The 106,188-nt window shown below is 69.8% G+C and carries 101 protein-coding genes, 1 tRNA gene and 2 pseudogenes; 70 read left to right on the forward strand and 34 right to left on the reverse strand.

What is annotated here, in order from left to right:
• Positions 1-76 precede the first annotated feature (76 nt).
• Together DEJ24_RS12280 and DEJ24_RS12285 are read right to left on the reverse strand one after the other, a co-directional pair.
• On the reverse strand, positions 77-1,129 hold the full coding sequence (locus DEJ24_RS12280; protein WP_111078863.1) for a M4 family metallopeptidase: 1,053 nt from the start codon (positions 1,127-1,129) through the stop codon (positions 77-79).
• Positions 1,130-1,196: 67 nt separating this feature from the next.
• A complete protein-coding gene (locus DEJ24_RS12285; RefSeq protein ID WP_111078864.1) occupies positions 1,197-2,219 on the reverse strand; it encodes a glycoside hydrolase family 6 protein in 1,023 nt (340 codons plus the stop codon).
• Positions 2,220-2,338: 119 nt separating this feature from the next.
• Here DEJ24_RS12285 and DEJ24_RS12290 point away from each other — a divergent pair, with 119 nt between their 5' ends.
• The 3 genes from DEJ24_RS12290 to DEJ24_RS12300 all read left to right on the forward strand — a co-directional run bounded on the left by DEJ24_RS12290 (position 2,339) and on the right by DEJ24_RS12300 (position 3,994).
• Complete coding sequence (locus DEJ24_RS12290; protein WP_110904778.1) at positions 2,339-2,791, forward strand: VanZ family protein; 453 nt, start codon at positions 2,339-2,341, stop codon at positions 2,789-2,791.
• 146 nt (positions 2,792-2,937) lie between these two features.
• Entirely contained in the window at positions 2,938-3,207 is a 270-nt protein-coding gene (rpsO, locus tag DEJ24_RS12295) for a 30S ribosomal protein S15 (protein WP_110904777.1), read from the forward strand.
• Between the two features lie 166 nt (positions 3,208-3,373).
• A complete protein-coding gene (locus DEJ24_RS12300) occupies positions 3,374-3,994 on the forward strand; it encodes a CE1759 family FMN reductase (protein ID WP_111078865.1) in 621 nt (206 codons plus the stop codon).
• Positions 3,995-4,010: 16 nt separating this feature from the next.
• On the opposite strand, the gene DEJ24_RS12305 is transcribed toward DEJ24_RS12300, so the two are convergent.
• Positions 4,011-5,225, reverse strand: coding sequence for a hypothetical protein (locus DEJ24_RS12305; RefSeq protein WP_146245980.1), 1,215 nt, complete (start codon positions 5,223-5,225; stop codon positions 4,011-4,013).
• Positions 5,226-5,506: 281 nt separating this feature from the next.
• On the opposite strand from DEJ24_RS12305, the gene DEJ24_RS12310 reads away from it, so the two are divergent.
• Positions 5,507-7,795, forward strand: coding sequence for a polyribonucleotide nucleotidyltransferase (locus DEJ24_RS12310; protein ID WP_110904775.1), 2,289 nt, complete (start codon positions 5,507-5,509; stop codon positions 7,793-7,795).
• Positions 7,796-7,905: 110 nt separating this feature from the next.
• Here DEJ24_RS12310 and DEJ24_RS12315 read toward each other — a convergent pair whose 3' ends face one another.
• Positions 7,906-8,433, reverse strand: coding sequence for a YbhB/YbcL family Raf kinase inhibitor-like protein (locus DEJ24_RS12315; protein ID WP_111078867.1), 528 nt, complete (start codon positions 8,431-8,433; stop codon positions 7,906-7,908).
• A 57-nt stretch (positions 8,434-8,490) separates the two neighbouring features.
• Positions 8,491-9,162, reverse strand: coding sequence for a TetR/AcrR family transcriptional regulator (locus tag DEJ24_RS12320; RefSeq protein ID WP_110904773.1), 672 nt, complete (start codon positions 9,160-9,162; stop codon positions 8,491-8,493).
• Positions 9,163-9,410: 248 nt separating this feature from the next.
• Between DEJ24_RS12320 and DEJ24_RS12325 the strand changes: the two genes are divergently transcribed.
• Positions 9,411-10,745, forward strand: a complete 1,335-nt coding sequence (locus DEJ24_RS12325) for a pitrilysin family protein (RefSeq protein WP_111078934.1) — start codon at positions 9,411-9,413, stop codon at positions 10,743-10,745.
• 8 nt (positions 10,746-10,753) lie between these two features.
• Positions 10,754-11,356 (forward strand): histidine phosphatase family protein, encoded by a 603-nt coding sequence (locus tag DEJ24_RS12330; RefSeq protein ID WP_111045055.1) that lies wholly within the window; start codon positions 10,754-10,756, stop codon positions 11,354-11,356.
• Positions 11,357-11,426: 70 nt separating this feature from the next.
• Here the strand turns inward: DEJ24_RS12330 and DEJ24_RS12335 are convergent, their stop codons facing one another.
• Entirely contained in the window at positions 11,427-11,918 is a 492-nt protein-coding gene (locus tag DEJ24_RS12335; protein WP_111078868.1) for a GNAT family N-acetyltransferase, read from the reverse strand.
• A 22-nt stretch (positions 11,919-11,940) separates the two neighbouring features.
• On the opposite strand from DEJ24_RS12335, the gene DEJ24_RS12340 reads away from it, so the two are divergent.
• Together DEJ24_RS12340 and DEJ24_RS12345 are read left to right on the forward strand one after the other, a co-directional pair.
• Entirely contained in the window at positions 11,941-12,687 is a 747-nt protein-coding gene (locus DEJ24_RS12340; RefSeq protein ID WP_111078869.1) for a 4-hydroxy-tetrahydrodipicolinate reductase, read from the forward strand.
• A gap of 48 nt (positions 12,688-12,735) precedes the next feature.
• Complete coding sequence (locus DEJ24_RS12345; RefSeq protein WP_111078935.1) at positions 12,736-13,143, forward strand: tetratricopeptide repeat protein; 408 nt, start codon at positions 12,736-12,738, stop codon at positions 13,141-13,143.
• A gap of 10 nt (positions 13,144-13,153) precedes the next feature.
• Here DEJ24_RS12345 and DEJ24_RS12350 read toward each other — a convergent pair whose 3' ends face one another.
• On the reverse strand, positions 13,154-14,056 hold the full coding sequence (locus DEJ24_RS12350; protein ID WP_111078870.1) for a TIGR01777 family oxidoreductase: 903 nt from the start codon (positions 14,054-14,056) through the stop codon (positions 13,154-13,156).
• A 62-nt stretch (positions 14,057-14,118) separates the two neighbouring features.
• On the opposite strand from DEJ24_RS12350, the gene DEJ24_RS12355 reads away from it, so the two are divergent.
• From DEJ24_RS12355 to dapF, 14 genes are all read left to right on the forward strand, one after another.
• Positions 14,119-14,922 carry a thymidylate synthase gene (locus DEJ24_RS12355; RefSeq protein ID WP_111078871.1) on the forward strand — a complete coding sequence of 268 codons (804 nt, stop codon included), beginning with the start codon at positions 14,119-14,121 and terminating at the stop codon, positions 14,920-14,922.
• Positions 14,922-15,422: a dihydrofolate reductase gene (locus DEJ24_RS12360; protein ID WP_111078872.1), complete on the forward strand. Its 501-nt coding sequence runs from the start codon at positions 14,922-14,924 to the stop codon at positions 15,420-15,422. Before DEJ24_RS12355 ends, DEJ24_RS12360 begins: the two co-directional genes overlap by 1 nt.
• Before the next feature lie 104 nt (positions 15,423-15,526).
• Complete coding sequence (gene dapA, locus DEJ24_RS12365) at positions 15,527-16,504, forward strand: 4-hydroxy-tetrahydrodipicolinate synthase (RefSeq protein ID WP_111078873.1); 978 nt, start codon at positions 15,527-15,529, stop codon at positions 16,502-16,504.
• Between the two features lie 47 nt (positions 16,505-16,551).
• Complete coding sequence (locus DEJ24_RS12370; RefSeq protein ID WP_111078874.1) at positions 16,552-18,228, forward strand: ribonuclease J; 1,677 nt, start codon at positions 16,552-16,554, stop codon at positions 18,226-18,228.
• Positions 18,229-18,328: 100 nt separating this feature from the next.
• Positions 18,329-21,298, forward strand: a complete 2,970-nt coding sequence (locus DEJ24_RS12375; RefSeq protein ID WP_111078875.1) for a DNA translocase FtsK — start codon at positions 18,329-18,331, stop codon at positions 21,296-21,298.
• Positions 21,299-21,302: 4 nt separating this feature from the next.
• Positions 21,303-21,935, forward strand: a complete 633-nt coding sequence (gene pgsA, locus DEJ24_RS12380; RefSeq protein ID WP_111078876.1) for a CDP-diacylglycerol--glycerol-3-phosphate 3-phosphatidyltransferase — start codon at positions 21,303-21,305, stop codon at positions 21,933-21,935.
• Between the two features lie 38 nt (positions 21,936-21,973).
• Positions 21,974-22,465, forward strand: a complete 492-nt coding sequence (locus tag DEJ24_RS12385) for a CinA family protein (protein WP_111078936.1) — start codon at positions 21,974-21,976, stop codon at positions 22,463-22,465.
• A gap of 154 nt (positions 22,466-22,619) precedes the next feature.
• Complete coding sequence (locus tag DEJ24_RS12390) at positions 22,620-22,928, forward strand: helix-turn-helix domain-containing protein (protein ID WP_110823882.1); 309 nt, start codon at positions 22,620-22,622, stop codon at positions 22,926-22,928.
• A gap of 66 nt (positions 22,929-22,994) precedes the next feature.
• Entirely contained in the window at positions 22,995-23,219 is a 225-nt protein-coding gene (locus tag DEJ24_RS12395) for a DUF3046 domain-containing protein (protein WP_111078877.1), read from the forward strand.
• A 266-nt stretch (positions 23,220-23,485) separates the two neighbouring features.
• Positions 23,486-24,538: a recombinase RecA gene (gene recA, locus DEJ24_RS12400; protein ID WP_110904761.1), complete on the forward strand. Its 1,053-nt coding sequence runs from the start codon at positions 23,486-23,488 to the stop codon at positions 24,536-24,538.
• Complete coding sequence (locus tag DEJ24_RS12405; RefSeq protein ID WP_111078878.1) at positions 24,535-25,410, forward strand: regulatory protein RecX; 876 nt, start codon at positions 24,535-24,537, stop codon at positions 25,408-25,410. The genes recA and DEJ24_RS12405 overlap by 4 nt, the downstream gene beginning before the upstream one ends.
• A gap of 188 nt (positions 25,411-25,598) precedes the next feature.
• Positions 25,599-27,107, forward strand: a complete 1,509-nt coding sequence (gene miaB / locus DEJ24_RS12410) for a tRNA (N6-isopentenyl adenosine(37)-C2)-methylthiotransferase MiaB (RefSeq protein ID WP_111078879.1) — start codon at positions 25,599-25,601, stop codon at positions 27,105-27,107.
• Positions 27,094-28,035, forward strand: coding sequence for a tRNA (adenosine(37)-N6)-dimethylallyltransferase MiaA (gene miaA / locus DEJ24_RS12415; protein WP_111078880.1), 942 nt, complete (start codon positions 27,094-27,096; stop codon positions 28,033-28,035). The genes miaB and miaA overlap by 14 nt, the downstream gene beginning before the upstream one ends.
• A complete protein-coding gene (gene dapF / locus DEJ24_RS12420) occupies positions 28,032-28,922 on the forward strand; it encodes a diaminopimelate epimerase (RefSeq protein ID WP_111078881.1) in 891 nt (296 codons plus the stop codon). The genes miaA and dapF overlap by 4 nt, the downstream gene beginning before the upstream one ends.
• Positions 28,923-29,134: 212 nt before the next feature.
• On the opposite strand, the gene DEJ24_RS12430 is transcribed toward dapF, so the two are convergent.
• Complete coding sequence (locus tag DEJ24_RS12430; protein ID WP_111078882.1) at positions 29,135-29,746, reverse strand: class I SAM-dependent methyltransferase; 612 nt, start codon at positions 29,744-29,746, stop codon at positions 29,135-29,137.
• Between the two features lie 61 nt (positions 29,747-29,807).
• Here DEJ24_RS12430 and hflX point away from each other — a divergent pair, with 61 nt between their 5' ends.
• Positions 29,808-31,352, forward strand: a complete 1,545-nt coding sequence (gene hflX / locus DEJ24_RS12435; protein WP_111078937.1) for a GTPase HflX — start codon at positions 29,808-29,810, stop codon at positions 31,350-31,352.
• Positions 31,353-31,503: 151 nt separating this feature from the next.
• Here the strand turns inward: hflX and lexA are convergent, their stop codons facing one another.
• The gene (lexA, locus tag DEJ24_RS12440; protein WP_110904756.1) at positions 31,504-32,148 is read right to left on the reverse strand and encodes a transcriptional repressor LexA; all 645 of its coding nucleotides are present in this window, start codon (positions 32,146-32,148) and stop codon (positions 31,504-31,506) included.
• A gap of 255 nt (positions 32,149-32,403) precedes the next feature.
• On the opposite strand from lexA, the gene DEJ24_RS12445 reads away from it, so the two are divergent.
• From DEJ24_RS12445 to DEJ24_RS12515, 15 genes are all read left to right on the forward strand, one after another.
• Positions 32,404-32,814 (forward strand): LysM peptidoglycan-binding domain-containing protein, encoded by a 411-nt coding sequence (locus DEJ24_RS12445; protein ID WP_111078938.1) that lies wholly within the window; start codon positions 32,404-32,406, stop codon positions 32,812-32,814.
• Positions 32,815-32,864: 50 nt separating this feature from the next.
• Positions 32,865-33,971 carry a histidinol-phosphate transaminase gene (locus DEJ24_RS12450; RefSeq protein WP_111078883.1) on the forward strand — a complete coding sequence of 369 codons (1,107 nt, stop codon included), beginning with the start codon at positions 32,865-32,867 and terminating at the stop codon, positions 33,969-33,971.
• Entirely contained in the window at positions 33,968-34,570 is a 603-nt protein-coding gene (gene hisB, locus DEJ24_RS12455) for an imidazoleglycerol-phosphate dehydratase HisB (RefSeq protein WP_110904754.1), read from the forward strand. The genes DEJ24_RS12450 and hisB overlap by 4 nt, the downstream gene beginning before the upstream one ends.
• Positions 34,567-35,205 (forward strand): imidazole glycerol phosphate synthase subunit HisH, encoded by a 639-nt coding sequence (gene hisH, locus DEJ24_RS12460; RefSeq protein ID WP_111078884.1) that lies wholly within the window; start codon positions 34,567-34,569, stop codon positions 35,203-35,205. The genes hisB and hisH overlap by 4 nt, the downstream gene beginning before the upstream one ends.
• A gap of 20 nt (positions 35,206-35,225) precedes the next feature.
• Positions 35,226-35,972, forward strand: coding sequence for a bifunctional 1-(5-phosphoribosyl)-5-((5-phosphoribosylamino)methylideneamino)imidazole-4-carboxamide isomerase/phosphoribosylanthranilate isomerase PriA (gene priA, locus DEJ24_RS12465; RefSeq protein ID WP_111078885.1), 747 nt, complete (start codon positions 35,226-35,228; stop codon positions 35,970-35,972).
• 4 nt (positions 35,973-35,976) lie between these two features.
• Positions 35,977-36,807, forward strand: coding sequence for an SseB family protein (locus tag DEJ24_RS12470; protein WP_111078886.1), 831 nt, complete (start codon positions 35,977-35,979; stop codon positions 36,805-36,807).
• 104 nt (positions 36,808-36,911) lie between these two features.
• On the forward strand, positions 36,912-37,790 hold the full coding sequence (locus DEJ24_RS12475; protein ID WP_110904750.1) for a ParA family protein: 879 nt from the start codon (positions 36,912-36,914) through the stop codon (positions 37,788-37,790).
• Complete coding sequence (locus tag DEJ24_RS12480; protein WP_375334710.1) at positions 37,774-38,667, forward strand: segregation and condensation protein A; 894 nt, start codon at positions 37,774-37,776, stop codon at positions 38,665-38,667. The genes DEJ24_RS12475 and DEJ24_RS12480 overlap by 17 nt, the downstream gene beginning before the upstream one ends.
• Positions 38,657-39,394: an SMC-Scp complex subunit ScpB gene (scpB, locus tag DEJ24_RS12485; protein ID WP_111078888.1), complete on the forward strand. Its 738-nt coding sequence runs from the start codon at positions 38,657-38,659 to the stop codon at positions 39,392-39,394. Before DEJ24_RS12480 ends, scpB begins: the two co-directional genes overlap by 11 nt.
• A 1,576-nt stretch (positions 39,395-40,970) precedes the next feature.
• Entirely contained in the window at positions 40,971-41,723 is a 753-nt protein-coding gene (locus tag DEJ24_RS17260) for a pseudouridine synthase (RefSeq protein WP_258366311.1), read from the forward strand.
• Positions 41,724-41,847: 124 nt separating this feature from the next.
• Positions 41,848-42,984: a prephenate dehydrogenase gene (locus DEJ24_RS12495; RefSeq protein WP_111078939.1), complete on the forward strand. Its 1,137-nt coding sequence runs from the start codon at positions 41,848-41,850 to the stop codon at positions 42,982-42,984.
• 164 nt (positions 42,985-43,148) lie between these two features.
• Complete coding sequence (gene cmk / locus DEJ24_RS12500) at positions 43,149-43,844, forward strand: (d)CMP kinase (protein WP_111078940.1); 696 nt, start codon at positions 43,149-43,151, stop codon at positions 43,842-43,844.
• A 72-nt stretch (positions 43,845-43,916) separates the two neighbouring features.
• Entirely contained in the window at positions 43,917-45,437 is a 1,521-nt protein-coding gene (gene der, locus DEJ24_RS12505; RefSeq protein ID WP_111045071.1) for a ribosome biogenesis GTPase Der, read from the forward strand.
• 57 nt (positions 45,438-45,494) lie between these two features.
• The gene (locus tag DEJ24_RS12510; protein ID WP_111078890.1) at positions 45,495-46,124 is read left to right on the forward strand and encodes a hypothetical protein; all 630 of its coding nucleotides are present in this window, start codon (positions 45,495-45,497) and stop codon (positions 46,122-46,124) included.
• A 136-nt stretch (positions 46,125-46,260) separates the two neighbouring features.
• Positions 46,261-46,791, forward strand: a complete 531-nt coding sequence (locus DEJ24_RS12515; RefSeq protein WP_110904745.1) for a hypothetical protein — start codon at positions 46,261-46,263, stop codon at positions 46,789-46,791.
• Here DEJ24_RS12515 and DEJ24_RS12520 read toward each other — a convergent pair.
• Positions 46,754-47,632, reverse strand: coding sequence for a helix-turn-helix domain-containing protein (locus tag DEJ24_RS12520; protein WP_258374808.1), 879 nt, complete (start codon positions 47,630-47,632; stop codon positions 46,754-46,756). The two genes, DEJ24_RS12515 and DEJ24_RS12520, sit on opposite strands and share 38 nt — an antisense overlap.
• Positions 47,633-47,736: 104 nt before the next feature.
• Here DEJ24_RS12520 and DEJ24_RS12525 point away from each other — a divergent pair, with 104 nt between their 5' ends.
• On the forward strand, positions 47,737-48,612 hold the full coding sequence (locus DEJ24_RS12525; RefSeq protein WP_111078941.1) for an oxidoreductase: 876 nt from the start codon (positions 47,737-47,739) through the stop codon (positions 48,610-48,612).
• A 90-nt stretch (positions 48,613-48,702) separates the two neighbouring features.
• On the opposite strand, the gene DEJ24_RS12530 is transcribed toward DEJ24_RS12525, so the two are convergent.
• The gene (locus tag DEJ24_RS12530) at positions 48,703-50,856 is read right to left on the reverse strand and encodes an ATP-dependent DNA helicase RecQ (protein ID WP_258374809.1); all 2,154 of its coding nucleotides are present in this window, start codon (positions 50,854-50,856) and stop codon (positions 48,703-48,705) included.
• A 128-nt stretch (positions 50,857-50,984) separates the two neighbouring features.
• A complete protein-coding gene (locus DEJ24_RS12535) occupies positions 50,985-52,460 on the reverse strand; it encodes a hypothetical protein (protein ID WP_111078891.1) in 1,476 nt (491 codons plus the stop codon).
• Positions 52,461-52,530: 70 nt separating this feature from the next.
• On the opposite strand from DEJ24_RS12535, the gene DEJ24_RS12540 reads away from it, so the two are divergent.
• The 3 genes from DEJ24_RS12540 to DEJ24_RS12550 all read left to right on the forward strand — a co-directional run bounded on the left by DEJ24_RS12540 (position 52,531) and on the right by DEJ24_RS12550 (position 54,179).
• Positions 52,531-53,367 carry an endonuclease/exonuclease/phosphatase family protein gene (locus DEJ24_RS12540; protein WP_111078892.1) on the forward strand — a complete coding sequence of 279 codons (837 nt, stop codon included), beginning with the start codon at positions 52,531-52,533 and terminating at the stop codon, positions 53,365-53,367.
• A complete protein-coding gene (locus tag DEJ24_RS12545) occupies positions 53,364-53,966 on the forward strand; it encodes a hypothetical protein (RefSeq protein WP_110904740.1) in 603 nt (200 codons plus the stop codon). Before DEJ24_RS12540 ends, DEJ24_RS12545 begins: the two co-directional genes overlap by 4 nt.
• A gap of 139 nt (positions 53,967-54,105) precedes the next feature.
• Positions 54,106-54,179: transfer RNA gene (locus DEJ24_RS12550), tRNA-Pro, on the forward strand.
• Between the two features lie 367 nt (positions 54,180-54,546).
• Here the strand turns inward: DEJ24_RS12550 and DEJ24_RS12555 are convergent.
• The 3 genes from DEJ24_RS12555 to DEJ24_RS12565 all read right to left on the reverse strand — a co-directional run bounded on the left by DEJ24_RS12555 (position 54,547) and on the right by DEJ24_RS12565 (position 58,450).
• Entirely contained in the window at positions 54,547-56,646 is a 2,100-nt protein-coding gene (locus DEJ24_RS12555; RefSeq protein WP_111078893.1) for a hypothetical protein, read from the reverse strand.
• The gene (locus DEJ24_RS12560; RefSeq protein WP_181432962.1) at positions 56,643-57,554 is read right to left on the reverse strand and encodes a site-specific integrase; all 912 of its coding nucleotides are present in this window, start codon (positions 57,552-57,554) and stop codon (positions 56,643-56,645) included. Before DEJ24_RS12560 ends, DEJ24_RS12555 begins: the two co-directional genes overlap by 4 nt.
• A 137-nt stretch (positions 57,555-57,691) precedes the next feature.
• Entirely contained in the window at positions 57,692-58,450 is a 759-nt protein-coding gene (locus tag DEJ24_RS12565; RefSeq protein ID WP_111078895.1) for a hypothetical protein, read from the reverse strand.
• Positions 58,451-60,274: 1,824 nt separating this feature from the next.
• Here DEJ24_RS12565 and DEJ24_RS16620 point away from each other — a divergent pair.
• Positions 60,275-60,457 carry a hypothetical protein gene (locus DEJ24_RS16620; RefSeq protein WP_146234129.1) on the forward strand — a complete coding sequence of 61 codons (183 nt, stop codon included), beginning with the start codon at positions 60,275-60,277 and terminating at the stop codon, positions 60,455-60,457.
• On the opposite strand, the gene DEJ24_RS12580 is transcribed toward DEJ24_RS16620, so the two are convergent.
• Positions 60,430-60,903 carry a VOC family protein gene (locus DEJ24_RS12580; protein WP_111078898.1) on the reverse strand — a complete coding sequence of 158 codons (474 nt, stop codon included), beginning with the start codon at positions 60,901-60,903 and terminating at the stop codon, positions 60,430-60,432. The two genes, DEJ24_RS16620 and DEJ24_RS12580, sit on opposite strands and share 28 nt — an antisense overlap.
• Before the next feature lie 269 nt (positions 60,904-61,172).
• Between DEJ24_RS12580 and DEJ24_RS17415 the strand changes: the two genes are divergently transcribed.
• Together DEJ24_RS17415 and DEJ24_RS12590 are read left to right on the forward strand one after the other, a co-directional pair.
• Positions 61,173-61,481, forward strand: a complete 309-nt coding sequence (locus DEJ24_RS17415; protein ID WP_181432960.1) for an NUDIX domain-containing protein — start codon at positions 61,173-61,175, stop codon at positions 61,479-61,481.
• Positions 61,482-61,878: 397 nt separating this feature from the next.
• The gene (locus DEJ24_RS12590; RefSeq protein ID WP_146242627.1) at positions 61,879-62,151 is read left to right on the forward strand and encodes a hypothetical protein; all 273 of its coding nucleotides are present in this window, start codon (positions 61,879-61,881) and stop codon (positions 62,149-62,151) included.
• A gap of 282 nt (positions 62,152-62,433) precedes the next feature.
• Here the strand turns inward: DEJ24_RS12590 and DEJ24_RS12595 are convergent, their stop codons facing one another.
• A complete protein-coding gene (locus DEJ24_RS12595) occupies positions 62,434-63,171 on the reverse strand; it encodes a DeoR/GlpR family DNA-binding transcription regulator (RefSeq protein WP_181432959.1) in 738 nt (245 codons plus the stop codon).
• Positions 63,158-64,075: a ribokinase gene (locus DEJ24_RS12600; RefSeq protein ID WP_111078902.1), complete on the reverse strand. Its 918-nt coding sequence runs from the start codon at positions 64,073-64,075 to the stop codon at positions 63,158-63,160. Before DEJ24_RS12600 ends, DEJ24_RS12595 begins: the two co-directional genes overlap by 14 nt.
• A 187-nt stretch (positions 64,076-64,262) precedes the next feature.
• Here DEJ24_RS12600 and DEJ24_RS12605 point away from each other — a divergent pair, with 187 nt between their 5' ends.
• The 3 genes from DEJ24_RS12605 (at position 64,263) to DEJ24_RS12615 (ending at position 67,848) form a co-directional block, all read left to right on the forward strand.
• Positions 64,263-65,222 (forward strand): sugar phosphate isomerase/epimerase, encoded by a 960-nt coding sequence (locus DEJ24_RS12605; protein ID WP_181432958.1) that lies wholly within the window; start codon positions 64,263-64,265, stop codon positions 65,220-65,222.
• Between the two features lie 109 nt (positions 65,223-65,331).
• Positions 65,332-66,609: an MFS transporter gene (locus DEJ24_RS12610; RefSeq protein ID WP_220034049.1), complete on the forward strand. Its 1,278-nt coding sequence runs from the start codon at positions 65,332-65,334 to the stop codon at positions 66,607-66,609.
• Positions 66,610-67,218: 609 nt separating this feature from the next.
• Positions 67,219-67,848, forward strand: a complete 630-nt coding sequence (locus DEJ24_RS12615; protein ID WP_146242625.1) for an NADPH-dependent F420 reductase — start codon at positions 67,219-67,221, stop codon at positions 67,846-67,848.
• Here the strand turns inward: DEJ24_RS12615 and DEJ24_RS12620 are convergent.
• Both DEJ24_RS12620 and DEJ24_RS12625 read right to left on the reverse strand, forming a co-directional pair.
• Complete coding sequence (locus tag DEJ24_RS12620) at positions 67,843-68,517, reverse strand: hypothetical protein (protein WP_111044989.1); 675 nt, start codon at positions 68,515-68,517, stop codon at positions 67,843-67,845. The genes DEJ24_RS12615 and DEJ24_RS12620 overlap by 6 nt on opposite strands.
• Before the next feature lie 113 nt (positions 68,518-68,630).
• Positions 68,631-69,380: an SDR family NAD(P)-dependent oxidoreductase gene (locus tag DEJ24_RS12625; protein WP_111078905.1), complete on the reverse strand. Its 750-nt coding sequence runs from the start codon at positions 69,378-69,380 to the stop codon at positions 68,631-68,633.
• A 233-nt stretch (positions 69,381-69,613) separates the two neighbouring features.
• Here DEJ24_RS12625 and DEJ24_RS12630 point away from each other — a divergent pair, with 233 nt between their 5' ends.
• Positions 69,614-70,201 (forward strand): TetR/AcrR family transcriptional regulator, encoded by a 588-nt coding sequence (locus DEJ24_RS12630; RefSeq protein ID WP_111078906.1) that lies wholly within the window; start codon positions 69,614-69,616, stop codon positions 70,199-70,201.
• Here DEJ24_RS12630 and DEJ24_RS12635 read toward each other — a convergent pair.
• Positions 70,161-71,387 carry an MFS transporter gene (locus DEJ24_RS12635; RefSeq protein ID WP_181436598.1) on the reverse strand — a complete coding sequence of 409 codons (1,227 nt, stop codon included), beginning with the start codon at positions 71,385-71,387 and terminating at the stop codon, positions 70,161-70,163. The genes DEJ24_RS12630 and DEJ24_RS12635 overlap by 41 nt on opposite strands.
• Before the next feature lie 196 nt (positions 71,388-71,583).
• Here DEJ24_RS12635 and DEJ24_RS12640 point away from each other — a divergent pair, with 196 nt between their 5' ends.
• From DEJ24_RS12640 to DEJ24_RS17420, 3 genes are read left to right on the forward strand one after another with little or no spacing between them, the layout of a single operon-like run.
• Entirely contained in the window at positions 71,584-72,543 is a 960-nt protein-coding gene (locus tag DEJ24_RS12640) for an alpha/beta hydrolase (RefSeq protein ID WP_111078945.1), read from the forward strand.
• A 56-nt stretch (positions 72,544-72,599) separates the two neighbouring features.
• A complete protein-coding gene (locus DEJ24_RS12645; protein WP_181436599.1) occupies positions 72,600-72,938 on the forward strand; it encodes a GNAT family N-acetyltransferase in 339 nt (112 codons plus the stop codon).
• The gene (locus DEJ24_RS17420) at positions 72,931-73,194 is read left to right on the forward strand and encodes a (4Fe-4S)-binding protein (RefSeq protein WP_111078909.1); all 264 of its coding nucleotides are present in this window, start codon (positions 72,931-72,933) and stop codon (positions 73,192-73,194) included. Before DEJ24_RS12645 ends, DEJ24_RS17420 begins: the two co-directional genes overlap by 8 nt.
• A 12-nt stretch (positions 73,195-73,206) precedes the next feature.
• Here the strand turns inward: DEJ24_RS17420 and DEJ24_RS12655 are convergent, their stop codons facing one another.
• A complete protein-coding gene (locus DEJ24_RS12655; RefSeq protein ID WP_258374810.1) occupies positions 73,207-76,056 on the reverse strand; it encodes an AAA family ATPase in 2,850 nt (949 codons plus the stop codon).
• On the opposite strand from DEJ24_RS12655, the gene DEJ24_RS12660 reads away from it, so the two are divergent.
• Complete coding sequence (locus tag DEJ24_RS12660; protein ID WP_111078911.1) at positions 76,006-76,677, forward strand: GntR family transcriptional regulator; 672 nt, start codon at positions 76,006-76,008, stop codon at positions 76,675-76,677. The two genes, DEJ24_RS12655 and DEJ24_RS12660, sit on opposite strands and share 51 nt — an antisense overlap.
• An 80-nt stretch (positions 76,678-76,757) precedes the next feature.
• A complete protein-coding gene (locus tag DEJ24_RS12665) occupies positions 76,758-77,687 on the forward strand; it encodes an NADP-dependent oxidoreductase (protein ID WP_220036718.1) in 930 nt (309 codons plus the stop codon).
• Positions 77,688-77,753: 66 nt separating this feature from the next.
• Here DEJ24_RS12665 and DEJ24_RS12670 read toward each other — a convergent pair whose 3' ends face one another.
• Entirely contained in the window at positions 77,754-78,770 is a 1,017-nt protein-coding gene (locus DEJ24_RS12670; protein WP_111078912.1) for an LLM class flavin-dependent oxidoreductase, read from the reverse strand.
• 176 nt (positions 78,771-78,946) lie between these two features.
• Here DEJ24_RS12670 and DEJ24_RS12675 point away from each other — a divergent pair, with 176 nt between their 5' ends.
• The 4 genes from DEJ24_RS12675 to DEJ24_RS12690 all read left to right on the forward strand — a co-directional run bounded on the left by DEJ24_RS12675 (position 78,947) and on the right by DEJ24_RS12690 (position 82,491).
• The gene (locus DEJ24_RS12675; protein ID WP_111044980.1) at positions 78,947-79,513 is read left to right on the forward strand and encodes an RNA polymerase sigma factor; all 567 of its coding nucleotides are present in this window, start codon (positions 78,947-78,949) and stop codon (positions 79,511-79,513) included.
• Positions 79,501-80,262: a hypothetical protein gene (locus DEJ24_RS12680; protein WP_111238020.1), complete on the forward strand. Its 762-nt coding sequence runs from the start codon at positions 79,501-79,503 to the stop codon at positions 80,260-80,262. The genes DEJ24_RS12675 and DEJ24_RS12680 overlap by 13 nt, the downstream gene beginning before the upstream one ends.
• 223 nt (positions 80,263-80,485) lie before the next feature.
• Entirely contained in the window at positions 80,486-81,172 is a 687-nt protein-coding gene (locus tag DEJ24_RS12685; RefSeq protein ID WP_220034482.1) for a GntR family transcriptional regulator, read from the forward strand.
• Positions 81,173-81,354: 182 nt separating this feature from the next.
• Entirely contained in the window at positions 81,355-82,491 is a 1,137-nt protein-coding gene (locus DEJ24_RS12690; protein ID WP_181436600.1) for a low temperature requirement protein A, read from the forward strand.
• Between the two features lie 49 nt (positions 82,492-82,540).
• Here DEJ24_RS12690 and DEJ24_RS12695 read toward each other — a convergent pair whose 3' ends face one another.
• From DEJ24_RS12695 to DEJ24_RS12710, 4 genes are read right to left on the reverse strand one after another with little or no spacing between them, the layout of a single operon-like run.
• Positions 82,541-83,203: an ABC transporter ATP-binding protein gene (locus DEJ24_RS12695; protein WP_111078915.1), complete on the reverse strand. Its 663-nt coding sequence runs from the start codon at positions 83,201-83,203 to the stop codon at positions 82,541-82,543.
• Positions 83,200-84,102, reverse strand: a complete 903-nt coding sequence (locus tag DEJ24_RS12700; protein WP_111078916.1) for an ABC transporter ATP-binding protein — start codon at positions 84,100-84,102, stop codon at positions 83,200-83,202. The genes DEJ24_RS12695 and DEJ24_RS12700 overlap by 4 nt, the downstream gene beginning before the upstream one ends.
• Entirely contained in the window at positions 84,099-86,831 is a 2,733-nt protein-coding gene (locus DEJ24_RS12705) for a hypothetical protein (protein ID WP_111078917.1), read from the reverse strand. The genes DEJ24_RS12700 and DEJ24_RS12705 overlap by 4 nt, the downstream gene beginning before the upstream one ends.
• Positions 86,828-89,884, reverse strand: coding sequence for an FtsX-like permease family protein (locus tag DEJ24_RS12710; RefSeq protein ID WP_146245982.1), 3,057 nt, complete (start codon positions 89,882-89,884; stop codon positions 86,828-86,830). Before DEJ24_RS12710 ends, DEJ24_RS12705 begins: the two co-directional genes overlap by 4 nt.
• A gap of 345 nt (positions 89,885-90,229) precedes the next feature.
• On the opposite strand from DEJ24_RS12710, the gene DEJ24_RS16625 reads away from it, so the two are divergent.
• On the forward strand, positions 90,230-90,574 hold the full coding sequence (locus DEJ24_RS16625) for a hypothetical protein (RefSeq protein WP_146245983.1): 345 nt from the start codon (positions 90,230-90,232) through the stop codon (positions 90,572-90,574).
• Positions 90,575-91,049: 475 nt separating this feature from the next.
• Here the strand turns inward: DEJ24_RS16625 and DEJ24_RS17265 are convergent.
• Positions 91,050-91,405 (reverse strand): annotated as a pseudogene (locus DEJ24_RS17265) (transposase); the annotation flags it as partial.
• Between the two features lie 44 nt (positions 91,406-91,449).
• On the opposite strand from DEJ24_RS17265, the gene DEJ24_RS12720 reads away from it, so the two are divergent.
• Positions 91,450-91,935 carry a hypothetical protein gene (locus tag DEJ24_RS12720; RefSeq protein WP_181432952.1) on the forward strand — a complete coding sequence of 162 codons (486 nt, stop codon included), beginning with the start codon at positions 91,450-91,452 and terminating at the stop codon, positions 91,933-91,935.
• Here DEJ24_RS12720 and DEJ24_RS12725 read toward each other — a convergent pair.
• Together DEJ24_RS12725 and DEJ24_RS12730 are read right to left on the reverse strand one after the other, a co-directional pair.
• Positions 91,910-92,305: a VOC family protein gene (locus DEJ24_RS12725; RefSeq protein ID WP_258374812.1), complete on the reverse strand. Its 396-nt coding sequence runs from the start codon at positions 92,303-92,305 to the stop codon at positions 91,910-91,912. The two genes, DEJ24_RS12720 and DEJ24_RS12725, sit on opposite strands and share 26 nt — an antisense overlap.
• A 55-nt stretch (positions 92,306-92,360) precedes the next feature.
• Positions 92,361-92,993 carry a TetR/AcrR family transcriptional regulator gene (locus DEJ24_RS12730; protein ID WP_111078920.1) on the reverse strand — a complete coding sequence of 211 codons (633 nt, stop codon included), beginning with the start codon at positions 92,991-92,993 and terminating at the stop codon, positions 92,361-92,363.
• A gap of 85 nt (positions 92,994-93,078) precedes the next feature.
• Between DEJ24_RS12730 and DEJ24_RS12740 the strand changes: the two are divergent.
• Both DEJ24_RS12740 and DEJ24_RS12745 read left to right on the forward strand, forming a co-directional pair.
• Positions 93,079-93,489, forward strand: a pseudogene (locus DEJ24_RS12740) (nuclear transport factor 2 family protein).
• Between the two features lie 40 nt (positions 93,490-93,529).
• Entirely contained in the window at positions 93,530-94,144 is a 615-nt protein-coding gene (locus DEJ24_RS12745; RefSeq protein WP_111078923.1) for a hypothetical protein, read from the forward strand.
• 136 nt (positions 94,145-94,280) lie between these two features.
• On the opposite strand, the gene DEJ24_RS12750 is transcribed toward DEJ24_RS12745, so the two are convergent.
• The gene (locus tag DEJ24_RS12750) at positions 94,281-94,973 is read right to left on the reverse strand and encodes an SDR family NAD(P)-dependent oxidoreductase (protein WP_111078924.1); all 693 of its coding nucleotides are present in this window, start codon (positions 94,971-94,973) and stop codon (positions 94,281-94,283) included.
• A gap of 181 nt (positions 94,974-95,154) precedes the next feature.
• Between DEJ24_RS12750 and DEJ24_RS12755 the strand changes: the two genes are divergently transcribed.
• Both DEJ24_RS12755 and DEJ24_RS12760 read left to right on the forward strand, forming a co-directional pair.
• The gene (locus DEJ24_RS12755) at positions 95,155-96,012 is read left to right on the forward strand and encodes a helix-turn-helix transcriptional regulator (RefSeq protein ID WP_111078925.1); all 858 of its coding nucleotides are present in this window, start codon (positions 95,155-95,157) and stop codon (positions 96,010-96,012) included.
• Positions 96,013-96,170: 158 nt separating this feature from the next.
• A complete protein-coding gene (locus DEJ24_RS12760; protein ID WP_181436603.1) occupies positions 96,171-97,049 on the forward strand; it encodes an SMP-30/gluconolactonase/LRE family protein in 879 nt (292 codons plus the stop codon).
• 80 nt (positions 97,050-97,129) lie between these two features.
• Here DEJ24_RS12760 and DEJ24_RS12765 read toward each other — a convergent pair whose 3' ends face one another.
• On the reverse strand, positions 97,130-98,353 hold the full coding sequence (locus tag DEJ24_RS12765; protein WP_111078927.1) for an MFS transporter: 1,224 nt from the start codon (positions 98,351-98,353) through the stop codon (positions 97,130-97,132).
• 149 nt (positions 98,354-98,502) lie between these two features.
• Between DEJ24_RS12765 and DEJ24_RS12770 the strand changes: the two genes are divergently transcribed.
• Both DEJ24_RS12770 and DEJ24_RS12775 read left to right on the forward strand, forming a co-directional pair.
• Entirely contained in the window at positions 98,503-99,252 is a 750-nt protein-coding gene (locus tag DEJ24_RS12770; protein ID WP_146245985.1) for a hypothetical protein, read from the forward strand.
• A gap of 101 nt (positions 99,253-99,353) precedes the next feature.
• Positions 99,354-99,902, forward strand: a complete 549-nt coding sequence (locus DEJ24_RS12775; RefSeq protein WP_111078929.1) for a hypothetical protein — start codon at positions 99,354-99,356, stop codon at positions 99,900-99,902.
• 62 nt (positions 99,903-99,964) lie between these two features.
• On the opposite strand, the gene DEJ24_RS12780 is transcribed toward DEJ24_RS12775, so the two are convergent.
• Entirely contained in the window at positions 99,965-100,429 is a 465-nt protein-coding gene (locus tag DEJ24_RS12780) for a MarR family winged helix-turn-helix transcriptional regulator (protein ID WP_111078930.1), read from the reverse strand.
• 375 nt (positions 100,430-100,804) lie between these two features.
• Here DEJ24_RS12780 and DEJ24_RS16950 point away from each other — a divergent pair, with 375 nt between their 5' ends.
• A complete protein-coding gene (locus DEJ24_RS16950; RefSeq protein ID WP_181432950.1) occupies positions 100,805-100,972 on the forward strand; it encodes a hypothetical protein in 168 nt (55 codons plus the stop codon).
• Between the two features lie 57 nt (positions 100,973-101,029).
• Here the strand turns inward: DEJ24_RS16950 and DEJ24_RS12785 are convergent, their stop codons facing one another.
• Positions 101,030-102,529, reverse strand: a complete 1,500-nt coding sequence (locus DEJ24_RS12785; RefSeq protein ID WP_181436604.1) for a PLP-dependent aminotransferase family protein — start codon at positions 102,527-102,529, stop codon at positions 101,030-101,032.
• Positions 102,530-102,586: 57 nt separating this feature from the next.
• Here DEJ24_RS12785 and DEJ24_RS12790 point away from each other — a divergent pair, with 57 nt between their 5' ends.
• From DEJ24_RS12790 to rlmN, 3 genes are all read left to right on the forward strand, one after another.
• A complete protein-coding gene (locus DEJ24_RS12790; RefSeq protein ID WP_111078932.1) occupies positions 102,587-103,303 on the forward strand; it encodes a pyridoxamine 5'-phosphate oxidase family protein in 717 nt (238 codons plus the stop codon).
• A gap of 215 nt (positions 103,304-103,518) precedes the next feature.
• Complete coding sequence (locus DEJ24_RS12795; protein ID WP_111078933.1) at positions 103,519-104,427, forward strand: C40 family peptidase; 909 nt, start codon at positions 103,519-103,521, stop codon at positions 104,425-104,427.
• 109 nt (positions 104,428-104,536) lie between these two features.
• Positions 104,537-105,769, forward strand: coding sequence for a 23S rRNA (adenine(2503)-C(2))-methyltransferase RlmN (gene rlmN / locus DEJ24_RS12800; protein ID WP_110905192.1), 1,233 nt, complete (start codon positions 104,537-104,539; stop codon positions 105,767-105,769).
• Positions 105,770-106,188: the final 419 nt, after the last annotated feature.

Raw genomic sequence — 106,188 nt, forward strand, 5'->3', positions numbered from 1 at the left:
GTGCACCTGAACTCCGGCATCCCGAACCACGCGTTCTTCCTCGCCGCACCCCCGCCGCAGCCCGTGCCGCCCCGCGTCAGGACAGGACGCCCACCGAGCGCCAGGCGTCGGTGACCGCGGCGTGTTCGTGCGAGTCCGCCCCGAAGCGGGTCACCGCCGCCCGCACCGTGACGGCCGCGAACCCGGCGAAGTCGATGGACGCCGACACCTCGGCCGACGTCAGGGCGTCCCACCACACCTGCCCGGCGCCGACCCAGGCCGGGCCGCCGATCGTGGTCGCGGCGAGGAAGAACGCGTGGTTCGGGATGCCGGAGTTCAGGTGCACGCCACCCTGGTCCTCGGTGGTCTCGACGTAGCCGGCCATGGTCGCCGGCTGCGGGTCCTCGCCGAGCACCGGGTCGTCGTAGGCGGTCCCCGGCGCCCGCATCGAGCGCAGCGCGACACCGTGCACGGCGTCGGTGAAGAGCCCCTCCCCGATCAACCAGGTCGCCTGCTCGGCGGTCTGCCCGGCCGCGTACTGGGCGACGAGGGAGCCGAAGACGTCGCTCATCGACTCGTTGAGCGCCCCGGACTGCCCCTGGTAGACCAGGTCGGCCGTGTACTGCGTGACACCGTGGGCGAGCTCGTGGCCGATCACGTCGACCGCGACGGTGAAGCGTCGGAAGACCTCGCCGTCCCCGTCCCCGAAGACCATCCGCTGCCCGTCCCAGTAGGCGTTGTCGTACTCCTGGCCGTAGTGCACGGTGGCCTCGAGGGGCAGCCCGGCACCGTCGATGGAGACCCGTCCGAAGACGTCGAGCCAGAACGCGTGCGTCGCACCGAGCCCCGCGTACGCCTCGTCGGTGGCGGCGTCCCCGGTGTCGCCGTCGCCCTCGCGTCGGACGACCGTGCCCGGCAGGGTGGTCGTGCCGGCGGCGGTGGAGATCGTCCGCTGCGGCGAGGCGTCGGGCGTGCCGGCGGTCCGGGGCGCGCGGAGGCCGGTGACCTGCTTCGGCTCCTGGACGCGGTCCATCGAGGCGAGCGCGGTCCGTGCCGCCGAGGCGGCGCGCGGGAAGCGGTCCGTCGGTGCGGCCGCGACGGCGCGCAGCAGGTACGGCGGGACGACGGAACGCAGGTGGCGGCTGGTCATGGCGACATGCAACCACCGGCGGCCGACAGCCGGACCGGTGACGGGCCTCCCGGCCGTCGTCCGCGCGTCAGCCGCGCTTGCGGTTCGCGACCAGGGCGAGCGCGTAGGACTCCCACCACTGCCCCGCGGCCGGTCCGCCGTTGCAGCTGCCGTCGCTCAGACCGGGTGTCTTCACCCAGAGCAGCGCGTCGAGCCGGGTCGTGCCGAGCGTGACGTGGGGGAGCTGCCCGAGGCCGGCGCCCTCGGGGTTGCACCAGTCGCCCCGCCAACCCCGGCCGTTCCGTGAGACGTCGATGACGAAGTGCGGGTCCCCGCCGATCGCGTCGGCGAGTTCGTCGGCGTAGGCGCGCTCCTGGTCGACCCGGTAGAAGTTCGACACGTTGGTCGAGAAGCCCTGCACACGGTCGACGCCCGCGCGCCGCAGCCAGTCGGCCATCGTCGCGACCGGCACCCGGTTCTCGTTGCCGCCGTCCAGGTACACCGTCAACCCGTGGCCGGTGAGCGCCGTCACCGCCTTGCGGAGGAGCGGCAGCCGGGTGTCCCGCAGCCGCTCGCAGACCGCGATCTGCGCGATCGAGTCCGGTTCGACCAGGACGACCGCGTGCGAGCCCGCGAGTACCCGGACGACGGCACGGACCCACGGCAGGTAGGCGTCCTCCGCGGTACCGCCCCGCGACCAGTGCCCGCAGTCGCGGTCGGGGATGGCGTACAGCACGAAGACCGGGGTCTTCCGCTGCTCACGCGCCGCCGCCAGGACGCTCCGCACGGTCGCGACCGTCTCGGGGACGGACGAGTTCGTCAGCCAGGTGGCGATCGGCTGGTCGGCGATCACGGCGAGACGGTCCGCGGTGGAGGCCCGACCCGCCTTCCGCGCGGCCGTCTCGTGCCAGCGTGCCTGGTTCGCGGTCGAGGGCTGGCGGGCGAGGCCGCCGGGCCACGCCTCGGCGACGCTCCGGCGGTGCGCGACCGGACGGTCTCCGGCATGCGGCAGCACCACGCTCACCGCCACGACGACGGCGACGACGAGCGCGCCGACGACCCCGATCCAGACCCACTGGCGCGTGGACGAGGTCCGTTGCGGTCTCGGCATCGGCCGTTCCTCCCTGTCGCGCGTCGCCCCGACCCGCATCCGCTGCTGCCGTCATGTTCCCATCCCATCGTCATGTGATGCCAGGGTGCTGCCCAGCAGTCGTGCCCCAGACTGACCGGATGTTGCGGAAACTCCTCCTCCTGGCCCTGACGGGCGGCTACGCCTGGGTGATCTGGCGGATGACGCTGACCCCGCACGTGTTCACCTCGGCCGAGAACTCCCTCGTCCTGCACGCTGTCGCCTGGGTGCAGCACCTGCCGCACGGTGCCTGGTTCACGTACGACCGCACCGAGTTCCTGGCGAACGTCGCGATGTTCGTGCCGGTCGGGCTCATCGCCGCGCTGTGGCTGCCCCGTCGCTGGTGGATCCTCGGCGCGCTGATCGCCGTCGGGCTGTCGGTCGGGATCGAGTTCGCGCAGGCCGAGTACCTGCCGTACCGCGTGGCCGATCCCCGCGACGTGCTGTCGAACGGCATGGGCGGCCTGCTCGGGGCGACGCTCGTCGGGTTCGTGCGGAGTCTGCTCCCGGAGCGACGTCGGCGCCGCAGGCCCCTGCGGGCGCGGACCGTCTGAGCGGCCGGGTCCCGTCGACGCGTCCCTGCTCTGGTATGCTCGTGCGGTTGCCGTCGAACGGCCGCGGATCAAGAGCGCTCACGCATCAGGTGTGGGCACCGCGCAACGGACAGAGCTCTCACGCAGAGCAGGAAAGGGGATCCTCCATGGCACTTGACGCCAAGATCAAGCAGGAGATCATCGAAGAGTACGCGACCCACCCGGGCGACACCGGATCCCCCGAGGTCCAGGTCGCCGTTCTGACGCGTCGTATCAACGACCTGAACGAGCACCTCAAGGAGCACAAGCACGACCACCACTCGCGTCGTGGCCTGCTCCTCATGGTCGGTCAGCGCCGCCGTCTCCTCGGGTACCTCTCCGACGTCGACATCGCCCGCTACCGCACGCTCATCGAGCGTCTCGGCCTGCGCCGCTAGTCGTACCAGGAGCGCTGCCGTCGTGCAGCCCTGCTGATCGGAAGCCCCGTTCCTCTCCGTGAGGGACGGGGCTTCTGTCGTTCCGCGTGCGACCACGGGAATGCACGTCGGCCTCCCCGGGTTCCTGCTATGGTTCATGCAAACGCATCGAAAGTCGGGAATCCCCATGACCACCATCGCCGTCGTCTCCGCCGGTCTCTCCGAGCCCAGCTCGACCCGCCTGCTCGCCGACCGCCTCGGCGCCGCGACCGTCGACGCGCTGTCGACCACCGGCGACCCGGTCGAGTTGCGGAACGTCGACCTCCGACCGCTCGCGCACGAGATCACCGACGCCATGCTCACGCGCTTCGCCGCCCCGGCCCTGACCACCGCGATGGCGACGGTCGTCGAGGCGGATGCGGTCGTCTTCGTCACCCCGGTCTTCACCGCCGGCATGAGCGGCCTGGCGAAGTCCTTCCTCGACGTCCTCGACAAGGACGCCCTCGCCGACATGCCGGTGCTGCTCGGGGCCACCGGCGGCACCGCACGGCACTCGCTCGCCCTCGAACACGGCATCCGCCCGGTCTTCGCCTACCTCCGCGCCGCGGTCGTCCCCACCGGGGTCTTCGCGGCGACGGACGACTGGGGGAGCGACGACGCGGGCACGCTCGACGCGCGCATCCGCCGGGCCGGAACCGACCTGGCGTGGATGATGCGGGCCTCCCGTCGGCAGCCGCAGCAGGCGGACGCCCTGCCCGAGGTCGTGGACTTCGCGTCGCTGCTCGGCGGGATGCAGCGCCAGCAGTAGCTGCTCTGCGTCGGGGTCAGTACCAGTGCGGGTCGACGCTCATCTCGTGACCCCAGGCACCGCACGGCGTGCCGTAGCTGCTCTTGATGTACGCGAGGCCCCAGTTGACCTGCGTCTGCGCGTTCGTCCGCCAGTCCGCACCGGCGGCGGCGAGCTTCGACGCGGGGAGTGCCTGCGGGATCCCGTAGGCACCACTCGACGAGTTCAGGGCGTTCGCGCGCCAACCGGACTCCTGCGTCCACAGTGACACCAGGCAGCCGAACTGGTCGTCGCCCCAGCCGTAGCTGCCGAGCACGCTCCGCGCGTAGGCCTGCGCGCCGGCCGGGTCGACCGTGACCCCCTCGGTGCTCGGGTAGGCGTTGCCGGCCGATGCCGAGCCCCCGGTCGAGGTGGGTGCCGCCGCGGCTGCCGCTGCTGCCCGGGCGGCGGCCCTCGCTGCCGCGGCCTGTGCTGCCGCCTGTGCGGCGACCGCCTGTCCGACCTCGTAGCGACGCTGCGTCTCGGCCGTCGAGTCCCGGAGTGTCGCGAGCTGCGCGTAGAGCTCGTCACTGTGCGACTCGGTCGACGCGACCGCCGCGTCCGCGCGCTGCTGCGCCGCCTTCGCCGTCGCGGCCTTCGCCTCGGCGTCCGCGGCGAGCGAGGCGCGCTCGTCCTCGGCCCGGGCGGCCTGGTCGTGCAGCGAGGATGCCGTCTTCGCCGAGACGGCGGCGTCGTCCAGCACGCCGGCCCAGGTCGTGGACAGCTGGTCGAGCGCGCCCAGCTGGTAGAGGAGAGCGTCCGGGTTCCCCGCCGTCGCGATCCGGGTGGTCATCTGGTCGGTCGAGCCGTCGCGGTACAGGTCCGCGGCCAGCCGTCCCGCCCGTGTCTGCGCGCGCTCGGCGGTCGCTGCAGCCTGGTGGGCATGGGCCTGGAGGCTCGTGGCCGTCCGGGTGGCCTCGGCCAGGTCCGCCTCGGCCTGCGTCGCCTCCGCGGACCGGTCGAGGGCGACCTGCGACTTCGCGGCCGCCTCTGCCTGCACCGACTCCAGGGCTGCCCGGACCTTCGTGACCTCGGCCTGCTTGGCCTGCTCGTTCCCCTCCGCGCGCTGCACGTCCTGCCACGTCGGGTAGTCGGTGGCGGACGCCGGTGCGGAAGTGACCACCGGGACGACCAGGGCCCCCACGAGCACGGTCACGGCGAGGAGGACGTGCCGCCCGTGTGGCCGACGGACGAGGGCAGGGTTCCGACGCATCCCCGCAGGCTAGGTGAGGACACGCCCGTTCGCCTGGAGCACCGCCGCTCGTCCATCCCGGAATGCTAAGGTCGGCTGGTCTGGGGACCGTTCCCCGAGACGAATCACGACATCGCACGCAGACCGGCACGAAGCTGGTCATCGGTGGTGGCGTCCGGGCCGGTCCTCGTCCCGTGTGCTTCTACTGCTGGCCAGACATGCGTTCCGCGTCGTGGAGCGCACGTGCACGAGTGTGCCCGAGGCCTGGTCTGCTGCACCACACACGCAAGGAGGCATCCTCTATGGAGGGTCCCGAGATCAAGTTCGCGGAAGCGACCATCGACAACGGTCGCTTCGGCACCAGGACGGTCCGGTTCGAGACCGGTCGTCTCGCGCAGCAGGCACAGGGTGCCGTCGCCGCGTACCTCGACGAAGAGACCATGCTGCTCTCGGCCACCAGCGCCGGCAAGCACCCGCGTGAGGGCTTCGACTTCTTCCCGCTGACGGTCGACGTCGAAGAGCGCTCGTACGCAGCCGGCAAGATCCCCGGCTCGTTCTTCCGCCGGGAAGGCCGCCCCAGCACCGAGGCGATCCTCGTCTGCCGCCTCATCGACCGGCCGCTGCGTCCGTCGTTCGTCGACGGCCTCCGCAACGAGGTCCAGATCGTCATCACCGTCCTGAGCATCGCGCCGGACGAGTTCTACGACGCGCTGGCCATCAACGCCGCGTCCGCGTCGACGCAGATCTCCGGTCTGCCGTTCTCCGGCCCGATCGCCGGTGTGCGTCTCGCGCTGATCCCGGGCGCGAACGGCACCGACCAGTGGGTCGCGTTCCCGAAGGCCTCGCAGCTGGCCGAGGCCGTCTTCGACCTCACCGTCGCGGGCCGCGTCGTCACCGACGAAGCCGGCAACGAAGACGTCGCGATCATGATGGTCGAGGCCGAGGCCACCGAGCACAGCTGGGACCTCATCCAGGGCGGCGCCACCAAGCCCGACGAGTCCGTCGTCGCGCAGGGCCTCGAAGCGGCCAAGCCGTTCCTCAAGGCGCTCGTCGAGGCGCAGGCGAAGCTCGCCGCTCAGTCGGCCAAGGAGATCCAGGACTACCCGGTCTTCCCGCCGTACGCCGACGAGGTCTACGCGGCCGTCGAGTCCCTCGCGCTCTCCGAGCTCGGTGACGTCTACAAGATCGCCGGCAAGACCGAGCGGCAGGACGCCGACGACGCGCTCAAGTCGCGTGTCAAGGCCGCCATCGCCGAGCAGGTCTCCGCGGGCACGCTGCCCGAGGTCGCGAACAGCCAGGTCAGCGCCGCGTACAAGTCGGTCACGAAGAAGGTCGTCCGCGGCCGCATCCTGACCGAGCAGGTCCGCATGGACGGTCGTGGGCTCGCCGACATCCGTCCGCTCGACGCCGAGGTCGCCGTGATCCCGCGCGTCCACGGTTCCGCGGTGTTCCAGCGCGGCGAGACGCAGATCCTCGGCGTCACCACGCTGAACATGCTCAAGATGGAGCAGCAGATCGACTCGCTGTCGCCCATCACGAAGAAGCGCTACCTGCACCACTACAACTTCCCGCCGTACTCGACCGGTGAGACCGGCCGTGTCGGTTCGCCGAAGCGTCGCGAGATCGGGCACGGCTTCCTCGCCGAGCGCGCCCTCGTGCCGGTGCTGCCGTCGCGCGAGGAGTTCCCCTACGCGATCCGTCAGGTCTCCGAGGCGCTCAGCTCCAACGGTTCCACCTCGATGGGATCCGTCTGCGCCTCGACCCTGTCGCTGCTCAACGCCGGTGTGCCCCTCAAGGCCCCCGTCGCGGGCATCGCGATGGGCCTGGTCTCCGACACCGTCGACGGTCAGACCCGCTACGCGGCGCTGACCGACATCCTCGGTGCCGAGGACGCACTCGGTGACATGGACTTCAAGGTCGCCGGTACCTCCGAGTTCGTCACCGCCATCCAGCTCGACACCAAGCTCGACGGCATCCCGTCGTCGGTGCTCGATGCCGCGCTGAAGCAGGCCAAGGAGGCCCGTTCGGCCATCCTCGGTGTGCTGAACGAGGCCATCGACGGCCCGGACGAGATGGCCGACACCGCCCCGCGCGTGATCTCGGTCAACATCCCGGTCGATAAGATCGGCGAGCTGATCGGCCCGAAGGGCAAGACGATCAACGGCATCCAGGACACCACGGGCGCCGACATCTCGATCGAGGACGACGGCACGGTGTACATCGGTGCCGTCGACGGTCCGTCCGCCGAGGCCGCGCGTGCGCAGGTCAACGCGATCGCGAACCCGACGAACCCGGAGATCGGGGACCAGTTCCTCGGCACGGTCGTCAAGATCGCGACGTTCGGTGCCTTCGTGTCGCTGATGCCCGGCCGTGACGGTCTGCTGCACGTCTCCGAGGTCCGCAAGCTCGCCGGTGGCAAGCGCGTCGAGAACGTCGAGGACGTCCTGGGCGTCGGCCAGAAGATCCTGGTCGAGGTCACCAAGGTGGACGACCGCGGCAAGCTCTCGCTCGCCCCGGTCGTGGCTGACGAGGTCGACACCGAGGGTCGCGACGACCACGGCACCCACACCGAGGTCCCCGCCGAAGGCTGATCCCTGATCAGCTCCAGCGCCACAACGGCCGCCGTCCTGCTGGACGGCGGCCGTTGTCGTGTGGTGGGGCGGGCCTCCCGGCAGTGCCGGCCGGACCGGACCCGCTCGGGTCAGGACGCCGGGGTCTCCTGGATGCCCACGAGCTGCGCGCGGCCGAGCAGGTGTTCGCGGAACATGAAGCCGACGACGGCGGGGGTCGCCTCGGCGGGCACCTCGAGCGTCGGGACGTCGAGCGCGCTCAGCGTGAAGAAGTAGCGGTGCGGGCCGTGGCCGGCGGGCGGAGCGGCACCGAGGAAGGTGTCCGTACCGAACTCGTTCCGGCGACGCGTGGCACCCTCGGGCAGCAGTGCGTCATCGGTGCCGGCGCCCTGCGGAAGCGAGGTGACCGAGGTGGGGATGTCCGACAGGGTCCAGTGCCAGAAGCCGGAGCCGGTCGGTGCGTCCGGGTCGTACACGGTGAGGACGAAGCTCCGGGTGCCCTCCGGTGCGCCGGACCATGCCAGCTCGGGGGAGCGGTCGGCACCGCCGGCGTCGCCGCCACGGGCCTCCTGCGGCAGGGCGCCGCCGTCGGTGAACTCGGGGCTGGTCAGTTCGAAGGTGGGGACGTCCGGCAGGTTCCAGTTGGGGTCGTTGGTCATGCTCGCAAGCCAACACCCGCTGGCCCGACGGAACCGGGGAACGTCCGGTCGGACTGCTCAGGCGGCGAGCACGCGTTCGGCCACCCGACCGAGGGCGGCCGTCGCGGCGATCGCGTCGCCGGCGTAGGCACCGCTCATCGCGCCGTCGCGCGCGAGCATGAGTTCGTCGGCGCCGTCGCCGGGAAGCGGGTGACCGGCATCCTGCAACAGGTCACCCAGTCGCTCCGTGTACCAGTCGCGATGCATGGCGACGACCTGCCGGACCGGGTCGCGGGGGTCGTGGTACTCCGCAGCGGCGTTGAGGAACGCGCAGCCACGGAACTCGGCCTGGTTGACCTCGGTCGCGAGGGCGTCGACCCAGGCGCGGACGGCCGACTCCGGCGCGTCCGCACCGGCGACGATGCGGTCCATCACGGCCTGCTCGCGGGCGTGCTGCTCGTGCATGTAGGCGAGGATCAGGTTGTCCTTCGAGCCGTAGTGCTTGTAGAACGTCGCCTTCGTGACGCTCGCCTCGGAGATGAGCCGGTCGACGCCGACGCCGCGGATGCCCTCTTCGTAGAACAGTCGGAGGGCCGTCTCGAGGATGCGGACCTTCGCGCCGCCGGAACGGGGAGCCGGGGGGACGCTCGACCCGTCCGGCGACGGAAGGTTCTGTGTGCTCAGGGCCGGTCCTTGCAGACGCTGACCCAGGAGACGCTGGACGGTCGGTTGGGGGGAATCGACCGTCACAGCGTGGCTCTCCTTGGATCATCGGCTCCGCGGCGGAGTGGGGGGACTCGTTGCCGCGCAGGACTGATGTCCCGAGCCACCGGATCGAGATCTAGGGGGGCTCTCGATCCGGTGACACCACAGTAGCACAAGGAGGACAGACAGACGAGTCGGTCTGTCCACATTTTTTGTCCCCCATCGGGTGCGCCGTGCCCCACCGAGCCGTCAAACTGGGCGACGGGTGTCCGCTCTTCAGTAGAGTCATGACGATGAACCGCCCAGTGCCGCTGCCGCTCGAGGCCCCGGAAACGTCCTTCGTGACGTCCGGTGGAGCCCTCGTCCGGCGCACCGTTCTCGCCTCGGGCGTCCGTGTGCTCACCGAATCCGTCCCGTCCGTCCACTCCACGAGCATCGGGTACTGGGTCGGTGTCGGCTCCCGGGACGAACGGGCCGGCCAGTTCGGTTCGACGCACTTCCTCGAACACCTGCTCTTCAAGGGCACGACCGAGCGCAGCGCGCTGGACATCGCCGTCGCGTTCGACTCCGTCGGTGGCGAGCACAACGCCGCGACCGCCAAGGAGTACACCTGCTACTACGCACGGGTGCGGGACACGGACGTCCCGATGGCCGTGGGGGTCATCGGCGACATGGTGTCGAACTCCACCCTCGAGTCCTCGGCGTTCGACATCGAGCGTGGGGTCATCCTCGAAGAACTCGCGATGGCCGCGGACGACCCGGCCGACGTCGCGGGCGAGGCCTTCTTCGCCGCCACCTTCGACGGGCATGCCCTGGGACGCCCGATCGGTGGCACCCCGGAGAGCATCCGTGAGGTCCAGCGTGACGAGGTGATGGCGCACTACGCCGAGCACTACGAGCCGAACGGCATCGTCGTCACCGCAGCTGGTGCCGTCGACCACGACCACTTCTGCGCCCTGGTCGAGGCCGTCTTCTCCGACGCGACCGCGGCCGGCCCGCTCGCCCGACGCGAAGCGCAGCCCGCCGCCGACCCGGTGGAGTCCTCGCTCCGGGTCGTGCACCGCCCGACCGAGCAGGTCAGCATGCTCCGTGGCTCGCAGGGGCTCGACCTGCGGGACGACCGTCGGCCGGTGCTGAGCGTGCTCAACGCCGTGCTCGGTGGCGGCATGAGCTCCCGGCTGTTCCAAGAGGTGCGCGAGCGCCGCGGTCTGGCGTACGCGGTGTCGTCCTTCGCTCCGGCGTACCTCGACAACGGCGCCTTCGGCGTCTACGCGGGCTGCGCGCCCGACAACGTCGCCGGTGTCATCGACATCATCGACGGCGAGTTCCGCCGGATGGCCGACGACGGCATCACGGACGAGGAGCTCCGCCGTGCCAAGGGCCAGATCGAGGGCGCGCTGACGCTCTCGCTCGAGGACTCCGACGCCCGGATGACCCGCCTCGGCCGGGCGGAGCTCGGCACGGGGGAGTTCACCGACCTCGCCACCGCCCTCGAGCGTGTGGACCGCGTGACCGCCGCGGACGTCCTCGACCTCTCCCGCGACCTCCTCACCCGACCGACCGTGACGGCCGTGGTCGGGGACGTCCAGCGCGAGCGCCTGGCAGCGGCGCTCGGGATCGACGGTTGACCTCCACGATGTCGCACTACCTCTACCTCGTCCGGCACGGCGAACACCAGGACGCCGAGCACGGTCTGCGCGACGGCAAGCTCTCGGAACGCGGCAAGCGGCAGGCCATGCTCATCGCCGACCGACTGGGCGGTGTGCCCTTCGACGGCGTCTGGCACTCCCCGCTCGACGCCCCGAGCGAGACCGCGTCCTTCCTGCAGCAGCGCCTCCCCGCGATCCAGCCCGAGCCGTCCACGCTGCTGTTCGACTGCATCCCCTCCGGCCCGACGCCCGACATGCCGCACGCCTACAAGGGCTGGTACGGCGGCGTCACGGAAGAGGAGATCGCCGCCGGGCAGGCACAGATGGAGGACGCCGTCGCCGAGTGGTTCACGCCCGCGATGGAGGACCGGCACGACCTCCTCATCACCCACAACGCCGTCATCGGCTGGTTCGTGCGCGAGGTCTTCCAGGCCCCCGAATGGCGCTGGATGGGCACGAACGTCGCCCACAGCTCGCTGACGATCATCCGGATCCGGTCGGCGAAGCCCGCCGAGCTCGTCACGCTCAACGACCTGGCGCACCTTCCCGTCGAACTCCGCACCGGCCTGCCGGTGCCGCAGCCGCTCTAGACGGAGCCCGTCCGTCGTCGCGACCCGCGCGGCGGACCGGCACCGTGCCTCCCGGGAGGCCCGTGGTGCGTCAGCGGACCGGCTTGCGGTACCAGGCGGTCGCGTTGGGGTTGTCGTTGAAGGCCGGCACGCGGTCGTAGCCACGGCTGCGGTACATCGCACCGGCGGCGACGAGCGCGTCGTTCGTGTCGAGGACGATGCTCGTCGCGCCGAAGGCCGCCGCGGCCTGCTCCAGGACGTCCATCACGGCGGTCGCGACACCGTGCCCACGGCCCTCGGGCAGGACGAAGACGTGCTTGACCTCGAACCGGACCTCGTCGCCGTCGTCCGCGATGCGGCGGAGCCCGCCACAGCCGACTGCCGTGTCACCGTCGTACGCGACCACGAAGGTGCCGTTCGGGGGTGTGAGCTCGACGGTCGGCGTACGCTTCCGGGTGTACGAGCCCTGCGCGCTCGGGAAGGTCGCGGCACGCTCGTCGAGGTACCGGTCGAGCAGGACGTCGACCTCCGGGGCGTCGGCGGGGACGGTGCGGACGGTGACCTGGCTGCGATCCTCGGGCATGCCCCGATCCTAGGATGGGGGCATGGTCACTCCCGTCGCCGTCGTCGGCGCCCCCGGTCGGCTCGGCGCCCTCGTGGCCGCCGTCGTCGAGGAACTGCCCGACTTCGAACTCGTCGCCCGACTGTCGTCGCGGGACCGCGCGCACGAGGCCGACGGCTCGGTGTTCGCCGGGGCGCGGATCGTCGTCGACGTCACCGTCCCCGCGCTCAGCCCGGCGATCGTCGAGAACGCCCTGGGCACCGGCGCGAACGTCCTGGTCGGCACCTCCGGCTGGTCGGGGGAGCGGCTCGGGAAGCTCCGCGCTTCGCTGGCGGAGCGGCCCGATCAGGGCGTCTTCGTCGTCCCGAACTTCTCGGTCGGCTCCGTGGTCGGCACCCACCTGGCCACGATCGCGGCGCCGTGGTTCCCCTCGGTCGAGATCGTCGAGAGCCACCACGCCGGCAAGATCGACTCCCCGTCCGGCACCGCGGTGCGCACCGCCGAGCTCATCGCCGACGCCCGTCGTGACGTCGGCCCGGTGGATGCCCCGCACGTCGACCAGCGCGCTCGCGGACAGCAGGTCGCGAGCGTCCCGATCCACTCGCTGCGGCTCCCCGGCGTGAAGGCCGTGCAGGACGTCGTGCTGAGCGGCCCCGGCGAGACCCTGACCATCCGCCACGACACCGGCGACGACACCGCCTACCTGCCCGGCATCCGAGCGGCGCTGCAGGCGGTCGGGTCGATGCGCGGGCTGACGGTCGGGCTCGGCTCCGTCCTCGGCATCGGGTAGGGGGCGGCCGTGCGAGGCCTCCGGTCACCGCTCTGGGGCGTGCTGCTGATGACCGTCCTGCTCGTCGTGTACATCGTGCTCGTCGGGCAGCGTGCGGTCGCGTTCCTGTCGACGGGGATCCCGGTCGGGATCGGCATCGGCGTCGCCCTCGTCGTGATCGCCCTGGTCGGTGCGCTGCTCCTCGTGCTGGAACTCCGCTTCGGGCTGGGCATCACCCGGCTCGGGGCCCGGCTCGAGCGTGAGGGTGGTGCTCCGGACGACGTCGTCGACGTGCGGCCCTCGGGACGGCCCACCCGGTCGGCTGCGGACGCGGTGTTCCCGCGCTACCGCGCCGCGGTCGAGGCGGCACCGGACGACTGGCGCGCCTGGTACCGCCTCGGCGTGGTCTACGACGCGGCCGGCGACCGGAAGCGGGCCCGGGCCGCGATGCGGACGGCGCTCACGCACGCACGCTGACGGTCGTCGCTCAGAACGCGGCGTCGACCGCGTCCTCGGCCCGGGTGTAGCGGAACGCGTAGCCGGACTCGAGCAGCTTCGTCGGTTCCATCCGCTGATTCGACAGGAGCATCTCGTCGGCCGCGTCCTTCAGGACCGCCCGGAGCGCGAACGCCGGCACGCGGAACAGGTAGGGGCGGTGCAGGTCCTCGGCGACGCGCCTGGTGATCCGTTCGGCCACGGCGGGCTCGGGACCGGCGAGGTTCACCGGGCCGGAGACGTCGTCGGCGGTGGCGAGGTGCACGATCGCGCCGACCTCGTCCTCGAGCGCGATCCACGGCCAGTACTGCCCGCCGGTGCCGAGCCGACTGCCGACGCCGACCTTCGTCAGGGGGACCAGCGGCGCGAGGGCGCCACCGCCCTGGCCGACGACGATGCCGGTGCGGAGCAGGACGATGCGGACGCCCTCCGGTGCCCGCTCGGCCGCGGCCTCCCAGGCACGACACACGTCGGCGAGGAACCCGGTGCCGACCGCCGCGTCGTCACCGAGCACGTCGACGGGACGGTCGCCGTACACGCCGGACGCGGAGCCGGACAGGAAGACCTTCGGCGGGGTGTCCGCGGCATGCATCGCCTCGACGAGTGTCGTCGTCGAGTCGATCCGGGAGGCCCGGATCGCACGACGGTACGAGGCCGTCCAGGGGAGCTTGCCGAGACTCGCGCCGGCGAGGTTGACGACGACGTCGGCACCGTCCAGGACCGCCGGGTCGAGCGGCCGTTCGCCGGGCGACCAGCGGAACTCGGTCGGGGTGCGCGGTTCCCTCCGGACCAGCGTCGAGACGTGGTGGCCGGCGTCACGGAAGGCACGGACCAGGGGCGTCCCGATGAAGCCGGATGCGCCGGCGACCAGGATCGAGAGCGGCTGTTGCGTCATGCCGCCACGGTACCCAGTCAGCTGACCGCGGGCCCGGCGCGGTGTCGCTTAGGCTCGACGTCGTGACCGAGAACCCCACGCCGTACGAAGACCTGCTGCGCCGAGTGCTCGAGGAGGGTTCGCCCAAGGGCGACCGGACCGGCACCGGGACCCGCAGTCTGTTCGGCGCCCAGCTGCGCTACGACCTGTCACAGGGCTTCCCGCTCATCACGACGAAGCGCGTGCACATGAAGTCGATCGCGTACGAGCTGCTCTGGTTCCTCCGCGGCGACTCGAACGTGGGGTGGCTGCAGGAGCACGGCGTGCGGATCTGGAACGAGTGGGCGGGCGAGGACGGCGACCTCGGACCGGTCTACGGCGTGCAGTGGCGTTCCTGGCCGACCCCGTCGGGGGAGCACGTCGACCAGATCGCCCAGGTGATCGAGCAGATCCGGACGAACCCGGACTCCCGCCGGCTCATCGTGTCCGCCTGGAACGTGGCGGACATCCCGAGCATGGCGCTCGCCCCCTGCCACGCCTTCTTCCAGTTCTACGTGAACGACGGCAAACTGTCGTGCCAGCTGTACCAGCGGAGCGCGGACATGTTCCTCGGCGTCCCGTTCAACATCGCCTCGTACGCGCTGCTCACCCACATGGTCGCGGCGCAGACCGGGCTCGAGGTCGGCGACTTCATCTGGACCGGCGGCGACTGCCACGTCTACGACAACCACGTCGAGCAGGTGCAGGAGCAGCTGTTGCGCACGGCGTTCCCGCTGCCGACGCTCGAGCTCGCCCCGCGCGACTCGATCGACGACTACGAGTACGAGGACATCACCGTCGTCGGCTACGAGCACCACCCGGCGATCTCGGGCAAGGTCGCGGTCTGATGGATTCCCACGGCACCGGTGTCGGCATGGTGTGGGCCCGCACGGCATCGGGAGTGATCGGTGCGGACGGGAGCATCCCCTGGCACGTGCCCGAGGACCTCGCGCACTTCCGGCAGGTCACGGGTGACGGCGTCGTGGTGATGGGCCGTCGCACGTGGGACTCGCTGCCCGAACGGTTCCGGCCGCTGCCGGGCCGGCGGAACGTGGTGCTGACCCGTGACGACACCTGGTCCGCGGCCGGTGCCGAGGTCGTCCACGACCTCGCGACCGCACTCGACACCGACGAGCCCGTCTGGGTGATCGGTGGCGGTGCGGTCTACGCCGACGCCGTGGCCTTCGCCGACCGCGTCTCCGAGACCGTCGTCGACGTCGAGGTCGACGGGGACACGGTCGCGCCGACCCTCGGCGACGACTGGACCCTCGTCGACGAGGGACCGTGGCAGGAGTCCCGCGTCGACGGCACCCGCTACCGCTTCCTCGAGTGGCGGCGCGGCGCCTGAACCCACGCTCCCGCGCCGCCCGCCGGAGGTGATCCGAGCCTCCCGGCCGCCCACCGTCCGGGCGGACGGCGGTGCCCGCGCGCATCCCCGGTACGCTGGACCCCGTGTCCACGCGTGAGAATCCCTTCGGCCAGGTCCTCGTCGCGCTCGTGACCCCGTTCACCGCCGACGGCGAAGTGGACTGGCCGGGCGTCGAGCAGCACATCGACGACTGCATCACCGCGGGCGCCGACGGCATCGTCGTCACCGGCACCACCGGCGAGACGTCCACCCTCACCGACCCGGAGAAGCTCCGCCTGGTCGAGGTCGGCAAGTCCGTCGCCGCGGGCCGCGCGAAGATCATCACCGGCGGTGGCTCGAACGAGACCGCCCACGCGATCCACCTGTACAAGCAGAGCGAGCGTGCCGGCGCCGACGGCGTCATGATCGTCACGCCGTACTACAACAAGCCGACCCAGGCCGGTGTCCTGACGCACTTCCGGATGATCGCCGACGCGACCGACCTGCCGGTCATCCTGTACGACATCCCGGGCCGCACCGGCATCCCGATCACGTACGACACGATCCTCCGCGCGTCGAAGCACCCGAACATCCTCGCGGTGAAGGACGCCAAGGGCGACTTCGCCGAGGTGTCCCGGGTCCTCAACAACACCGACCTCATGTACTTCTCCGGCGACGACACGAACGTGCTCCCGCACCTGTCGATCGGCGCCACCGGACTCATCGGCGTCACCGCGAACATCACGAGCACGCCCTACCGCACCATCGTCGACGCCGTGAACCGCGGCGACCTGGCGACCGCGACGGCCGAGCACAAGCGCCTCGAGCCGCTCGTCCGCGCGATCATGACCCACGTGCCCGGCACCGTGGCGGCGAAGTACGTGCTGCACGGACTCGGCCGCATCGGCAGCCCGCGCGTGCGGCTGCCCCTCGTCGGCCCCGAGGACTCCGAGGCGTACGCCATCGAGACCTCCCTCGAAGCGGTCCACGACGTCCCGGGCGCCGACTTCTCCAACTTCCGCCCCGACCGCAACGCAGCGGCCGGCGGCGCGCTACCGAAGGTGCCAGGCACCACCCGTTGACGAACCGCGGCGTGCTCACGGCCCGCCGCCCGAATCCGTAGGACCGAATGCCCACACAGATCTCGACTCCCCAGCCGCTCGAACCCGGAACCCTCCGAGTCATCCCCGTCGGGGGACTCGGCGAGATCGGTCGCAACATGACCGTCTACGAGTTCGAGGGCAAGATCCTCATCGTCGACGCCGGCGTGCTCTTCCCCGAGGAGCACCAGCCCGGAGTCGACCTGATCCTGCCGGACTTCGCACCGATCCGAGACCGCCTCGACGACGTCCTCGGTGTCGTGCTCACGCACGGTCACGAGGACCACATCGGCGCCGTCCCGTACCTGCTGAAGCTCCGCGGCGACATCCCGCTGATCGGTTCCACGCTGACCCTCGCGCTCGTCGAGGCGAAGCTCAAGGAACACCGGATCAAGCCGTACACGCTGAACGTGGCCGAGGACCAGACCGAGCAGATCGGTCCGTTCCACCTCGAGTTCGTCGCGGTGAACCACTCGATCCCGGACGCCCTCGCCGTCGCCATCACCACGCCGGCCGGCCGCGTGCTGCACACGGGTGACTTCAAGATGGACCAGCTGCCGCTGGACGACCGGATCACCGACCTCCGTGCCTTCGCCCGTCTGGGTGAGCTCGGCGTGGACCTGTTCCTGCCGGACTCGACGAACGCCGACGTGCCGGGCTTCACCGCCCCCGAGCGCGACATCGGCCCGGTGCTCGAGAACATCATCACGCGCGCCCGCAAGAAGGTCGTCGTGGCGAGTTTCTCGTCGCACGTGCACCGCGTCCAGCAGGTGCTCGACGCCGCCGCTGCCGCGAACCGCAAGGTCGCGTTCATGGGCCGGTCGATGATCCGCAACATGACGATCGCCGCCGAGCTCGGGTACCTCCGGGTGCCGGAGAACGTGCTCATCGACACCAAGAAGGCGAAGAACGTCCCCGACGACCAGATCGTCTACATGTCGACCGGGTCCCAGGGCGAGCCGATGGCGGTCCTGGCGCGGATGGCGAACCTCGAGCACCAGATCGAGATCGGCGAGGGCGACACCGTCATCCTCGCCTCGTCGCTCATCCCGGGCAACGAGAACGCCGTCTACCGGGTCATCGACGGGCTGACGAAGCTCGGCGCCAAGGTCGTGCACAAGGGCAACGCCAAGGTGCACGTCTCCGGCCACGCCTCCGCGGGTGAGCTGCTCTACTGCTACAACATCCTGCGTCCGCGCAACGTGATGCCCGTGCACGGCGAGCACCGCCACCTGTTCGCGAACGCCGACCTGGCGATCCAGACGGGTGTCCCGCCGCGCAACGTGATCCTGGGCGAGGACGGTACGGTCGTCGACCTCAAGGACGGCCAGGTCACGGTCGCCGGCCAGCTCGACATCGCGTACGTCTACGTCGACGGCTCCACGGTCGGCGAGATCACGGACGCCGACCTCAAGGACCGCCGCGTCCTGGCCGAGGAAGGCTTCATCACCGTCTTCTGCGCGGTCGACTTCACGACGGGCCAGTGCGTGATCGGCCCGGAGATCCAGTCGCGCGGGTTCGCCGAGGACGACTCCGTCTTCGACGAGGTCCGCCCCCAGATCGCGAAGGCCCTGGCCGAGGCCGCCGCCAACGGCACCCGGGACACCCACGCGTTCAGCCAGGTCGTGCGCCGCACCGTCGGCCGCTGGGTGAACACGAAGCACCGACGTCGTCCGATGATCGTGCCGGTGGTCATCGAGGCGTAGGCGCCGTCGCTGGCGTCCTGGAGGCCCGCCGTCACGTCCGCCACGGACGCTGCGGCGGGCCTTGCGTCCATCGTCGTCCGCTGGCGTTAGGGTCGACCCCATGGCCGGAGGCACCAAGTCGACCACGCGCACGCGCGCGTCGTCATCGTCGACCCGTGGAGGCGGGCCGCGCGGGACGTCGCGCACCCAGGCCACGACGAAGAAACTGCCGCAGGCGGCACCGACGCCGGTGTTCCGCGAGCAGAACCCGCTCGTGACCGCGTGGCTGGGCATGGCGCACGGCGTCGGTGCCGGCTTCCGGTTGCTCGGCAAAGAGTCGCTCGAGAAGGACCAGCGCCGCGACGGCTTCCCGTTCCTGCTGTTCGTCCTGGCGATCGCCGGTGCCGTGGTGGAGTGGCTCAACCCGACCAACGCGGTCTCCATCGCACTGGACGCGTACACGTTCGGCGGGCTGTTCGGCCGACTGGCGTTCGCACTCCCGGTGATCATGGTCGTCTTCGCCGGCTGGCTCTTCCGACACCCGGCGTCCGTGCACGACAACACCCGGATCGGCATCGGCCTCGGGCTGCTGCTCGTCTCGATCGCATCCCTCTGCCACGTCTTCGGTGGCCGACCGAGCGCGGTGGACGGCATGCCCGCCCTCGCTGCCGCCGGTGGCGTGCTCGGCTGGGTCGTCATCGGGTGGCTCGTCGCGGTCGCCACGGCCTGGGTTGCCGTGCCCGTCGCGATCGTGCTGCTCGCACTGTCCCTCTTCATCATCACCAAGACGCCGCCGAACAAGCTCGGTCGCCGTCTGCACGAGCTCTACGCGTACCTGTTCGGCGCGCCCGGCCCCGCAGCCGAGACCGCCGAGGACGACGTCGACGCGGCTGCCGTCGCGACGAAGGCGAACCGGAAGCGCGGCGCGAAGGGGCAGTCGCAGGACTTCCCGCTGTTCGAGGACCTCGGGTTCGACGAGGACGGCGCCCCCGTCGAGCCGGGTGCCGACGAGCACCTGCCCTGGTGGCGGCGCAACAAGTCCGGGCGTGAAGAGGACCCGGCGTACGACAGCCCGGTCATCCCGCCGGCCGGTGCCCCCGCGGCCGGGTCCCGCTCCCGTGCCGCCGGTGCCTCCGCCCTGCGCGACCTGACCCCGGCCGAGCCCGAGTCGGTCAACCTCAACGACTCGATCGAGCAGGACGTCGCCGACGACCTCGACCGGGCCGAGCAGGCACTCCGCGACTTCGGCTCACCAGCGCCCGCCGCGCCGACCGAGGCGTTCCGTCCGGACCGTGACGTCGCGGCGGCCGTGGCCACGGGCCTCCCGTCCGGCGGTGCAGCCGTGGCCGCACCCGCCGTCGTGCCGGTGTCCGTGCCCGTGGTGTCCGGCGAGTCCGACCTCGGCGAGGTCGGTGTCGAGGACGAGCCCGAGGGACCGTCGCCCGTCGCCGGTGCCGAGGACCCGGCGCAGCCGTACCGCCTGCCGGCCGCGACCACGCTGAGCGCCGGCACGCCGTCGGTCGCCCGCAGCCAGGCGAACGACGAGATCGTGGCGGCCATCACGGGTGTCCTCACCGAGTTCAAGGTCGATGCGAAGGTCACCGGGTTCTCGCGCGGACCGACGGTCACGCGCTACGAGATCGAGCTCGGCCCGGGCGTGAAGGTCGAGCGCGTCACCGCGCTGTCGAAGAACCTGTCGTACGCGGTGGCCTCGAACGAGGTCCGCATCCTCTCGCCGATCCCCGGCAAGAGCGCGATCGGTGTCGAGATCCCGAACAGCGACCGCGAGATCGTGTCCCTCGGCGACGTGCTGCGCTCGAGTGCCGCCACCAAGTCGAAGCACCCGATGACCATCGGCGTCGGCAAGGACGTCGAGGGCGGCTTCGTCGTCGCGAACCTGGCGAAGATGCCGCACCTGTTGGTCGCGGGCTCCACCGGATCGGGCAAGTCGGTGTTCATCAACTCGATGATCACCTCGCTGCTCATGCGCGCGAAGCCGTCCGAGGTGCGGATGGTCCTCGTCGACCCGAAGCGTGTCGAGCTGTCCATCTACGCCGGCGTCCCGCACCTGATCACCCCGATCATCACGAACCCGAAGAAGGCGGCCGAAGCGCTGCAGTGGGTCGTGAAGGAGATGGACATGCGGTACGACGACCTGGCGTCCTTCGGGTTCCGCCACGTCGACGACTTCAACAAGGCCGTCCAGAACGAGGAGATCGTGCTGCCGGCCGGCAGCGAGCGGAAGCTCAAGCCGTACCCGTACCTGCTCGTCGTCGTCGACGAGCTCGCGGACCTCATGCTCGTCGCCCCGCGCGACGTCGAGGAGTCCATCGTCCGCATCACCCAGCTCGCCCGTGCCGCCGGCATCCACCTGGTGCTCGCCACGCAGCGCCCGTCGGTCGACGTCATCACCGGGCTCATCAAGGCGAACGTGCCCTCCCGGATCGCGTTCGCCGTGACCAGCGTCACCGACTCCCGCGTCATCCTCGACCAGCCGGGGGCCGACAAGCTCATCGGGCAGGGCGACGGGCTCTTCCTGCCGATGGGGTCGTCGAAGGCCGTCCGCGTGCAGGGCGCCTGGGTGCAGGAGGGCGAGGTCGCCGAGGTCGTCCAGCACGTCACCCGGCAGGCTCAGCCCGAGTACCGCCAGGACGTCGCTGCCGTGGTCGAGCGCAAGGAGATCGACGCTGACATCGGCGACGACCTCGAACTGCTGCTCGCGGCGGTCGAGCAGGTCGTCTCGACGCAGTTCGGCTCGACGTCGATGCTGCAGCGCAAGCTCCGCGTCGGCTTCGCGAAGGCCGGGCGCCTCATGGACCTGATGGAGTCCCGCGACATCGTCGGACCGTCCGAGGGGTCGAAGGCGCGCGACGTCCTCGTCACCGGGGACCAGCTGCCCTCGGTGCTCGCGAAGCTCCGGGGCGAAGAACCCCCCGCTGCGCCGGCCGGCGCTCTGTCCGCCCCCGCTGGCGCGGCTGTCGAGTCGGACGACCGGTACGGCAACGACCCGGTCGGCGGCATGACGCGCGGGTACGATGAAGAGGAAGGCGACACCGACGAGGACGCCTGGGGCCTGACGGGCAGGGAGTGAGACCATGACCGCCTCCGACGGCACGACGAACCGGTTCCCGTGGCGTGGCCGGATCCTGCGCAAGGGTCCGGGCCCCGCGTCCACCGCGAACGTCGCCAACATCATCACCGTGGTGCGCATCCTCATGGCGCCCCTGTTCTTCGTCCTGCTCCTCGCCGACGCCGGCTCCGACGGACCGGTCCGCATCTGGGCCGCCGTGCTCTTCGTCGTGGCGATCGTCACGGACAGCGCCGACGGCATCATCGCCCGCCGGCAGAACCTGGTCACCGACTTCGGCAAGCTCGTCGACCCGATCGCCGACAAGGTCCTGATCGGCGGCGCGCTCGTCGCCCTGTCGATCCTCGGCGAGCTGCCCTGGTACGTGACCGTGCTGATCATGGTCCGGGAGATCGGGATCACCGTCTTCCGCTTCGCGGTGCTGTCCGACCGGGTGATCCCGGCCAGCCGCGGCGGGAAGATCAAGACCGTGCTGCAGGCCGTCGCGATCACGCTCGCGCTGTTCCCGTGGTGGGACCTCGTCGGCGACCTCGCGCACTGGGTGAACGGCATCCTCATGACCGCGGCGTTCGTCGCGACGGTCGCCAGCGGGGCGGACTACCTCGTGCAGGCCTGGAAGCACAACCGGACCGCAGCGTGAGCCTCCCGGTCGACGGAGGTCCCGCAGACGGCACCGACGTGGCTGACGGCGCTCGGGCGCTCGTCGCGGAGCTCACCGCCCGTGGCGAGACGGTCGCGGTGGCGGAGTCGCTGACCGGCGGGCTCGTGGTCGCGGAACTCGTCGGCGTCCCGGGGGCCAGTGCCGTCGTGCGCGGGGGAGTCGTGGCCTACGCGACCCCGGTGAAGGCCACGGTGCTCGGCGTCGACGCCGACCTGCTCGCCGAGCGCGGTGCGGTCGACGCGGAGGTCGCGCGCCAGATGGCCGCCGGTGTCCGGATCGCGCTGGCGGTCGACGGTGTCCCCGCCACCTGGGGGATCAGCACGACGGGTGTCGCCGGCCCGGACCCTCAGGACGGCAAGCCGGTCGGTACCGTGTTCATCGGCATCGCGGGCGCTTCCGGTGCGGAAGCGGTCGAACTGCACCTGGACGGGGAGCGCGGGGCAATCCGACGGGCCGTCGTCTCCGAACTCCTGGCACGACTGCGATCCAGAGTCCGGGGCGTGGAATAGGTGGCGTGACCGTCAGGTTACATCTCACGCAATCTCCAGCAGGACGGCAGCCGTACTGGCTACCATGCTGCAACCGGCAACGTCACGGTTGCTGGACCCGAGCTCGGTCATCCCGACCGAGCGGGCGCGGAGATGACAGGAAGGAGGAGTTCTCATGGTTCTCGTTCGTCAGGAAATCGGCGATGTGCTGCGGGACTTCCGCTTGCAGAAGGGCCGGACCCTCCGTCAGGTCGCGTCCAAGGCCAGCGTTGCCCTCGGGTACCTCAGCGAGGTCGAGCGTGGTCAGAAAGAGGCCAGCTCGGAGATCCTCGCTTCGGTTGCGGATGCTCTCGACACTCCCATCTCGACGATCATGCGCGAAGTGGGCGACCGCCTCGCGGTGGTCGAAGGACTCACCCGGGTCCCGGACACGCTTCCCGATGAACTCGTCGCCGAGTTCGACAACGACCTCGCGGTGCGCTGACGCCCACCGCACGAACGCCCTCGCCGGTCCGCCGGCGGGGGCGTTCGCCGTTGTTAAGGTGGTCCGATGCGCGTGAGTGAGTTCTGGCGAGCCGTCGACCAGGTGTTCGGGGATGCGTACGGGGCGGTCGTCGCGCGGGACGTCGTGCTCGAGCAACTCGGGGGGCGCTCGGCGGCTGACGCGCTCGATGCCGGGATCGACGCCCGGACGGTCTGGGAGGCGCTGTGCGACTCGCAGGACGTCCCCGAGGAGCGTCGGCACGGGCGAGGACTGCAGGAGCCGCGGGGCTGACGGACTCCAGCGCGCGGTACGAACGTGTGTTCGGCGTGTCGCTCGAACACGTGTTCGGTCGGTGCTACGTTCCTGCACAGCGACGTTGACCGGATGCTCCATCCACAACCCATGCTCGCCCCGGCAGTGATGTCGGTGGGCGGCCGTAGGTTCATGGACATCGGAACACGTCCGAAGCCTTGTCGCAGAACGAGTGGCCTTGCACCATCGGCCGGTCCGGACGCGACAGCCTACAGGCGGCCGTCACCAGCACGAAGGAGCATCCCATGCCATCAGCAGTAGACCGCGAGAAGGCCCTCGAGACCGCACTCGCCCAGATCGACCGTCAGTTCGGCAAGGGTGCCGTGATGCGCCTCGGGACCGACGAGCGCGCTCCCGTCGCCGTCATCCCCACCGGCTCCGTCGCGCTGGACGTCGCGCTCGGCATCGGTGGACTTCCCCGTGGCCGCATCATCGAGATCTACGGTCCGGAGTCCTCCGGCAAGACGACGCTGACGATCCACGCCATCGCCAACGCCCAGCGGAACGGCGGCATCGCGGCGTTCATCGACGCCGAGCACGCGCTCGACCCGGAGTACGCCAAGAAGCTCGGCGTGGACATCGACGCGCTCCTGGTGTCGCAGCCCGACACGGCTGAGCAGGCCCTCGAGATCGCGGACATGCTCGTCCGTTCGGGCTCCATCGACCTCATCGTCATCGACTCCGTCGCAGCCCTCGTGCCGCGCGCCGAGATCGAGGGTGAGATGGGTGACTCGCACGTCGGTCTGCAGGCGCGCCTCATGTCGCAGGCCCTGCGCAAGCTGGCCGGTGGTCTGAACCAGACGCAGACCACGATGATCTTCATCAACCAGCTGCGCGAGAAGATCGGCGTGTTCTTCGGTTCGCCGGAGACCACGTCCGGCGGTAAGGCGCTGAAGTTCTACGCCTCCGTCCGCCTCGACATCCGCCGCATCGAGACGCTGAAGACCGGTACCGAAGCAGTCGGCAACCGCACCCGCGTCAAGGTCGTCAAGAACAAGATGGCGCCGCCCTTCAAGCAGGCCGAGTTCGACATCCTGTACGGCGTCGGCATCTCCCGCGAAGGCTCGCTGCTCGATTTCGGTGTCGACCACAACATCGTCAAGAAGTCCGGCGCCTGGTACACGTACGACGGTGACCAGCTCGGGCAGGGCAAGGAGAACTCGCGTGCCTTCCTGATCCAGAACCCCGAGATCGCGGCCGAGATCGAGGGCAAGATCCTCGCCAAGCTCGGTGTCGGTGGGGCCAAGGAAGCGGCACCGGTCGAGTCGATCGCGCCGAAGGTCGCGAAGGGCGCGTGACGGCCGGACAGGACGACGCGGACCTCGCACCCGTCACCGACCTGTTCGGTGCGCGGTCCCGTCGGGGCTCGTCCGCTGCGGCGCCGCGGACGGCTCCTCCACAGTCGGACGCCCCTGAGGACGCCCCCGAGCCCGACAGCAGCGCCGCCCGCGACCGTCCCGACGCAGACACCCCGGTGCCGCTGCCGATCCGTGGTGCGCAGTCCGAGTGGCTGTCGCCCGTGGTGGGCGACGGCTCCGGACGCACGACCCGTGCCGAGCAGAGCGGGTACGACGGGGAGGAAGCCGATGCCCCCACCGCGTCGGTCTTCTCGATCACCGGCGGGGTGATCGATCCCGCCGACGCACCGCGGCCGCTCGACGAGCAGCGTGCTGACGCCGAGCGCATCAGCATGCGAGCGCTGAGCCGTCGTGGCGTCAGCACGTCCGAACTCCGGACGATGCTCGTCAAGCAGGACGAGTTCGACCCGGACGTCATCGAGTACGAGATCGAGCGGCTGACGCGGGTCGGGCTGCTCGACGACATCGCGTTGGCCACCGACCTGGTCGACCGGATGCACTCGCGGAAGGGGCTCGGGCGGCAGGCGATCGTCGCCGACCTCCGCCGTCGGGGGATCGACCAGGCCGCCATCGACGCCGCCCTCGAAGCGGCCGCCGACGACGAGGACGACGAGTTCGTCCGGGCCCTCGAGTTGGCTGCGAAGCGTGCCGGACAGATGCGCGGCCTCGACCGTGCGACCGCCGAACGCCGGCTGTCCGGGTTCCTGATGCGCAAGGGCTACAACGGTGGTGTCGTCCGCGTCGCCGTCGAGCGTGCCCTGGACGGACCGCGACGTCCGACGACCGGGGGCGGGACCGTCCGCTTCGAGTGACGGACGAGTGTCGTCTGCCGCGTGATGTGTCAGGAACGGGCCGGAGCGGACGCGCTCCGGCCCGATCTCACGTTCCCGGCGCTGCCGAGCGGACGTCCCGGTGCTGCCGAGCGGACGTCCGGCGCTGCTGCGCGGACGTCCCGGCGCCGCCGCCGCGGACCCCGAGCCCGGACCTACACTGGACGATCATGGACACCGTCGCCTCACGCCCGCGTACCTACGAAGTCCGCACGTACGGGTGCCAGATGAACGTGCACGACTCCGAACGGCTCAGCGGTTCGCTCCGCGCCGCCGGGTACGTGGCCGCCGGGTCCCAGGGGTCCGAGGACGAGCAGGCCGACGTCGTCGTGATCAACACCTGCGCGGTCCGCGAGAACGCCGACAAGCGTCTCTACGGCAACCTCGGGCGCCTCGCGTCGATCAAGCGCGACCACCCGGGCATGCAGATCGCGATGGGCGGCTGCCTGGCGCAGAAGGACAAGGACGTCATCCTCGAGAAGGCACCCTGGGTGGACGTCGTCTTCGGTACGCACAACATGGGGTCGTTGCCGACGCTGCTCGAACGAGCGCGGCACAACGGCGAGGCGCAGCTCGAGATCCTCGAGTCGCTCGAGGTCTTCCCATCGACGCTGCCCACCAAGCGGGAGTCGACCTCCAGCGGCTGGGTGTCGATCTCCGTCGGCTGCAACAACACCTGCACGTTCTGCATCGTGCCCGCCCTGCGCGGCAAGGAGAAGGACCGCCGTCCCGGCGACGTCCTCGCCGAGATCCAGGCGCTCGTCGACGACGGGGCGATCGAGGTCACCCTGCTCGGCCAGAACGTGAACTCCTACGGCGTCGAGTTCGGCGACCGCCAGGCGTTCGGCAAGCTCCTCCGCGCCACCGGGCAGATCGCCGGTCTGGAACGCGTCCGCTTCACGAGCCCGCACCCCGCCGCGTTCACAGACGACGTCATCGCCGCGATGGCCGAGACGCCGAACGTGATGCCGCAGCTGCACATGCCGCTGCAGTCCGGGTCCGACCGGGTGCTCAAGGCCATGCGGCGCAGCTACCGCAGCGAGCGGTTCCTCGGGATCCTCGACCGGGTGCGGGCCGCCATCCCGCACGCGGCGATCTCCACGGACGTCATCGTCGGTTTCCCCGGCGAGACCGAGGCCGACTTCCAGGACACGCTCCGGGTCGTCGAACAGGCCCGCTTCGCGACGGCGTTCACGTTCCAGTACTCGATCCGACCCGGCACCCCGGCCGCGACGATGGACGAGCAACTGCCGAAGCAGGTCGTGCAGGAACGGTACGAGCGACTCATCGCCCTGCAGGAGCGCATCACGGCCGAGGAGAACGCCGCGCAGGTGGGCCGCACGGTCGAGGTCCTGGTCGCCACGAGTGAGGGCAAGAAGGACGACGCCACGCACCGGCTCTCCGGCCGCGCCGAGGACTCCCGTCTGGTGCACTTCGCCGTCCCGAAGGGCTCTGAGGTCCCGCGGCCCGGCGACGTGGTCTCGGTGGAGATCACCCGGTCGGCTCCCCACTTCCTCCTCGCGGACTCCGACGCTCCGTTGCGCATCCGTCGCACCCGGGCCGGCGACGCCTGGGACACCGCGCAGGCCGAGTCCTGCGGCGTCCCGACCCCGACCGTGCCCGGCGAGGGTGCCCGCCCGGTGTCGCTCGGCCTCCCCACGCTCCGTGTCGGCCGCTGACCTGATCGCCGTCGTCGGGGCGACCGGCACCGGCAAGTCCGAACTCGCCCTCGACATGGCCGAGCGGCACCGGGAGCAGGGCCGACGGGCGGAGATCGTCAACGCGGACGCCATGCAGCTCTACCGCGGCATGGACATCGGGACGGCGAAGGTGCCGGAGTCCGAACGGCGTGGCATCCCGCACCACCTGTTCGACGTCCTGGGGGTGACCGACGAAGCGAGCGTCGCCGCGTACCAGCGCGACGCCCGCGCCGTCATCGCGGACATCACGGCGGACGGCGGGATCGCGGTCCTCGTCGGCGGCAGCGGGCTGTACGTCTCGGCGGTGCTGTTCGACCTCGCGTTCCCGGGCACCGACCCGGTCCTCCGCGAGGAACTGGAGCGCGAGCACCGCGAACTCGGCCCGAACGTCCTGCTCGAGCGGCTCCGCGCGCTCGACCCCGAGGCCGCCGCCGTCATCGACGCGCGGAACCCGCGTCGTCTGATCCGGGCCGTCGAGATCGCGAGCCGGTCGGACCGTGTCACGCCGAGCCTCCCGTCCGCCCCGCGGTCCTGGCGACCCGCCCAGGTCCTGCACCTGCGTCGCGACCGTGAGCAGCTCGTCGACGCCCTGCGCCTGCGGGCCGAGCGGATGTTCGCCGACGGGCTCGTCGACGAGGTCGCGCGCCTCCGCGACGAGGGGCTCGAGCAGGGCCCGACGGCCCGTGCCGCGATCGGCTACGCGCAGGCGCTGCAGGTCCTCCGCGGCGAGGCGAGCACCGAGGAGGCCGTCGAGGCCACCAGCATCGCCACGCGCAAGTACGCCCGTCGGCAGGTCTCCTGGTTCAAGCGCTACACCGACGGCGACACGACGCACGTCAGCACCCTCGACGTCACCGGGGCCGGCACGGCGGAGCTGTCCGAGCTGGCCCGTAAGATCGTCCCGTGACCGAGCTGCACTTCACCAAGGGCCACGGGACCGGCAACGACTTCGTCCTGTTCGCCGACCCCGACGCCGCGGTCGACCTGACCCCCGACCGGATCCGCGCGATCGCCGACCGTCGGTTCGGGGTCGGCGCCGACGGCGTCATCCGTGCCGTGCGCTCCGACGCGATCCCGGAAGGACGGGCCATCCTCGACGAGGACCCCGACGCGACCTGGTTCATGGACTACCACAACGCCGACGGCTCGGTCGCGGAGATGTGCGGCAACGGCATCCGCGTCTTCGCCCGGTACCTGACCGAGGCGGGGCTCGTCGACCTCGAGCCGGGCCGCACGCTGACGGTCGGTAGCCGGAAGGGCGTCGTCGACATCCAGCGCTCCACGAACGGGTTCGCCGCGGACCTCGGGCGCTGGGGACTCGGCATCGACGGCGGCGGAGCGGACGACGTCCTCGTCCGGGCGAAGGACCTCGACAACGCTCGTCCCGGTCTGGGCATCGACGTCGGCAACCCGCACGTCGTCGTCGCGGTGGCCAGCGAAGCGGAGCTCGCAGGCATCGACCTCACCTACATCCCGGTCCTCGACCCGGCACCGACCACCGGTGCGAACGTCGAGTTCGTCCTGCCCGGCGACCCGCTCGTCACCGACGGCGTCGGCGAGATCACGATGCGCGTGCACGAGCGAGGCAGCGGCGAGACGCTCTCCTGCGGCACCGGCGCGGTGGCCGCGGCCCTCGCCACCCGGTACTGGGCTGGTGCCTCGGCACCGGACACCTGGCGCGTCCGCGTGCCGGGTGGCGTGCTCACCGTGCGCATGACGGCGACCGAGGACGGCGAACACGTCTCGCTCGCCGGTCCGGCCGAACTCGTGTTCTCCGGGGACCTGACGGTCTGAGCGGGCACGCCGCTCGCGGTGCGGGTGGCGGTGCCGTCGGACGGGAGGCCCGGATCACCGGGGGGACGTCGCTGCGGCGTTCCGTGCCTCCCGGCTGCGCGTCCCGCGTCTCCATGCCCTGACCGCGCACTCCGCCCCGACCGCGCACTCCGGCCTGACCGCGCACTCCGCTCCGACCGCGCAGCCCGGCCATGACCGCGCGAGCGCGTGCGTCAGGCTGTGCGGTGCACCCGGATGACGCGGAAGCCCTTGTCGGTCGTCGCCCGCGCGACACTGAAGCCGTCCCCCAGCATCTGCTGCAACCAGCGTTGCAGCGAGTCGCCACCGAGGTCCTTCGAGACGACCAGCCAGGCGTCCCCGCCGACCGCGAGCCGGGGGATCCAGGTGCGGAGGATGTCGTGCAGTTCGTCCTTGCCGACCCGGATCGGTGGGTTGGACCAGATCGTGGCGAACGTCGTGTCAGCGGGGATCTCCGTGGGCAGTCCGACGGTGACGTTCTCCGCACCGGCGGCGGCCGCGTTCGTCCGGGCCAGGTCGAGCACGCGCTCGTTGACGTCGACGCCCCACACGTGGGCGTCCGGGGACTGCAGCGCCATCGTGATCGCCAGCGGCCCCCAGCCGCAGCCGACGTCGAGCAGGTCCCCGTCCGGCGACGGAACGGGGACGTTCTGCAGCAGCACGCTCGTGCCGCGATCGACGCCGTCGGGGCTGAAGACACCCGCCGCGGTGGTGAGCTCGAGCGTCCGACCGGCGAGGGTCACCCGGATCTGCCGCGGTCGCGCCGCGCTCTCCGGGGTGGCCGAGAAGTAGTGGTCGTTCGCCATGGAAGAACCGTACCGGGAACCCCGTGTGTCCTGAGGCGTCCGGAGGTAGCCTGTGGACAGCATGACGGATACCCATCAGCAGGACGAACAGACCATCCACGACGACAGCGCAGACGGTGTCGTCGAACGAGTGCTGCGCAATGCCGACAAGCGCGCAGCCTCCTCCATCTTCGCGCCGGCGCAGGCGATCCAGACCCGCTCGGTCGACGAGCAGGGCTGGGACGGCGACGGCGAACAGTACGACCGTGACGACCGCGCGGCGCTCCGCAGGGTCGGCGGCCTCTCCACCGAGCTCGAGGACGTCACCGAGGTCGAGTACCGGCAGCTCCGGCTCGAGCGGGTCGTCCTGATCGGCGTGTACGCGCAGGGCGACGCCTCGGACGCCGAGAACTCCCTCCGCGAGCTGTCGGCCCTCGCCGAGACCGCCGGCGCCGTGGTGCTCGACGGCCTCCTGCAGCGCCGTCCGAACCCGGACCCCGCGACCTACCTCGGCAAGGGCAAGGCCCAGGAGCTGGCGATGGTCGTCAAGGCCACGGGGGCGGACACGGTGATCGCCGACACCGAGCTCGCGCCCTCGCAGCGCCGTGCGCTCGAGGACGTCGTCAAGGTCAAGGTGATCGACCGCACTGCCGTGATCCTCGACATCTTCAGCCAGCACGCCTCCACACGGGAGGGCAAGGCGCAGGTCGAGCTCGCGCAGCTCCAGTACCTGCTGCCGCGTCTGCGCGGTTGGGGTGAGTCGATGTCCCGGCAGGCCGGTGGTCAGGTCTCCGGTGGTGCGGGCATGGGCTCGCGTGGTCCCGGTGAGACGAAGATGGAACTCGACCGCCGCAAGATCCACACCCGGATGGCGAAGCTCCGTCGGCAGATCGCCGGCTTCACCCCCGCGCGCGAGGCCAAACGTGCCGAGCGCAACCGCAACGAGGTCCCGAGCGTCGCGATCGCCGGCTACACGAACGCCGGCAAGTCGTCGCTGCTCAACCGCCTGACGAGCGCGGGCGTCCTGGTGCAGAACCAGCTGTTCGCGACGCTGGACTCGACGGTCCGCCGGACGAGCACCGCGCGGGGTCGCGAGTTCACGTTCACCGACACCGTCGGGTTCGTCCGCAACCTGCCGCACCAGCTGGTCGAGGCGTTCCGCTCCACCCTCGAAGAGGTCGGCGACGCCGACGTCATCGTGCACGTGGTCGACGGCTCGCACCCGGACCCGGCGGCACAGCTGGCCACCGTCCGCGAGGTCATCGGTGACGTCGGTGCCCGGGACGTCCCCGAGGTCGTCGTCTTCAACAAGGCCGACCTGGTCGATGACACCCAGCGGATGCTGCTGCTCGGGCTCGCCCCGGACGCCGTGTTCGTCTCCGCGCGCACGGGCGAGGGCATCCCGGACCTGCTCGCGGCGATCGAGGCCCGACTGCCCGAGCCGGACGTGGAACTCACCGTCGTGGTGCCGTTCTCGCGCGGCGACCTGGTGTCGCAGTTGCACGACGCCGGCGCGGTCGAATCGCTCGACTACGTGGAGGAAGGCACGCGCCTCCGGGTGCGTGTGTTCCAGCGGGAGGTCGCGGAGCTCGACCCGTACGTGGTCGCGCCGGTCGCTTCCGCCTGAAACTGGCTGACGGACGGGAGGCGCGGTGCCAGCTGGCACCGCGCCTCCCGTCTGTCCGTCCCGGTCCTCGCAGGATCGCGAAACGCAACGAGGACGGCTCCCCGCAACCTGATCCCGTTGCGAGGAGCCGCCCTCGTTGCGTGTTGCGGGGTCAGAGGGAGCGGAGGACCGCCACCACCTTGCCGAGGACCGTCGCCGCGTCGCCGAGGATCGGCTCGAACGCGGTGTTGCGGGGGAGCAGCCAGGTGTGGCCGTCGCGCTGCCGGAAGACCTTGACCGTGGCTTCCTCGTCGAGCATCGCGGCGACGACGTCGCCGTTCTCGGCCGTCTGCTGCGACCGGACGACGACCCAGTCGCCGTCGCAGATCGCGGCGTCGATCATGGACTCGCCGACGACCTTGAGCATGAAGAGGTCACCCGTACCGACCAGCTGACGGGGGAGCGGGATGATCTCGTCGACGTGCTGCTCTGCGGTGATCGGGACACCGGCGGCGATGCGTCCGACCAGGGGGACGAGCGTCGTGGCGTCGACGTCGGGGCCGTCGGAGTCGGGGGTCGGCTCGTCGACCAGGACCTCGAGCGCGCGGGGACGGTTGGGATCTCGGCGGATCCAGCCGCCGAGTTCGAGCTGCCCGAGCTGGTGGGACACGCTCGACAGTGAGGACAGGCCGGCTGCGTCGCCGATCTCGCGCATGCTCGGCGGGTAGCCGCGGCTCGCGATCGACGCTCGGATCGCGTCGAGGATCGACTGCTGCTTCGCCGTCAACGGTTTCTGTCCGCGCAGTTCGTCCGCCACGTCTCGCCCTTCGTCCGGAGTGGAACCGTGCCTCGCGGGAATGTCAGTGGTCCCGGCGAGACTTGCTCCAGTCGATCGAAACAGTATCCGACCGTGACATGTCGGACAAACACCTGTTCGAGCGTGTCGCAAGAAAAACCCCCACGAATCCCTCCCGAGGGGTTGTGCATCCTCCGAGTCGAACGTATGTTCGGTACACGGCTTCGGACGGCCACGACGGTCGACCGACACCAAGGCAAGCAGGAAGGCAACGACATGAGCACCAACGCCATCGCGGACATGCAGCACACCGCAGCACCCGTCGCGCACACGCGCCTCCGTCTCACCCGTCGCGGGCGAGTGGTCTTCACCACCCTCGCGGCTGTCCCCGTCCTGCTCTGCGTGGGCATCGCGATGTTGAACGGTGGCCAGGCCTCGGCCGGTGACCGTGCGGCGAACGTGCACTTCGACACCGTGACGATCCAGCCCGGCGAGACGCTGTGGCAGGTCGCCGAGGACACCGCGCCGAACTCCGACCCCCGTGACTTCATCCAGGACGTCGTGAGCCTCAACGCCCTGAACGGGTCTGCCGTGCAGGCCGGGCAAGAGATCTCGATCCCACGCAGTACGAGCACTGACCCGGTACTGAGGGGTCGGGCATTCCGCGGGCGTTCGCCCCTGGCGTGACCGTCCGGACGGCCGGTCAGCATGCGGGCAGTGCGGCCTACGATGGATCGGTGGCAACCACGCTCGAAGACCTCCCCATCCGAGACGACCTCCGCGGGCAGAGCCCCTACGGCGCCCCGCAGAAGCACGTCCGCGTGCAACTCAACGTCAACGAGAACACGCATCCGGTGCCGCAGGACGTGGCCGACGACATCGTCGCCTCGATCCGTCAGGCGCTGGCGACCGTCAACCGCTACCCGGACCGCGAGTTCACCGAGTTGCGGGAGTCCCTCGCCGGGTACCTCGGACAAGGCCTGGGTGCCGAGTCGATCTGGGCGGCGAACGGCTCGAACGAGGTCATCCAACAGCTGCTCCAGGCGTTCGGCGGTCCGGGGCGCAGCGTGCTCGGGTTCCCGCCCACCTACTCGATGCACTCGATCATCGCCTCGAGCACGGGCAGTCGGTGGATCGCGGCCGAGCGGGACGCCGAGTTCCGCATCTCTCCCGAGACCGCGGTCGCCGCGGTGCGTGCGCACCAGCCCGACCTCGTGTTCCTCTGCGGGCCGAACAACCCGACGGGCACGCCCCTCGACCTCGCGACCATCGAAGCCGTCTACGAGGCCACCGACGGCATCGTGATGGTCGACGAGGCCTACGCCGAGTTCATGCCCGCCGGCCAGCCGACGGCCCTCACGCTGCTGCCCGGACGCCCGCGCCTGGTCGTCTCGCGGACCATGAGCAAGGCCTTCGCGTTCGCGGGCGCCCGGGTCGGGTACCTCGCCGCCGACCCGGCCGTGATCGACGCCCTGCGCCTGGTCCGCCTGCCGTACCACCTGTCCGCACTGACACAGGCCGCCGCGGTCGCCGCCCTCCGTCACGCCCCGGAGATGCTCCGCATGGTGGACGACATCCGCGGGCAGCGCGATCGGATGGTGACGGAGCTGCGGGCCATGGGGTACCAGCCGCACGAGACGTGGTCGAACTTCGTCCTGTTCGGCGGCGTCGCCGACCCGCGTACTGCGTTCGAGTCCCTGCTGGAGCGGGACGTGATCGTGCGTGACCTCGGCATCCCGAACCACCTGCGTGTCAGCGCCGGCACGGCTGAGGAGACCACCGCGTTCCTCGACGCCATGCGCGAGGTCGCCGTCGAGCAGCCGCCCGTTAGGGTTGCAGCATGACCGCGCGCACCGCCGAGATCACCCGCTCGACGAGTGAGTCGACCGTCTCCCTGTCGCTCGACCTCGACGGCACCGGCACGTCCGAGATCTCGACGAGCGTGCCGTTCTTCGACCACATGCTCACCGCCTTCAGCAAGCACTCGCTGATCGACCTGCGCGTGCAGAGTTCGGGCGACACCGACATCGACGTGCACCACACGGTGGAGGACACCGGCATCGTCCTGGGTCAGGCGCTCCGTCAGGCCCTCGGTGACCGCGCGGGCATCGGCCGCTACGGCGACGCCCTCGTGCCGCTCGACGAGGCACTCGCCCAGGCGGTCGTCGACGTCTCCGGTCGTCCGTACCTCGTGCACACCGGAGAGCCCGCCGGCTTCGAGTTCCACCGGATCGGCGGGCACTTCACCGGGTCCATGGTCCGGCACGTGTTCGAGGCGATCACGATGAACGCCGGCATCACGGTCCACGTCCGCGTCCTCGACGGCCGCGACCCCCACCACATCGCGGAGGCCGAGTTCAAGGCCTTCGCCCGTGCGATGCGCCGCGCTGTCGAACTCGACCCGCGCGTCGACGGCATCCCGTCCACGAAGGGCACGCTGTGAGCACCACCCGCCCGAACGTCGTCGTCCTCGACTACGGCTCCGGCAACGTCCACTCGGCGGCGAAGGCTCTCGAACGTGCCGGGGCCGACGTCACCCTGTCGAACGACAAGCAGACGGCCCTGGCGGCCGACGGTCTGCTCGTTCCCGGGGTCGGCGCGTTCGCCGCGGTGGTCGACCAGCTCGACGGGGTCCGCGGCGGCGAGATCGTCGACCACCGCCTGGCCGGTGGCCGTCCCGTGCTCGGCATCTGCGTGGGCATGCAGGTGCTCTTCGCCCGTGGCGTCGAGCGCGGTGCCGATGTCGAGGGCCTCGGACAGTGGCCGGGTGTCGTCGAGCCGATCAAGGCCGACGTCCTGCCGCACATGGGATGGAACACGGTCCAGGCGCCCGAGGACTCGGTGCTCTTCGACGGCCTCCACGACGAGCGGTTCTACTTCGTGCACTCCTACGGGGTCACCGACTTCCCGCTCGACGCCTACGGTCCGTTCCGCGCGCCGAAGCTGACGTGGGCCGAGCACGGCGAGCGCTTCGTCGCCGCCGTCGAGAACGGCCCGTTGAGCGCCACGCAGTTCCACCCGGAGAAGTCCGGCGAGCCGGGCATCCGCCTCCTCCGCAACTGGGTCTCGTCGCTGTGACCCCCGATCCCGACGGGACCATGACCGAGCTCTCCACCACCCAGCCCCTCGTCCTCCTGCCCGCGGTCGACGTCGTCGACGGCCAGGCGGTGCGCCTCACCCAGGGCGAAGCCGGCAGTGAGACGGGGTACGGCGACCCGGTCGCTGCCGCGCGCACCTGGCGGGACCAGGGTGCCGAGTGGATCCACCTCGTGGATCTCGACGCCGCGTTCGGCCGGGGTGACAACCGACGGGTCATCGCCCACGCCATCCGGGAGGTCGAGGGCGTGTCCGTCGAGCTCTCCGGCGGCATCCGCGACGACGCCTCGCTCGAAGCCGCTCTGGCGACCGGTGCGGCTCGGGTCAACCTCGGTACCGCCGCGCTGGAGAACCCGGAGTGGGCGGCCCGTGTGATCGGGCAGTACGGCGAGCAGATCGCCGTCGGGCTCGACGTCCGCGGGACCACCCTGGCCGCCCGCGGGTGGACCGAGGACGGCGGGGACCTCTGGGAGGTGCTCGACCGGCTCGAGGACGCCGGATGCGCCCGGTACGTGGTCACCGACGTGACGAAGGACGGCACCCTGCAGGGTCCGAACGTCGACCTGCTCCGCCAGGTCTGCGACCGCACCGACCAGCCCGTGGTGGCCTCGGGTGGCATCTCGACGCTCGACGACCTCCGCGCGCTCCGTACGCTCGTGCCGCACGGGCTCGAGGGCGCGATCATCGGCAAGGCCCTGTACACGGGCGCGTTCACGCTGCCGGCCGCACTCGACATCGCGTCGGAGTAGTCCCGTGGCGGGCATCTCGAACGGTCGGGGTGCCGGCCCTGACCCAGACGAGCAGGCAGCAGACCAGCAGGCGGCGCACGACCACGCCGGCGACTCCGCCGGCAACCCGTGGGCCGGCCGCACGTTCGACGCGCACGACACGACCTTCACCGAGGACGACGGCCTGGCCGATCCCGCCGTCGTCGCCGCGATCACCGCGGTCGCGTCCGGAGGCCCGCACGGCGCGGTCGTCGACGCTCTCCGCACCGCACGGCTGCTCATCCCGCTCGTCGCCGAGGCCGGTGACGTCGGCGAGACGCCGGACGGCCGCATCGTCGACAAGACCCAGGAGCTCTCGATCGTCACGGTCGCGGGCCCCGACGGTCGTGCGGTGATGCCCGCGTTCACCTCGGTCGAGGCGATGCGCGCCTGGGACGCGGACGCCCGACCCATCCCGGTCGAGTCGCGCCGGGTCGCGATGGCCGCCGCGAGCGAGGACACGCAGCTCGTCGTGCTCGACCCGACGGCAGCGACGGAGTTCGTGCTCCGCCGCCCCGCCGTGTGGGCGCTCGGACAGGACCTCCCGTGGACGCCGTGCTCCGAGGACCCGGAGGTCGCGCAGGCCTTCGCCGGCACGATCGAGACCGAGCCGGCCGTGGTCCGCGTCGAGCTGTCGCCGGGGGACCCGCTGTCGCGGTTCGCCGGGCCCGAGTTGACGGTCGGCCTCCGACTCATCGCCGGCCTCGACCGCGAGCAGATCGCCGACCTCGTCGGGCGCCTGCAGCAGCGGTGGGCCACCGATCCGGTCATCGCGGAACGCGTCGACAGCATGCGCGTCGCCCTCCGCGCCGCCTGATCCCGGCTCTCCGACGGCCGGGAGGCCCGTGGCCCGTCCGCCTCGTCGGCCACCGCCCGGCGGTGCGGCCCGGTCCGGCGCGACTGCGCCGGTACGATGGCCCGGTGAGCAGCATCCCGACGACAGCCTCCGGTACCGGCGACATCGTCACGGGTCCGACCGGTCGGCCCGTGCGGTCGTTCCCCGTGCCGGAAGAGCTGGACGGCCACGGTCCCGCCCGCATCATCTCCCTGTGCAACCAGAAGGGCGGGGTCGGCAAGACCACCACCGCCATCAACCTCGGTGCCGCGCTCGCCGAGTACGGCCGCCGTGTCCTGGCGGTCGACTTCGACCCGCAGGGCGCCCTGTCCGCCGGTCTCGGTGTCCGGACGCACGACATCCCGACGGTCTACGACCTGCTGATGGGTGCCGTGAAGGACCCGAACCAGGTCATCCAGCCGACGAACGTGCCGCTGCTCGACGTCATCCCGGCGAACATCGACCTGTCCGCGGCCGAGGTGCACCTGGTCAACGAGGTCGCCCGCGAGCAGATCCTGGCGAGCGTCCTGCGGAAGGTGTCGAACGACTACGACGTCATCCTCATCGACTGCCAGCCGTCCCTCGGGCTGCTCACCGTGAACGCGCTCACCGCGGCGCACGGCGTGCTCATCCCGCTCGAGTGCGAGTTCTTCGCGCTGCGCGGTGTCGCGCTGCTCATCGAGACGATCGACAAGGTGCGCGACCGGCTGAACCCGGCGCTGGTGCTCGACGGCATCCTCCCGACGATGTACGACTCGCGGACGCTGCACTCGCGCGAGGTCATGGAGCGTGTCGTCGAGACGTTCGGCGACAGCGTCCTCGACACCGTCATCGGGCGCACCGTGAAGTTCCCGGACGCGACCGTCTCGGCGCGACCGATCACGCAGACGGCTCCGGACCACGCTGCGGCCCATGCCTACCGGCAGCTGGCCCGAGAGCTCGTCCAGCGTGGCGCCGTCGCCTGAGGACCCGGCCACGAGCCTCCCGTCCGACGCAGCCGGACACGCCGACGGCGCGACCGACGCGCCGGTCGGCACCACGACCGCACCCGGGTTCCGGGTGCGCCTCAGCAACTTCGACGGGCCGTTCGACCTGCTGCTGTCGCTCATCACGAAGCACGAGCTCGACATCACCGAGGTCGCCCTGAGTGCCGTCACGGGCGAGTTCATCGCGTACGTCCGGCTCGCCTCGTCGAGCGACGAACTCGACGAGGCGAGCGAGTTCCTGGTCGTCGCCGCGACGCTGCTCGACCTGAAGATCGTCGGGCTGCTGCCGCAGGGCGAACTCGTCGACGCCGAGGACGTGGCCCTGCTCGAAGCCCGCGACCTGCTGTTCGCCCGACTGCTGCAGTACCGGGCGTTCAAGCAGGCCGCGGACTGGTTCGGTGACCGCTGGGGCGCCGAGTCGCGACGACACGTGCGGAGCGTCCGGCTCGAGGAACGGTTCCGTGCTCGGACGCCCGAGCTGGTCTGGACCCTGTCCGTGCCGGACTTCGCGGCGATGGCGGCGCTGGCCTTCGCACCGCGCGAGATCCCGACCGTCGGCCTCGACCACCTGCACGCCCCCGCGGTGAGCATCCGGGAACAGGCCGCCATCGTGGTGTCGGTCCTCCGTACCCGCACCGACGAGGGGTCGCCGGACGTCACGTTCCGCGAACTCATCGCCGGGGTCGACCAGGCGGGTATCGTGGTGGCTCGTTTCCTCGCGATCCTGGAGCTGTACCGGAACGCCTCCATCTCGTTCGAACAACTCGAACCGCTCGGGGAACTCGTCCTCCGGTGGACCGCGCTCGACTGGACGGACGAGAGCCTCGCGAACCTGGGAGCCGACTATGACGGATGACGTGCACGCGCACGGCGCTCGGTCGCGCGCCGGAGGATCAGCCGAGCCGGGCGGTGCGGACGAGATCGAGGACGCCCGCGCCCTCGAGTCGGAACTCCGTGCCGCGGCCGCGGGGCGCTCACCTGACACATCCCCCGTCGACGTACCGCCCGTCGCGGCGCCGGTCGACCGGCAGCTCGAAGCCATCCTGATGATCGCCGACCAGCCGCAGTCCCTCGTCGCGCTCGCCGCCGCCGTCGGCGCGCCGGTGCCCGTCGTCCGACAGGCTGTCGACCGCCTCGTCGCGGACTTCGACGGCGTCGAGGGGACGGTCCGCCGCGGCTTCGAGCTCCGCGAGGTCGGCGGTGGTTGGCGGTTCTACGTCCGTGCCGAACTCGACGCCGTCGTCGAGCAGTTCGTCGAGGCCGAGCGCCCCGCCCGGTTGTCCCAGGCGGCGCTCGAGACCCTCGCCGTGGTCGCCTACAAGCAGCCGATCACCCGCTCCCAGATCGCCGCGATCCGGGCCGTCAACGTCGACGGCGTGGTCCGGACGCTCGTCGCGCGCGGCCTCATCGAGGAGTCGTTCACCGACTCCGAGACCGGCGCCATCAACTACGTCACCTCCGAGCTGCTGCTCCAGCAACTCGGCATCAACTCGCTCGACGAGCTTCCGCTCATCTCGCCCCTCCTGGAGGACGGCGCGGACGGTTTCGGGCAGACCGAAGGGATCCCCGATGGCCGGGTTTGACCAGAACGACCGTGCACGACGAGACGACGACCGCCGCGGCGGGGGTCGCCCGGGCGGTGACCGGCCGGGAGGCTCCGGTCGCCGCGAAGACGCACCCCGCGGACGCGACGGGGCCGGCTCCGGCGGGTACCGCGGACGCGACGACCGGGCCGCGGGCGGCGACCGCGGCGGGTACCGCGGCGGGGACGACCGTTCGTCCGGCGGGTACCGCGGGCGCGATGACCGGGCCGGCGGCGGCGACCGTGGGGGGTACCGCGGGCGTGACGAGCGTGGTGGGGACCGTCCGACGGGCGGGTTCCGCGGGCGTGACGAGCGTGGTGGGGACCGTCCGACGGGCGGGTTCCGTGGGCGTGACGAGCGTGGTGGGGACCGTCCGACGGGCGGGTTCCGTGGGCGTGACGAGCGTGGTGGGGACCGTCCGACGGGCGGGTTCCGTGGCGGCGACGACCGGAGCGGTGGCGGGTACCGCGGTCGGGACGACCGTTCCTCCGGCGGGTTCCGCGGCCGCGACGAACGTGGTGGGGACCGTCCGACGGGCGGGTTCCGCGGCCGCGACGAACGTGGTGGAGACCGTCCGACCGGAGGGTTCCGTGGCGGCGACGACCGGAGCAGTGGCGGGTACCGCGGTCGTGACGACCGTTCCTCCGGCGGGTTCCGCGGTCGGGACGACCGTGGTGGTGACCGGCCGACGGGCGGGTTCCGCGGCCGCGACGAACGTGGCGCAGATCGGCCGACCGGTGGCTACCGTGGCCGCGACGAGCGCAGCACGGGTGACCGTGGTGGGTACCGCGGTGGTGACGACCGCGTCAGCGGTGGGTACCGCGGGCGGGACGACCGTTCCTCCGGCGGGTACCGCGGTGGTGACGACCGCACCAGCGGTGGGTACCGCGGACGTCCGGACCGGGACACGCGCGGTGCCGACCGACGCAGCGACGACCGTGGCGGCTTCGTGAGCCGTGACGACGACCGCGGCCGCTTCGTGCGCCGCGACGACTCCGGCGACCGCCGCACCGGCGGACGGGACGAGCGTGGCGGGTACCAGGGACGCGACTCCCGTGGTGGCCGTGACGAGCAGCGCGGTGGGTACCAGGGACGCGACTCGCGCGGTGGCCGTGACGAGCAGCGCGGTGGGTACCAGGGACGCGACTCGCGCGGTGGCCGTGACGAGCAGCGCGGTGGGTACCAGGGACGCGACTCGCGCGGTGGCCGTGACGACCGTGGTGGCCGTGACGAGCAGCGCGGCGGGTACCGCGGGCGTGACGACCGCGGGGCCTCCCGCCGTCCGGACGACCGTGGAGCCGAGCGTGGCAGCGACCCCCGCCGCGAGGACCGCCGGAGCCCGGACGGCGCCCCGAGCAGCGTGTGGCACAACGGGCGCCGCTACGTCGGTGGCACGACGAGCCCCCGCAACGACCCGGCACGCAAGAGGACCACGCCGCTCCCGGCCGGGGAGCGCGACGACGCCGGTCGCCCCGTCGAGGGCACGCCCGAACGCCCGATCATCCCCGACTGGGACCCGGCGGACGGGACGGCGACCGACGGGGGCGAGCCGGACCTCCAGGAAGGCGGTGAGCGCCTGCAGAAGGTGATCGCCGCTGCGGGTGTGGCGAGCCGACGGGTCGCCGAGAACCTGATCTCGGAGGGCCGCGTCACGGTGAACGGCGAGGTCGCGGACATGCTCGGACGCCGCGTCGACCCGGACACCGACGAGGTCGCGGTCGACGGTGTGCCGGTGCAGACCGACACCTCTCGGCGGTACGTCGTGCTCAACAAGCCGACCGGTGTGGTGTCGAGCATGCAGGACGAGCACGACCGTCCCGACCTGTCACAGTTCGTCGACCAGTTCGAGGAGCGGCTGTTCAACGTCGGCCGTCTCGACTTCGACACCGCCGGGCTCCTCATCCTGACCAACGACGGCGGGCTCGCCCACGTCCTGGCACACCCGTCCTTCGGCGTGACGAAGACCTACGTCGCGAAGGTCGACGGCAACATGGTCCCCTCCACGCTGCAGCTGCTGCTCGACGGCATCGAGCTGGAGGACGGCCAGATCGCCGCCGACAAGGCACGGCTGCTCGAGTCCTCGCGCGGGGAGTCGCTCGTCGAGATCACGCTGCACTCCGGCCGCAACCGCATCGTCCGCCGCATGCTCGAAGCCGTCGGACACCCGGTGCTCGAGCTCGTCCGCCGGTCGTTCGGACCGCTGCAGCTCGGCAGCCTGGCGCCGGGTGAGGTGCGCGAGCTGACCACGGTCGAACTCGGCAAGCTGCTCGGCATCGCCCGGACCGCGGACACCCGCACCGGGGACGACGACGCGGAGAGCACGGACTGACCGTCGGAGACTGACCGTTGCGGGCCGACCGCGACACGGACGGCGCCGGGACCGGTGGGGACTTCTCCACAGGCCCGGTGCCGTCCTGCTGCCCGGCACCCGCGCTCGATAGGCTTGCCCAGTGATCGACGCCAGCACGACCGCGACCGACAGCCGCCTGTCGCGCGCCGAGACCGACCGCCGCGTCCGCGGGCCGGTGCGGATCGTCGGGGCCGGACTGCTCGGCGCCTCCATCGGACTGGCGCTGCGCGACAAGGGCGTGGACGTCGTCCTCGACGACGTCTCCCCGGCCGCGCTGGCGCTCGCCGTCGACTACGGCGCCGGACGACTCCCGGCAGCGGATGACGACCCCGAACTCATCGTGGTCGCCGTGCCGCCGGACGTCACCGCGACCGTCGTGGAACGCGAACTCCGCGCGCACCCGGACGCCGTCGTCACCGACGTCGCGAGCGTCAAGTCCGGGCCGCTCGACCGACTCCGCGCCGCCGGAGCGGACGTCTCGCGGTACATCGGCTCGCACCCGATGGCGGGCCGCGAACGCAGCGGTCCGACCGCCGCCCGCGCCGACCTGTTCATCGGTCGTCCCTGGGTCATCGCCGGACACGACGACATCAGCCACCAGCGCGCCGCCGTGGTCGAGCACCTGGCACTCGACCTCGGCGCGACCGTCGTCCCGATGGACCCCGAGTCGCACGACCGGGCCGTCGCCGTGGTGTCGCACGCGCCCCAGCTGGTCGCGACGCTGATGGCCTCGCGCCTGCGGGACGCCCCCGGCGAAGCGCTCGGTCTGGCGGGCGGCGGCGTCCGAGACGTCACGCGCATCGCCGCGAGCGACCCCGGGCTGTGGGTGCAGATCATCGGAGCCAACGCCGAGCACATCCGGCCGGTGCTCGCCGACCTCCGCGACGAACTCGACCGGGTGCTCACCGCACTCGCCGACCCCGCCGCAGCCGGGTCGCCTCGGGCGATCGCCGAGACCATGGCCTCGGGCAACCGCGGGGTCGAACGGCTGCCCGGCAAGCACGGGTCCACCGCACGGTTCGCCCAGGTCGTCGTCCTCATCGACGACCGACCCGGGCAGTTCGCCGAACTCCTCACCACCATCGGGGAACTCGGCATCAACCTCGAGGACCTGCGCCTCGAGCACTCGCCCCGGGCGCAGATCGGCATCGTCGAGGTGTCGGTCGTCCCGGAGCACGAACAGCGACTCGTCGAGGAACTCGAGGGTCGCGGATGGAGGATCGCAGCAGCATGGGCCTGAACGACAACGACACCACGCTCGAGTCCGGCGTCACCGGCGGCCCGGACGCCCCCGACTCCGGACTGCCGAGCCCGAAGGACCAGCCCGGGCCCCTCGGCGGCGGCGACGTCACCGGCGGTCCTGACGGGCAGGGTGCGGGCGAGCTCGGTTCGACCCGCGACCCGATGCCCGCCGGCCTGCCCGCCGGAGCGTTCGTGGCGAAGTTCGTCATCGCCGTGGACGGCCCTGCCGGCAGCGGCAAGTCCAGCGTCTCCCGCGCGGCGGCCCGTGCGCTCGGCTTCGGCTACCAGGACACCGGCGCCGCCTACCGCGCGCTCGCCTGGCACGCGCTGCAGCAGGGCGTCGACCTGGACGACCCGGTCGCGGTGGTCGCGGCCTTCGACTCCTTCGACTACGCGATCGGCACCGACCCCGACGAGTACTTCGTCCGCGTCGGCGGTGTCGACGTCACCGATGCCATCCGGACGCCGGAGGTCACCGCGGCCGTGGCGCACATCGCGAAGCTGCCGGAGGTCCGCGCGAAGCTCGTGTCGCTCTTCCGCAAGGTGATGCGGATGGCCGACGGACAGGGCATCATCACCGAAGGACGCGACATCACGACAGTGGTCGCTCCGGACGCCGAAGTCCGGATCCTGTTGACCGCCGACGAATCCGTTAGGATGGCACGTCGGTCGGCAGAGGTCACGACGCAGTCGGCCGAAGAGACCTCGGCCGCCCTGGCCCGTCGGGACGCTGCCGACGCGAAGGTCGTCGACTTCATGAACGCCGCCGACGGTGTCACCACCCTCGACTCCACCGACCTCGACTTCGACCAGACCGTGCAGGCGGTGGTCGACCTGGCCCGCTCGGCCACGAACTGACGACAACCCGGCCACACGGCCGCATCTGAACCACGAACACGCGGCCCACCGGCCGCCGGCAAGGAAACCACCATGGCGCAGCTGGACGACCGAAGCGACGACGACTTCCCCGAGTACGACGACTCGCTCGGAGAGCGGCTCGCCGGCATCGACGACGCCGAAGCGGACCAGCGTGCAAGCGCGCTCCGCGCCGGCCTCGAGGACTACGACCTGGACGACGAGGACCTGGCACTCCTCGAAGCCGGCAAGCTCGGCGTCGACGGCGTCGCGTACCTGCCGGCGCTGCCGGTGCTCGCGATCGTCGGCCGTCCGAACGTCGGCAAGTCGCAGCTCGTGAACCGCATCCTCGGCCGCCGCGAAGCCGTCGTGCAGGACACCCCCGGTGTCACCCGCGACCGCGTCAGCTACAAGGCCGAGTGGAACGACAAGCGCTTCACCATCGTCGACACCGGCGGGTGGGAGCCCGACGCGAAGGGCATCAACGCATCGGTCGCCGCCCAGGCCGAGGTCGCGATCGACCTCGCCGACGCGGTCCTGTTCGTCGTCGACGTCACGGTCGGCATCACCGCCACCGACGAGCACGTCGTCAAGATGCTCCGCGGCACCGACCGCCCGGTCATCGTCGCCGCGAACAAGTCCGACGACGAGCGTCGTGACCTCGAGGCCTACGCACTCTGGAACCTGGGTCTCGGCGAGCCGCACCCCGTCTCGGCACTGCACGGCCGTGGCGTCGCGGACCTCCTCGACCTCATCATCACGACGCTGCCCGACGTGTCCGCGGTCGCCAAGCAGGAGATCGGCGGCCCGCGTCGCGTCGCCATCCTCGGCCGTCCGAACGTCGGCAAGAGCTCGCTGCTCAACAAGGCCGCCGGTGAAGAGCGCGTCGTCGTCAACGAGCTCGCGGGCACGACCCGTGACCCGGTGGACGAGCAGATCGAGCTCGGTGGCAAGACCTGGCGCTTCGTCGACACCGCCGGCATCCGGAAGCGCGTCCACCTGCAGCAGGGCGCCGACTTCTACGCATCGCTCCGCACCACCGCCGCGCTCGAGAAGGCCGAGGTCGCGGTCGTCGTCCTCGACGTGACCGAGCCGGTGTCCGTGCAGGACCTCCGCATCATCGACCTGGTCCTCGAGTCCGGTCGTGCCCTGGTCCTGGCGTACAACAAGTGGGACCTGCTGGACGACGAGCGCCGCCGCTACCTGGAGCGCGAGATCGAGCAGGACCTGGCGCACGTCGCCTGGGCCCCGCGCGTGAACATCTCCGCCCGCACCGGCCGTCACCTCGAGAAGCTCGTGCCGGCCCTCGAAACCGCGCTCGAGTCGTGGGACACCCGTATCCCGACGGGCAAGGTCAACGCCTTCGTCGCCGAACTGGTCCAGGAGCACCCGCACCCGGTCCGCGGCGGCAAGCAGCCCCGCATCCTGTTCGCCACGCAGGCGTCGAGCCAGCCGCCGACGTTCGTGCTGTTCACCTCGGCGTTCCTCGACCCGCAGTACCGCCGGTTCATCACCCGCCGTCTGCGCGAGGTCTGGGGCTTCGACGGCACGCCGATCGTCGTCAACATGCGAGTGCGCGAGCGCCGGAAGCGCTGAGCCGCCATGTCCGTGCCACGAGGGGAGCGATCGACGTCTCGACGTCGATGGCCTCTCGTGGCCGGGCTGGTGCTGCTCGTCGTGGTCGCCGCCGGCGCGGTCGTGCAGTGGTCGGCTGCGGACGGTGGGACGACGTCGGCGTCGGTTCCTGACCCGTCCCCGAGTGCGGACGACGCCGGGATCTCGATCGGCCACGGGTTCATCCCGGACGAGCCGACCACGGACGCCACCGGCGACGCTCCGATGATCGATGCCGCGACCGGGCTCCCCGTCGACGACGCGCAGGCGTCCGGTCCGTGGTGGCGACGGGCACTGCCGATCGCCGGCGACCTCGTCCCCATCCGTGGCGAGGTCCGCGGGAACGTCCGCCTCGAGGTCGTCGGCGAACAAGTCGTCCAGATCACCCTGACCGGCGTGCGGGTGACGGCAGGGTCCGGTACGACCGGGTCGCACGTCGGCGCGGTGCGGGTCCAGCTGTCCTCGGGCGACGTCCTGGGGAGCGAACGGGCGCAGTGGACCGGCGACGACGTCCCCGCCGACTTCGGCTCGTTCACACCGGACGGCGAACACCCCGTACTGGTCATCGTCGACCCGCAGGACCTGCCGCCGGTGGTGCACTCCGTCCTGTTGGTCGATGCCGACACCGGGGACCTGCTCGGCGGCGCCGAGTTGCTCCCCGTCTTCTGACCGAGACAGCGCGGCGGGGGAGGGCGTGCCTCCCGGCAGACTGCACTCCGGTAGACCGCACTCCGGCAGACCGGACTCTCAGCCGCGTCGGCGGCCCGAGGCAGCAGGGAGCCGTCGAGTACGGCACGATGGGACGGTGACGCAGCGACCATCCGGCCTGGCAGCGACCGCTGACCGGGCGTGGAGCCGGCTCCGCCTGGACCGCCTGGCCGGCGGTCGGCAGGGCGGCTACGTCATCCGCGAGGACATGCTCGCCCACCCGGACACGGTCCGCTCGTTCCGGTGGATCCGGTGGCTGCTCGTCGCCGAGACGGTCGTCGGGCTGACCGCGATCGTCGTCGCCGTGCTGCTGACCCGTGCCGGGGAGGTCGTCCCGTGGGCGGTGTGGTTCCGAGCGACGGTCGTGCTGCTCATCACCCTGACGCTCTACGTGTTCGCGTGGCGCGCACAGCTCGGCTACTACTGGGCGTACCAGCGACTACGGCTCTTCAGCCGGGTCTTCCCGATCGTGACGCTGGTGATCGCGGCGATCCCGGGCCTCTACCCGTTCTGGATGGTCATCGAGCAGATCCTGTTCTCGGTGCTCATGGTCGGGATCGGCGACGTCCTGACGAGCGACCACATGCGACTCACGTTCCCGAAGCCGGTACGTCGGACTGTTCGGTAGCGGAGTGCGCTGCCGCCGTCCGTGTCGCGGCGAGCGAACCGAGCAGCGCGAGCCCCCGTGCCGACGGTGAGCCCGGCTCCGCGTGGTGCACGACGAGCAGCTGCCCGTCGGTGCCGCCGACGGCCAACTTCTCGCGGCGGAGTTCCAGGTCGCCGACCTCCGGATGCCACATCCGCACCGCGCCGCCACCGAGGGGCCGCACGTCGTGGCGGGCCCAGAGTTGCCGGAACTCCTCGCTGCCGAGGGACAGCTCGCCGACCAGCTGGACGACGTCCGGGTCGTCGACGTCCGGTCCGATCGACGTCCGGAACGCGGCGACCATCCCCGCCCGCTGCTGTGGCCACTCCGGGTACCGTTCGACCTCGTCGTGGTCGAGGAACATGGTCCGCAGTCGGTTCTCGCCTGCTCGGAGGCCCGGGGCGAGTTCGGTCGCCAGGCTGTTCGCGGCGAGGACGTCGAACGCCCGGTTCTCGACGAAGGCCGGTAGCCCGATCACGTCGAGGAGCTGGCGGGTGCCGGCCGGCACCACCTGGCGGTGGGGGCGGGAGCGTCTGGCGGGAGTGGTCGGGCGGATGCCGGCCAGGCCGAGCAGGTACTCGGTGGCGGTCGTGTCGAGCCCCAGGACCCGGGCGAGCGCCTCCAGGACCTGCGGTGACGGGTTGCGGTCCCGCCCCTGCTCCAGGCGCAGGTAGTAGTCGGCGCTGATCCCGGCAAGCATCGCGACCTCCTCCCGGCGGAGGCCCGGGGTGCGTCGGACGCCCGTCACGCGGATGCCGACGTCCGCCGGCTGCACCAGCTCGCGGCGGGCGCGCAGGTGGTCGCCGAGGGGGTTGTCGCTCACGGTGCCGATCGTAGGCGCAGTGCCGGGGTCCGGTCCTGGTCCCCGTGGTCCCAGGATCGTCGGGGATCTGGGCAGGACGGGTGACGGGGAGCATCGTGGAGGCCATGACCACGACATCGCTCCCCGGCGGCACGTTCCGCCTCGCCGACGACCTCGAACTCACCCGCGTCGGGTACGGCGCCATGCAGCTCGCCGGACCGCACGTGTTCGGTCCTCCGGCCGACCGCGACGAGGCCGTCCGGGTGCTCCGGACCGTCGTCGAGCTCGGCATCACGCACATCGACACCGCTGAGTTCTACGGCCCGCACGTCACGAACGAACTCATCCGCGAAGCGCTCTCGCCCTACGGGGACGACGTACACATCGTGACGAAGGTCGGATCGGTGCGGGACGCCGAGGGCAACTGGGTGCCGACCCGGCAGCCCGACGACCTGGTGGCGCAGGTGCACGAGAACCTCCGCACCCTCGGTCTCGAGCAGCTCGAGGTCGTGAACATCCGGATGGGCGGCTTCGACGCTCCGGAACCGGGCTCGATCGCCCCGCAGGTCGAGGCACTCGCGCGCCTGCAGGAGGACGGGCTCGTCCGCCACATCGGCCTGTCGACCGTCAGCGCCGAGCAGCTCGCGGAGGCGCAGAGCTACGCATCGATCGTCTGCGTGCAGAACATGTACAACGTGGCGCGCCGCGAAGACGACGCGCTCGTCGACCTCACCGCGTCGCAGGGCATCGCCTACGTGCCGTACTTCCCGCTCGGTGGGTTCTCGCCGCTGCAGTCCGGGGCACTCGACCGGGTCGCGGAGCGCCTGGAGGTCTCGCGCCTGACCGTCGCGCTGTCGTGGTTGCTCCAGCGGTCGCCGAACATGCTGCTGATCCCGGGGACGTCGTCGGTCGACCACCTGCGGGACAACGTGGCGTCCGCGGGCTTCGCGCTGCCGGACGACGCCGTCGCCGAACTCGACGCGATCGGTTCGGCCGGGTAGTCCGACCGGGGTCGGCCCGGCCTCGGTCCCGCCGGCCCGGTCACGCCGGCTCGGTGCCGCGCGGCCGAGCGGGCTGGGCCGGGCGAACTGTCAGGCCACGGTGGCGAGCGCGAACGGCAGCACGGCCGATGCCCCGGCCCGTCGGAGTTCCCGCCCGGCGACCGTCATCGTCCACCGGCTGTCGACCAGGTCGTCGACGAGCAGGACCGGCCCCTCGTGCGCCTGCAGCGCCGCCGCGAGCTCCGGTCCGACGACGAACGTGTCCCACACGCCGGACAACCGGTAGGCGCTGTTCGTCGCACCGTCACCACGCGGCACCCCGCCCTCCCGGTCGAGGGTGCCGAGGTGCTGCAGCCGACCGATCGAGGACAGCGCCTGGGCGAGCGAGGCGACGAGTTGCGGGCGGGAGCGCGAGGACATCGCGACAACACCGGTCGGTCGGGTCTCCCACGGCCAGTCCTTGAGCGCACGGACACAGCCGTCGACGAGTTCGCGGGACACCGGTGCGTCCGGGGTCCCGTTCGCGAACAGGGCTCGCAGCGGACCACCCCATCCGAGGTCGGTGAGCCGGGCGACGGCCCGACCCGGAGCGACGAGTTCGCCGACCGGGATCTTGCCCTTGACCGCGACGCCCAGCGACGACATGCCCGAGGGCCACTGTGCACGGGGGGCGATCTCGACGCCGACCTGGTCGAGGGCGTTCGCGGCACCCGTGCGGTCCGCGTCCGAGACGTCCGTCGGGTACCAGGCGCCGGCGCAGTTGTCGCACCGGCCACAGGGTTCCGCGGTGGGGTCGTCGAGGTCCTGCTGGAGCAGCTGCATCCGGCACGCGCTCGTGGACTCGTAGATGAGCATCGACGCGGCCTCGGCGGCACGGGCGGCGGCGACCCGCTCGTAGCGGGCGGCGTCGTACTCCCACGGCCGACCGGTGGCGACCCAGCCGCCGCCGACCCGACGGACGGCGCCGTCGACGTCGAGCACCTTGAGGAGCAGTTCCAGCGTCGATCGCTTGATGTCGACGAGCCCTTCGAGGGCCACGGTCGACATAGCGGTGTCGACGGAGAGCGCGCCGAGCACCGCCGAGGCCCGGGACTCGGTCGGCATCGAGGCGCTGGCGAAGTACTGCCAGATCTCCTGGTCCTCACGCCCGGGCAGCAGCAGGACGTCGGCGTTGTCGGTGGCGCGGCCGGCACGACCGATCTGCTGGTAGTACGCCACGGGGGAGGACGGCGCCCCGATGTGCACGACGAAGCCCAGGTCGGGCTTGTCGAACCCCATGCCGAGCGCGCTGGTGGCGACCAGGGCCTTGAGCTGGTTGTCCTTCAGCTGCCCTTCGAGCTGCTCGCGTTCGTCGTTGTCGGTCCGGCCGGTGTAGGCGCGGACGGCGTACCCGGATTCCCGGAGGAGCCGGGCGATGTCCTCGGCCGCCGAGACGGTGAGCGTGTAGATGATGCCGCTGCCGGGCAGGTCGCCGAGGTGGGCGAGCAGCCAGCCGAGGCGAGCACGGGCGTCCGGCAGGGTGAGCACACCGAGCCGCAGCGAAGCGCGGGCGAGCGACCCGCGGATGGTGAACACAGGGTCGTCGGGTCCGGCGGTCAGCTGTTCGGCGACGTCCTCCACCACGCGCTCGTTCGCGGTAGCCGTCGTCGCGAGGACCGGCACGCCGTGCGGCAGGGACCGGATGAGTTCGGCGAGGCGGCGGTAGTCCGGCCGGAAGTCGTGACCCCAGTCGGAGATGCAGTGCGCTTCGTCGACGACGAGCATGCCCATCCGCCCGATGAGCGCGGGCAGCTGTTCGTCACGGAACTTCGGGTTGTTCAGCCGCTCCGGGGAGACCAGCAGCACGTCGACTTCGTCACGGGCGAGGGCCGCCTGGGTCTCGGTCCACTCGTGCGCGTTCGCGGAGTTGATCGAGACCGCTCGGACCCCGGCCCGGGCCGCTGCGGCGACCTGGTCACGCATCAGGGCGAGCAGCGGCGACACGAGGACGGTCGGCCCACCGCCCCGACGCCGGAGCAGCAGCGTGGCGAGGAAGTAGACCGCGGACTTGCCCCACCCGGTGCGCTGCACGACGAGCGCTCGCTGCCGGTGCTCGACCAGCGCGGAGATCGCCTCGAGCTGCCCCGGGTGGAAGACCGCATCGACCCGGCCGGTCAGCGCCTGCAGGGCCTCCTGCGCCTCGGCCACGATGTCAGCAGACGGCACCGCAGCAGGCGGGACGGGGGAGGCAGCGGGTGAACTCATGCCCCCATGCTGTCAGGACCGACCGACGAACCCGGCCCCTCCCTCGCAGGCTCGGTCGGCGCGCCCCGCGCAACGCTTCGCGTCGCCGCCGAGCGGGGCGCGCCAGGCTGTGGAGAACCTGCGACCGTTCACTGGTAGGTGACCAGTGACGGCGTCGGTTGCACCTCGGACATGGTCTGCTCCGGCGTCAGCATCGGGGTGTCCTCGTCGAAGAAGTTCTTCCAACCCCAGTGCAGTCCGTCCGGGCCACCGTCGTGCAGCGCCTTCCACGTCGCCTGCTTGTCCGGCTGCGACCCCTGGCCGTCGACGTGCACGAGCAGGTCGAGTTCCGGGTGCGACGTGAGTGAACCGCGGTCCGTCACCATCGAGGACCGGAACTGGTGCAGGACGAGCGCCTTCGGCGGCAGCCCCTCACGACGGACGAGGCCGGCGAGCCACTCCGACACGCCGTTCACCTCCCGCGCGCTGACCGTACCGATCTGCCGGAGCGGGACCTGGTCCGGGCCGAGCCGCCACTCCGGGTCGAGCGCCAGCCACACGTCCGGCCGCGACAGCAGCGACTCGTACCGCTCCGCCTGCGCCAGGAAGTCGCTGCGCCCGGGCTGCAGGTCGATGATGGTCGGCATGCCCGCCCGGTGCGCGGCATCGACGTACGGCTCCAGGGCCGACACCGGCAGCTCGCGTGAGTAGTCGCCGTCGTCCCCTGCCTCACCCGCCGCCACCGTGGCGATCACCTCGAACGCGGGCGTCACGGGCACGTCGGACAGCCCGCGGTACTGCTCCGCCAGCTTCCGGGCCCGCGCGACACTCGCGGCCGGGTCCTGCTCGCCGAGGACGCCGAGCACCGGCGCCCCGGGCGCGCCGTAGAGAGCCGTGTACCGGTGGCCGTCGAACGGACGCTGCCCACCCCCGCCGATCCGGTACCCGGTCTGCGCGGCCCGGACCACCCACTCCGGATGGCCGAGGTCCGCGAACGACGCCCCGAGCAACAGCGTCGGCCGCCCCTGCGCACCGTGCAGCGCGCTGACGACCGCCCCCGACGCAGCCGGGTCCGACACGCCCGAGGGCATCTCCACCACCTGAGCGTCGGCAGCGCGGGCCGTCGCCACCGCGGCAGCGTCGTCCGACCGGTCCGCGACGAGCACCGTCTGCCGGGAGGCCCGGCCCGCCTCCGCCTGCCGGCCCACCTCCGGCACGTCCCGCTCCTCGATCTGCGTGTCGAGGGTCGCGTCGCCGAACGCCCGGTACCAGGACGCCCCGAGACGCTCGAGTTCGTCGGTCACGGCAGTGGTCGCCTTCTTCGATCCGGCGTCGACGAGCAGGGCCGGAACGTGCGCGCGGACCGCGGCGCTCGCCGCGTCGCGGACGGCATCGGCGTCTCCGGCGGGCGCGACGACAGCACCCGGCGCGGATCGGAAGAGGGCACGACTCGTCCGGACCGAACGGTCCGCGGCGGACCGTTCCGCCACCACGGTCACGGTGTCCGACGACGCTCGGGCGAGCGCCGGACGCGGGGTCGGAGCCGCACCCGAACAGGCCGTCACCCCGAGCACCAGACCGGTCACAGCGAGCGCGAGCAGGGCACGGACGGGTCGAGAACGCATCGGCCCACCCTAGGAGGCGAGCCGACGTCTCCCTGAGAAGGGCATCCGTGCCGTCTCGTAGAAGGGGAGCATGCACCGACAGGCCGACGACCGACCGATCATCGGGCCGGTGGCCGCTCCCGACCTGCACTGCATGACCCTCAACCTGCGCCGCAGCGTGCCCCGACCCACCGGCCACCCGGACTCGTGGGAACACCGCCGCGACGCCGTGGTGGCACTCGTCGCCTCCGAGGAGCCCACCGTGCTCGCCGTCCAGGAGGCCCTGCGCCCCCAGGCCGTCGACCTCGCCACCGGCATCGGGTCGCGCTGGGAAGCGGTCCTGCTCGGCCGTGACCGTTTCGGCGACGGGGAGGCCGTCGGGCTCCTGGTCGACACCGAGCGCTGCACCGTCGTCGAGCGCCGGTCGTGGGCGATGTCCCGCACACCCTTGCGCCCCGGCTCCCGCTCGTGGGCGACCGCCTTCCGCCGGCACGCGGTCGGCGCCGTCCTCGACGACCACGCGACCGGACGACGGTTCCTGGCACTGGCCACGCACCTCGACGTCGCATCGCCATGGGCCCGACTCCGCTCGGCGCAACTGCTCGGCCGGATCGTCGCCCAGTCCGGCCTGCCCGCCGTCGTGATGGCCGACTGCAACGCGCCGGCCGGGTCGGCACCGTGGCGAGCACTGGCGGAGGCGGGCATCACGGACACCTGGAGGCGAGCCTCCCGCCTGGAGACGGCGGAACTCGGCACGTACGCCGCCTACCGGGAGCCGCGCGCCGACAAGCCGCGCATCGACGGCGTGTTCGCCACCGCGGACGCCGTCGTGTCCCGCGCCGCGATCTCGACACGGCGGCCCGGGGGAGTGTGGCCGTCCGACCACCTCGCCGTGCACGCCGTGCTGTCCTTCCAGGCGACCGCGTGATCGACACCTTCGGGCCGACGTTCCTCCGACGGCCGCACGGCGCCGTCTGGGCCGCGGACGTCCTGCGCATCGTCACCCTGGTGAGCGTGCCCGTCGCCGCCGTCGGCTGGGGAGCGGTCGCGTTCGCCGTGACGACCCTCGCACTCCTCGGCACCGTCGTTCCGCGCATGCTCGGCCTGCGACCGACGTTCGACGCGGCCGTCGTGCTGCTCTGCCTGGTCGCCGCCTGGAGCAGCGTGCTCGACTGGTACACGACCGTGTTCCTCTGGGACAAGCTCGTCCACGTCATCCTGGTCGGGCTGCTCGCGGCGTTGCTCGTCGTGATCGCCTCGGACGCTGGCGTCGTCGTCTCGGCCCCGCGCGCCGGCGTGCTGCTGTCCGCCCTCGTGGCGCTCGCTGCCGGGATGGCGATCGGCTCGGTGTGGGAGATCGGCGAGTGGCTCGGGCACAACCTCGTCGACGACACGATCTTCGTCGGGTACGACGACACCATCGGCGACCTGGCGGCGGACGGACTCGGGGCGTTGCTCGCCGGGTTCGCGCTGCCCTGGCTGTCGCGGGAGCGGCGGGTCGTCCAGCCGATGCACCTGCGGGGGTGACGCGCGCGGGTCCGTCGTCGTGGCGCGGTGGGGCTCCCGCTTCCGCTATGCTTGACGGGCTGCTCCACGCTCGGTCGGGTGTGGGGTGGGGCCCGCAGTCTCCCTCGTGGAGGCGGGGTCTGGGTCCTTCTGGGACTCGCGGGCTGTGGCGCAGCTTGGTAGCGCACTTGACTGGGGGTCAAGGGGTCGCAGGTTCAAATCCTGTCAGCCCGACCGAAGGGCCGTCGTAGTTAGTGTGTTAAGAACTCGACGGCAAAAAGAAGGCCCTTCCCGAATGTCTCCGGGAAGGGCCTTCTTCTTGCGCGGCAGCGGATCGATCCGGCTGGCGCAACACGATCATTGCGTCGTTGAGAACGTTCTGCGCCCGTCCAGCTCGTCGTCAGCCGTTTCCGGGCGCGCCGGAGCACCCCGAAAAGACGGGATCAGCGCGAGCCGGGGTACTCAGGGCCGGCAGCGCTGCGGCAGATGTCGCAACCGGAGCGCAGTAGGGGTCGGACAGACCGCTTGGAGGTTTGGGGTTCGGTGGAAGCGCGGCTGAGGGTGCTGAAGTCGCGGACCGTGGCGACGCGTTCGTTCGGGATCAGGTTCGAAGCGGCGTGCGCGACGTTGCCCTGAGCTCAGCTTTTCGCCGAGCACCTTCAGCTTTCTTCTCCCTGCGTCTGGCGAGTTCGACTTCGTCAGGAGCTCCACCGGGAAGGGTCGCGGTGTAGGGGTTGGCGTACTTGCGGTCTCGGGCACGCTGAACGGGTGGCGCCTGCGGGTTCTCTCGCCGGGACTCTTCTGCTTCTGCCTCGAGGAAGTCGGCGATGCGTCTCATGTTGAACGCGACCACCATGATCACGAGGAAGACGTACGCAGCAGCGAAGCCGCGGACCCTGCGACGGTCGTGGTCGTCGAGGTTGCCGTGGTGCGTGCCCTTCAAGCTGCCGTTCAGCGATTCAATCGAATTGCGGGCGTGACTGTGGAAGTCGTGCCATTCCGGTGACCGGTAGGCGAGCCCCTGGAACGCCGGGGGCATGTCCTCAGGGGTGAACTGGACGGAGTGCTGCTTGCAGATGTCGTCCATCAGCGCCCGGTCGGGCAGGTTGGGGTCGTCGTCCTCGATCTCCCACCGGTCTTTGCTGTTCGAGGCTGTCTTGAGCATCTCGCGGAGCGGGCAGATGACGGTCGGACTCTTGCCTGCGGCCGGGCACATCATGTTCACGTTTCCGCGAGCATCCGGCTTCGCTTTCGGGCGCAGTTCGAAGTACCGACGGTTGCCGCGTCGCTTGTGGTACGTCACGTCATCGATACGTCCCTGCATGCGATCCTTCGTGGCGTCGATGATCGACTTTGGAGTAGCCGGGCACATTGCCTTGCCCTCGACGAAGATGGCGCCGCGATGTCCGTCGCCCCACTTGCCTAGACGATCAATCCTGTAATCAGTGCTGGGCAGCCAGCCTCGTGCCGTCGCCGGGATCTGCAGGCGCGACGGGATGGCGTTCGCCCAGTACTCCTTGTCAGCGGCAGCGAGACCGGGCCGGTGGCCATTGTCCGCAATACGGATGAGCAGGTCCGCTGCGGTTTCTGCAACGCCCACGTTCGGCATGCTGAGCGCAGTCGCGAGGATCAACTTCGGGTGTCGCCCGAGGCCGATCCCATCGTCAACGCGCATGGCGATCGATGCCTGCCAACCGACCTTGGTCGTGGGTCTTCCGCTTCCGTACGCCGGAGCGGTGCCGGGCGCGCCATCCTGACGGTCCTCGGTCTCTCGGACGTAGTAGCCCGACCAGGAGTCGACAATTCCGGCTTTCGGCCGACCGGCGGCTTCGAGCGCACGCTGCTCCTGGATCTTCGCCGGAAGCCGTGACGCGGTGACGGTGCGGCTGAGCGGAGACGACATGAATGTCTGGTCAAAGGAGACGTTGACCTTCTCACGTGCGGATGCTCGACGGAGCCGTCGAGGCTGCATGTGGAAGGTCATGTTGACGAGCAAGTCCGCGAAGTCGCCCAGACGCTCGTACATCTTCTTCTCACGCTCGAGGTGGTGAGCTTCGTGCTCGGCGCGCTCTTGGGCGTGCTCCGAGTACGGACGGTTCTCGTAGCGGCTGTACGGGTAGGGGTCCATCAGACCGAGCATGCGCTGGAACGCGTTGCGGCAGTTCTGTTCCCAGTTCCGCTTGCTCTGCAGGCTCGGCTTGCTGTTCGGGTCGGGAAGCCCGAGGAGTTCCCGCGCGTCGTCGTCGATCTGGTTCTTGAAAAAGGAGCCGAGTTGGCGCATCCACAGGGGACGGTTGTCCAGCGCGAGCATGCACAGCCCGGTCAGCAGGGCAAGTCGATTGATGGTGGCCGGTCGACCACCTGCTCCGGGTCGACGTTCCTCCGAGTCGAAACCGTCGAGCAGGAGGTCCGCGCGGGAGGCGAGCAGGCGGCCGCGCATGCGCTTGACGTCGTTGAACGAGTACCGGCGGGCGGCTGCGACGGAGTCCTCGACCTCGTCCTGCTGGATGTCGAGACCACGCGCGTCCAGCATCTTGCCGAGCATCTCGAACGCGTCCGCGTAGAGCTCGTCGGACGGATCGGCCGAGGCGAGTGTCTGCTTCCGGTCAGCGAGCATGCGGGCGGAGGGTGCACCGGTTTCGTTGTCCGGGGTCGAGCGTTCTAGGAGGTCACCGACCGGGGGAGTGCCGTTCGTGATCATCGCGTCACCTCGCGGCCGCCGACGATGGCCTGCAGATGATCGGTGAGCGCGCTCGGCGCGGCGAAGGCGAAGTAGTCGTTAAGTGACGAGACGTTCGCCAGCCCGGCGAGGGCAGCGATGTAGGTGGGCGGAACGCCATTGTCGATCAGACCGACGATCCAGCCAGAGCGCAGCCGCAGGGGGCTCAGGCGTACCTCGGCGGGATGGTCTGAAACGAACGACTGGATCATTCGCGGCGGGTACTCGTCGAGGCGGTACCCGTGGAAGAGGTATTCCTCGGAGTGATCGCATGCAAGTTCGAGAGCGGATGCCCACTGTCGACGGGCGGGAACCCGACGAGCGCGTTCACCGGAGACGTTCACCCACCAGATGCCGTCGATCAATTCGACATCGGACCGCCGGCAAGATGCGATCTCCGCTGCCGTCAGGCCACAACCTGCGCCGAGCGCGAGAAGAGCCCAGGCGTTGCGAGCCTGCAGCTCACTGTTCATGCTGCCCGCCCAGGAAACGAGCTTCCCGAGTTCTGCGTTCGTGTACGGCTTCGAGCGGGTGCTCGGCGGCGGGGCAAGCCGCATCACCTGACGACCGGTGAGCCGTTCGGTGAGCGTCCCGAGGAACCGGGCGATGTCGAAGCGGGACACGTAGCGTATGTGGAGCGTGTCGGTGTTGAGGTAGCGGATGATCACGGAGGGACGAAGGAGAGCGTCGGCGGTCAGGTCGCCGCCGACGTTCGTGTAGACGGACGACACGAAGCCGTTCAGCATCGTCATCGCGCGCCGCGCGTCAGAGATCGACCGCGGCTCTGACGCACGAGCAAGGGCGATGACGTCGTTGCGGATCACTTCGTACACGTGCCTGTTGACCTGTGGTTGAAATTTCTGGATTCGTTGGTCGATGCGGTCGGCCATCGGGGGCTCCATCTGCTCCCGCGGCTGGGGTTCTCGCGGGCTGAGCCGAGCCCCTGACGGGCGGTTCGTGTTCTTGATCACGAGCGCCCTATACCGCGAGCCCCAACCCACCTGTGAGCTGAGGGGCTTTGCCCAGGTCAGGGACTGCTTCGGTACCGATCTAGCGCGGCGAACCGGGTGAGGCCAGCCTCACGCAAGAGGTCTGTGGTCGGTTGGCCCGCGCGGATCCTCCCCGCCAGCCAGGTGGCGCGCATCCGCACAACACGAATGTCCTCGGCGGTTCGATGTCGTTGCACGAAATCGGTGATCTGACCGACGTCCACGGAGTTGCGGCGACGCCTGAAGGCCCACTCGTCCCTGCCCGCCGCTACGACGCGATCAGCAAGCGGAGCGCGCCAGAGGCCATCGACGCTGACGGTGCGCTGGCGCCCTGAAGGAACGGTGACCAACGAGCCGTCAGGGCTGATGTCGCGCACGCGGAGGTTGAGTACCTCTCGAGCAGCGAGACCGCACCCGAGCCCCAATGCGAGGAGCACCCGCGCATCTGTCTGACGCGCGGGCGTGTTCTGTGAAGTTGACCAGGACCACAAGCGAGCGATGTCGGCGGTCGAGTACGGCGTCGTCGGCGCCGATCTGCCGATGGGCCGGAGGTCACGCTGAGAAGCCGTCCCCACGACGTTCGCGACCCGGAGAAGACGTCCTCGGAAGGTGTTGCGGCTTCCTCGCGCGTAGTCGGGCATCCCTGTGGCAACGAACTGTTCGATCACGGCTTGCCGGAAGACCTGACCAGGCTCGAGGTCGAGCCCCCGGTCCTGCCAGCACCAGAGAACGAACGGGGTGACCACTGGGTAGAGCAAACGCGGGTCGAGGTCGAGATGGTCGGCTGCGTCTTCCACGAGCGGTGTGAGGAAGGGCCCTACCGTGTCCCACCAAGGCAGTGCGAGCAGCGGCGTGTACGTCGCGGATGTGCGTTCTGGGTAGGACACAGGAGTCGGCCTTTCAGACGGTGGACGTCAGAACCGTAGTGATCCGCCCGTCCAAAGTCGTCCTGTTCTTGGCTCCAAGTGGGTCTGGATCAGCGCGCCTACCGGATCGAGCACCCGTCCGCGCATAGCGCTTTCGAGGCCGACCCGCGGGCTCGGAAAGGACCGCCGTGTCGACCCCGAACCCCCGATTTGTTCGCCTGCGCGACCGATGGGCAGCGATCGCGACCATGCCGGCCAACCAGCTCACCCCCGATCAGCGCCGCAGCCTCGACTACTACCTCGCAGACGTCGGTGAGGACCCGATACCCACGGCCTCCGTCCAGCGATGGGTGACGACGGTGCACGACCTCGACGCCTTCACGGCGGCGACTGGCCGGCTACCGTCCGCGAGCGCTGCTCGTCCACGCCCGCGAACCGAAGAGCAGCGCCTCGTCGACCGACTCGCCTACCAGCGCCGACCGTCGACGCGTGCGGGCATGACCGAGTACCAGCGGGCGCGACTCGAAATCCTGCCGGGGTTCACATGGGACCCGAGGGACGCAGTGTGGAAGTCCTGGTTGGATGCCCACCAACTCTTCTGGGAAACGGAACAGCGTCCTCCTCGTCGACGCTCATCCGACCCGATCGAGGCATCCATTGCACGTTGGGTCGCCCATCAGCGCAGTCGCGAGGGCCGGGGGCCTCCCAGCAAGCCGACTTCGAGAACTGCGTCAGGTCAGGTACCGCATCCTGTAGCACCATCGGTGCAGGTCGTTGGAAGCTTCAGTCCGTCTCCTATGAGCGGATGGGAAGTCTTCCTCCCGGTGCCCGGTGCCCGGTGCCCGGTGCCTGGTGCCTGGTGCCTGGTGCCTGGTGCCTGGTGCCTGGTGCCCGGTGCCCGGTGCTGTCGATTGAAAAGGCGCGATCATCATGCTCGGGGTGGTGGCAGTCTTCCTCGTGGACCGTCTACGGCCAGCGCAGCTCGCCAAGTGACTCCTCGGCGTCGATGCGCCTCAATTCGGTGTGCCGGTAGACGATCCGCTATTGGGCGGACCGCTGTGACCGCAGATCGCGCAGCTGCTTGCCCGCCGCGTTCTCATTCCATCTGGTGCGCTCGTGGCCGATGATCTGCTCATGGTCGCCGACGTGATCGACTTCCCGCTCACATCGCCACCGGTCGAAGGTGCTTACGCACTGCTTGATCATCAAGCAGCACCATAAGGCGCTGGAGGCGTCCCGCAGCACGATCGGCTAACGGTCACCCGATCGAACGATGCGACGTCTTCCGAGACTCGTAAACGGCAGGAGGAGCACTGGTCCCGCTCCCAGACCCATGCCCGTGAGAGCAACAGCTGTCATCGCCCAGTCACTCTCGGCGACGACTGCGCTACGGTCCGACGGTCCGACGAGCGTGCAGTCGGTGCCAAGCGGCCAGTACGACGGGGTGACACTGATCCCGACCTCCTCCTCGAACTCAGCACCCACAACAGCAGGGTCCGTCAGGCACCCAACTCCATCATCACCGCCGATAAGACGTCCCTGCGCTGCAACAACAGCACCCGCTAGCAGCACAACACCCACGACGACCGCTGTCGCGGCCAAGAACGAGAAGCGCCCCAGCTCATCAGCGGTGGTCGATTGCTTCGCGGGCTCATGGCCACCCAGTCAAGCCCATGGAACGGCCCGTTGGCCGATCGTCTTTCGGACGCAGGCCGTAACTCGAAGCCCGTCGTCGGGCGCCGGTATCTTCGTCTCATGACTCGACCGAACGCCGTATGGCTCGTGTTCCTGCTGCTTGGACTCGTGTTCGGCGCAGCCGCAGTCGTTCTCTTCACGACCGGCTCGGTCAACGTGTTCGCTTGGGTCACGCTCGCCTGCGCCGTCGTCATCCTCGCGAGCGCCGCGGTCGGCTATCGACGTTCTCGGCTCCGTCCTTGATCGCAAAGCGATCGGGACGCGGTGCGCGGTGCGACGAAGATGCAGAAGGGGTGCCCGGAAGGGTCAGCGAAGACAATGAGGGGTTCGTCGACATCGGCGGATCGATCATTCAAAACTGCCGCTCCGAGGCGTAGGGCGCGAGCCCGTTGCTGTTCGAGGGCTGCTGTCGAGTCCACGGTGAGGTCGAGGTGGAGCATCTGCGGGGGTGAGCCTGTCGGCCACTGTGGTCGTGGCAGGTCAGGAGCGAGTTGGAAGGCCAGGCGGCGAGTTCCGTCGTCGGCGGTCAGCACCAACCACTCGGGCTGCTCCGACTCGTCGGCGTCGGGTGCGTCACCATCGCGGTACCGGAGACCCAGGAGCGACCGGTAGAACTCGGCCAGCTCGCGCGGTGCAGGCGTGTCGATGACCGTCTGCAAGAGGTGTGGGACGTCGTCGGAGGAAGGCATGGCCCTGTCTACCGTCCGAACCGTTATCGGCTATCGAGACCGCCCTAGCGCCGTCGAAACGGCGACAAGATGTTTGGTCGAATCGAGTGACACGCGCGCCGTCGCCGAGACTCGCGAGCGGAGTTGGCGACAAGTAGTGAGTCCGTCGACTCAGTTTCGTGTGACTAGGCGGGTGAAAATGTCTGGAAGTTCTTCAGATTCTCAGTTCCGGCCTCAGTTTGTCTCGTATCGGCGTTGACCGCCAGCGTGACTGCTTATCGGAAGTCGTCGTGCACGACGAGCAGGTGCTCGTGATCCGACGGCTCAAGGACGGCCGGAGCTACTGCGTGCTCCCCGGAGGCGGCGTCGAAGAAAGCGAGAACCTACGTGAGGCCTCCCGCCGCGAATTCCGAAGCGACCGGGCTCGACGGCGACGCGGGCGAGCTGCTCGACGTCTCCGTAGGCAGCGATGTGCCTGCGGCGTACTTCGCGGTGCGGCTGACCTGCACAGATGTGTCACTCGGAGGACCGGAGCTACACCGAGCATAGGACTCCGACGAGTACGCCCCCAGCTGGGGCGCCGCGACCTCGCTCGATGATGAATACCTAGCGGGTTGGACGTCGTTTTTGGCGTCGGAGCGAAGATGACGGCAGTTGGCATCGTCGGACTCACCCGTCAGGACCTTTTCGATGACGTGCTACAGAGCCCTGCTTGAGATTTGCCTGCGGATCTGGTCATCTCCAAGGTGTATCCCAAGCTGCCAATCACGACGTACGTGCCTGTCTTCAAGTATCTCGTCGAGGCTGGTCTATGGACGGCTGGCTCATGGCAAGGAGGCTCTGCACTAGAGAAGGCCGCCAAGAGGCGGGCAGAGAGATATGCGGAGCTGTTCGCGAAGCTCGAGGAGCCGGGCGTTCTGTTGTCGGTGGCTGGTCGGCCACCGCAGCTCACTTGGGCCTGCTGAACAGACAGGGCCCCTTTTGCGTCGGATCACGATGAACGTCGATGGAACCGCATACCCGCTGGCGCAAGGCCAGGACCTGCACACGCTTGAAACGGCCGTTGTGGAAGCCGACCGCGCTCGCGCGGTCCTCGTAAAAGTCACCCTGTACGGCAACCGGTCGCTGGACGTGGTCGTCACCCCCGGTGTGCCGATCACGTTCGAGGTTGACGACGTCCCCGACGAGGACCGAGACGACGGCGACCTCTCCAGCCCCTTCAACGTTCCCGACTTCGACTCATTCGACGATCACTCGATCGAGGTGTGAGAGTTAGCCTCCACCCCGGCTGCTCGACGAGATGGCGACCTCAACTACGAGCTGACCCCACCACCCGCCGCGGGTGGTGGGGTGGGTGATCAACCCCTCGCCCCGCCCCGGGCGACCCCACGCACGGAACGAATCGGCGCTTTGGGATCGTCCCTGTTGCCGCCAGCGCCAGCAGCAGAGGGCCGTCAGTGCCACCTAGCGAATGGGTGACTGAGGGCGCTGCCGTTGGTCCCGTTCGTGGTCAGTCGAGTGCAGACGTCTCACGTGATGAGACCTTCCGTGTCAGGTGGCGATGACTGCGGCGCCTGCTGCGGACAGTACGTCTCCCTGTTTGTCGGTAATGACGGTGCAGTCGGCGAGGGGGAACGCGTGGCAGAGCGAGATGTGGTCGAACTTGCTGCTGTCGGCGAGGACGTACGTGTGCCGGCTATGTGCGTGCACGACTCGCTTCTTCGTCGCTTCGCGGATGTCGAAGGTGGTGACACCGGCATCCGCGTCGATGCCGGTCACGCCGATGAAGGCCTTGTCGAAGTAGAGGTCGTTGAGTTCACGGTCTGTGATGGGGCCGGCGACGGAACCGATGTCGGGCAGGAGGTCACCGCCGAGGACTGTCACCGTCACGGTCGGCGCGATGGGGAGCGCGAGTGCGTGCGTGTTCGACGTGATGACGTGCACGGTGATGCCGTGCAGCGCACGCATGACCTCTGTCGCTGTCGTCCCTGAGTCGAGGTAGATCGTGTCCCCGTCGCTGATGAGGGCGGCGGCCGCTTCTGCGATCGAACGCTTCTCGTCGGGGTTGATCAACGACTTCGCGGCAACGGGCACTTCGGTTGCTGCGTCTTCGAGCCGGATCGCCCCTCCACGGAGGCTGACGATGCGTCCGGTTTCCTCGAGCGCTTTGATGTCGCGTCGTACTGTCGATGGTGATGCGCCGGTGGCGTCGATCAACGCATCGATGGTGACCGGTTCTCCGGATGATGCTTGGTCGAGGATGAGCTGGTGTCGCTCAAAGGACTTCACGGCTGAGCACCTCGTGGGTAGGCATGCTGGACTGTGCTCCGAGACCTTCGACGGTGATCGACGCGACACGTGATGCGTCTGCCGCCGCGGCGAAGGGGTCGGCACCGCCGACGAGCGCGTGGGCGAAGGCTCCAATGAAGGAGTCTCCAGCGCCAGTGGAGTCGACGGCGTGGGTCGGGATCGCTTCAATGAAGACGACGTCCTCGCCGGTCGCAACATAGCAGCCTCGGCTTCCGAGGGTGAGGACGACGCTGGAGCAGTAGTCGCGCAGCCGGTCGACAGCTTCGCGCATGGCCCGGTCGTCGTGGACGTCGCCGAGGTCACGGCCGATGTAGGCGGCAGCCTCGTCTTCGTTGACGACGAACCATGCGCACTGACGGCTCACGCGGGTCGGCACCGGGCGAGCCGGTGCTGCGTTGTAGATCACGGGGGTACCTGCGGCCACTGCGAGTTGCACGGCACGCTCGTTCGCCTCCGCGGGGATCTCGTTCTGGATCACCGCAGCACCAGCGCCGGCGAACAGCTCCCGGTTCTCCTCGACCCACGCCGCGTCGACAGCACCGTTGGCACCCTCGAAGATCGTCGCGTAGACATCGCCTTCGCCGGTGACGTGAACGATGCCGAGTCCGTTGCCGAGATCGGTCGGACGCATGTGGCACTCGACGCCCTGACTCCGCAGGTTGTCGAGGCTGATCTGCCCGAGCTGATCACCACCGGTCGAGCCGATGAATCGCACCTGCGAGCCCAGGCGAGCAGCCTGCACCGCCTGGTTCGCTCCCTTGCCGCCGAAGGCTCCACGGAGATCCGATGCGACGTACGTCTCGCCCCGGCGTGGAAGCCGGTCCTGCGTGACGATGTAGTCGTAGTTCACGCTGCCGATGACCAGAACGTGACCGCTCGCCATGGGGACCTCCACCTCGTCGTGTCGCTGGTCGAAGCCAGCCGGTTCGTGCCATCCGCTGCGCTCAGCGCCGAGGACGGCCCGTCGAGCATACGACGCCGCTGACCACTGTTGTCAACCGAACCGCGTCCGCAATGACGCAGAACGGAAAAAGTTGACCACGGTTGTCATCCCTGTTACGTTCGCCGCCATGAAGTTCGCTACTCGTCTCAACTCATTCGTCAGCGGCGGCGACGTGTCCGCCGCCCTCCGCCGCGTCGCCGCGACCGACGCCATCGACTACGTCGACCTCAACTACCCCGAGCACTTCGAGAACCTCGACCCTGCCGCCATGAAAGCGCTGCTCGATGAACTCGGGCTTACCCTCAACGGGACCGCGACCCGGTTCCGGAAGCAGTTCGTCGCGGGCGAGTTCAGCAACCCGGACGAAACGATCCGTCGGGCTGCGATCGACCTCGCGAAGGAAGCCATCGACGCGTCTGCCACCTGCGGCAGCGACCTGCTCACCGTCTGGCTCGGCTTCGACGGCTATGACTTCACGTTCCAGAAGGACTACGCCAAGGACCTGCAGCGCATCGTCGAGGCGTTCCAGGAACTCGCCGACTACCGCCCCGACTTTCGCATCAGCATCGAGTACAAGCCCTACGAAGAGCGCGTGCACTCGATGATCAACAGCTTCGGCCAGACCCTCGACATCATCAAGCGGATCGACCGACCCAACCTCGGCGCGACGCTCGACTTCGCGCACATGCTCATGGCCGGCGACCAGCCCGGCTTCGGTGCCTCGCTCCTGCTCGAGGACGGCAAGCTGTTCGGCATCCACCTCAACGACGGCAACAACGCCCACGACGACGGCCTGCTGATCGGCTCGATCCACCCGTTCGAGACGATGGAGATGATCTACTTCCTCCTCCGCTACGAGTGGGATGGCGTCATCTACTTCGACACCTTCCCGATCCGGGAGGACGCGCAGGACGAGGCGGAGACCAACCGCGCCACCGTCGAGCTGTTCTTCGAGAAGGTGAAGGCCGTCGGCGTCGACCGCATCACGGACGTGATCCGGTCGCAGGACGGCATCGCCGCGCAGCAGCTCCGGAACGAGCTCCTCGGCATCGGCGCTGCCAAGTACGCCGCCGAACTGACGCGCTGAACACCCGGGCCGACCGGTGGCGGACTTCAGCCGGTCGGCCCGTCGCACGCCGAAGGCGTGCACCTGAACACACTTTCCCAATGACGTGAATTGAAAGGTCGGTTCTCACGTGAACCGTGTACTGGACCGTATCGGTCTGCCGAGCAACCTCATCTGGGGCTACATCGGCCTCGTGTTCTTCATGATCGGCGACGGAGTCGAGCAAGGCTGGATCTCCCCGTGGCTCGTCTCCCGGGGAGTCGCCGTGCCCGACACCGCGCTCCTGATCACCGTGTACGGCATCACCGTCGCGATCGCAGCCTGGCTCTCCGGTGTCCTCGTGCAGACGCTCGGCCCCCGCAAGGTCATGCTCATCGCCACCGGCGCCTTCGTCGTCGGCAGCGTCGGGTTCATCGGATACGGAGTCGCCGCGCTCGACTGGCCGGTCATGCTGGTCTGTTACGCGATCCGCGGGCTGGGCTACCCGCTGTTCGCGTTCTCGTTCCTCACCTGGATCAACTACAGCGCCCCGTTGGAGCGCCGTGGCATGGCCGCCGGCTGGTTCTGGTTCATGTTCTCCCTCGGCCTCAGCGTCGTCGGACCGTTCTACTCATCCATCGTGCTCCCGGTCCTCGGCCACATCGCCGTCCTCTGGACTGGCCTGGCCTTCGTCATCATCGGCACGATCATCGGTGTGTTCGTCAACAAGGCGACGATCCCGAAATCCGAACTGCACCCGTTCAGCGCCAAGGAACTGTCGAAGGCAGTCACCCTCCTCGGCCGACCGCGGGTCTCCGCCGGCCTGGTCGTCAAGACGATCAACGGGATCGCCCAGTACGGCCTGCCCGTGTTCATGCCGCTCTACCTCGCCACCTTCGGCTACACCACCACACAGTGGCTGCAGATGTGGTCGCTCGTCTTCACCGTTGCGATCTTCGCCAACCTGTTCTTCGGGTACGTCGGTGACAAGATCGGCTGGCGTCGCACCATCGGATGGGTCGGTGGTGTCGCCTACGCCGTCGTCCTCGTCGTCCTGTTCTTCACCCCGCAGGTCATCGGCCACAACGTCACCCTCATGACCCTCGTGCTCTGCCTCTGCGGCGTCACCATGGCCGGGTACGTCCCGCTCTCGGCACTGTTCCCGCTCCTCGCTCCCGACAACAAGGGCGCATCGATGAGCATCCTGAACCTCGGGGCCGGGTTGTCGACCTTCGTGGCTCCCGCCATCGCGGGCCTCTTCTACGAATCGCTCGGAGCCGGAGGAGTTCTCGGGATCTACGCCGGTCTCTACATCCTGAGCGCCGTCCTGACGCCGTTCCTCAAGACCCCGGACGAAGTCACCCGTTCGAAGCGCGGGTCGAGCGAAGCGGTCCCCTCAGCAGAAGCCGTGCCAGTCGCGCAGCAGTAACGAATCGCCGTGATCGGTTGACGGGGCCCGGACGCGTTGCGTTCCGGGCCCTTCCGCTTTCCGCGCGCAGTCGGTGTCCTCCTCGGGAGACGGGGATCACCGCGGTGGACAACCATGTCCTGCGTCGGAGGCGAGAAAGGCTGCCGCCCGCTGTAGTCGTCGGGTCGGCCGAAGTAGTCAGACAGTGTTGCATGAGGACTCAGTATCACGCTGGAGTCGATGACGCCGCTGGCGCTGCCGCTCTCTAGTACAAGCCCCGTACTTGTGGACGGTCATGGGCATCTCGACCGCGGCCTCGGTCGCAACTGCCATTTCGTCGTCCCCGGGTGCTGAAGGGTGGCACCGGTTGCGAAAGCTCGACGCTTCCTTCGATCCCGTCCGGACCGGCCAGTGCCTGCGAACTAGGACGGCACGCGTAGCCCGGTCCGGATCCGGCGGTCGGAGCTCTCTCTCTGTAGGTCACGATGAGCGTCAGCACGTCACGGCACTGGTATGGCTCGCCCTCGGTCGGACTGCCCCTAGTTCCGGTGCTGCGTATTGCGAACGAGCCGACGGGCTAATAGGCAGCAGTCGCGCTTCCTGGCGGCCTCCGTCTGCAACACTGTGTTCATGCGCATAGCTCTCCTGGGGACAGGTCGGTTCGCGACGGATTTCGCTCCCGCTCTCGTCCGCGCGGGTCATGACGTCATCTTCGGGTCACGGCACCGCAGGGAGGAACTCCTCGCTGGCGCGCTAGTGGTGTCCACTGCGGAAGCCATCGCTCGTGCCGACGTCATTGTTGTCGCGCTTCCCGGGGAGACAGCACTTGCGTTCTTGCCCGAGTTTGAGGAAGCGCTGCAAGGCAAGGTGGTTCTCGATGTGAGTAACGCCTTCACCTCTGATGGCGGCCTTCGCTTCCCCAACAGCAGTGTCGGCGAGCAGCTGCAGGACCTGTTGCCGTCGTCTCTGGTGGTGAAGTCGTTGAACAACATGGCTGGGTACATAGCTGGCGACCCGTCGGCGCTCAGCGAGACGACCGTGTTTCTGTCCGGCAACGACGAGCGCGCCAAACGTGTTGTGAGCGACCTGCTGGTCAGCATCGGGTGGAGCGAAGCGGCGCAGATTGACCTCGGCGACATCACGACTTCTCGAGCGGTTGAGCATCTCGGTTTGTTGTTTTGGGCACTAGTGCGGAAGTACGGCACAGGAGAGTTCAACTACCGCGTCGTGCTTGCCGACGGAGTCGCTGGTGGGTTATGAGCCGTTCGACTCGAGTTTGAGTAGATGCGAGTACTGCCGCTCCTGGTAGAGCCCGTGGACTGTGACCAGCACGAGCGTGGCACCGATACCGACTCCGATCGCCGTACCTGAGGACGTCGCTTTCGCGAGGAACAGCGCGACGCCAGCTCCGGCAACGATCGAGTTCACGCCCGCTATTGCCGAGGACAGGGTGAAGAACACTCCGCTCCACGAGCCGCGCCACCCGATCTCCAGCATCTCGTTTGGAGCTCGTGCCTCATCCGGGAGGGGGAAGTACGCAGCGGCTCCGGGGAGCAAGCTGCCGTACCAGCGCCGGATGCGTTGCATCGCGATGAGGGCTGCGACGTCCTCGAGTGAGGTCTGCACCAGGCGAACGTAGGTGAAGACGCCGAGCAACACGATCACGGGGATCACCACAGCGAGATAGCCGAGTGCGTACTCGGTCCTCGCGAGGAACCCGTAGGCGACGAGCGCACTGGAAAGTGTCATGAGGTAGATCGACGCTCTGGACGACGACTCGGATACAGTCACCCCGCGGACGGACTGGAGTACGAAGTGCTCCGTGAGGAGTGCGTTGAAGAACGCGAGCGGTCGATCTGAGAGAACAGCCGCGGCCTCCTCAGCGGGGGGAGGCGCATCAACTGGTTCTTCCGAGCGGTCCTCGTTCATGTGCGACCTCTGCTGTGTCCGGGCCCGAGCTGCAGGCCGGCGAAGATGGGGACGCCGCCCTGCTGTGCCGCTGTGAGCGGCGTGGCAGGGCGGCGTTGATGACGCGGCAAGCGTCAGATCTGGCTGGCGCCACCGTCTACGTAGAGCTCCGCGCCGGTGACGTAACTCGCGCGGTCGGACGCGAGGTACAGGACGGCGTCTGCGACCTCATCGGCGCTGCCGAGTCGACCCATGGGCACGCCCGCGGCGAGACCCTCGAGGAGTGCGTCCGCCTCCTCCGGAGCGGAGGCGAGACCGCTGAGGCCGGGCGTGCCGATGGGGCCCGGGGAGACGACGTTCACGCGGACCTTCCGCTCGATCAGTTCCGCCGCCCAGCTGCGCGCCAAGGAGCGGACGGCGGCCTTCGTGGCTGCGTAGACGCTGAAGGCGGGGCTGCCCTTGACGTCGATGTTCGAGCCGGTCAAGACGATCGAGCTACCGGCGGTGAGCAGTGGAAGCGCGCCCTGCACGGTCCGGATGACACCGCCGACGTTGCCGTCGAAGGTCGACGAGTAGTGCTCCCAGCTGATGTCACCGAGGGCTGCGAACTCGCCGCCCCCAGCGTTCGCGAAGACGACGTCGAGTCCGGCGCCGTGCTCGCGGATGGCTGCGAAGAGGTTCTCGACGTCGTCCGCCTTCGTGACGTCTCCCCGGACAGTGGTGACTGCGTCACCGAGTTCCGCGGCCACGGTGTCCAGTGCTTCCTGCCGGCGGCCGGCCACGAACACGTGAGCGCCCTCCTGGACCAGGCGGCGGACGACGGCGAGGCCGATGCCCGCGGTGCCGCCGGTGACAAGCGCTGTCTTGTTGGTGAAGTCTCCCATGGTGTTTCCTTCCGTCGCCCGGCCTCCCGGGTTACTTACTGATTGGTACAGAACGAGAGAGAACCACGGATCGTCGTGCTTGTCAAATCTGTACTGACTGGTACTGTTCGTGAGGACTACCACCACTGTGGTGGGGACTGTCAGGTGGCGAATCCGTCACCTGACGTACGACAGGACGGTGCGTGCGAACCCGCGAGGGCGGCCGCGCTGGCTGATTTTGGGAGGAGGCAGCCATGGCTGTACGAGGAAGGCCGCGGTCGTTCGACTTGGATGATGCGCTCGACCGTGCTGTGGAGGTCTTCTGGCGCCAGGGCTACAACGGGACGTCACTTGATGACCTCACGTCGGCGATGGGCATCAACCGCCCAAGTCTCTACGCGGCGTTCGGCAACAAGGAGTCGACCTTTCGCAAGGCGCTCGCGCGGTACGCGGAGGTCGACATGGCCTACGTCGAGGACGCTCTGGCCTGCTCAACGGCCAGGGCTGTAGCGGAGACCTACCTGACCAGCAACGCGATCGCTGTCACGACGCCAGGGAAACCAGCGGGCTGTCTGTCCATCCAGGGCGGTCTGGTTGCGGGAGAGTCCGACCAGGGGGTGGTCGACTTCCTCGCTGAGAGCCGCATGTCAGGCGAACAGCGGCTCATCGACCGGTTCAAGCGGGCTGTCGAGGAGGGCGACCTCGACGACACCGAGGTCCCGGAAGAGCTCGCGAAGTACGTGAGCACCGTGTCCGCCGGGCTGGCGGTGCAGGCTGCAGGTGGAGCCTCTCGCGCGGAACTCATGCTGGTGGTGCGACGGGCCCTTCGGGCGTTCCCCTGACCGGCGACGCGTTCTTCCGCCTGCCGAGTGTCAGAGCGGTGGTCGCGGCTGCGAGTTGGAGCACTGCAGCGCCGAAGAAGACCGCCTCGAGGTCGCCGAACGAGATGACGAGGCCACCGACAGCCGACCCCAGCGCGATCGAGAGCTGCAGGAACGTCACCAGGACGGCTGACCCCGCTTCGGGAGCGTCAGGAACCAGCGAGATCGTCCACGACTGCAGCATGAACGGGTACGCCCCCCAGAGCAGCCCCCAGGCGACGACGAGGGCGATCGCGGCGACCGGTGAAGACTCGGCGAACGGGAGCAGGGCGAGGACGACGCTGAGCGCGAACGCTGCCGACCCGAACAGAATCGGGAACGACAGCCGGATGCGGCCGGCGATGAGGTTCCCGGCAAGCCCGACGATCCCGTAGGTGAGCAGCAGCGCGCTGAGCAGCGGAGTACTGGAACCGTGGATCGCACCGAGGTACGCGCCCACGTACGTCGACGCCATCAACTGTCCAGTGATCGCCAACACGGTCACGATGAGAACGACGCGTGACCGACGCCGGGCGACGACGGCGGCGATCGCTCGCAGGGGAACCGCTGCCGAGGCTCCGCGGAGCGAGGGAAGGGTGATCGCTTGCAAGATGAGCACGGCGGCTGCAGCGACAGCGGCGCCGAGGAACGCACTCTGCCAACCGTTGCTCGCCGAGACAAGTTGACCGAGCGGGAGACCCAACACGGTGCCTGCGGAGATGCCAGCAAGCACGACGGAGGTCGCAACCCCGCTCTTCTCTGGGGCTGCCAGACGCACTCCGAGTGACGGGCCGACCGCCCAGAATCCGCCGAGCGACAGCCCGACGAGAACGCGTGCCACGAGGAGAACACCGAAGTCCGGGGCGACCGTGGTGAGCAGGTTCGACGCGACGAGCAAAGCGGTCGTCGCGAGGACGAGCAGTCGCCGATCCAGGTTGCGAACGAGAGCGACGATGAGCGGGGCTGACACTCCGGCGACGAGTCCCGGGACGAGCACCACTGCGCTGGCCGCACCCAGGGACACCCCGAAGTGCTTCGCCAGTTCCGGGAGGATCCCGACGGGCAGGAACTCAGCAGCCACGATGACGAAAGCGCCGGCTCCGAGAGAAGCGATGGCTGCCCAACGAGTCCGTGGTCGGGTGGCCGGTCGGTCGTCGACCTCGGACATGGCGCCTCCTGGTGGCAGCAACTCGTGCAATGGGAACGACATCGAGTGTGCTGGAGCAGATCGAGGCGGCGAATCCGTGACGTGACGTATGCGCGGGGGTCAGATACGTCACCTCACGGATTCGGCGAGCGGACCATTGTTCGATGCTGATCGTGTCGAGCAGACGCTCGACCTCACCCAGCAACAGGAGCACGTGATGTCTGGAAACCCCAAGAAGATCGCCCTCGAGCCTGCGGCGCAGGACTTCGTCGACGCGACGTCGATGCCCCCGTTCCTCTACCAGCTGCCGCCGGCCGAGGGTCGCAAGGCAGTGGACGCGGTGCAGGACGCGCCCATCTTCAAGCCCGACGTTGACGAGGAATGGATCGAGATCCAGGGCGGACCGACCGGTTCGGTGAAGGTCCGCATCGTCAAGCCCGCAGGGACGACCAGCAACCTGCCGGTCATCCTCTACGTGCACGGTGCCGGATGGGTCTTCGGTGACGCCCACACGCACGACCGTCTGGTACGAGACCTCGCGATCGGCTCGGAAGCCGCCGTGGTGTTCCCCGAGTACGACCGTTCCCCGGAGGTCGGCTTCCCGGTCGCGCTCGAGCAGTCCTACGCGGCCGCTCATTGGGTCGCAACGGAAGGCGCTTCGAAGGGACTCGACGCGTCTCGGATGGCGGTTTCTGGCGACTCGGTGGGTGCCAACATGGCCATCGCTCTGACGCTCCTCGCTGCAGAGCGTGGAGACGTCGAGTTCCGCAAGCTCGTCGCGTTCTACCCGGTCACCAACGCAGCGTTCGACACCGCCTCCTACGAGGAGTTCGCGGAGGGCTACTTCCTCGCTCGAGACGGCATGAAGTGGTTCTGGGACCAGTACACGACCGATGAGGCGCAGCGGGCACTGCCGACCGTCTCCCCGCTGCGAGCCTCGCTCGAACAGCTCGCCGTCGTTCCCGAGACGCTCATCATCACCGCGGAAGCCGACGTCCTGCGCGATGAGGGCGAAGCGTTCGCAGCACGTCTCCGTGAAGCCGGTGTGAAGGCCACGAACGCCCGCTTCGGTGGAATCGTGCACGACTTCGTCATGGTGAACCAGCTGCACGACACGGAAGCGGCAAAGCACGCGGTGCTGCTGGCCACCGCGTCGCTGCGCGTCGCTCTCTCCTGACCGTCCGGCGGGGCTGCCACGCAGGTGGCAGCCCCGCCACAAGCATCGAGGCTCAGTTGACAACGCTCACCGTCGTCCACCAGTCGAACGAACACCGATACGTCGCGCTCCTGGACGGACGCGAAGTCGGCTTCACGCAGTACACACCCGAGGAGGGACATCGCACGTTCATCCACACGGAAGTTGCCCGAGACGTTGAAGGCAACGGTGTCGGCGGTGCACTCGTCAGTGAAGCCCTGCGGTCAGTGGTGGATGACGGGCTTCGGATCGTCGCGGTGTGCCCGTTCGTAGCGCATTTCGTGGCAACGCACCCGGAGTTCCAGCGCTACACCGACCCACGAAGCTCCACGCCGTCTCCGCCTCAAGACAGCACCACAGCAGGTGCTCATGGTTGACAGTGCGGTCCACCACTATCCCGCGGACGGTGTGATCGTGACGTGGGACGGGAGCATCTGCCGTCACTTCGCGGTCTGCGTCCGTCAGCTGCCGGAGGTGTTCGACACTGCGAGACGCCCATGGGTGCAGCCGGAGAACGCCGACCCGGCACGGATTGTCGCCACGGTTCGTGCCTGCCCGTCAGGCGCCCTGCAAATCGAAGCCGCATCGGGAATGTTCGCCGCTTCCGGAGAGGGTGACGACTCCCACCAATGAGCAACGGGCGCCTCAGTCGCTCGTGGCTCCGCCCAACGCGTGCCGCAACTGCCCGCGGCTCGAGATACCGAGCTTCGGGAACACCTTGTACAGGTGCGTGCTCACTGTCCGGTGGGACAGGTAAACCCGGTCCGCTATCTCGCGGTTGCTCAAGCCTGCGGCGGCAAGCTGCGCGACCTGGAGTTCTTGAGGTGTCAGCTGTTGTACCGCCGTCGAAGGTGCGGTGGGTCGTGCGCTGACCTGACCCGCGGCCCGCAGCTCCTGGGTGGCGCGCTCGATGAAGGCTTGAGCTCCAACGGTCTCGAATTGATCCAACGCGGCGGTCAGTTGCGCACAAGCGTCTTTCCTCCGCTTCTGACGGCGGAGCCATTCGCCGAACAGGAGCTGCGTTCGCGCGACTTCAAGGGGAGATTCGCTGAGAGCGCCGAGCGCCAGAGCCTCGGCGAAGTACGACTCCGCCGCGTCGTCGTCGGCAAGAAGAGCGCGACTGCGAGCAACAAGCGCGCTGAGGAACGGCGAACGATACAGAGCCGCGGCAACAGCGGCCTCTTCCACGTTCTTGCGGAGGTCATCAGGACGACCCGCTCGAACTGCTGCTTCAGTGCGATCCGCGATCGCCCAAAGTGAGCGCGTGGGGTGCACGGTCATGTGCGTGTATTCGATGAGCGCGTCACGGTATCGGTGCTGCGCGAGTGCAACTGTGCCGGCCGCCCATCGCGCATCGGCGACGATCAACGCCATCTGGCTGTCCTGGGCGAGTTCCGCACTGCGCATCAGGGCGGCGGTCGCGGCCGCGAAGTCCCCGAGGAGCGAATGACCGCGGGCAGCGGTGGCGGCAGCCATGCTCTGCAGCAGCGGCTGATGCATCTCGGCGGTCATGCGTTCGGCGTACTCAGCGTCGGCAAGACCCTCACGGACCCGCCCTCGCAGCATGAGCAGGTGGGCGCGACCACGGATGGCCTGCATTTCGTCCGCAGGAGCGCCGCTTTTGTGGAATCCTTCCTGCGCCAGACCCCAGCAGGTCAGCGCTGTGTCGAGGTCTTGGAGAGACTCCGAAGCGATGGCCAACGAGACAAGTGCGAGGGGGTCGTCGGCGAGACGCGGAACAAGGTCAGGAAGGTCCCCTCGCGTCTCCGCCGCCTGACCGAGCGGTGCAAGCAACGCGAGTGCGACTGTCCGGAGTGGGTTTCGCTCGTCCTCGCGATCGAGCTTGTCGCGGAGGTCTTGCCATGAACTCACTGTCACGTGCTGGCTGCGCATCAGGACCGCCAGCACCCACAGGATCTTGATTCGGCGCGGCCCGTGTTCTTCTCCAGGCAACGAAGCGAGGACTGCAGCGATCTCGACCGCTCGGGGCACTGGCGCCCCTGCGGTCAGAGCGAGGATGACGCGGGAGAGGACGGCCTGCGTTCGTGTGTCCGAATCAGCCTCGGCCCAGTCGGCTCGGTTGAGCAGCTCAACGGCTTCACTGGTGAGGCCCGCGGATCGGGCTGATTCTGCGGCGAGCACCAGGCGTCGAGACCGTTGTGAAGCGCCGCGAGACACCATGGCGGCGCGCTCGAGCGCGAACGCAGCCTCCGGGAGGGCGCCACGTTCCGACGCGCGTCGGCCGACGGCTTCGAGTTCACCGGCGACGGTTTCGTCGCGCTCGATCGTTGCTGCTGCTCGGTGCCATACGGCGCTGTCGTGCCCGCTCATCGCTGATGCCAGGGCGAGGTGGGCGTCGACCCATTCGGTTGTCGAAGCAGCGTTCTCGGCGGCCGACCGGATCAACGGATGGCGGAAGCGAAGGTCGCTCCCATCGACAGATACGAGGTCGTTCTCCTCGAGCGGTCGGAGGTCCTCGAGCGTGAGGTCGAGTGTTCGCGCTGCGGACATGACGTCGTGGAAGTCTGCGCCATTTGCTGCTGCGATGAGGATGAGCAGGGATCGGCTCCCGGTGGGGAGAGGGCCGAGGCGGTCCAGGAACGTCCGTTCGAGCCGCTTCGTGATCGGCAGGCGGGTTTGCAGTATGGATCCTGCCGGGCCGCGCTGACGAACGGCAGCGATGAACTCGCGAAGCGCCAACGGGTTGCCGGCGGACTCCTGAAGGATGCGGCGGCGAGCAAGGTCGCTCAGGTCGCAACCGAGCACCGAGACCAGTTCGCGTGCGTCATCATCTGACAAGCCGGCCAGGTGGAGACGATCGAGTCCGAGAGCGGGCAGTGTGTCTGCGTCGACGCCGGGTCGCACCGTGCAGAGCACCGTGATGGGAACGCTCGAGACGTGGAGGGAGATGAAACTGATGACCGCGACGGTGGACCGGTCGAGCCACTGCAGATCCTCGATCGCCAGCACGAGTGGGTGTCTCGCGGCAGCTTCTTCGAGGAGCCCGAGCGCAGCCAACGAGACGAGCAACCGATCCGGCGACGGCCCGTCGACCATCCCGAACGCCGTGAGCAGCGCCACCCGCTGACGGTTCGGCAGAGCGTCCACGTGAGGTAAGAGCGGATGCAGCAACTCGTGGAGCCCACCGTAACCGGAGCGTGTCGGTCCTTGCAGTCCGGTGGACGTCAGCCTCCGTGCCCCTCTTGCTTCCGCGGCCCTGACCGCGTCGGCGAGAAGCGCACTCTTGCCGATCCCCGCTTCGCCTTCGATGATGAGCGCACCACCGGAGCCTCTTCGTCCCACCAGCTCCAGAAGGAGCGCACGCTCCCGTGCCCTGCCGAACAACAGGGGTTCAGGAGTCTCGACGGGGCATGGAAGCACGGAGGAACCATAACTCGCGAAGTCGACACTGTCGACAGAGTTGGTCGGGAGTAGGCTGATGTCGTGAGCGAAACCAACGTGCAGCGGACCCAATCGCTCACGGAGCAGGTGCACGCAGAGTTGAAGCGGCGCATCCTTGACGGGCGTCTGGCTCCTGGGAGCGAAGTACGCGACTCCGTCATCGCCAAGAGCATGGGCATCAGTCGGGTTCCGGTGCGCGATGCGTGCAATCTCCTCGTGCAGTCGGGATTGCTGTCGAAGCAAGAGCACCATCCCTACCGCGTGCGTGAGTTCTCAGAAGCCGACCTGGGCGAGCTTCAGCTCATCAGGTGGGGGTACGAGTCCGTGGCGGTGCGGCATCTGGTCAGAGCCCACGTCAATCCGCAGGGCGTCAGAGAACCCCTGGATCGCATGCGGGTCGCTGGCGAGGACGGTGACAGCGACGAGAGCGGGCAGGCGGACATCGACTTCCATCGCGCGCTGGTTCGGTCGACAGGGCTGCTTGAACTCATCCGCCGCCACGATTCCCTGATGACGCAACTGTCGCTGTCGATGCGGACGCTGCCGGCCTTTGTCGTTCCGACCCAGGAGTACCGGCACCGCGAGATCCTCGACGTGCTGCAGGAATCGCAAGCTGCATCGGACCCTGCGCCGATCCTCCGCCTCATGAGCACGCATCTGCTGACAGCCAGGAGTGACGTCGCCGAGAACGATCAGTTGCGCTCGAAGTCGTGACGGCCGTACGTCGACTGACGGATTCGGCAGCGGGCGTCCTTCTCGAAGCTTGAGGTAACGATCAAGCTCAGGAGGCAGCGATGACAGAACCGACCCCGCAAACGATGCGAGCGACAGTGGTGTCCGAGTACGGAGACCCAGAGGTGCTGGTGGTACGAGACGTCCCGCTCCCAGTACCAGGACCAGGCCAGATCCGCATCAGCGTTCGAGCCGCCGGGATCAGCCCCACTGACCTTCACATCAGAGCCGGCGACCTCAGCGCGTTCTTCGCACTCCCTGAGCCAGCGATCCTCGGATTCGAAGCCGCCGGCGTGGTGGATGCCCTTGGGGACGGTGTCACCGGAGTGAGCGTCGGTGATGAGGTGGCCGCTCGACTTCCGCGGCTCGGCGGCTACGCGGACTTCGTGCTCGCCGATGCTTGGACACCGAAGCCGGAATCCGTCAGTTGGGAAGAGGCAGGGTCCCTGCCCACGGCTGCGGAAGCTGCGGTCGCGGCACTCCGCCAGCTCGGCGTGGCGAAGGGGGATCAGCTCCTGGTGCTCGGTGCGACCGGATCCGTCGGCTTGATGGCCGTGCAGCTGGCGCGGTCCATGGGGGCTACCGTCATCGGGTCAGCTCCTGAACGAGACCGTGCAGTGGTCGAGGACCTCGGGGCGTTGTTCCTCCCGGCCGGGACTCCGGTCGGTGACGCCCTGAAAGCGCTCGGGGTTGAGGTGGACTGGGTGCTCGACGCCATCTCTGCTGGTGGGTTGGAAGAGGTCGTCGACGCTGTCGGGGCGCCGGGAAAGATCGTCACGCTGACAGGTGCCGGAGCGCACGGCGGTGTGCAGATGCTCGCTGACGGCGTCAACCGCGCGGCCGATGCACTCGACATGGCAATGCCGTTGCTGGCGTCTGGGCAGCTGAGGATGCGCCCCCGGGAAACGTTCCCGATGGCGCAGGCTGCAGCCGCGCACACGGCTCTCGAAGAACACCGGTCACACCGGAAGCTCGTGCTCGTCAACGACTGAACACTGTGAGGAGCGCGGCATCGGGGCGTGCCTCCCGATCCCGCACTCCTCAGGCCTGACCGACTACTACTTCTCGGCGAAGTGTGGTGCGACCTCGGTGCCGAGGAGTTCGATGCCCCGCATGACATCAGCATGCGGAACACCGGACCAGTCCATCTGGAGCCCGTACCGATCCGGGCGCGTCAGCTCAACCACCGGGCCGAGGCGGTCCACGATCTCCGAAGGACTTCCGGCGAGGATCGACCTCGCACCACGCGTGAACTCGTCGTACTCCCCACGACCCGGTATCCGCCACCCCCGGGACTTCGCGCCGGCTTCCATGGTCGATCGCCAGTAGGGGAAGTACGCGTCTTTTGCCTGTTGCGAGTTGTCGGAGATGAGGCCGATCCCCGACATCGTCACTTCGAGGTCCCCGTGCCCCGCTTCCGCTCCGACTTCCCGGTACAGGTTCACCAGGGGCGCAAACCGCTCGGGTTCACCACCGATGATCGCGTACACGATCGGGAGACCGAGACTCCCCGCTCGAACCGACGATTCCGCGTTGCCGCCGGTGCCGAGAGACACCTTGAGATGATCACCGAACGGTCGCGGCCAGATGAACGCGTCCTCGAGCGGCGCGCGATGCTGACCCGTCCAGCTGACGGGGTTCTGTCGGTCGATCTGCAGGAGCAGGCCCAGTTTCTCGGCATAGAGAGCGTCGTAGTCGCCGAGGCTTGCCCCGAACAGTGGGAACGACTCCGTGAAGGAACCCCGCCCCGCGATGATCTCCGCTCGGCCCGAGGTGAGCTGATCGATGGTCGCGAACTCTTGGTACAGCCGAACAGGATCTTCGGTGCTGAGCACAGTGACCGCGCTGCTCAGTGTGATCCGGTCAGTCACCGCAGCCGCGGCAGCCAGGACCGAACCTGGATGAGACACCGCGTACTCCGGTAGGTGGTGTTCGCCGATCCCGTAAAAACCCAAGCCGACGTCCTCGGCGAGTTGGATGCGCTCCAGCTGCTCCCGAAGCTGATCCCTCACGTGCTGCCGTTGACCCGACCCATCCTGCCTCAGGTCACCGAAACTCAAAATGCCGAACTGCATGTCGTCCTTCTTTCGATTGTGCATGCGAACGCATCGACTGCGTGGGTTGTTCCCGCTCGCAGGGGCGCCGCCAGCCGGAGAGGGCGGGACGTTCGTTTCCTCGTCCCTCGTGGACGATGTGTCACTTGACGAGCGGGTGGACATGTACTGAATGAGACGTCACGGAAGGGGCGCCAATGAGAACACCATCACCACCACGCGCAGCAATCGAACGACGCTTCCGCGACCTGCACGCTGAGACGTACGCCGACCTCGTCCGCTTCGTTGAACGCCGATCCTTCGGCAACGACGCAGAAGATGTCGTCTCCGCGGTCTTCATGACGGCATGGCGTCGCATCGACGACATGCCGGAAGACGCCCGGCCCTGGCTGTTCGGGATCGCTCGGAAGCAGATGCAGAATGCTGCTCGCGGCGCAGCCCGGCAACGTGACCTCGATGTGGCCATCGCGGCTCACGCCGACTCAACAGTCGCCGACACCGCGCAAGCGTCATCGGCCCGGATCGACTTCGTCCGCGCCTGGCACCGGCTCGAACCCCGAGACCGGGAAACGCTCGCCCTCGTCGCATTTGACGGGTTGAACGCGGATCAGGCCGCAACAGTCCTCGGCTGCCGCCGCTCTACCTTCACCATGCGCCTCACCCGCGCTCGTCGCCGTTTGCGCGACGCCCTTGACGAGACGTCAGACCACGGCGCCGTCCCACACACACAACCCGACTTGGAGGCCATCACATGGAACGCATGACCGACCTGGACACCCTCACCACCCTCGACCCGGCGAAGAACCGAACCCTGAGCGACGCCGAGATGATCCGCGCCGAAGCCGACCTCGAACGCATCATCGCCACGCCGCCAGCTGCCGAAAGCAAGAAGCGCCGCCGCCGCCGGGCAGGCGTCGGCGCAGGCGCGCTGGGCGGCAGCATCGCCGCAGTCGCTGTCCTCGCTGTCTCGGTCGTCACCGGCGGGAGCGCCGCGTACGCCGACTGGACTGCCACTCCCAGCCCCGCGACGACGAAGCAGTCCGTCGCATTCGCCAACGACTGCGCCGAGAGCTGGGCTTCCCCGACAACCGTCGGCAACGACGACATCATCCTCGGCGAATGGCGCGGAGACGCGCAGATCGCCCTGGTGAAGAACGGTCAGAGCGTCCTCATGTGCAGTGGCGTCGACCCCAACGTGCCGGTGGGCTGGGAACGGCTCTACGACCCCGCAGTCTCAACGGAAGCCACCCCGACCTCGAATGGTCTCCGGATCTACGGCATCGAGACCAGCGGCGACGGTGCCGACGGGTACTCCTACGATGTCGGACGGGTGGGCTCGGACGTCACCGGAGTCGACGTCCGAACCTCCAAGGGCGTCGTGCAGGCCTCGGTCCAGGACGGATGGTTCGTCGCATGGTGGCCCGGCACCAACCAGGCAGACGCCAAGGTACTCGACGTTCACCTGCGCGGCGGCAAGACGGTGAGCGCGCCGTGGACAACGTGGAGCGAGTGAACATGGTCGTCGGCATCACACGCCGCCCCAGCGGATGTGACGACCCCAGCGGGATCGTCCTCCTCGACACGCAGCCCATCGACATGACAGTGCTGCTGAACATCCCCACCGCGGTGATGAACACGCGGGCTGCATAAGCACGACAGGCGGGTGATCTCACTGGGATCCCCGCCTGTCGCGTCGCCACCACCACGCTGAGCGGTGTTCTCACTACTCTCAAGGCGTGGACGAAGACGCACTCGACTTCCCAATGCTCCAGAGCTCGACTCTGGGGCAGCGTGTGTTCGACGAACTCCGCGCTCGAATCCTCGACGGTCGGCTCCCCGCGGGAGCTGACGTGGCGGATTCCGTCATAGCTCGCGAACTGCACGTCAGCCGCGCGCCGGTCCGCGACGCGTGCAACCAACTCGTCGCAGATGGGCTCATGACCAAGCAGCAGAACTACCCGTTCCGAGTCCGAGAGTGGACCGAGGACAACCTCGTCGAACTCAACCTCATTCGCTGGAGCTACGAGACCGCTGCGGCCCGGTTCTTGACGGAGACAGAACGGCCGGTTCTCCCTGAAGTGGCGGAAGCCCTCGGCCGGATGGACGCCGCTGCAGCCGCGGGCGACCCCGCAGCGTCCATGCAAGCTGACATGCAGTTCCACTTCGCATTCGTGGAATCAACGGAGCTACCGGAACTCATCGCGCTGCACCGACGGGTGGGTGAGCGGGCGTTACTGGTGCCGATCCCCGCTGACCTGCCGATGAACGTCCTCTCCCTCCAGCGTCAACGGCACGAGCAGATACTTCAGGCACTCGCTGAATCGCGGAAGGCCGGCGACGTCGTCGCAGTGTCCACAGCGCTCAAACACCACATGCTCACCTACCGCACGCTCGCCGAACTCGCTGCCCAGGCAGGGAGCTGAAACGACCGCGGCTCCTCCAGATACGTCATCGTTCGGATGCGGCGGCGTGTCCAGTGCGGCAAGCTCCCCCCGAGGCGAGGAGAGCCAGCATCATGCTCGGGGGCCACCGGACACCACGATTCGGGTTCCGCACCGACCTACACCGGCCGGACGACGGAGAAAACGCCGACCGCGTCGGCTACATGGAGCTCTTCTTCGACCTGGTGTTCGTCTATGCGATCACTGCCCTGACACAGCTGCTGGTGCACGAGCAGACCTGGCACCGCCTGCTGGCCACCGTCCTTCTCGGTACCGCAATCTGGTGGACGTGGATCTCGACAGGGTGGGTCACGAACTGGCTCGATCCGAACCGTGGCCCCGTTCGGGGTCTGCTCATCAGCCTGATGGCCGCGAGTCTCGTGCTCAGCGGCACGATCGGTGACGTACTGCACGGAGGCGGAGCTGCGTTCGCGATCACGCTCGTCGTGATGAACCTCGGGAGGCCTCTGTTCGCGCTTCTCGCGCTCTGGCAGAACCGACGTGACGACGCCGCGAACTTCGTCAACCTCACCCTCTGGGTCGTCGCGTCGGCACCCTTGTGGGTCATCGGAGCGTTCACCGCGGAGCCACTGCTCTGGTGGACTCTCGCGGTGGTCGTGGACCTCCTCGGTCCGGTGATGCTCTACGCCGTTCCCGGCCTCGGTCACACCCAGTACCACGCATGGAAGATCCGGGGCGCGCACCTTGCAGAACGCGTCTCACTGTTCGTCCTCATCGCGCTCGGTGAGTCCATCGCGCTGATCGGCGAGCACATCGCCGAGGCACTGCCCGGCCCGCTCGCGCTGGTCAGCCTCACTGCAGCGTTCGCGCACACGGTGCTGCTGTGGTTCCTGTACTTCGACCGCAGCGAGTCACTCGGAAGCCGTCGAATCCGTGGCGCGGACCAGACCGGGGCGATAGCGAGGAACACGTACAGCTACACCGCCGCGCTGCTGGTCTTCGGCATCGTGCTGAGTGCTGCCGCGACCGACATCGCGTTCGAACAGGCGGGGGAAGCATCGACGCCTCCGTGGACTGCGGTTCTGCTCATCGGCGCGAACGTCGTCTGCCTGAGCGCGAACCTCCTCTTCCGGCTCTCGCTCAGCAATGCGCCGTTCCGCTCCCACGTCCCGGCATTGTTGGTGTCTCTTGCGCTCATTCCCCTGCACGGCGTTGTGCCGCCGTTGGCCATGGAGTGGGCGTTGGTCCTGGTCCTCGGAGTTGTCGTCGTGACCGACGCCGTCAGCGCACGGAGGCGCGACACCGACGAGGGGAACCTCGGACGCCCTGTCGAGCTGTGAGGGAGCGCGAGTGGGCCCCGCTGTTGAGCGCGGCTCTGCTCGCGCTCGCTCACCGCTCCAGTTCAACGACGCGAGTCGCGTGATCGAGGAAGGCGTCGTCGGACGTGGTGACGACCACGGCGAGCCCGGTGCGGTCGACGAGGTCCGCCACGACATCGACGATGCCCGCGGCCGTCGCACTGTCGAGCTGCGCGGTTGGTTCGTCCGCGAGCAGCAGGGCCGCGCCGCCGACCACCGCCCGGGCGATCGCGACCCGCTGCTGCTGGCCGCCCGAGAGCTCGTCGGGGAACTGGGCCTCGTGCCCCGTCAGCCCGACCTTCCGGAGCGCATCGACGACGGCGGCATCGCGGCGACGGGGTGAGACCCGGCGGATGCGCAGCGGCATCTCGACGTTCTCGGCGGCGGTGAGCACCGGCAACAGGGCGAAGTCCTGGAAGACGAACGCGATCCGGTCACGACGGAGCGCGCGGAGCCCGACCTCGTCGCGCTCACCGAGCGGGACGCCGTCGACGAGGACTCTGCCACGGGTCGGGACGTCGAGGCCGCCGAGTAGGCGGAGCAACGTGGTCTTCCCGGATCCGGACGCTCCGCGAACGACGACGAGTTCACCGCGGTCGGCAGTGAGGTCGACCGCGCCGAGCGCGCGGACCGTTCCCGCTGCCGTCTCGTGGTCGCGCCCCAGATCGACCGCGCTGAGCACCGGACCGGTCACCGGCGCAGTCCCGTCGCGTCGGCGTCCCCGCGGTGTACGGCGACGTGGTCGTCCTCGAGCGTCAACCGCACGAGGTCGCGCAGGCCGAGGGCCACCTGGAAGGACTCGGGCAGTTGGAGGCGGCCGGCGTCATCGATGACCGCGAACTCCTCACCGGAGGCACGTCCGACGTCGTCCCGGATGGTCTCGGTCGACGTGCGGCCGTCTCGGATGCGGACCGTCCGACGGACCTGCTCCGCCACGTCCTGGTCGTGGGTGACGATGAGCACGGTGACCCCTTCGTGTTCGTTCACGGCGCGCATGGCCGCGAGCACGGCCGTGGCGGTGTCCCGGTCGAGTGCCCCGGTCGGTTCGTCGGCGAGGAGCACCCGGGGTCGGTTCGCGAGTGCGACGGCCAGGGCCGCCAGCTGTTGCAGGCCACCCGGCAGCGTGCCGGGGAGCCGGTCGCCGTGCGCTCGCATCCCGACCAGGTCGAGGACCTCCTCGACGCGCTCGGCACGCGGCCGGCCGCGGACGCCGGCGATGGTGAGCACCGCGGCGACGTTCTGCTGCACGGTGAGGTACGCGATGAGGTTGCGTGTGGTCTGCTGCCACACGAAGCCGACACCGGTCCGGTGGAACGCCGTTCGGCCGCGTGCGGTGAGGGTGCCGATGTCGACCCCGGCGACGACGGCTTGCCCGGCGGACGGTGCGTCCAGTCCGGAGAGGATCGTCAGCAGGGTCGATTTCCCGCTCCCCGAGGCGCCGACGACGGCGACCATCTCACCCGGTCGCACGACGAGGTTGAGTCCTTGGAGGGCCTGGACTTCGACATCACGAGTCCGGAAAATACGGACCAGGTCACGGCAGACGACGTCCGCGGTGATCGCGACGGTGCTGGTGCTGGTGCTGGTGCTCAACGGTTCTCCCTGTTCCTGCGGTGCGATCCGCGTGGGCGGTCCCTGGTCGTCGTCCTCGCCGTGCTCGTCGTCGCGGTGCTTGTGGTCGGTTGGGCGCCGCCGGGAGGGTCGGGGCGTCTAGGCAGCGACAGGTGAACGGTGACGGCCAGGACGCCGACCAGCGACAACAGCGTCGCCGCGAGGACGATCCCAAACAGTGTCGGGTCGACGGTGACGGCTGGCCTGACGGCGCCGCCCGTGAAGGACCGGAGGTCGGCGGCCGGCAGCGTCAGGGCGACCACCGCGGCAGCGACGAGCACCGCCGTCACCGGGACCGCGACCAGCGTCGGCAGGCTCTCGACGACCGTGACGCGGCCGGTCCGGCGGCGCTCGAGACCGAGCATGTCGAGCAGTGCGGACCGCCGTCGACGGACCGGTGCGGTCAGGACGGCGTCGACCAGGAGCGCACCGACGCCGAACGCCCCGCCCAGCCCTGACGCGGCCGTGGCGATCATCCGCGCGCCGGGGATCCGCGGGTCCGCTGCGAGGGCACGCTCCGCGTCGGCGGCGACGGTGACCTGCGCACCGTGAGCCGCTCGGCGGACCGCGGTGGCGACCGCCGCGGCGTGGGCTCCGGGCGTCAGCCGGACGAGCACGCGGTCGACGCTTCCCGTCTCCGTGAGGTCCGCGGCGAAGCGGTCGTCGACGAGTACCCACCGCTTCGCCGCGGTGAACGGGACGGCGTTGGGCGCGGTGGCGACCACCCGGGTGTGTGTCGAGAGCACCTCAGACGCCCGGCCGGTGGCGGCGAAGAGGGTCCGTGAGACGAGGACGGGGACCGTGTGCCCCTCAGCCCGCCGGAGCGCATCCGGCGTCGGCAGGGCGCCGGGGATGCTGGCCTGGACCCGACGGAGCGTGGCGGTGTCGGCGACGAGCACGACTGCGGAGACGCTGCCGTGGGTGGTGTCGAAGGTGACTTCATCCGTCGTGGAAACGCCGACCGCGTCGCTGACACCTCGCACCGCCTTGATCCGTCTGACGTCGTCGACGTCCAGACCGTCGGCCGAGACCGACACGTCGGCCGCGACGGACCGCCGGGCTGCGTCGGCCACACCGTGCTCGAGCGTGCTGCCGACGACCGTCGCGAACAGTGCGACAACCAGCCCGATCACGGCGACCGCGAGCGGCACCGCCCCTCCCGGACCGGACCGCGACAACGCGGCACCGCCGAGGAACGTCCCGAGTCCACGACGACGGCGACCCCGCTCCGTGACGATCCGGGCGACCAGCGGCAGCACCCGGACCACGAGCAACGCGCCGCACGTCGCCAACGCGAGCGGGAGGACCGCCACCACCGGGTCCACTGCGCCGCCGGGCGCCGCCGTGTCGAGGCCATCACGCACAGTCACAGCGACCGAGGCGACTGTCACCGCGACGAGAACTCCCGCACCGGTCCAGCGCAGACGGGGCGAGGGCGTCCGAAGCCGATCGGTCGGCGCGGAAGCCGCCGCGGCCGCGCAGGACAGCAGGACCGTGAGGACCGTCGCACCGACGGCCGTCCCCGTGCCCCCCGGGGCGTCACCGGCGGACGACGCCGACACCAGCACCGCGAGCGCCCCACCGACCAGCGCCGCCGGTACCACTGCAGGGAGAACGAGTGCCGCCGCGATCATCCGGATCGTCGCCGGGCTCGCTCCGCGGGCGCTGAGCAGTTCGAGTTGCGGACGTGCACGTCGGAGCAGGAGTGCGGCGAGCAGGAACTGCAGGGCGACTACGGCGCCGGCAGGACCGGAGCCGAGCGCTGCGGCGAGGGTCCGCACCGTCGCGTCCCGAGCTGCCGAGGCGCGCAGTAACTGGGGGAGGTCGGTGGTGAAGACCGCTTTCTCCGCGGCGGTCGCGGGCAGTGGCTGACGGATGGAGAGGAACCTGCGGGTGTCCGAGATGAGCTGCGTCCGCATCTCTGCAGTGATCGAGTGCTGGTGCAACGGGAACCACGCTCGTCCGAGGGTCACTCGGCCGGTACCGGCCACCGCGCCGAAGGACCCGGGTGCGGTGTAGGCGCTTCCCGCGAACGCGGTTCCGCCGTCACTCGTCCCGGTGGCTGCCGGTCTGAGTGCGTCGGGTGTGTGGCCCCACGCCGGATCGTGTCGGTCGCGCGCCGTGTAGATCCCGGTCAATCGCAGCGTTGTCGTCCCTGTGGCGTCGCTTATGGTCCGCTCTTCGCCGACGTGCCACCCGATGGCCCCCGCTACGCGCTCAGAGACGATCACCTCGATGGCGCTGCTGTCCTTCGAAGGGGACGGAGCGCGGCCCTGGACGAACCGGACCCGTTGCGCGGCATCGGGGTCGCTGGCGAGCGCGACGGAGGCAGGCACCTTCGACGGCAAGGGGTCGAGCGCGGCGAAGGGGGTCATTGCCACCCACTGGCCGGCTCCCGTCGACGCGCGGAGCTCTGCGGGCATGCGGCGATGGTTGGCGGCGAGGTCTCCGGCGACGCCGTCGAACGCCTTCTGCGGGTCACCGCCGACGCTGTCCGGAGCGACGACGGCGAACGTCGCCTCGAGGTCCCGTTCGCGGTCCGTCGACCGGTGGAGGTCAGCACGGGTACCGGCGCTCGCGAGCGCGTCGAGCGCCGGCACGGCAGTGCCGCCGATGAAGGCGGCGATGAGCGTCACGGCCGCGATCACGACCAGCGGCTGACGGTGGATGCGCAGGATCCGCAGCGCGGCCCTCCAGGTCGCCGCCGTCACCCGTCCGCCTCCCCGGCGGTCGTCCGATCCATGCGTCTCGCCACGGAGCGCGCTGCGACGATGGCCGCGACGGCGGTGACGACCGCGATCGCGGCCGGCACCAGGAGGACGTCGCGGACGGCGGCTGTCGGCCCGACGTCCACCAGGCCGAGGGAGGTAGGGATCAAGCCGTGCGCGAACGGGGCAGCGGTGAGCGCGACCACGACGACCGCGCTGACGAGACCGAGTGCGAGCGCCACGAGGACGGGTCCGCCGACCTCGGTGGCGCGTGCACGTGCGGCGGCGCCGGGCGCCACGCCGAGCGACCGGAGGACGACGGTCGGCGACGAGCGGCCGGTCACGACGGACACGGCCGCGATCACGAGTGCTGCCGACAGCGCCGCGAAGACGGCCACACCCACGAGTACGGCGCGAGCAACATCGACGATCCGTCCGGGATATGCCGAGGCGGTCGTCACGACGCTGCCCGGAACCGGCAGGGCACGGAGCACAGAAGCTGTCGTCGCAGGGAGATCCGAGCTCGCGATCCACGTCTCGTCGACCCGGGGCACGGTCCCGGGCGCGCCCTGGATGGCGCCGCCGCCCAGGACGGACGCGTCGGTGAGGGTCCGCAGGTCGGCGACGATCCCGGACTGTGAGGACGTCCCGGAGACGCGCGGGACGACGGCGGCGATTCGCGCACGCACCGCCGCGCTCGTCGAGGCAAGGGTCAAGTCCAGGTTGGTGCCGACCCTCGCCCCGAGGCTGGCCGCAGTCGCAGCGGTCACCACGACCGGGAGGCGCCCGGCGATCGCCGGCGCTCCGAGCCGCACGATCGGGGCCGCGGTCAGGTCCTCGACGTCGGCGGTCCCGACGGCGTCGTCCACTCCCAGGACCCGGGCGTGCAGTGCAACCCGCAGGCGTGCAGGTCTCGTGGCGGGGCTCACGGTGGCGTCGACCTCCGCCGGTCGGACGGAGAACGTCAGGGTCGGTGCCACCGCCAGGACTCGCCAGCGGTGGTCGGCGGGCAGCGTCGCCGTCAGGGTCGTGCTGGTGCCGGTCGGCATCTGTTCCCCGTCTGCACCGGCGAGCGTGAAGGACCGCACGACACCGGAACTGTCACCAACCCAGAGCGAGTACCGCAAGGAGCCGCGGGCGTCGAGGCGCTCGACGCCGTTGAGCGTCGGTACCGCGCTGCGGACGACGACCCGCACCCGCGTCGTGCCAGCCGGCAGTGGCACGCCGGCGACGTCGTGATGCAATGCCGCCGCATTCCGGGCGTCCAAGGACGGGACCGCGAGGGGCATCACCGACCTCGGAAGCGCCGTGAAAGGGATTTCGGAGCCACCGGTACGGACCGTATCGGTCAGGACCGGTCCGATCGCGGTCGCTCCGTCCAGTGGGCGGTCGATGCCCTGGTCCGGGGTGTCGTCGGAGACCACGGCATCGCCGTCGGACACCACACGCACCTCCGGCCCGACCACGGCCATCGCCGTCACCCGTTCGACCCGGGCGCTCGTCGCCGCGAACCCGGCCGCGAAGCCACCGGTGGACACAGCGCTCACGACGATGACCACAACGGGTGCAACGGTCGACCACCCACGGGCCAGTCGGCGCACGGTCAACGCAGGCAGAAGGCGCCGCGTGCGCCGGACGCCGCGCGCTGCGACCCGGGAGGCGACCAGGACCGCGAGGGCGGACACCGCGGACCCGGCGAGCACCACGACGACCGGCGCCGTCGACGCGACCGGGTCGAGGACGAACCCATCCCCGGTGACGCGGCCCGGCGCGCTGGCGGACCCGAGCCGCCACACGGTGAAGCCCGCTGCTGCGGTGAAGAGAACCGCCGGGGCGGCGGTCCACCAACCGGCCCGTCCCGCTCCGTCGCGCTGCCCGAGACGGAGCGCCGCCCCGCCGTTCGACAGTACGGCGACCAGCACGACGAGGAGCACCACGAGGAGCACCCGAGCTGGATCCACCACAGCCCCGCTCACCGAGCTGCCGCCGACGCCGAGGAGGACCGCGGCGACGACCAGCACGGTCCCGGCCGCGGCGCCGAGCAGACCGACGCCCAGCCCCTCGAGCACAGCCCACCGGAGTCGTTGGCCGACGGAGGCTCCGCGCGCTGTCAGGAGCCGGTCCTCGGCCTCCCGCGACCGGGCGACGAGCGTCACGAGGAGGATGACGGTCAACGTCCCGACGACCGCAATCACCGCCATCGCGACGGTGACGAGCGCCGTCTCGGTCCGCACCGACGCCTGGACCTCCGCCAACGTCGCGTCCAGCGTCCCGGAGACGTCGGCGCCCGCCAGGACGGAGCTGCCACCCGACGCGGCCGTCGTCACGGCGGCGATTCCACGACGAACGTCCTGCACGTCCGCCGGCGTCAGGAGTCCCGCGGACGGCGTGATGGTCCACGTGGCCCTTGCTGTGCCGGTGACCGCAACCAGGTCGTCCGCCGCGACGACCAGGGGCCCGACGGCGTCGCCGTCTCGCCCGGAACCCACATCGGAGGCGCCGAACCAACGGGCAGCACCGGGGTCGTCGGCCCGCCAGGTCCCGACGATTAGCACGTCAATGGGCTCGTCCGGGTCGCCCACGGCGATCGTGCTGCCGACGGTCACGCCGAGCCGACGGGCTGCGTCTACCTGCAGCACCCCGGCAATCGCGCCGGGGGACCCCTCGCCGACCCACTCGCCGGCCCTCAGTCGTGCCACCCGTGCAAGGTCGGGAATCGCTGCGATTTCCACCGCCCGACCGTCGACCAGGTCCGCGGTGGAGTGGGTACCCCGGACGACGTCGACACTGTGGCGCGGGAAGTGCTCAGTGATCGCCGCGGCGACGGCATGGGCCTGCTCCGTCGCTGCCGTGTCGAGGTCCTCCTCGACGCGGACCGACGCGGCACGTGCGGGCTGGTCATGGACGAAGGCGGTGGATCCGGCGGCGGATACCGTGTCTACGGCTGCAGTCAGCAGGAGCGGGAGCGCGGTGAGGGCCGCCAGGACGAGCGCGAGCGGGACGAGGAACCGCCACCGCGCGAGTGAACGACGGAACAGCAGGGACGGCAAATCCATTCGCCGGGGACGCACCTTTCCACCGTTAACGACGAGGATGAAATGAGTTCCCTCGCGCTGAAACGTAGTCGCAACGACGGTAGTGACAGCGGCAGGTGCCCGAATGCGTCAGATGACGTATGTGTGCTGTCCTTCTCGCGCTCGAACATGCTCGTCTGCTTGGAACGTCGGTCGCAGCGGCGGACACGGAAGCTGACAACGCCGCGTCGCGTCCTCACCAGAAGCGGCCTCGCAGAAGTGGGACGAAGCGGGTCGCTCGTTCTCTGAGAACGTGACCTGACCGTTTGGTAGCCGATCGGCATCCGAACGGTCTTCATCAGCTTCCCGTGGCCCCTGGTACAGCTCGTGGCCGACGCCGAACGTCGGCTAGCTCTACGGCGTGACGCCGAGGCGTACTTTGAGTGGGACGGCGTATCTGATCACGACTCCGAATGGGAACGCCGTGCTGAGCATGCACAACGAGATGAGCTGATGATGCTGCGACGGATGCTGATGGTGGGAGTGGTGGTTGCAGCTGCTGGCCTGCTCAGCGGGTGTGGCAACGGTACGTCTGCCGGCGACGGTGGCGATCAGACGGTGACTCCGGCGCCGCTGACATCTGTTGGTCCGAAGGGTGACCCCTCGTCGTCCTACTGGACGGATGAGCGCGTGGAATCTGTCGAGCCGGAGGACATGCCGACTGCCGGCTGACGTGGCAGAAGCACGAAACGAGTCGCCCCTTCCCTGGGGCGGCTCGTTTTGCGTTGCCCCGGCGTTTGGGCGCGCTGGTTCAGGTGCAGTGGGAAGCAGCGTTGGTCAAGTCCCTTGCGACGACTTCGAACTCGCCGCGTCCGGTGCTCTCGAGTTGGTGACCGCTGTGGACCCGTACGGTCTCGCGCCGGGAAGTGATGACGGAACCCCGGGGGACGAATACGCACCAGAGGCCATCGCCTTGGCCGGGATCCTGCTCGAGCACGGAAACGTCACCGTGCAGGAGGTGGAAGGCATCTGGTCGCGCTCGTTCTCCGAGTCCTTGACTGCTCGGCTCGGATCGTCCCGCGTCGCGGAGTTGGTTCGCGATCTCAACTCGCTCCGGCGCACGGACCGCTGAACGATCCTCGTCAGGACAAAATTGTGAGGAGCCGGTGCGGATGGTGGGGATCATCGCGTCACGGACCGCGTCGGCGCCGTGCCCGTCAGGGAGATGCAGCAGCAGCACGTACCGGGTGGTGCGCTCGACGAGGGTGCCGATCGCGCTCCTGGCGTTGATCCCGATGATCAGATCGCCTTCCCAATGGCCGGGAACAGCTCGGTCGTCGGCCTCGGCAGGGCGAGCTTCCGCGGTTTCGGCCGGCGCGCTCGTGCCCGGCATCGCTTCTCGGCGGAGTACGGCCGGTAGCTCCCGCCGGCCGCGGCGTTCCTCGTCAGCTCACGACTGATCGTCGACGGCGCCCAACCGAGTGCTTTGGCGATTGCACGCACGCCCTCACCGTCCTGGCGTAGGTCTGCGATCTGCAACCGCTCTTCTTGGCTCAGGTATCTGCCGGAGCGGGGCTGGTGAGCGAACGGGTTTCGCGGATTGGGAGATGCAGGCACGCGTCGTCGTGGAGAACCTCCGACTCGAGGCTGGCCGGAACTCGCACGACCCTGCAACCCAAGCCCTCGTCGGCGAGCTGACGATCGCGAGCAGTGAGTTCGCCGTCTGGTGGCAGGAACACCGAGTGTTCCAACGCACCCACGGCGACAAGCGGTTCCGCCATCCGATCGTCGGAGACCTCACCCTGCAGTACGAATCCGTCAGCCTGCCCGGCGACCCCGACCAGACGCTCTTCCTCTACACGGCCGAGGTCGGTACCGAGCACCGCGAGGCCCTCGACCTCCTCAGTAGCTGGGCAGCAACCGCGGGCGTCGACGGATCACGGGGACACGAGTGCGAACTCCAGCGGCACGAGCGGCACCTGGTCATCGGTTCGTCACCGTCGGGAGAGGCTGCGACATCGGACCGTGCGCGTGCAGGATCCACCACCGAGACGGGAGTGGCCCCGGTCAGGACGAACCCGAGCCGCCGCTGATCACCGCTCGCCGGGACTCTCGTGCGACCTCGGTTCCCACAGCTCCAGCGGCAGACCCTCCGGATCGTGGACGCGGACGAAGCCCGTACTCCGTCTCCCACTCAGGCCGGCGCTCGACCGCGACACCCGCTGCCTCCAGCCGGGCGACGAGTTCGTCGAGCGCTTCCACCCTGAGGTTGATCATGAAGGGCTGGTCGAGTGCGAAGTACTCATCGTCGGCACGGAACGGTGCGAAGACGGTCATCCCCGCGTCCTGGTGCCACACCGTGTCCGCTCCGGCGTCGACACCGAGGTACTTCCGGTACCAAGCCGCTCGCGCCTCAGGGTCGCGGCTCCGGAAGAAGAGCCCACCGATGCCCGTCACACTCATGTCGAGCACCGTAGTGGTGTCCTGGTCTGTGCGCATCGCAGAGCGGTTCATTGCTTCAGTGCGTCGGCTCTGCGGGAGGCACTGCGAGGGCACGGCGGAACGCATCGGCTGTCGTGGTGACGAGGTCGGCGGGGTCCGTGGCCAGGATGCGGCCGCTGGAGTAGCAGGCCACCGCGAGTTGCCCCGCGATGGTGGCGACGTCGAGCGGGGCGTCGTGCTCGAGGAGCACTCGTGTGAACTCCTGCGCGATGTACTGGTGCTTCACCGCTTCGCGCGCCCGCAGTTCCTCGTGTGCGTCGACGAGCAGGACGTGGCGTCGGTAGGCGGCGAGATCGGTGGTGGCCTGAGCGCACAACCGGAGGACGAGCGGTTCGAGTGCGCGGAGCGCCCCTGCGAGTGACGCCACGGACTGCCGAGGATCCCACGCCGTGGACGTCGTGGTGCCGATCGCGTCGAACACGGCCTGCTCCTTGGCGAAGACGACCTCGGTCTTGTCCCCGAAGTGCCGGAAGAACGTGGTCCGCCCCACCTCCGCACGCTCGGCGATGTCCGTGACCGAGACCGCATCGAAGCCCCGCTCGGCGAACAGAGCATCGGCCGCCTCGATGATCCGACTCCGCGCTGCGAGCTGCTTCCGCTCGACCAGGGTCAGCGAGGCCTTCTCCGCACCAGCGATCTGTTCTGCCATGAACCGATCGTACCGCCATCATCGCACTTGGTCCCGATCGGTACCGTGTGTGTTACGGTACCGAGTACCAAACAAGGAGGAGCTCATGCTCACTGTCGAAGACCGCTCCCAGATCTCCGAGACGCTCGCCCGTCACGCGTTCGTGGTGGACGAGAACCGGTTGGACCAGCTCGGGGAGGTGTTCACCCCGGACGCGACCTAGGACATGACGAGCTCGGGGATGGGTGCGTTCCAGGGTCTCGATGCACTGCGGGCCGCCGCGGGGCAGCTGTTCGCTTCCGGACACGCGCCGTTGTCGCACTTCGTGACCAACATCGTCATCACGGAGACCCGAGGGGCGACGGCATCAGTGCGCTCGAAGGGGCTGATGATCATGCACGACGGCGCCGTGCACGGGGTGGTGTACGACGACACGGTCGCGCTGCACGAGGGTCGCTGGTTGATCGCGAGCCGCGTCATCCTGCCCGTCCGCACTGCTTCCGGTGGTGAGCACTGATGCGTGCACTGACCTGACCCCCGTCTGGCATCGTCGAGCCATGCGACCGTCGACGATCCTCCTGGCCCTGCTCACCGGTGTGTTCGGCGCGGCCACGATCGTCCTCGCGCTCCTCGTCGGAACCGATGACACGCAGGTGCTGCTCCAGGTGCTCCGGCTCGGCGGCCTCGTCACGATCGGCTTCGGCGCCGGCCTCGTCATCACGGTGGGCAACCGTCGTCGCCGGGAGCGTCTCCAGCGGAAGAGCGAGGTGAGCCCGGGCACGTTCTTCGTCGACGCCTACCCCACGGGTTCGACCTACGACGAGCTCGACGCCTGGCGCCCGGGCCTCCGGGTCTGGTTCCCGTGCGACCTCGGCTTCGACCGGAACGGCATCACGGCCTGGCCGGACGACGGCGGCGGGGCGGGGATCCCGATCGCCACACGGCAGGAGGTCACCGGCCTCGAGGTGTTCAGTGACGGGACCCCGCTCGGCAGTACGAACCGGTGGGGGATCGCGATCGCCCTCGCCCCGAGCGAGGCCGTGTCGCGGGACGCCGGCACGGCGACCGTGCACCTCTGGATGCTCGATGACCAGCAGAACCACGACGAGTACGCCATGCGGCGGACGATCTCGAAGATCGAGACGGCCCTCGCCGGGAGGCCGACCGCATGACGGGTCCGCCGGGCTCTCCTCGGGCACGGGGATCTCGAAGCGGTTCCGCGTCCCGCAGGTCGCGCCCCTCCAGGCGACTCCCTTCCTGGAGGGACGCGACCAGCCCGCCTCGCCCGTCACGCGGGCACGTCCCTCGTCACCAGGGCAGGACGCCCTCGCGGTCGGTCACCGTCCCGGTCGGCGTGTCGGAACCGAGGGTCGCGATGCGGACCGCGGCGTCGGCACCCTCGGAGACGCTGTGGCCGAGGTGCCCGGTGAACTCCGTGGCGGTCTGTCCCGGGTCGACGGCGTTGAAGCGCACGTCGGGTGTGGTCTTGGCGTACTGCATGGTCAGCATCGTCAGGGCCGTCTTCGAGGACCCGTAGGCGGCGAAGGGGTACTGGGACTCGACACGGTCCGGGTCGTGGACCAGCGTGAAGGACCCCAGTCCGCTGGTCACGTTGACGACCGACGGAGCCTCCGCCAGCCGGAGGAGCGGCAGGAACGCGTTGGTGACACGGACGACCCCGAACACGTTCGTCTCGTAGACGGTGCGGAGTTGCTCGACGGTCATGTGCTCGGGAGCGGTGACGTCGCCCAGGATCCCGGCGTTGTTGACGAGCACGTCGAGGTGCCCGGCCTGCTCGCGGACCGTGGCGACCGCCGACGTGACGGACGTGTCGTCCGTCACGTCGAGTTGCACGAACGAGGCGCCGAGGGCCTCGGCAGCCTCGCGGCCGCGATCGGCGTCACGGGCTCCGATCCACACGGTGTGGCCGGCGCCGACCAGGCGTCGTGCGGTCTCGCGGCCGAGGCCCTTGTTGCCGCCGGTGATGAGGGTGGTGGTCATGATGCTCCCTGGTTCTGCGGGCAGCGGATCGAGCCGCTGCGGATCGGAGTCCAGGGTGTGCGGAGGCGACGATGGTCAGCCAGGGACGGATCGTGCTACCCGACGCCCGAGCGTCCCAGGCCCGGCTGCCTGGGACGAGCGGTACCAGGCTGCGGACCTGCGATCGGCGGATGATGGGGCCATGCCCGCTGACGACGACACCCTCGCCCAGCTGCTCCGCGCATGGCGAGGACGGCTGCTCCCGGCGGACGTCGGGATGGAGTCCTCCGGGCAGCGGCGGACGACGGGCCTCCGCCGTGAAGAGCTCGCGCAACTCGCCGGCGTCAGTGTCGACTACGTGATGCGACTGGAACAGGGGCGCTCGCGGACGCCGTCGGCGCAGATCGTCACGTCGCTCGCCCGGGCCCTGCAGCTCGACCGCACGGAGACCGACCTCCTCCACCATGCCGCCGGCCTCGCTCCGCCCCGGACGGGGACGGTCTCGCACCACATCCCGCCGGGTGTGCAGCGGATGGTCGTCCGCATGGCCGACCTGCCCCTGGCGGTGTTCGCCGCGGACTGGACGCTGCTGCACTCCACGCCGCTGTGGCAGGCCCTCTTCGGGGCACCGTCGACGCGCAGCGATCCGAATCAGAACCTCATCGTCCAGACGTTCATCGACGACAGCATCGCCGACGTCGCGACCGCCCACGGCGGCCCCGACAGCTTCGAACGTGCCCTCGTCGCCGACCTCCGCCGGACCGCAGCCGTGCTGGACGGTGACACCCGGCTCCGGGCCTTCATCGCCCGGGTCCGCGCCGAGAGCCCGCGCTTCGCCCTGCTGTGGGACGAGGGGCGTGCGGCCGCTCACCGTTCGATGGTGAAGACCGTGCACAGCCCGCTCGTCGGGGACGTCACGCTCGATTGCGACGTCCTCACCGTGCCCGACTCCGACGTGAAGCTCGTCGTGTACTCCACGACCGAGAGCGGCACGGACGCGGAGAAGCTCGACTTCCTCCGTGTCCGTGCCGTCCATGCGGCGTTCCCCACCGAGGCCTGACCCTCGGGACCTGCTCGTCGCGATCGACAGCGCCTGTCACAGCTGGCGGCGGTGACCACGTGCCGGACCGGCCCTCGGCGTTTTCGAGTTCCAGCTGTCGACGAGCAGCCCGGACACATGCTGCGATCGGGCAGTGGGGCGGCTGGCATGCTGGCCTGGTGCACATCACCCTGGACTCCGCGACCGACGTCGTCACCGGCATCCGCTTCCCCGAGGGGAACCGCTGGCACGAGGGTCGGCTCTGGTACTCGGACATGCACACCGGCGAGGTCTTCTCGATCGACCCGGACGGCGGCGCGGACGCCGCTCCCCGTCTCGAGGCCACGGTCGCCGGGCAGTCGTCCGGCCTCGGCTGGCTGCCGGACGGTCGCCTGATCGTCAGCTCGATGGAGTCCCGCACGGTCGTGGCCGTCGAGGATGACGGCGCGACGAGCGTCTTCGCGGACCTGTCGTCGGTCGAGTCGTCGCTCGTCAACGACCTGGTCGTCGACCCCGAGACCGGCCGGACCTACATCGGCGCGTTCGGCTACGACCTCTACGCCGGCGAGGAACTCCGTCCGGGTCCCCTCTACGTCATCGAGCAGGACGGGTCGTTCCGCCTGGCGGCCGAGGGTCTGGTGTTCCCGAACAGTGCGAACGTCCTGCCCGGCACCCGCACCCTGGTGGTCAGTGAGACGTGGGGCGGGAAGCTGACGGCGTTCGACATCGAACCCGACGGGTCCCTGACCGGGCGCCGCGAGTGGGCAGCGCTGCCCGAGGGCGTCACCCCCGACGGCAGCACGGTCGACGCCGAGGGTGCGATCTGGGTGTGCTCGGTCGACACGGGGGAGTTCCTCCGGGTCGTCGAAGGGGGCGAGGTCACGGACCGCATCGACGCTCCCGGTCGGTGTGCGATCGACTGCGCCCTCGGCGGCGAGGACGGGCGGACGCTGTACCTGGCGACGGCGGACAGCTACGACCCGGCGACCACGGCCCGGACGCACGCCGGACGGATCAGTGCGGTGCGGGTTCCGGTGCCCGGCTCGCACGTCGGCTGAAGGGCTATCGCACCGGGACGGAGTCGCGCCTCCCGTCCGGCTCATGCTTCCCGTCCGGCACCGCGCCGTCCGGGACCCGTTCAGTCCGCCGCTGCGGTCGCAACCGGTCCGGTCGCGGGTGCGGGTGCGACCCCGGGCACGGCGCTCGACCGTCGCGAGCCGAGCGACAGGAGCACGACCGCGCCGATGACCGCGACGGCACCGGCGAACCAGAAGTCGGCGGCGAGCCCGAAGCCCGTCACGGCCACGCCCCCGACCACGGAGCCGGCCGCGATCGCCAACTGGATCGTCGTGACGAACAGGGCCAGACCGCTCTCCGAACCGCCGGGGGACGCGGTCGACATCCACGTCTGGGTCCCGAGCGGCAGGGCGCCCCAGACGAAGCCCCACACGACGAGCAGGGCGAACACCCCGACGACCGAGTGCGCCGCGAGGGGCAGCATGACGACGGCGGCGGCCAGGACGATCTTCGACACCCCGATCGTGCCGATGACGTTCCGGCTCAGCGTCACGCCCGCGACGAAGTTCCCCGCGATGCCGGCGACACCGAACACGAGCAGCGCCAGCGTGACGGTGTCCGGGCCGACGCGCACGGACTCCTGCAGGTACGGCGCGACGTAGGTGTACGCGGCGAACTGGGCGACGAAGAGGAACGCCGTCGCGATGAGCCCGACCCGGGCGCGCTGCACCCGGAGCAGTCCGCCGAGCGTCGCGAAGCGCACCCGCTGAACCGACGGGATGCGCGGCAGCATCGCGAGCTGCAGCACGAGTGCCACGATGCCGAGCGCGCCGCCGATGACGAACGCCAGCCGCCAACTCGCGAGCGACGACACGAAGGCGCCGAGCGGCAGGCTCACCACCGTCGCGACCGAGACCCCGGCCGTGATCAGCGACGTCGCTCGGATGACGGACGCCGGCGGGACGAGGCGGCCCGCGATCCCGGCCCCGATCGCCCAGAACCCGCCGATGCCGACCCCGAGCAGCATGCGTGCGACGAGGAGGACCCAGAACGTCGGGGCCAGTGCCGCCAGCGCGTCCGCGACCACGAGCAGGACCGTCAGACCGAGCAGCACGGTCCGACGATCCAGTCGCGACGTGGCGACGGTCACGACCGGGGCGGCGACCGCGCCGGTCAGGCCCGTGAAGACGACCATGAGGCCAGCCGTGCCGATGCCGACGTGCAGGTCGTCGGCGATGGCGGGCAGGAGCCCGATGGGCAGGAACTCCGAGAGCACGAGGACGAACGAGCCGAGGGCGACCGACAGGACGCTGAGCCATCCGCGTCGATCCGCTGGTGAGGTCATGGACGCGACAAGCGCGCTCCGGCGCCGTCCATTCCGGTGTGACGGTCGCTGCCCGTCGTCCCCGGACCGAGACGCGCTCGGCTGCGGCGGGCCTCCCGGACGCCAGCGGCCGAGGTGGGCAGGATGGAAGGAGGGGACAGGAGGAACACATGACGGGTCCAGCAGTGCCGTGGCCGGACGAGGAGCACGCGGGGGCGAGGGCGGCCGAGCCGTCGGCGGGGCCGGGTGCGGGCTCGTGGGTGTTCGCGACGATCGTCCTGGTCGCCGTCGTCGTGGTCAACGCTGCGCTCCTGAGCCTGCCGTTCGGGCGGCTCCTGCGACTGCCGGAACCCCTCGGCCAGGCGGTCCTGGGGCTGGTCTTCGGCGGTGTCCCCGTCGCGGCCGTCCTCGCCGGACTCGGCATGCTGGTCGCAGGGCCGGCGCGGCGGCTCGTGCACGTCGGGGTCGTCCTCGTGTGCATCCCGCTGTCGATCGGTGCCAGCCTGAGCCTCGGGCTCGGACTGAGCTTCGGCCCCGGCGGCTTCGTCGGGGCGCTGGTGTTGTTCGGCATCGTCCTGGCCTTCGTGCTGGCCCTCGCGCGTCGGGCGCTCCGACGACCGGCGCCGCACTACGCCTCGAACGACCTCGCGGCCCGCGATCTTCAACTGACGCGCCTGGTCGTGTGGGGCTGGGTGGTGGTGGCCCTCGTCTCGTCGGTGCTGTCGACCGGGCCGTTCTTCCTGCTGACCGGCCTCGTCGCAGGGAACCCGTACTCCTTCCCGCCGGTCCTCCTGCTCCCGGTGGTCCTCGCCGTCATCGTTGCGTTGATCGTCGTCCGCCGACGGGATCTGCGGCGGCACGCGGTGTCGGAGGCCGACGCGGACCCACACGTCGACGCGTGTCCGGAGGTCGGGGCGTGACCCGACCTGCTCGACCCGGGCACCCCGGGCGGCGGCCCGCTCGTCGTCGACGTCCTCGCCGACCGGCCCAGCCGCTCACCTGGCGTCGGTTCGGAGCCGGGGTGTGGCAGCTCCTGCCGAACCTGTTGGGTTACTTCGGCACGCTGGGCCTGATCGTCACGGCGTTCGGGCTCGGTCCGGCGGTCGCGGCGCACGACCAGAACGTGGAACTCCATCGCATCGGGGTGCGCGCCACCGCCGAGGTGGTGAGCGTCCGGAAGCAACACCACCACGGTCGGCACAGCAGTTGGGACGAGTGGATCCCGACCACACAGCAGACCGTCGACGGGTGGAGCAGCACCACCGAGCTCGAGCGGTACTCGTCGCGCGACGAGGACGCCTTCCACCGCGGACAGCGGTTCGCGGTGCTCGTCGACCCGGGCGATCGGGACTCCGTGGTGCCGGCGTCGGACGCTGCGCGTGACCGGAACACCCGCGCGCTGCACCGGTCGGTGGGGGTGGCGATCAGCAGCGTGGTCTTCCTGGGCGTCGGCGTGCCGGTGGTGGTGCACCGTCGGCGACACGACCCGAAGCTGCGGCGGCGTCGGGAGAAGGCCGCTCGGCAGAAGGCGCGTGCGCGTGCGACGCGGGAGAAGGCCGAACGGGGCTGAACTCGGACGGGGCTGAACCCGGACAGAGCTGAGCTCGGACGGTCAGCGCTGCCGCGAGGACCTCACCCGCCGAAGCCCGAGATCTCCTCGAGCAGCGGTTCGTGCATGGCCCGTCGGAGCACCGCGGCTCCGGCGAACACGGTGGCGCGCTCGTCCTCCCCGAGGCTCGCGAGCAGCCCGACGATCTCGACGCGACGGCGCTCCATGACGTCGGCGACCAGCGCGCGACCCTGATCCGTGGCGCCGACGAGCACCTCGCGGCGGCTCTCCGCGCTCGGCAGTCGTTCGACCCAGCCGTCCGCGACGAGCCGGTCGACGTTGCGGGTGAGGGTGGACGGCCCGACCGCCAGTCGTTCGGCCAGGTCGCCGGAGCGGGTCGGGCCGAGGGTGGTGACGAGGACGATCAGGCGGAACTGCGGGACCGTGACGTCCTCGAGCGCCGGGGCCAGGGACCGTGCGACGACTCCGAGGAGTCCTCGCGAGGCTGCGAGCAGTTCGTCGATCCCCTCGGGAGGTGCATCAGACATGCGACCATCCTGCCGCCCGCGACGGCCCCGACGCACATCCGCGGCGGGCCGAGACGCCACACAGCCCGAGGCGCCGAGGCCGAGGCGCCGCGCAGCCCCCGAAACGCCGCCGAGTTGACGAGACGCCGCCGAAGTCCGCGGCGTCTCGGTCGTTCAGGGGCGTCTCGCAGTGACGCCGGCGTCTCACCGCAGCGGCGTCGTCCGCATGGCGCTGTCTTCCGGTGCAGTTCACCCGGCCGCCTCCGACGTCACGTAGCGTCCCCGCCAAGAAGAGAGTTCGTCTCGCGTCCCGCAGTCCGCGGGTGGTCGCAGGCCCCGTCTTCCGGAGCCGGACATCGCCAGCGGAGGGTGGGCGCCGTGAACAGGGAGCACGCCATGACGAAGTACGAATCGAACCACGACGTGGAGCCGCTCCACGTCACCACCTACCGTTCCGCCCGCAAGGCGGCGCGACGGGGCTGGGCCATCCCGGCGGACATGCCGGTCCCGTCCTTGGACGACCTCTGGCGCACCGGCACCACGGAGCGCGTCCGCCGACGGTGACCGGCCGCGTGCGTCCTCGACGTCATCCGTGACGGCCGGGAGGCTGCACCACTCCGGTCAGGTCGCCACCGGTCCGCGGATCGCCGCGAGCACCACGTCGAGCGCCCGGTCGAGTTCCGGCAGCGTCACCGCCCCGTAGCCGAGCACCACCCCGTACCCGAGCGCAGTCCCGTACCCGAGCGCCGCCCCGGGGCCGGACCGCCCGCGCTCGGTCTCGTAGTCCGCGAGGTCGGCCACGAGGACCCCGGCCGCAGCCGCCTGCGCCGCCACGTCCGCGCCGGACGGAACGGCCGCACCAGCGCCCGTCACAGGCGCACCCGCCGCCGGAGCCGGCCACGTCAGGACCGCGTGCAGCCCACCGGTCAGGGCACGAGCCTCCAGGCCGGGGACCCCGCTGTCCGTCAGCCGGAGCGCGATCCGCTCACGGCGGTGCGTGTAGTCCCGCCGGACCCGGCCCAGGTGCCGCCGGTACGCGCCGGTCCGGAGCAGGTGGGCGATCGCGACCTGCACCGGCTCCGCCACGACGGCGCCACGCGACGTCCGCGCGGCGACGACCGCGTCACGGAGCGGACCGGCCGAGCCCGGCAGGACGACGTAGGCGCACCGCAACCGCGGGTCGAGGGTCTTCGAGAACCCGCCGAGGTGCACGACCACCCCCTCGGTGTCGAGCGCCGCGAGCGCCGGAACGGGTGTGCCACGGTGTCTGAGCTCGGAGTCGTAGTCGTCCTCGACGACGACCATCCCCGCCACGGCGGCCTGCGTGAGGAGCGCCCGCCGGTGACCGACCGGCATCACGGACCCGAGCGGGTACTGGTGCGTCGGCGAGACGACGACCGCATCGGCCGAGGTCGTCGCGAGGACCGCCAGGTCGATGCCGTCCGGCCCGACCGGCACGGCGACGAGTTCCGCGCCCGCACTCGTCAGCGCGCGGTGGCCGGAGCGGTAGCCGGGGTCCTCGACCGCGATTCGCGGGGCACGACCGAGTCGGGACCGGAGTGCCTCGACGAGCAGCGAGAGTGCCTCCGAGGTCCCCGCCGCGACCACGACGTCGGACACCGGCGGGCTGAAGCCGCGCGCCAGACCGAGCTGCGCGACGACCTGCTCCCGCAGCGCGGGGAGGCCCAGCGGGTTCGACAGTTCGTTGCGCAGCGGTGCCTCGGCGGCAGCCCGCCATGCCGCCCGCCAGTCCCGCGGGCTGATCGCGGTGACGGCGGGGATCCCCGGCCGACAGTCCAGCGGCGGCCCCGGGCGGGAGGCACGGCGCACGTCCGTCCCGCCGCCCACCCGGGGACCGGGGTCCGCATCGGACGCCACCGGCCGGGTCCCCGCGCCGGAGGCCGCACCCCCGACCACCCGTGCAGCGGCCCCGTGACGCGTCCGGATGTAGCCCTCGCCGTCGAGCTGCTCGTACGCCGCCACCACGGTCCCGCGCGCCACCCCGAGCTCGGCCGCCAGGGCACGAGTGGACGGCAGCGGGTCGTCGGCGCCGAGCGTCCCGTCGTGGACCAGTCGTCGGACCCGGGCGACGACGGCGGCCACCTTGCTCGACTGGTCCACTCGAACTGCCCCGATCTGGTCTACGTGCTGATCCAGTCCCGACCCTAGCGTCGAGGTGTGCCCACCGACGACGCCCTGCCCTCCCTGACCGTCCGACGCCTCCGCGACCGCCAGCAGACCGACCCCGAGGCCCTCCGCCAGGTCCTCGCCGAGGGCTTCGTCGCCCACGTCGGCCTGGTCCGCGACGGCTTCCCGATCGTGCTGCCCTTCCTCTACGGCGTCGGCGACCTCGGTGCCGGACCGGTCCTGCTGCTGCACGGTTCGACCGGCGGCGGACTCTTCCTCGACGCCGGGACCGGAGGCGTCCCCGTCTCGGCCACGATCACCCACGTCGACGGCATCGTCTTCGCCCGCTCGACCTTCGACAGCTCGGCGAACTACCGCAGCGCGATGGTGGTCGGACGGGCCACCGTGGTGCCGGCCGAGCTCCGGGCGGACGCGCTCCGCCAGGTGTCCGACCACCTCATGCCGGGTCGTCGGGCGGAACTGCGTGCGATGACCGCGAAGGAGGTCCGCCAGACCCAGGTCCTGCAACTCCCGCTCGACGCCGCCAGCGTCAAGGTCCGCGCCGCCGGTGTGGGGGAGTCACCCGACGACGGCGAGGACCACGGCACCTGGGCCGGCGTCCTGCCCGTCGCACTCCGGGCAGGGGCACCGGTGCCCGGCGCGCTCGCCGCGGACGCGGCAACCCCGGTCGATGCCTCCGTGGTCGCGCTCGCGGCACGACTCGACGCGCTCGCCGAGGGACGGGAGGCCCGGCTCGCCTCCGCGTGACGAGTCCCGCCGGTGCGACGCGTCGGTCCGCTGAGACGTGTCGGTCCGGCGAGACGCGTCGGTCCGGCGGGACGGGACGGGTCGGGTCGGGTCGGCGAGCCTGTGACGGACCGCAGGTTCGCGGCCCGGTTCCCCAGGCGAGATCAGGTTCGTGACCAATACGTTATCTTCCCGAGTCGTCGCTCAGACCGGGCGGCTCGGACCCGGAAGGAACCATGGGACGCCACGCTCTGCCCGCACTCGACGACGACCGTCGAGCCGCACCCGTCCCGACCTCCACACCCGGACCGCGCACCCGTGGCCGCCGCTCCGCAGCGGGTCCGGCCGTCGCCCGCTCCACCTTCGTCGAGCACCAGCGCCCGGCCCGCGTGGTCGCGCTCGCTCCCACCCGAGCCGTGCAGCCCGCGACGAACGCCTTCGTCTCACGGAACGCCGCACGCCGTGCCGAGCGCGTCGCCGACCCGCGCCACGTCCGCCGCGCCGCGAACGCCAAGCGTGCCGCGCTGCTCCTCGCCCCGGCGCTCGCGATCACCTCGACCCTGTCGCTGTCGATCCCGGCGGAGGCGGCGACGGCCGTCCCCGCTCCGGCGACCACCACCACGTCGCAGGACCTGCAGACCTACACGGTCGCCCACGACGTCCAGGTGCCGATCGTGTCCTCGGACGGTGTGACGACCACCTCGATCGTGTCGTACCCGACGCTGGTGCTCCGCTTCGGCGTGACCGAGACCCAGGCGAAGTCGGCACTGTCGGCTGCGCTCTCGGCCGGCGGCGACCGCGCCACCGTGCTCCAGACGGCACTGCAGTACCTCGGCGACCCCTACGTCGAGGGCGGGGCCAGCCACTCGGGCATCGACTGCTCCGGGCTGACGATGGTGGCGTACCAGGCGGTCGGCATCCAGCTCGCCCACTACGTCCCGACACAGGACGCCGCCGCGACGACGGTGCCCGAGTCCGAGGCGCTGCCGGGCGACATGGTGGTCTACGACGACGAGGACCACGTCGGCCTGTACCTCGGCCAGGGGCTCGTGCTCCAGGCACCCCACCCGGGCGAGGTCGTCGACATCGTCCCGATGTACCCGGCCGCGCACCACTTCAGCCGGCTCCTGCCCGCCGGTTCCTGAGCGGCGACCGCCCTTACCCGGACCGGGACACGGACCCCGGGGGCGGCGACCACCTGACGGGCCGGACCGGCGCGCTCGAGGGGTTGCGGGCCTCCCGTAAGCTGGAGTGATGGCCACCGACACCCGCACACCGTTCGAGGAGCAGCGCTCTGCCCGCCCGCAGGTGCGCCCGCGCACCGAAGGATGGCAGCAGGCGACCGGGACCGACGGTCGGCCGCTGCTGCAGTTCGCGTCCCCGAAGCGGGGCAAGCCGCCGGTGCACCTGGCGGACCTGACGGTGGCGGAGCGCGAAGCCAAGGTGAAGGAACTCGGTCTGCCCGGGTTCCGCGCCAAGCAGCTCGCCACCCACTACTTCACGCACTACACGTCCGACCCGGCGAAGATGACCGACCTGCCGGCGGCCCAGCGTGAGGAACTCGTCGCCGGGATGCTGCCGCCCCTGCTGACCGAGACCCGTCGTCTCGAGACCGACAAGGGCGACACGATCAAGTTCCTCTGGAAGCTGCACGACGGCGCCCTGGTCGAGTCGGTGCTCATGCGCTACCCCGGTCGCATCACCCTCTGCGTCTCGTCCCAGGCCGGCTGCGGCATGAACTGCCCGTTCTGCGCGACCGGCCAGGCGGGCCTCACCCGGAACATGTCGACGGCCGAGATCATCGAGCAGATCGTCCGCGCGAACGCCGCCATCGCCGCCGGGGAACTCGGAGGAGACCCGCGCAAGGGCGGGCAGGACCGTGTCGACGCCGAGCGCGTGACGAACATCGTGTTCATGGGCATGGGGGAGCCGCTCGCGAACTACAAGCGCGTGATGGACGCCGTGCGGATCATGGTCGCTCCGCAGCCGAACGGCCTGGGCATGAGTGCCCGCGGTATCACGATCTCGACCGTGGGCCTGGTGCCAGCGATGCTCAAGCTCGCGGAAGAGGACATCCCCGTGACCTTCGCGCTCTCGCTGCACGCACCCGACGACGAACTCCGTGACGAGCTCATCCCGGTGAACTCGAAGTGGAAGGCCGACGAGGCGATCGACGCCGCCCACAACTACTACGTGAAGACCGGTCGGCGAGTGTCGATCGAGTACGCGCTCATCAAGGACATGAACGACCACGCCTGGCGAGCTGACCTGCTGGCGGAGAAGCTCAACAAGCGTGGCAAGGGCTGGGTGCACGTCAACCCGATCCCGCTGAACCCGACCCCCGGCTCCGTGTGGACGTCGTCCGAGGTCCACGTGCAGGACGAGTTCGTCCGCCGACTCAACGCCGCCGGCATCCCGACGACCCTCCGCGACACCCGCGGCAAGGAGATCGACGGTGCCTGCGGGCAGTTGGCCGCGGCCGACTGACGGATCGTTCTCGATGCCGGTCGCCATGGCGACGGGTCTGCCAGGAGGCGCGGTGCGGGTTCGCACCGCGCCTTCCGGCGTTCCTGGGGGCGCGTACCCATCACCCCGCGTACAACGCGACACGCCCGGGTGTCGAGCTGGCTTGGCGGTGCCGTTCACCCGTGCGTAAAGTAATCACTCGTTGCCGCTGAGGCGGAGAACGGAACGGCCGAGACACTGACCGGGTCACTGACCTGGAAGATGCAGTCCGGCTCCGTGCTTCCCCGGGCAACGAACCAGCCTCTCTGGCGTGACATCGTGATGGTGTCGTGTGGGGAGTGCGTCTGGTCCTTGAGAACTCAACAGCGTGCACATTGTCAATGCCAATTTTATTGACCTCGTGCTCGATCGGTTTCGGCTGGTCGGGTCATGAAGCAATT

Source organism: Curtobacterium sp. MCPF17_001, from assembly GCF_003234615.1.
In the GTDB taxonomy this organism is placed as follows: domain Bacteria; phylum Actinomycetota; class Actinomycetes; order Actinomycetales; family Microbacteriaceae; genus Curtobacterium.

Coding starts and splice junctions, on each gene's coding strand:
- DEJ24_RS12280 (WP_111078863.1), bottom strand. CDS start 1,129: ATGACCAGCCGCCACCTGCGTTCCGTCGTCCCGCCGTACCTGCTGCGC.
- DEJ24_RS12285 (WP_111078864.1), bottom strand. CDS start 2,219: ATGCCGAGACCGCAACGGACCTCGTCCACGCGCCAGTGGGTCTGGATC.
- DEJ24_RS12290 (WP_110904778.1), top strand. CDS start 2,339: ATGTTGCGGAAACTCCTCCTCCTGGCCCTGACGGGCGGCTACGCCTGG.
- rpsO (WP_110904777.1), top strand. CDS start 2,938: ATGGCACTTGACGCCAAGATCAAGCAGGAGATCATCGAAGAGTACGCG.
- DEJ24_RS12300 (WP_111078865.1), top strand. CDS start 3,374: ATGACCACCATCGCCGTCGTCTCCGCCGGTCTCTCCGAGCCCAGCTCG.
- DEJ24_RS12305 (WP_146245980.1), bottom strand. CDS start 5,225: ATGCGTCGGAACCCTGCCCTCGTCCGTCGGCCACACGGGCGGCACGTC.
- DEJ24_RS12310 (WP_110904775.1), top strand. CDS start 5,507: ATGGAGGGTCCCGAGATCAAGTTCGCGGAAGCGACCATCGACAACGGT.
- DEJ24_RS12315 (WP_111078867.1), bottom strand. CDS start 8,433: ATGACCAACGACCCCAACTGGAACCTGCCGGACGTCCCCACCTTCGAA.
- DEJ24_RS12325 (WP_111078934.1), top strand. CDS start 9,411: ATGAACCGCCCAGTGCCGCTGCCGCTCGAGGCCCCGGAAACGTCCTTC.
- DEJ24_RS12330 (WP_111045055.1), top strand. CDS start 10,754: ATGTCGCACTACCTCTACCTCGTCCGGCACGGCGAACACCAGGACGCC.
- DEJ24_RS12335 (WP_111078868.1), bottom strand. CDS start 11,918: ATGCCCGAGGATCGCAGCCAGGTCACCGTCCGCACCGTCCCCGCCGAC.
- DEJ24_RS12340 (WP_111078869.1), top strand. CDS start 11,941: ATGGTCACTCCCGTCGCCGTCGTCGGCGCCCCCGGTCGGCTCGGCGCC.
- DEJ24_RS12345 (WP_111078935.1), top strand. CDS start 12,736: ATGACCGTCCTGCTCGTCGTGTACATCGTGCTCGTCGGGCAGCGTGCG.
- DEJ24_RS12350 (WP_111078870.1), bottom strand. CDS start 14,056: ATGACGCAACAGCCGCTCTCGATCCTGGTCGCCGGCGCATCCGGCTTC.
- DEJ24_RS12360 (WP_111078872.1), top strand. CDS start 14,922: ATGGATTCCCACGGCACCGGTGTCGGCATGGTGTGGGCCCGCACGGCA.
- DEJ24_RS12370 (WP_111078874.1), top strand. CDS start 16,552: ATGCCCACACAGATCTCGACTCCCCAGCCGCTCGAACCCGGAACCCTC.
- DEJ24_RS12375 (WP_111078875.1), top strand. CDS start 18,329: ATGGCCGGAGGCACCAAGTCGACCACGCGCACGCGCGCGTCGTCATCG.
- pgsA (WP_111078876.1), top strand. CDS start 21,303: ATGACCGCCTCCGACGGCACGACGAACCGGTTCCCGTGGCGTGGCCGG.
- DEJ24_RS12390 (WP_110823882.1), top strand. CDS start 22,620: ATGGTTCTCGTTCGTCAGGAAATCGGCGATGTGCTGCGGGACTTCCGC.
- DEJ24_RS12395 (WP_111078877.1), top strand. CDS start 22,995: ATGCGCGTGAGTGAGTTCTGGCGAGCCGTCGACCAGGTGTTCGGGGAT.
- recA (WP_110904761.1), top strand. CDS start 23,486: ATGCCATCAGCAGTAGACCGCGAGAAGGCCCTCGAGACCGCACTCGCC.
- miaB (WP_111078879.1), top strand. CDS start 25,599: ATGGACACCGTCGCCTCACGCCCGCGTACCTACGAAGTCCGCACGTAC.
- DEJ24_RS12430 (WP_111078882.1), bottom strand. CDS start 29,746: ATGGCGAACGACCACTACTTCTCGGCCACCCCGGAGAGCGCGGCGCGA.
- hflX (WP_111078937.1), top strand. CDS start 29,808: ATGACGGATACCCATCAGCAGGACGAACAGACCATCCACGACGACAGC.
- DEJ24_RS12445 (WP_111078938.1), top strand. CDS start 32,404: ATGAGCACCAACGCCATCGCGGACATGCAGCACACCGCAGCACCCGTC.
- hisB (WP_110904754.1), top strand. CDS start 33,968: ATGACCGCGCGCACCGCCGAGATCACCCGCTCGACGAGTGAGTCGACC.
- priA (WP_111078885.1), top strand. CDS start 35,226: ATGACCGAGCTCTCCACCACCCAGCCCCTCGTCCTCCTGCCCGCGGTC.
- scpB (WP_111078888.1), top strand. CDS start 38,657: ATGACGGATGACGTGCACGCGCACGGCGCTCGGTCGCGCGCCGGAGGA.
- cmk (WP_111078940.1), top strand. CDS start 43,149: ATGCCCGCCGGCCTGCCCGCCGGAGCGTTCGTGGCGAAGTTCGTCATC.
- der (WP_111045071.1), top strand. CDS start 43,917: ATGGCGCAGCTGGACGACCGAAGCGACGACGACTTCCCCGAGTACGAC.
- DEJ24_RS12525 (WP_111078941.1), top strand. CDS start 47,737: ATGACCACGACATCGCTCCCCGGCGGCACGTTCCGCCTCGCCGACGAC.
- DEJ24_RS12530 (WP_258374809.1), bottom strand. CDS start 50,856: ATGAGTTCACCCGCTGCCTCCCCCGTCCCGCCTGCTGCGGTGCCGTCT.
- DEJ24_RS12535 (WP_111078891.1), bottom strand. CDS start 52,460: ATGCGTTCTCGACCCGTCCGTGCCCTGCTCGCGCTCGCTGTGACCGGT.
- DEJ24_RS12540 (WP_111078892.1), top strand. CDS start 52,531: ATGCACCGACAGGCCGACGACCGACCGATCATCGGGCCGGTGGCCGCT.
- DEJ24_RS12555 (WP_111078893.1), bottom strand. CDS start 56,646: ATGATCACGAACGGCACTCCCCCGGTCGGTGACCTCCTAGAACGCTCG.
- DEJ24_RS12560 (WP_181432962.1), bottom strand. CDS start 57,554: ATGGCCGACCGCATCGACCAACGAATCCAGAAATTTCAACCACAGGTC.
- DEJ24_RS16620 (WP_146234129.1), top strand. CDS start 60,275: ATGACTCGACCGAACGCCGTATGGCTCGTGTTCCTGCTGCTTGGACTC.
- DEJ24_RS12580 (WP_111078898.1), bottom strand. CDS start 60,903: ATGCCTTCCTCCGACGACGTCCCACACCTCTTGCAGACGGTCATCGAC.
- DEJ24_RS12590 (WP_146242627.1), top strand. CDS start 61,879: ATGAACGTCGATGGAACCGCATACCCGCTGGCGCAAGGCCAGGACCTG.
- DEJ24_RS12600 (WP_111078902.1), bottom strand. CDS start 64,075: ATGGCGAGCGGTCACGTTCTGGTCATCGGCAGCGTGAACTACGACTAC.
- DEJ24_RS12605 (WP_181432958.1), top strand. CDS start 64,263: ATGAAGTTCGCTACTCGTCTCAACTCATTCGTCAGCGGCGGCGACGTG.
- DEJ24_RS12615 (WP_146242625.1), top strand. CDS start 67,219: ATGCGCATAGCTCTCCTGGGGACAGGTCGGTTCGCGACGGATTTCGCT.
- DEJ24_RS12620 (WP_111044989.1), bottom strand. CDS start 68,517: ATGAACGAGGACCGCTCGGAAGAACCAGTTGATGCGCCTCCCCCCGCT.
- DEJ24_RS12625 (WP_111078905.1), bottom strand. CDS start 69,380: ATGGGAGACTTCACCAACAAGACAGCGCTTGTCACCGGCGGCACCGCG.
- DEJ24_RS12630 (WP_111078906.1), top strand. CDS start 69,614: ATGGCTGTACGAGGAAGGCCGCGGTCGTTCGACTTGGATGATGCGCTC.
- DEJ24_RS12635 (WP_181436598.1), bottom strand. CDS start 71,387: ATGTCCGAGGTCGACGACCGACCGGCCACCCGACCACGGACTCGTTGG.
- DEJ24_RS12640 (WP_111078945.1), top strand. CDS start 71,584: ATGTCTGGAAACCCCAAGAAGATCGCCCTCGAGCCTGCGGCGCAGGAC.
- DEJ24_RS17420 (WP_111078909.1), top strand. CDS start 72,931: ATGGTTGACAGTGCGGTCCACCACTATCCCGCGGACGGTGTGATCGTG.
- DEJ24_RS12665 (WP_220036718.1), top strand. CDS start 76,758: ATGACAGAACCGACCCCGCAAACGATGCGAGCGACAGTGGTGTCCGAG.
- DEJ24_RS12670 (WP_111078912.1), bottom strand. CDS start 78,770: ATGCAGTTCGGCATTTTGAGTTTCGGTGACCTGAGGCAGGATGGGTCG.
- DEJ24_RS12675 (WP_111044980.1), top strand. CDS start 78,947: ATGAGAACACCATCACCACCACGCGCAGCAATCGAACGACGCTTCCGC.
- DEJ24_RS12680 (WP_111238020.1), top strand. CDS start 79,501: ATGGAACGCATGACCGACCTGGACACCCTCACCACCCTCGACCCGGCG.
- DEJ24_RS12690 (WP_181436600.1), top strand. CDS start 81,355: ATGGAGCTCTTCTTCGACCTGGTGTTCGTCTATGCGATCACTGCCCTG.
- DEJ24_RS12710 (WP_146245982.1), bottom strand. CDS start 89,884: ATGGATTTGCCGTCCCTGCTGTTCCGTCGTTCACTCGCGCGGTGGCGG.
- DEJ24_RS12720 (WP_181432952.1), top strand. CDS start 91,450: ATGCAGGCACGCGTCGTCGTGGAGAACCTCCGACTCGAGGCTGGCCGG.
- DEJ24_RS12725 (WP_258374812.1), bottom strand. CDS start 92,305: ATGAGTGTGACGGGCATCGGTGGGCTCTTCTTCCGGAGCCGCGACCCT.
- DEJ24_RS12730 (WP_111078920.1), bottom strand. CDS start 92,993: ATGGCAGAACAGATCGCTGGTGCGGAGAAGGCCTCGCTGACCCTGGTC.
- DEJ24_RS12745 (WP_111078923.1), top strand. CDS start 93,530: ATGCGACCGTCGACGATCCTCCTGGCCCTGCTCACCGGTGTGTTCGGC.
- DEJ24_RS12750 (WP_111078924.1), bottom strand. CDS start 94,973: ATGACCACCACCCTCATCACCGGCGGCAACAAGGGCCTCGGCCGCGAG.
- DEJ24_RS12755 (WP_111078925.1), top strand. CDS start 95,155: ATGCCCGCTGACGACGACACCCTCGCCCAGCTGCTCCGCGCATGGCGA.
- DEJ24_RS12765 (WP_111078927.1), bottom strand. CDS start 98,353: ATGACCTCACCAGCGGATCGACGCGGATGGCTCAGCGTCCTGTCGGTC.
- DEJ24_RS12770 (WP_146245985.1), top strand. CDS start 98,503: ATGACGGGTCCAGCAGTGCCGTGGCCGGACGAGGAGCACGCGGGGGCG.
- DEJ24_RS12780 (WP_111078930.1), bottom strand. CDS start 100,429: ATGTCTGATGCACCTCCCGAGGGGATCGACGAACTGCTCGCAGCCTCG.
- DEJ24_RS16950 (WP_181432950.1), top strand. CDS start 100,805: ATGACGAAGTACGAATCGAACCACGACGTGGAGCCGCTCCACGTCACC.
- DEJ24_RS12795 (WP_111078933.1), top strand. CDS start 103,519: ATGGGACGCCACGCTCTGCCCGCACTCGACGACGACCGTCGAGCCGCA.
- rlmN (WP_110905192.1), top strand. CDS start 104,537: ATGGCCACCGACACCCGCACACCGTTCGAGGAGCAGCGCTCTGCCCGC.